General features: G+C 31.0%; 81 protein-coding genes, 2 tRNA genes and 2 riboswitches (2 of these 85 running past the window's edge). Of the genes, 22 read left to right on the top strand and 61 right to left on the bottom strand.

Annotation, left to right across the window (positions count from 1 at the left end; all coding sequences use genetic code 11):
• On the bottom strand, positions 1-116 hold the 5' portion of the coding sequence (locus P161_RS0103100; RefSeq protein WP_026775615.1) for a hypothetical protein. Its footprint begins 2,215 nt before the window's first position; the window shows 116 of its 2,331 coding nt (coding positions 1-116); the start codon lies at positions 114-116; its stop codon lies beyond the left edge, outside the window.
• 190 nt (positions 117-306) lie between these two features.
• Between P161_RS0103100 and P161_RS0103105 the strand changes: the two genes are divergently transcribed.
• Entirely contained in the window at positions 307-1,284 is a 978-nt protein-coding gene (locus tag P161_RS0103105) for a class I SAM-dependent methyltransferase (RefSeq protein ID WP_026775616.1), read from the top strand.
• 11 nt (positions 1,285-1,295) lie between these two features.
• Positions 1,296-1,766: a CYTH domain-containing protein gene (locus P161_RS0103110; RefSeq protein WP_026775617.1), complete on the top strand. Its 471-nt coding sequence runs from the start codon at positions 1,296-1,298 to the stop codon at positions 1,764-1,766.
• 1 nt (position 1,767) lies between these two features.
• Here P161_RS0103110 and P161_RS0103115 read toward each other — a convergent pair whose 3' ends face one another.
• Positions 1,768-2,406: a hemolysin III family protein gene (locus P161_RS0103115; protein WP_026775618.1), complete on the bottom strand. Its 639-nt coding sequence runs from the start codon at positions 2,404-2,406 to the stop codon at positions 1,768-1,770.
• Positions 2,378-3,169, bottom strand: coding sequence for a 1-acyl-sn-glycerol-3-phosphate acyltransferase (locus P161_RS0103120; protein ID WP_036841192.1), 792 nt, complete (start codon positions 3,167-3,169; stop codon positions 2,378-2,380). Before P161_RS0103120 ends, P161_RS0103115 begins: the two co-directional genes overlap by 29 nt.
• 213 nt (positions 3,170-3,382) lie before the next feature.
• On the opposite strand from P161_RS0103120, the gene trpS reads away from it, so the two are divergent.
• Positions 3,383-4,351 carry a tryptophan--tRNA ligase gene (gene trpS, locus P161_RS0103125; protein WP_026775620.1) on the top strand — a complete coding sequence of 323 codons (969 nt, stop codon included), beginning with the start codon at positions 3,383-3,385 and terminating at the stop codon, positions 4,349-4,351.
• A gap of 66 nt (positions 4,352-4,417) precedes the next feature.
• Here trpS and P161_RS0103130 read toward each other — a convergent pair whose 3' ends face one another.
• From P161_RS0103130 to der, 3 genes are all read right to left on the bottom strand, one after another.
• Entirely contained in the window at positions 4,418-4,915 is a 498-nt protein-coding gene (locus P161_RS0103130; RefSeq protein ID WP_026775621.1) for a DUF1761 domain-containing protein, read from the bottom strand.
• Positions 4,916-5,137: 222 nt separating this feature from the next.
• Positions 5,138-15,319, bottom strand: a complete 10,182-nt coding sequence (locus P161_RS0103135) for an SdrD B-like domain-containing protein (protein ID WP_026775622.1) — start codon at positions 15,317-15,319, stop codon at positions 5,138-5,140.
• Between the two features lie 1,020 nt (positions 15,320-16,339).
• Entirely contained in the window at positions 16,340-17,650 is a 1,311-nt protein-coding gene (der, locus tag P161_RS0103140) for a ribosome biogenesis GTPase Der (RefSeq protein ID WP_026775623.1), read from the bottom strand.
• Positions 17,651-17,732: 82 nt separating this feature from the next.
• On the opposite strand from der, the gene P161_RS0103145 reads away from it, so the two are divergent.
• The 7 genes from P161_RS0103145 (at position 17,733) to P161_RS19865 (ending at position 31,708) form a co-directional block, all read left to right on the top strand.
• The gene (locus P161_RS0103145) at positions 17,733-18,269 is read left to right on the top strand and encodes a hypothetical protein (protein WP_051605648.1); all 537 of its coding nucleotides are present in this window, start codon (positions 17,733-17,735) and stop codon (positions 18,267-18,269) included.
• A gap of 318 nt (positions 18,270-18,587) precedes the next feature.
• Positions 18,588-19,058, top strand: coding sequence for a T9SS type A sorting domain-containing protein (locus P161_RS0103150; protein WP_026775625.1), 471 nt, complete (start codon positions 18,588-18,590; stop codon positions 19,056-19,058).
• 2 nt (positions 19,059-19,060) lie between these two features.
• Positions 19,061-19,978, top strand: a complete 918-nt coding sequence (locus P161_RS18935) for a hypothetical protein (RefSeq protein ID WP_026775626.1) — start codon at positions 19,061-19,063, stop codon at positions 19,976-19,978.
• An 18-nt stretch (positions 19,979-19,996) separates the two neighbouring features.
• Positions 19,997-20,557, top strand: coding sequence for a response regulator transcription factor (locus P161_RS0103160; RefSeq protein WP_026775627.1), 561 nt, complete (start codon positions 19,997-19,999; stop codon positions 20,555-20,557).
• A gap of 363 nt (positions 20,558-20,920) precedes the next feature.
• A complete protein-coding gene (locus P161_RS0103165) occupies positions 20,921-28,501 on the top strand; it encodes an Ig-like domain-containing protein (RefSeq protein ID WP_026775628.1) in 7,581 nt (2,526 codons plus the stop codon).
• A 92-nt stretch (positions 28,502-28,593) separates the two neighbouring features.
• Positions 28,594-30,132, top strand: a complete 1,539-nt coding sequence (locus tag P161_RS0103170) for an IS1182 family transposase (protein ID WP_026775472.1) — start codon at positions 28,594-28,596, stop codon at positions 30,130-30,132.
• Positions 30,133-30,352: 220 nt separating this feature from the next.
• On the top strand, positions 30,353-31,708 hold the full coding sequence (locus P161_RS19865; protein ID WP_026775629.1) for a transposase: 1,356 nt from the start codon (positions 30,353-30,355) through the stop codon (positions 31,706-31,708).
• Between the two features lie 241 nt (positions 31,709-31,949).
• On the opposite strand, the gene era is transcribed toward P161_RS19865, so the two are convergent.
• Positions 31,950-32,834, bottom strand: a complete 885-nt coding sequence (gene era, locus P161_RS0103180) for a GTPase Era (RefSeq protein WP_026775630.1) — start codon at positions 32,832-32,834, stop codon at positions 31,950-31,952.
• A gap of 171 nt (positions 32,835-33,005) precedes the next feature.
• Between era and P161_RS0103185 the strand changes: the two genes are divergently transcribed.
• Positions 33,006-33,078 (top strand) — tRNA-Met (locus tag P161_RS0103185).
• 130 nt (positions 33,079-33,208) lie between these two features.
• Here P161_RS0103185 and P161_RS19305 read toward each other — a convergent pair.
• From P161_RS19305 to P161_RS0103315, 25 genes are all read right to left on the bottom strand, one after another.
• Entirely contained in the window at positions 33,209-33,478 is a 270-nt protein-coding gene (locus P161_RS19305) for a transposase (RefSeq protein ID WP_081816975.1), read from the bottom strand.
• A gap of 131 nt (positions 33,479-33,609) precedes the next feature.
• Positions 33,610-33,683: transfer RNA gene (locus P161_RS0103190), tRNA-Asp, on the bottom strand.
• Positions 33,684-33,745: 62 nt separating this feature from the next.
• Positions 33,746-34,666 (bottom strand): DUF58 domain-containing protein, encoded by a 921-nt coding sequence (locus tag P161_RS0103195; RefSeq protein WP_026775631.1) that lies wholly within the window; start codon positions 34,664-34,666, stop codon positions 33,746-33,748.
• The gene (locus P161_RS0103200) at positions 34,666-37,224 is read right to left on the bottom strand and encodes a M1 family aminopeptidase (RefSeq protein ID WP_026775632.1); all 2,559 of its coding nucleotides are present in this window, start codon (positions 37,222-37,224) and stop codon (positions 34,666-34,668) included. Before P161_RS0103200 ends, P161_RS0103195 begins: the two co-directional genes overlap by 1 nt.
• 291 nt (positions 37,225-37,515) lie before the next feature.
• Positions 37,516-37,833, bottom strand: coding sequence for a thioredoxin (trxA, locus tag P161_RS0103205; protein ID WP_026775633.1), 318 nt, complete (start codon positions 37,831-37,833; stop codon positions 37,516-37,518).
• A 230-nt stretch (positions 37,834-38,063) separates the two neighbouring features.
• Positions 38,064-39,017, bottom strand: a complete 954-nt coding sequence (metF, locus tag P161_RS0103210) for a methylenetetrahydrofolate reductase [NAD(P)H] (protein WP_026775634.1) — start codon at positions 39,015-39,017, stop codon at positions 38,064-38,066.
• A gap of 334 nt (positions 39,018-39,351) precedes the next feature.
• Positions 39,352-42,438: a vitamin B12 dependent-methionine synthase activation domain-containing protein gene (locus P161_RS18945; protein WP_026775635.1), complete on the bottom strand. Its 3,087-nt coding sequence runs from the start codon at positions 42,436-42,438 to the stop codon at positions 39,352-39,354.
• A gap of 140 nt (positions 42,439-42,578) precedes the next feature.
• Positions 42,579-43,604: a homocysteine S-methyltransferase family protein gene (locus P161_RS0103220; protein ID WP_026775636.1), complete on the bottom strand. Its 1,026-nt coding sequence runs from the start codon at positions 43,602-43,604 to the stop codon at positions 42,579-42,581.
• 88 nt (positions 43,605-43,692) lie between these two features.
• Positions 43,693-43,816, bottom strand: a riboswitch (SAM riboswitch).
• A gap of 195 nt (positions 43,817-44,011) precedes the next feature.
• Positions 44,012-44,905: a cysteine synthase CysM gene (gene cysM / locus P161_RS0103225; protein ID WP_026775637.1), complete on the bottom strand. Its 894-nt coding sequence runs from the start codon at positions 44,903-44,905 to the stop codon at positions 44,012-44,014.
• Positions 44,902-45,669, bottom strand: coding sequence for a serine O-acetyltransferase EpsC (epsC, locus tag P161_RS0103230; RefSeq protein ID WP_026775638.1), 768 nt, complete (start codon positions 45,667-45,669; stop codon positions 44,902-44,904). Before epsC ends, cysM begins: the two co-directional genes overlap by 4 nt.
• A 5-nt stretch (positions 45,670-45,674) precedes the next feature.
• A complete protein-coding gene (locus tag P161_RS0103235) occupies positions 45,675-46,007 on the bottom strand; it encodes a 2Fe-2S iron-sulfur cluster-binding protein (protein ID WP_026775639.1) in 333 nt (110 codons plus the stop codon).
• Positions 46,008-46,383: 376 nt separating this feature from the next.
• Positions 46,384-47,439: an NAD(P)/FAD-dependent oxidoreductase gene (locus tag P161_RS0103240; protein ID WP_026775640.1), complete on the bottom strand. Its 1,056-nt coding sequence runs from the start codon at positions 47,437-47,439 to the stop codon at positions 46,384-46,386.
• A gap of 52 nt (positions 47,440-47,491) precedes the next feature.
• Entirely contained in the window at positions 47,492-48,130 is a 639-nt protein-coding gene (locus P161_RS0103245) for a bifunctional precorrin-2 dehydrogenase/sirohydrochlorin ferrochelatase (protein ID WP_231494695.1), read from the bottom strand.
• A complete protein-coding gene (gene cobA, locus P161_RS0103250; RefSeq protein WP_051605649.1) occupies positions 48,130-48,957 on the bottom strand; it encodes a uroporphyrinogen-III C-methyltransferase in 828 nt (275 codons plus the stop codon). The genes P161_RS0103245 and cobA overlap by 1 nt, the downstream gene beginning before the upstream one ends.
• An 11-nt stretch (positions 48,958-48,968) precedes the next feature.
• Positions 48,969-51,080, bottom strand: coding sequence for a HEPN domain-containing protein (locus P161_RS0103255; protein ID WP_026775643.1), 2,112 nt, complete (start codon positions 51,078-51,080; stop codon positions 48,969-48,971).
• A 131-nt stretch (positions 51,081-51,211) separates the two neighbouring features.
• On the bottom strand, positions 51,212-52,537 hold the full coding sequence (locus P161_RS0103260; protein ID WP_081816976.1) for a sulfate adenylyltransferase subunit 1: 1,326 nt from the start codon (positions 52,535-52,537) through the stop codon (positions 51,212-51,214).
• A gap of 191 nt (positions 52,538-52,728) precedes the next feature.
• Complete coding sequence (gene cysD, locus P161_RS0103270) at positions 52,729-53,634, bottom strand: sulfate adenylyltransferase subunit CysD (protein ID WP_026775645.1); 906 nt, start codon at positions 53,632-53,634, stop codon at positions 52,729-52,731.
• 98 nt (positions 53,635-53,732) lie between these two features.
• Positions 53,733-54,347, bottom strand: a complete 615-nt coding sequence (locus tag P161_RS0103275) for a phosphoadenosine phosphosulfate reductase family protein (protein ID WP_026775646.1) — start codon at positions 54,345-54,347, stop codon at positions 53,733-53,735.
• Positions 54,347-54,610, bottom strand: coding sequence for a DUF2061 domain-containing protein (locus tag P161_RS0103280; RefSeq protein WP_026775647.1), 264 nt, complete (start codon positions 54,608-54,610; stop codon positions 54,347-54,349). The genes P161_RS0103275 and P161_RS0103280 overlap by 1 nt, the downstream gene beginning before the upstream one ends.
• A 224-nt stretch (positions 54,611-54,834) precedes the next feature.
• Entirely contained in the window at positions 54,835-56,055 is a 1,221-nt protein-coding gene (locus P161_RS19445) for an acyloxyacyl hydrolase (protein ID WP_155810410.1), read from the bottom strand.
• Positions 56,056-56,092: 37 nt separating this feature from the next.
• On the bottom strand, positions 56,093-56,503 hold the full coding sequence (locus tag P161_RS0103295) for an Rrf2 family transcriptional regulator (protein WP_026775648.1): 411 nt from the start codon (positions 56,501-56,503) through the stop codon (positions 56,093-56,095).
• 29 nt (positions 56,504-56,532) lie between these two features.
• Entirely contained in the window at positions 56,533-57,747 is a 1,215-nt protein-coding gene (locus P161_RS17970) for a polysaccharide lyase family 7 protein (protein WP_051605650.1), read from the bottom strand.
• Positions 57,748-57,856: 109 nt separating this feature from the next.
• Positions 57,857-59,026, bottom strand: a complete 1,170-nt coding sequence (locus tag P161_RS0103305) for a PLP-dependent aspartate aminotransferase family protein (RefSeq protein ID WP_026775649.1) — start codon at positions 59,024-59,026, stop codon at positions 57,857-57,859.
• A 151-nt stretch (positions 59,027-59,177) separates the two neighbouring features.
• Positions 59,178-62,579 (bottom strand): bifunctional aspartate kinase/homoserine dehydrogenase I, encoded by a 3,402-nt coding sequence (gene thrA / locus P161_RS0103310; protein WP_026775650.1) that lies wholly within the window; start codon positions 62,577-62,579, stop codon positions 59,178-59,180.
• Positions 62,580-62,633: 54 nt separating this feature from the next.
• The gene (locus tag P161_RS0103315; RefSeq protein WP_026775651.1) at positions 62,634-63,908 is read right to left on the bottom strand and encodes an O-acetylhomoserine aminocarboxypropyltransferase/cysteine synthase family protein; all 1,275 of its coding nucleotides are present in this window, start codon (positions 63,906-63,908) and stop codon (positions 62,634-62,636) included.
• Positions 63,909-64,032: 124 nt separating this feature from the next.
• Positions 64,033-64,188, bottom strand: a riboswitch (SAM riboswitch).
• A 440-nt stretch (positions 64,189-64,628) separates the two neighbouring features.
• On the opposite strand from P161_RS0103315, the gene metK reads away from it, so the two are divergent.
• The 4 genes from metK to P161_RS0103335 all read left to right on the top strand — a co-directional run bounded on the left by metK (position 64,629) and on the right by P161_RS0103335 (position 71,266).
• Positions 64,629-65,918, top strand: a complete 1,290-nt coding sequence (metK, locus tag P161_RS0103320; protein WP_026775652.1) for a methionine adenosyltransferase — start codon at positions 64,629-64,631, stop codon at positions 65,916-65,918.
• A 154-nt stretch (positions 65,919-66,072) separates the two neighbouring features.
• The gene (locus P161_RS0103325; RefSeq protein WP_026775653.1) at positions 66,073-68,544 is read left to right on the top strand and encodes a zinc-dependent metalloprotease; all 2,472 of its coding nucleotides are present in this window, start codon (positions 66,073-66,075) and stop codon (positions 68,542-68,544) included.
• An 81-nt stretch (positions 68,545-68,625) separates the two neighbouring features.
• Positions 68,626-70,224 carry a carboxypeptidase-like regulatory domain-containing protein gene (locus P161_RS0103330; RefSeq protein ID WP_026775654.1) on the top strand — a complete coding sequence of 533 codons (1,599 nt, stop codon included), beginning with the start codon at positions 68,626-68,628 and terminating at the stop codon, positions 70,222-70,224.
• Between the two features lie 88 nt (positions 70,225-70,312).
• On the top strand, positions 70,313-71,266 hold the full coding sequence (locus tag P161_RS0103335) for a tRNA-dihydrouridine synthase (RefSeq protein WP_026775655.1): 954 nt from the start codon (positions 70,313-70,315) through the stop codon (positions 71,264-71,266).
• Positions 71,267-71,398: 132 nt separating this feature from the next.
• On the opposite strand, the gene P161_RS0103340 is transcribed toward P161_RS0103335, so the two are convergent.
• From P161_RS0103340 to P161_RS17975, 4 genes are all read right to left on the bottom strand, one after another.
• Positions 71,399-71,809: a hypothetical protein gene (locus P161_RS0103340; protein WP_026775656.1), complete on the bottom strand. Its 411-nt coding sequence runs from the start codon at positions 71,807-71,809 to the stop codon at positions 71,399-71,401.
• Positions 71,809-72,273 carry a hypothetical protein gene (locus P161_RS0103345; protein WP_026775657.1) on the bottom strand — a complete coding sequence of 155 codons (465 nt, stop codon included), beginning with the start codon at positions 72,271-72,273 and terminating at the stop codon, positions 71,809-71,811. The genes P161_RS0103340 and P161_RS0103345 overlap by 1 nt, the downstream gene beginning before the upstream one ends.
• A 193-nt stretch (positions 72,274-72,466) precedes the next feature.
• Positions 72,467-73,444 (bottom strand): endonuclease/exonuclease/phosphatase family protein, encoded by a 978-nt coding sequence (locus P161_RS0103350; protein WP_026775658.1) that lies wholly within the window; start codon positions 73,442-73,444, stop codon positions 72,467-72,469.
• A complete protein-coding gene (locus P161_RS17975; protein WP_051605651.1) occupies positions 73,441-75,096 on the bottom strand; it encodes a mechanosensitive ion channel family protein in 1,656 nt (551 codons plus the stop codon). The genes P161_RS0103350 and P161_RS17975 overlap by 4 nt, the downstream gene beginning before the upstream one ends.
• 105 nt (positions 75,097-75,201) lie before the next feature.
• Between P161_RS17975 and P161_RS0103360 the strand changes: the two genes are divergently transcribed.
• Positions 75,202-75,606 (top strand): Spy/CpxP family protein refolding chaperone, encoded by a 405-nt coding sequence (locus P161_RS0103360; protein WP_026775659.1) that lies wholly within the window; start codon positions 75,202-75,204, stop codon positions 75,604-75,606.
• A gap of 184 nt (positions 75,607-75,790) precedes the next feature.
• Positions 75,791-76,249, top strand: coding sequence for a hypothetical protein (locus P161_RS0103365; RefSeq protein WP_026775660.1), 459 nt, complete (start codon positions 75,791-75,793; stop codon positions 76,247-76,249).
• A 240-nt stretch (positions 76,250-76,489) separates the two neighbouring features.
• Here P161_RS0103365 and P161_RS0103370 read toward each other — a convergent pair whose 3' ends face one another.
• The 5 genes from P161_RS0103370 to P161_RS0103390 form a co-directional block, all read right to left on the bottom strand.
• Positions 76,490-77,005 carry a gamma carbonic anhydrase family protein gene (locus tag P161_RS0103370; RefSeq protein ID WP_026775661.1) on the bottom strand — a complete coding sequence of 172 codons (516 nt, stop codon included), beginning with the start codon at positions 77,003-77,005 and terminating at the stop codon, positions 76,490-76,492.
• Positions 77,006-77,015: 10 nt separating this feature from the next.
• Positions 77,016-77,522 (bottom strand): hypothetical protein, encoded by a 507-nt coding sequence (locus tag P161_RS0103375; RefSeq protein ID WP_036841197.1) that lies wholly within the window; start codon positions 77,520-77,522, stop codon positions 77,016-77,018.
• 53 nt (positions 77,523-77,575) lie between these two features.
• A complete protein-coding gene (locus P161_RS0103380; RefSeq protein WP_026775663.1) occupies positions 77,576-78,307 on the bottom strand; it encodes a LytTR family DNA-binding domain-containing protein in 732 nt (243 codons plus the stop codon).
• A 381-nt stretch (positions 78,308-78,688) separates the two neighbouring features.
• A complete protein-coding gene (locus P161_RS0103385; protein ID WP_231494696.1) occupies positions 78,689-80,839 on the bottom strand; it encodes a histidine kinase in 2,151 nt (716 codons plus the stop codon).
• A gap of 41 nt (positions 80,840-80,880) precedes the next feature.
• Positions 80,881-81,597, bottom strand: coding sequence for a carboxypeptidase-like regulatory domain-containing protein (locus tag P161_RS0103390; protein WP_155810411.1), 717 nt, complete (start codon positions 81,595-81,597; stop codon positions 80,881-80,883).
• Between the two features lie 215 nt (positions 81,598-81,812).
• Here P161_RS0103390 and P161_RS0103395 point away from each other — a divergent pair, with 215 nt between their 5' ends.
• Positions 81,813-82,511, top strand: a complete 699-nt coding sequence (locus P161_RS0103395) for an SIMPL domain-containing protein (protein ID WP_026775666.1) — start codon at positions 81,813-81,815, stop codon at positions 82,509-82,511.
• 138 nt (positions 82,512-82,649) lie between these two features.
• Here the strand turns inward: P161_RS0103395 and P161_RS0103400 are convergent, their stop codons facing one another.
• Positions 82,650-83,498 carry a glucosaminidase domain-containing protein gene (locus P161_RS0103400; RefSeq protein ID WP_026775667.1) on the bottom strand — a complete coding sequence of 283 codons (849 nt, stop codon included), beginning with the start codon at positions 83,496-83,498 and terminating at the stop codon, positions 82,650-82,652.
• Positions 83,495-84,454, bottom strand: coding sequence for a 1-aminocyclopropane-1-carboxylate deaminase/D-cysteine desulfhydrase (locus P161_RS0103405; protein WP_197026323.1), 960 nt, complete (start codon positions 84,452-84,454; stop codon positions 83,495-83,497). The genes P161_RS0103400 and P161_RS0103405 overlap by 4 nt, the downstream gene beginning before the upstream one ends.
• A gap of 140 nt (positions 84,455-84,594) precedes the next feature.
• Here P161_RS0103405 and P161_RS0103410 point away from each other — a divergent pair, with 140 nt between their 5' ends.
• The 3 genes from P161_RS0103410 (at position 84,595) to P161_RS0103420 (ending at position 87,517) form a co-directional block, all read left to right on the top strand.
• Positions 84,595-85,461 carry a bile acid:sodium symporter family protein gene (locus P161_RS0103410; protein WP_026775669.1) on the top strand — a complete coding sequence of 289 codons (867 nt, stop codon included), beginning with the start codon at positions 84,595-84,597 and terminating at the stop codon, positions 85,459-85,461.
• Positions 85,462-85,584: 123 nt separating this feature from the next.
• A complete protein-coding gene (locus P161_RS0103415) occupies positions 85,585-86,226 on the top strand; it encodes a hypothetical protein (protein WP_155810412.1) in 642 nt (213 codons plus the stop codon).
• A 151-nt stretch (positions 86,227-86,377) separates the two neighbouring features.
• Positions 86,378-87,517, top strand: coding sequence for a hypothetical protein (locus P161_RS0103420; RefSeq protein ID WP_026775671.1), 1,140 nt, complete (start codon positions 86,378-86,380; stop codon positions 87,515-87,517).
• Positions 87,518-87,636: 119 nt separating this feature from the next.
• Here P161_RS0103420 and P161_RS0103425 read toward each other — a convergent pair whose 3' ends face one another.
• Positions 87,637-89,556 carry an ABC-F family ATP-binding cassette domain-containing protein gene (locus P161_RS0103425; RefSeq protein ID WP_026775672.1) on the bottom strand — a complete coding sequence of 640 codons (1,920 nt, stop codon included), beginning with the start codon at positions 89,554-89,556 and terminating at the stop codon, positions 87,637-87,639.
• 73 nt (positions 89,557-89,629) lie between these two features.
• Between P161_RS0103425 and P161_RS0103430 the strand changes: the two genes are divergently transcribed.
• Positions 89,630-90,022 carry a DUF983 domain-containing protein gene (locus P161_RS0103430; RefSeq protein WP_368086203.1) on the top strand — a complete coding sequence of 131 codons (393 nt, stop codon included), beginning with the start codon at positions 89,630-89,632 and terminating at the stop codon, positions 90,020-90,022.
• A gap of 2 nt (positions 90,023-90,024) precedes the next feature.
• Here P161_RS0103430 and P161_RS0103435 read toward each other — a convergent pair whose 3' ends face one another.
• From P161_RS0103435 to P161_RS0103520, 17 genes are all read right to left on the bottom strand, one after another.
• A complete protein-coding gene (locus P161_RS0103435; protein ID WP_026775674.1) occupies positions 90,025-90,267 on the bottom strand; it encodes a DUF5053 domain-containing protein in 243 nt (80 codons plus the stop codon).
• Positions 90,268-90,295: 28 nt separating this feature from the next.
• Positions 90,296-90,427: a hypothetical protein gene (locus tag P161_RS20000; protein WP_302846534.1), complete on the bottom strand. Its 132-nt coding sequence runs from the start codon at positions 90,425-90,427 to the stop codon at positions 90,296-90,298.
• 348 nt (positions 90,428-90,775) lie between these two features.
• Positions 90,776-91,816 (bottom strand): FAD-binding oxidoreductase, encoded by a 1,041-nt coding sequence (locus P161_RS0103445; protein ID WP_026775675.1) that lies wholly within the window; start codon positions 91,814-91,816, stop codon positions 90,776-90,778.
• 123 nt (positions 91,817-91,939) lie between these two features.
• A complete protein-coding gene (locus tag P161_RS0103450; RefSeq protein WP_026775323.1) occupies positions 91,940-92,935 on the bottom strand; it encodes an IS110 family transposase in 996 nt (331 codons plus the stop codon).
• A gap of 789 nt (positions 92,936-93,724) precedes the next feature.
• Positions 93,725-94,579, bottom strand: a complete 855-nt coding sequence (gene gldN / locus P161_RS0103455) for a gliding motility protein GldN (RefSeq protein ID WP_026775676.1) — start codon at positions 94,577-94,579, stop codon at positions 93,725-93,727.
• Between the two features lie 16 nt (positions 94,580-94,595).
• A complete protein-coding gene (gene gldM, locus P161_RS0103460; protein ID WP_026775677.1) occupies positions 94,596-96,128 on the bottom strand; it encodes a gliding motility protein GldM in 1,533 nt (510 codons plus the stop codon).
• 48 nt (positions 96,129-96,176) lie between these two features.
• Positions 96,177-96,818 carry a gliding motility protein GldL gene (gldL, locus tag P161_RS0103465; RefSeq protein ID WP_026775678.1) on the bottom strand — a complete coding sequence of 214 codons (642 nt, stop codon included), beginning with the start codon at positions 96,816-96,818 and terminating at the stop codon, positions 96,177-96,179.
• A gap of 28 nt (positions 96,819-96,846) precedes the next feature.
• Positions 96,847-98,208, bottom strand: a complete 1,362-nt coding sequence (gene gldK, locus P161_RS0103470) for a gliding motility lipoprotein GldK (protein ID WP_026775679.1) — start codon at positions 98,206-98,208, stop codon at positions 96,847-96,849.
• 106 nt (positions 98,209-98,314) lie between these two features.
• A complete protein-coding gene (locus P161_RS0103475; protein ID WP_026775680.1) occupies positions 98,315-99,475 on the bottom strand; it encodes a formimidoylglutamase in 1,161 nt (386 codons plus the stop codon).
• Positions 99,476-99,509: 34 nt separating this feature from the next.
• Positions 99,510-102,026, bottom strand: a complete 2,517-nt coding sequence (gene topA, locus P161_RS0103480) for a type I DNA topoisomerase (protein ID WP_026775681.1) — start codon at positions 102,024-102,026, stop codon at positions 99,510-99,512.
• 120 nt (positions 102,027-102,146) lie between these two features.
• Entirely contained in the window at positions 102,147-104,456 is a 2,310-nt protein-coding gene (bglX, locus tag P161_RS0103490) for a beta-glucosidase BglX (protein ID WP_036841201.1), read from the bottom strand.
• A gap of 6 nt (positions 104,457-104,462) precedes the next feature.
• Positions 104,463-105,302 carry an endonuclease/exonuclease/phosphatase family protein gene (locus tag P161_RS0103495; RefSeq protein WP_026775683.1) on the bottom strand — a complete coding sequence of 280 codons (840 nt, stop codon included), beginning with the start codon at positions 105,300-105,302 and terminating at the stop codon, positions 104,463-104,465.
• 3 nt (positions 105,303-105,305) lie between these two features.
• Positions 105,306-106,898: a family 16 glycosylhydrolase gene (locus P161_RS17980; RefSeq protein WP_036841203.1), complete on the bottom strand. Its 1,593-nt coding sequence runs from the start codon at positions 106,896-106,898 to the stop codon at positions 105,306-105,308.
• Between the two features lie 104 nt (positions 106,899-107,002).
• On the bottom strand, positions 107,003-108,613 hold the full coding sequence (locus P161_RS0103505; protein WP_036841205.1) for a RagB/SusD family nutrient uptake outer membrane protein: 1,611 nt from the start codon (positions 108,611-108,613) through the stop codon (positions 107,003-107,005).
• A gap of 26 nt (positions 108,614-108,639) precedes the next feature.
• Positions 108,640-111,708 (bottom strand): SusC/RagA family TonB-linked outer membrane protein, encoded by a 3,069-nt coding sequence (locus P161_RS17985; RefSeq protein ID WP_051605653.1) that lies wholly within the window; start codon positions 111,706-111,708, stop codon positions 108,640-108,642.
• 254 nt (positions 111,709-111,962) lie between these two features.
• Positions 111,963-114,755 (bottom strand): LuxR C-terminal-related transcriptional regulator, encoded by a 2,793-nt coding sequence (locus P161_RS0103515; protein WP_026775685.1) that lies wholly within the window; start codon positions 114,753-114,755, stop codon positions 111,963-111,965.
• A gap of 15 nt (positions 114,756-114,770) precedes the next feature.
• Positions 114,771-115,343, bottom strand: partial view of an MIP/aquaporin family protein gene (locus P161_RS0103520; RefSeq protein ID WP_026775686.1) — the 3' portion only. 168 nt of this gene lie beyond the right edge of the window; only the last 573 of its 741 coding nucleotides appear in the window; its start codon lies beyond the right edge, outside the window; it ends in the stop codon at positions 114,771-114,773.

Below are 115,343 nucleotides of genomic sequence, written 5' to 3' on the forward strand. Positions count from 1 at the left end.
ACAAAATCTTTTACATTATTGTACGAGTAAAAATCTTCCCAAGAATCACTATAATCTGTTTGACTATAAGTGTTTATTGAAAATAATAAAACTAATATTAAGAAAAATTTACGCATCGTATTTCTAAATTTCTAATGACTATTTATATTAAAACAAAGTACGTTATAAATTATTGTTTTCATCTTTAAATTCATAATTTTAGTGGCTGAAAAGCAAATAATACACATTGCTTTTTAATGTAAATTATAGCCTACTAAATTAGTGAAATTTTAGGTTTTACGAAGTCTATTTTTTTAACATATAAAGATGAGAATAATAACTTTAGATGATTTTGTTGATACTTATTTTAAAATAATTCAAAGAGGAAGTAATTTTTTCTTCTCTAAATTTACATTAAATAAAGAAAAAAGAACAAAAAGCGCGTTCGATAATACATCGTTTATATCTTCTTATTTTTGGAATATCCCAAAAGTGCAAGAAAGATGGAATATCTTAATTACTGGAAACAAAAAAACGGATTATATTGAGTACCTAACAAACCATTTTTTAAAAGAAAAAAAAGAGTTGCGCTTATTATCCTTGGGTTCAGGAATTTGTAATAGAGAAATTGATTTAGCCAAGCATTCATCTATTTTTAAAGAGATTGTTTGTGTAGATATTGCTGATAATTTATTGCAAATTGCAGCAAAAAGCGCCAAAGAAAAAAACATCAACAACATAACATTTTTGGCTGAAAATATTGATGATTTTGATTTTAAAGAAAATGATTTTGATATCGTTTTTTTCAAATCTTCTTTGCATCATTTTGATAAAATAGATGACTTTTTATCAGGAAAAATAAAACAAACCTTAAAACCTAATGGTTTACTTATCATTAATGAATTTGTAGGCGCTACAAGACATCAATTTTCAAAAGTGCAAATTAAGGCTATTAATGAAGCTATTTTGAGCATTCCAAAAAAATTTAGAATTCGTTTTAAAAGTACATTTTTAAAAAACAAATATAGAGGTGTTGGAGTTCTTAGAATGATTATGGCAGACCCATCTGAATGTATAGATTCTGAAAGTATTATGCCTGCTATTCATAAACATTATAAAACCGTTTTAGAAAAACCTTATGGAGGCAATTTAATGCTGAGCGCTTTAAGAGATATTTCTCATCATTTTTACGAGTTAAATAAAGAAAAAGAAGACGTTTTAAATACCCTTTTTAAATTAGAAGATAACTATTTAAAAAAACATCAATCAGATTATGTTTTTGGGATTTATGAAAACAGAAAATAATTAAACTTTTTATGAGCTTAGAAATTGAAAGAAAGTTTTTGGTAAAAAATGATGATTTTAAAAAAGCATCTTATCAACAAAAAATAATAAAACAAGGCTACTTATGTAGCCATCAAAACAATACTGTAAGAGTTAGGATTGCAGATGAAACTGGTTTTTTAACCATTAAAGGTCCATCTAACGAATCTGGAACAACTCGTTTTGAATGGGAAAAAGAAATTGATAGTAATGAAGCTGAACAGCTACTTTTATTATGTGAACCCTCTATTATTGATAAAACCCGATATTTAGTAAAAAACGAGCATCTTGTTTTTGAGGTTGATGAATTTTATGGCGATAATTTAGGTTTGGTTGTGGCAGAAATTGAATTAAATACTGAAGATGAAGTTTTTGAAAAACCAGCTTGGTTAGGAAAAGAAGTTACAGGAATCGAAAAATATTACAATTCTAAAATAAGCAAAAACCCTTTTAAAAACTGGTAATTTATAAATTATAAATTGCAATAAAATGACTTAAACTACCCAACAACACAAAAATGTGAAAAATAAAGTGGTTGTAAGGTATTTTTTTGATGGAATATAAAATAGCTCCAACTGAATAGAAAACTCCTCCAGCAACTAAATAATAAAAAGCTTCTGCTGATAAACTTTCCATTAAAGGTTTTATAAAAAACATCACTTGCCAGCCCATTAATAAATACATGGCTGTTGATACTTTATCAAACCTGCCTGTAAAAAAAAGTTTTAAAATGATGCCAGTAAGTGCAAAAATCCACACAAACAAAAACATATACCAACCCAAATTAGAATTTAAACCAACCAAACAAAAAGGCGAGTAACTCCCAGCAATTAAAACATAAATAGCTGCGTGATCAAAAATGTTAAGCTTTCTTCTTTTCTTCGGATTTTTTGCTGCATGATAAAATGTAGATGCTGCATACAAAATAACCATGCTAATACCATAAATTATAAAACTTGTAGGTTTCCAAAAACCATTAAAATTAAATGATTTTAGAATCAAAAATGGCAAAGCTACAACACTTAAAACCAACCCTAATCCATGAGAAATTACATTTAATTTCTCTTCTTTACTACTATATAGGTGATTTAAACTCTCGCTCATTATTAGGTCTGTTTGTATCTTTCATGTATTTAAAATCTGCTACTAAATCATTATAAATAATGTCAAAAGTTTGCTGTTTTAATGTTTCTACATCGTTTAAATTTAATCCTTTTGTTTCCATAAATTTATGTTGATGAATTCTAAACACACCAGGACTTCCTTTAAAAAAATCCCAAGAAAATAATCGTTTACAATCGTAATAAACTTGAGGAACAATTGGCATATCAAACTCAATAGCCAAACTAAAAGCGCCATTTTTAAAAGGTGCTAAAATTACATTTTCTGTAGGCACTAATCCTTCAGGAAAAATTGCCATACTTGTTCCATTTTGCAGTTTTTCTTTGGCTAATTTGTATACTTTTTTTCTGCTTTCTTGGCTGTTTCTATCAACCATAATAACCACTCTTTTATAAATAAAACCAAAAATGGGTATTTTCACAAACTCTTTTTTACCAACAAAAACAATTGGGTTTTTACTCAATAAAATCAACACAAAAGGATCCATTAAAGATGCATGATTTGGGCAAAACATGTAACTTTTATTTCTATCCAATTCTTGGTCTTTAGTTACTTTTAAACGAAAACCCATTCCGTAAACCAAAATTTTAGACCAAAAACGTGCAACTTTCCAAAAAGCAGCATAATAGGTTTCTTTAGATGATAAGAATAAAAAAAGTGGTAGTAACAAAATAATGGTTACCACTATTAAAATATAGAACCACAAGCGCCAAACTAAAAGAAAAGGAATTTTTATATACTTCAAAAAAATAGCGTTAATTTTTAAAAATATTATTTTATTGAAACATCATTTTTCATGTAATCAATTTGTAAAAGTACTAATATTCTTTTGTTTATTGGTTTTCTGAATCAAAACCTTATTTTTGCCACTCATAAAATTTTATAATCTAATTTAACTATGTTTTTTATTAGATTAAAAGTATTCTTTAACAAAAATTGATTTTAAATATATAAATAAATGTCAAGAATTTTAACTGGCGTACAAAGTACAGGAACACCACATTTAGGTAATTTATTAGGTGCTATTTTACCTGCTATTGAAATGGCTAACAACCCAAAAAATGATGCTTTTTTGTTTATTGCAGATATGCATTCTTTAACGCAAATTAAAGACGGAAATCAATTAAGAGAAAACACTTACAGCACAGCAGCAACTTGGCTAGCTTGCGGTTTAGATATAAGCAAAACTATTTTTTATAGACAAAGTGATGTACCACAAACTACAGAATTAACTTGGTATTTAAGTTGCTTATTTCCTTATCAACGATTAACATTAGCTCACAGTTTTAAAGACAAATCTGATAAGTTAGAAGATGTAAATGCGGGTTTATTTAATTACCCAATATTAATGGCTGCAGATATTTTGTTGTACGATGCAGAAATTGTACCTGTGGGAAAAGATCAATTACAGCATTTAGAAATTACAAGAGATGTAGCTAATAAATTTAATAACACTTATGGCGAAACTTTAGTTGAACCACAAGCTAAAATACAAGAAAACGTAAAATTAGTTCCAGGAACTGATGGAGGAAAAATGAGCAAATCTAGAAATAATATTATCAATATTTTCTTGCCCGATAAAAAATTGAGAAAACAAATAATGAGTATTCAAACTGATAGTACTCCTTTAGAAGAACCTAAAAACCCAGACACAGATAACGTTTTTGCACTTTATAAGCTATTAGCTTCTGAAACTGAAACAGCAGCAATGAGAGCAAATTATAAAGGTGGAAATTACGGATATGGACATGCAAAACAGGCTTTATATGAATTAATTTTAGAGAAGTTTGCAACGAATAGAGAACGTTACAATCATTTTATGGAAAATAAACATGAAATTGATAATGCTTTAAAAATTGGCGCAGAAAAAGCGACTCTAGTTGCAAATGATGTTTTAAAAAGAGTTCGAGCAAAAATTGGTTATTAAAAATAGTTTCTTTTGATAAAAAATGCCGCTAAAAAGCGGCATTTTTTTTTTAATAGTTGTTGAAAGTTATACCCACTTGCAAATTACACCTCCCATAATTGCTAAAGTTACAATCCAATAACCAGCATTTATAGCCACATATTTAAATGATTTCTTTTCAAATACAGCTATAATTCCAATTACAGGTAAAATTAAAAAGACCCCAAATAACACTCCATGAAAAGCTCCATGACCAAAGGTTCTAAATCGATCACTATATGTTGCAACAAAGTTTTCGAAATAAGAATATGCTTCTCCTGTTTGTTCAGTAAAACCAGGTTCACCAGCTAAAGTAGAATAAACCCCCATTTGATGGATAACCATTGGCATTAAAGCAAACGCAATTAAAACACTCAATATATAACAAATAAGAAGTGTTTTTAACATATTAGTACCTTTTAAAGATTCTTCTGTAAAACCCATTTGATGCATCCATGCTTTTCCAAATAAAGGACCATACCACAAAGAGCCAATAAGCATTGGCACAAGTGCTGCTAAAAAAAAGATGTAAAAATTCATTTCCATGATAAAAAATTTTTTGGTTGAATACCAAATATAGCAAATTTGTTTTTAATTGATTCTTAATTATTTATGACAAAAATATAAGTCGTAAGTATCCATAAATTATAAATTTAGATTTCTAAAATAGTTAAAACAAAAAAAGAGAGCCGATTTGCATCAGCTCTCTTGGGATCAATAGTTCTAATTAATACCCCTAAAAATTATTTAAACTATTGATGTACTTTCCTATCTAAATAGAACTTTTGTGGTTCCATAATTAGTCTCTGGGCTTGTTACATTTAATAACATGACTCCAGTTTTTACTTTAAAGTTAAACTCTAACTCGTTTTTACCTGCGTTTAACGTCGCTTTTTGACTGTAGATAATTTTACCAGTAATATCTGATAAAGTTACTGTAGCTTCTGTAGCTGTTTCACTGAATAATAACAAGTTTACATTTCCTTGAGATGGGTTTGGATAAGCCATAAACTCATTGTTAAACTTCTCTATCTTGTTTACAATCTGTCCTTCTACTGCTGTTTTTGCAAAACGAACATCAGAGATCTTTAAATCTAACTCTGTCGTGTTTGCTTCTACTGGTAAAAAGGTGAACGTTAGGGTTGTTAAATCTTCTGCTGTTAATTTATCTTGCGTTGCACTTGATGCAAATATATCAAAAGGAACGTAATATGTTTGCTCTTCTTCAGAAAAATCTACCATAACTCTATACTGTGCTTTCCAATCTTGTACAGATGATTTGATTAAACCTAATTCCATCAATCCTGATCCTTTTGCTGTAAAAGCTACATAGTTATACTCAGAGTAATCTGCTGAAATAGTTCCAGGTAATAATGATTTATATACGGTTAAGTAATCATAATCACTTGTTGCTTGTACTTCAACATCTCTGTTAATAGCATATTCATCATCTTTATACTCTCTATCAAAATTATTCCATACAAAGTAGTTTTTAATTTCTGTATAACGCTTATCAAAATCTAAGCCCCAGTTTCCATCTGCATGATAAAAAGCATCTTCTACTTCATTTTCTACTTTTACCAATCCATCATATTCATAGCCATCTGCGATATCTAATCGTAAACTTTGTTGAATCTCTGTGCTTAAAGAATTATTTCTGTATTTGATATTGTTTGCTGTTTCAGAATACAATTCTACCATAGATACTTCTGCAGTTTGTCCTTCTTCTGTACTTCTTAACATTACTACTAATTCAGCTTTATCTCTATAGATTTTAGAAGCATATGTTTCTGGAACTTTCTGAATTTCTGTTTGATTCACAGGAATAAAAGAATTTAAATTCTCTAAAATATCCGCTACTAACTTTTGAGTATCTGCTGGCTTTGTAGACCATACTTGGAAGTTATAAACATCGTTAAACTTGGTATAGTCATTAACATACCAGTTTGTTTGAATCGTATAGTTTGTATCGTTATTGTTTTTGGCTGTTGCAAAAGAAATTGCGTATTCTACAACTCCATTTCTTTGCTTAATTCCTTGCATTAAGAAATTATAGCCATTTACCTGTACAGTCTGAATATTTAAAATTTCTGCTCCTCTTAAACGATCACAAGATGCTTTGGTATGGTTGTAAACCTTATCTGAAGTTTTAATACCTAAAACAACTCCTTTTGTTTCGCCATCTAAAGAGAAATCTACTGCTAATACCTCATCTGCTGTGGTGATATCTAAAATATCTGTTGGCGATGTTATATTGGCTACATTTCCTGGAACTAGTTCTGCTGGAAACATATCTAACATCGTTTGTCCTTTTCCTTGATAAGGTTGTACAGACTTCATTTTAGATTTGTTATACAAGTTGGCTGCTGATTTTACAAATTCTGTTGGTACTGAATTTTTCTTTCTACCTACATACAACTTCGTTAAAGCATCTCCTAAAGATTCTGACTCGATTCCTCCATCATTTCCTGTATTTACGCCTCCTGAAGAAATACCATAACCAAAATCTTGATCTAAATTATTCATACCAGTTGGTAAAGAAATTGTACTTGTATTTGGTGTACCAACGCCATCTGCATCAAATATTGGAATTAAATCCGCTATTGTTTTTCCTGATGGAATCCCTGAAGTTACAGTACTTAAATCCACTGTAATTGTATAAACTCCTACTGGTAAATCATCAAATAAATAATTTCCATTTGCATCTGTAGTCGTTGTTACATCATCTGCTGTGTTTCCTGGTGTTCCTGGATCTAAAGTTACTGTTGCTCCTCCTAATCCGTTTTCGCCTGCATCTTTAATTCCATCTCCATCTGTATCAAACCAAACTGTATCGCCAATAGAACCTAAACCAGACGAAGTTACAGTTAAAGTAGCTGCGCTAGTTATTGATATACAAGTATTACTAGTGTGAGTTAGAACTACATAATATTGATTTCCGTTTAAACCTGTAACATCTGAAATAGATAAGTTAGCAGTATTTGTATTAGAATAAATTCCATTATTGGTTAATAAAGTTCCACCATTATTTGGGTTTCCTAAATACCATTTATAAATAATACCTGCATTTGCGTTTCCAGGAGTTCCATAAACTGGATTCCCAGCATTATAGCTTGTAGCTTGTTCAGCAGAGCCAATTACGCTAAAAGTAGCAGATTGCCCCTCTGTAATTGTTTGGTTTGCTGGAGCAGTTATGATTGAAGTTTGATGTGCTTTATATTCATTTCCATTTGCACCATTATAACCACCAGAACCATTAGTTATCAAACCATTAGCATCAACAGCATTTCCATCTAAAATTCCATCATTATTAGCATCTACACCTCCAGATTCAACAACATCTAGACAACCATCACCATCAGAATCTAAGTCTTGGCTATTTGGAATTCCATCATTATCTGTATCTAGACAAGTGTTATTATATCCATAAATAGAACCAATGGCAAGCGTTTGTCCATTTTGAACTTGATCAATCTTTATTGAATTTGTAGCATTCCAAACAATTGGATTTACAGTTAATCCATTTGCTAAAACCATAAGTCTTAATGGACCATTTAAAGTTTTAGAACCATAAAACTGTACACTTCCATTAGGATTCACTATTAACCTTATTAATGGAGTAGCTGCATTAGCAGTTCCCATTGACCAAATTTGAGGAATCCCATTTGCACCATGTCTAGTACCATCAGCAAATCTAATAGTTTGTGGAATGGAGCTAAAAGCACTTGCCAACTCTATTTCATTTGAAAATAGAGGAGTTCCATTTACAGTAATACTAAAGCTATTGTCTAGTCTTCTAAAATCAATACCAAAACCGTTAGAAGCTGAGTTTAAAGATGCTGTATGTGTACTTTTGTTGATGTTAAAATTTGATACATCGTTTGTTTTAATAAAACATCCTTCATTTATATCTAAAATTCCATCATTATCATCATCTAAATCACATTCGTTGTTTATTCCATCTCCATCAGGATCATTTGCAGTTGGTGTCCCAACTATTGCACCTACTGTACATGGATCTGCAGTTGCTACTGGAGTTACAGTAAAAGTAACATCGTCAGTTGTAGCAGCACAGTCTCCATCAGCAGCAATAGTGTAACGAATTACAACACTAGTATCAGTGTTGATATCAGCTGGAGTATAAGTTGTTCCGTTGATTGTTCCTCCACCAGAAACGATTGACCAAGTTCCTCCATTTGGAGCACCAGTTAATGTTTTAGTTTCACCTTCAGTAATTGAAGCAGTTGAGGTTGTATTATCAGCAACTACATTACAAACTGGAGTTACAGTAAAAGTAACATCATCAGTTGTAGCAGCACAATCTCCATCTGCAGCAATTGTATATCTGATTACAACACTAGTATCAGTATTGATATCGGCTGGTGTATAAGTTGTTCCAGAAATAGAACCTCCACCAGAAACGATTGACCAAGTCCCTCCATTTGGAGCACCTGATAATGTTTTTGTTTCACCTTCAGTGATTGAAGCAGTAGACGTTGTATTATCAGCAACTACATCACAAACTGGAGTTACTGTAAAAGTAACATCATCTGTTGTTGCAGCACAATCTCCATCAGCAGCAATTGTGTAACGAATTACTACAGTTGTGTTTGTATTGATATCATCTGGAGTATATGTTGTTCCATTGATAGTTCCTCCACCAGAAACGATTGACCAAGTTCCTCCATTTGGAGCACCTGTTAACGTTTTAGTTTCACCTTCTGTAATAGAGGTAGTTGAAGTTGTATTGTCAGCAACTACATCACACACTGGAGTTACTGTAAAAGTAACATCATCACTTGTTGCAGCACAATCTCCATCTGCAGCAATTGTGTAACGAATTACAACAGTAGTATCAGTGTTGATATCAGCTGAAGAATATGTTGTTCCATTGATAGTTCCACCACCAGAAACGATTGACCAAGTTCCACCATTTGGAGCACCAGTTAATGTTTTAGTTTCACCTTCAGTAATTGAAGCATCTGAAGTTGTATTGTCTGCAACTACATCACAAACAGGAGTAACAGTAAAAGTAACATCATCACTTGTTGCAGCACAGTCTCCATCAGCAGCAATTGTATAACGAATTACAACACTAGTATCAGTATTGATATCGGCTGGTGTATAAGTTGTTCCAGAAATAGAACCTCCACCAGAAACGATTGACCAAATTCCTCCATTTGGAGCACCAGTTAATGTTTTTGTTTCATTTTCAGTAATTGAAGCAGTAGAAGTTGTATTGTCAGCAACTACATTACACACTGGAGTTACAGTAAATGTGACATCGTCAGTTGTTGCAGCACAATCTCCATCAGCAGCAATTGTGTAACGAATTACAACAGTTGTATTAGTATTGATATCAGATGGAGAATACGTTGTCCCGTTGATAGTTCCACCACCAGAAACGATTGAGAATGTTCCACCAGCAGGAGCACCACTTAATGTTTTTGTTTGTCCTTCAGTGATAGAAGCATTTGAAGTTGTATTATCAGCAACGACATCACAAACAGGCGCTACTGTAAAAGTAACATCGTCTGAAGTTTCAGCACAATCTCCATCAGCAGCGATTGTATAACGAATTACAACACTAGTATCAGTATTGATATCGGCTGGTGTATAAGTTGTTCCAGAAATAGAACCTCCACCAGAAACGATTGACCAAGTTCCTCCATTTGGAGCCCCAGTTAATGTTTTAGTTTCATTTTCAGTTATTGAAGCTGTTGATGTTGTATTATCAGCAACTACATCACAAACAGGAGTTACAGTAAATGTAACATCGTCAGTTGTTGCAGCACAATCTCCATCTGCAGCAATTGTATAACGAATTACAACTGTAGTATCAGTGTTGATATCAGCTGGAGTATATGTTGTTCCATTGATAGTTCCTCCACCAGAAACGATTGACCAAGTTCCTCCATTTGGAGCACCAGTTAAAGTTTTTGTTTGTCCTTCAGTAATTGAAGCTGTTGATGTTGTATTATCAGCAACTACATCACAAATAGGAGTTACAGTAAAAGTAACATCGTCAGTTGTAGCAGCACAATCTCCATCAGCAGCAATTGTGTAACGAATTACAACAGTTGTAGCAGTGTTGATGTTATCTGGAGTATATGTTGTTCCAGAAATAGAACCTCCACCAGAAAAGATTGACCAAGTTCCTCCATTTGGAGCACCAGTTAATGTTTTAGTTTCACCTTCGTTGATTGAAGCAGTTGAAGTTGTATTGTCTGCAACCACATCACAAACAGGCGTTACAGTAAACGTAATATCATCAGAAGTTGCAGCACAATCACCATCAGCAGCAATTGTGTAACGAATTACAACAGTTGTTCCAGTATTGATATCAGCTGGAGTATATGTTGTTCCATTGATAGTTCCACCTCCAGAAACGATTGACCAAGTTCCTCCATTTGGAGCTCCAGTTAATGTTTTAGTTTGTCCTTCAGTAATTGAAGCAGTTGAAGTTGTATTATCAGCAACTACATCACAAACAGGCGTTACAGTAAACGTAATATCATCAGAAGTTGCAGCACAATCTCCATCTGCAGCAATTGTATATCTAATTACGATTGTTGTATCAGTATTGATATTATCAGGAGTATAAGTTGTTCCATTGATAGTTCCTCCACCAGAAACGATTGACCAAGTTCCTCCAGCAGGAGTTGCACTTAATGTTTTAGTTTCATCTTCATTAATTGAAGCAGTAGAAGTTGTATTATCAGCAACCACATCACAAACAGGAGTTACAGTAAAGGTAACATCGTCTGAAGTTGCAGCACAATCTCCATCAGCAGCAATTGTATAACGAATTACAACAGTTGTGTTTGTGTTGATATCATCTGGAGTATATGTTGAACCAGAGATTGAACCACCACCAGAAACGATTGACCAAGTTCCTCCATTTGGAGCACCTGATAATGTCTTTGTTTCTCCTTCAGTAATTGAAGCAGTTGAAGTTGTATTGTCAGCAACTACATCACAAACTGGAGTTACAGTAAAAGTAACATCGTCTGTTGTTGCAGCACAATCACCATCAGCAGCAATTGTATATCTGATTACTACAGTTGTGTTTGTGTTGATATCATCTGGAGTATATGTTGTTCCATTGATAGTTCCTCCACCAGAAACGATTGACCAAGTTCCTCCAGCAGGAGTTGCACTTAATGTTTTAGTTTCATCTTCATTAATTGAAGCAGTAGATGTTGTATTATCAGCAACTACATCACAAACAGGCGTTACAGTAAACGTAATATCATCAGAAGTTGCAGCACAATCTCCATCTGCAGCAATTGTATATCTAATTACGATTGTTGTATCAGTATTGATATTATCAGGAGTATAAGTTGTTCCATTGATAGTTCCTCCACCAGAAACGATTGACCAAGTTCCTCCAGCAGGAGTTGCACTTAATGTTTTAGTTTCATCTTCATTAATTGAAGCAGTAGAAGTTGTATTATCAGCAACCACATCACAAACAGGAGTTACAGTAAAGGTAACATCGTCTGAAGTTGCAGCACAATCTCCATCAGCAGCAATTGTATATCTGATTACTACAGTTGTGTTTGTGTTGATATCATCTGGAGTATATGTTGTTCCATTGATAGTTCCTCCACCAGAAACGATTGACCAAGTTCCTCCAGCAGGAGTTGCACTTAATGTTTTAGTTTCATCTTCATTAATTGAAGCAGTAGATGTTGTATTATCAGCAACTACATCACAAATAGGAGTTACAGTAAAAGTAACATCGTCAGTTGTAGCAGCACAATCTCCATCAGCAGCAATTGTGTAACGAATTACAACAGTTGTAGCAGTGTTGATGTTATCTGGAGTATATGTTGTTCCAGAAATAGAACCTCCACCAGAAACGATTGACCAAGTTCCTCCAGCAGGAGTTGCACTTAATGTTTTAGTTTCATCTTCATTAATTGAAGCAGTAGAAGTTGTATTATCAGCAACCACATCACAAACAGGAGTTACAGTAAAGGTAACATCGTCTGAAGTTGCAGCACAATCTCCATCAGCAGCAATTGTATAACGAATTACAACAGTTGTGTTTGTGTTGATATCATCTGGAGTATATGTTGAACCAGAGATTGAACCACCACCAGAAACGATTGACCAAGTTCCTCCATTTGGAGCACCTGATAATGTCTTTGTTTCTCCTTCAGTAATTGAAGCAGTTGAAGTTGTATTGTCAGCAACTACATCACAAACTGGAGTTACAGTAAAAGTAACATCATCTGTTGTTGCAGCACAATCACCATCAGCAGCAATTGTATATCTGATTACTACAGTTGTGTTTGTGTTGATATCATCTGGAGTATATGTTGTTCCATTGATAGTTCCTCCACCAGAAACGATTGACCAAGTTCCTCCAGCAGGAGTTGCACTTAATGTTTTAGTTTCATCTTCATTAATTGAAGCAGTAGATGTTGTATTATCAGCAACTACATCACAAATAGGAGTTACAGTAAAAGTAACATCGTCAGTTGTAGCAGCACAATCTCCATCAGCAGCAATTGTGTAACGAATTACAACAGTTGTAGCAGTGTTGATGTTATCTGGAGTATATGTTGTTCCAGAAATAGAACCTCCACCAGAAACGATTGACCAAGTTCCTCCATTTGGAGCACCAGTTAATGTTTTAGTTTCACCTTCTGTTATTGAAGCTGTTGATGTTGTATTATTTGCTGTTAAACAAATAGGTGTAACTGTAAACGTTACATCATCTGAAATAGCACTACAATTTCCGTTTGCTGGAACAGTATATCTTATTTTTACAGAAGTATTTGTATTAATGTTTCCAGGTACATATTCATTTCCATTAATTGTTCCACCACCTGAAACTATAGAAAAAGTTCCACCTGCTGGAGTTGCACTTAATGTTTTTGTTTGATTTTCTGAAATTGAAGCTCCAGAAGTTGTATTGTTTACAACTATTTCAGCAGGTTCTGAAATAGTAATATCTGCACCTAAATCTCTTGGGAAATCTCCATTACCCCATCTAACCCAAACATCATATGTTCCTGGTTCTAAATTTGGATAAGTAACACTTCCTGACGCATCTGAAACACTATTTTGATAAGTGCTTCCACCATCTAAACTAAATTCTATAAATGTTCTTGAAGTAGCATCATCAAAATTAAATGTAATGCTACCATCGTCTAAACCATAACAAGTAACATCTGTTTTAGAAACTGTAACAGATTGTAACACTTTTACTGAAAAAGTAACATCGTCAGTTGTAGCTGCACAAGAACCGTAAGCAGCAATTGTATATCTAATAGTAACATTTGTATCTCCATTAATGTCTGCTGGAGTGTATGTATTTCCGTTTATGGTTCCACCTCCAGAAACGATTGACCAAGTTCCTCCAGCAGGTGAAGCTGTTAATGTTTTTGTTTCATTTTCTGTTATTGAAGCAGAAGATGTAGTATTGTCTGCAGTATCACAAGGAGGTGTTTGACAATTCATTACCTGTTGAAAATCAGATGTTGAAAATGAAGCAATTTGAGAATAATCATTACCAGCTTTTGCTAAAAACCTTTGGTCTTGTAAGTAGTTAAGCGTATATGTCATTTTAAATGAACCAGCTTCTCCATCACCTATATCTTCTATATCATCTAATTTAAAACCATCAAAAGGGTCATTATTCCCTAAAGATGTTTTTATTTTTCCATCAACATCTCCTGAAACTTTTTCCCAGTCTACATTAGAAAAAGAATTGTTATCTGCTTCAACAGAGAAGTGACTTAATTCTTTACATGAATTTGATCCAATATAAGTCACTAAAATTTCAACATCAAATTTATTGTTGTTTGATAAAACTGAAACTATTTCTGTACTCCAACAACCACCTTGATGATTTTTTGAAATTGAACAATTTGAACTTGCAGGAACACTAATCGTATAATCTGTAAAACAACCATCAATATTGGTAAATGCTCTTACTATATATGTTCCACCATTTTGTGGAGCGTTTGAAAGTATTGTAGATGGTAAAGAATTTGGAATTGCATTTGCTGTTGCAATGGTTGTTGGACCATTATAACTAGATGCGTTTAAAGAACTAATACCATAATATTGAGCGCCAGAAGCAGCTTCTAAAATAATTTCGCCATTATTATTTGAAGTTGCTGCATTTGTGCTAGTCGTAATTGATGGTGGAGTAGGACAACAGTTAGAAGAAGTATTCTCGTTTAACAATACTTCTGGTTGTCTACTATTATTTTCTGGAAGTAACCATATTGCATCAGCAGTTTGCAAAGTTCCATTACTAACCCATTGCTTTAAATTATTTACATTATAGCTGTTACCATTGGCACCAGTCCATGAATAATTATAGTTTGTTGTATTTAAATTATCTGTATAATGCCAAACTGCAACCGCTATTGCTTTATAAAAATTATCAGTAAGTGAAGAAGGTGCAGAGCTAGGTGCAAAGTTATTGTGCTTCATTACAGAAAGCACTTTTTGCACACTATTTATAATTTGAGAATTACTTAGGTTGCTGTTATTAAAAGTAATATCTGCTGATGGACTTAATGTTGTGTTAAATACATCATCTTCTTTTGGAGCTTCATCATTCAAGCTTAAACAAAAAGATGGTGACCCACTATTGTTGATTGTAGACCTAGAGATACCCCAAGTACTTTCTTCGGTTATAAGTAAAGAGCTTTCTGGAGAACAAACATTTGTTCTACTTGAAGTTGTGAAAGCGTTTAAACTCGAAAAATCTTCGTAGTTGGTTTTTGCGTTTGATTTGGCTGAAGTATTGCTGTTTTCTCGAATACTAATTTTACCAGTAGCAGTTGATGTGTTTTGTGAATAAACACCAGTTGTACTTAAAATAGTAATCAATAAAGCAGTACATAAGCTTTTAATATTCAGTGATTTTACTTGAGTAAAAAAACCAAATTTCTTCGTTTGGTTGTGTGTAATTTTTTTCATGGCGTGAAAAAGTTTATAATTAGGGTTACAACTTTTATTCTCTTGGGAACAAGACTTAGAGGTATTGGACTTAGGGAAGAAATTGTTGAGCAAAATATTTAGATATCCATACTGATTTTATTTAGGGTAAAATAAAACAATACAGAAATCTTAACTTAATACTATTATAGTATAGCTAGGTTAAAATTTAATTGAGATTTATAATAAATATAATTTGAATTTTTATTCACTGATGTTGTCAGTAAATTATTCGGCTTAGGGTATACTTTTTTCTTCATTGAAAAAGCTTTAATTAGGGTTATTAACTTTAATTTCAAGAACAAAATTAAAATATCTTGGTCTTAGGGATACATTTTTTCGATTAAGTACAGAAATCTTTCGACTAATGATAAACTTAACCTGCTTACAAAAAATTAATTAAGGGGAATAACCTAGTTAGGGAAAACTAAGGAAATAATAATTATTATAAGCCTACAAATTTAACATATTATAAATAATTATTAAAATATATTTAACAAAAAACAATTAAAAAAATGAATTTAATAGTTAATTAATTGTATTTCAGTCGTTTAAATTTTTAAAAATATTTATAAAACATTGAAAACCAGCTCGTAAAAACTTAAGAAACATATCTTTTTATGAAAAATTCAAGCAAAAAAAAGTCTATAAATCGCTTAAAATCAGTAGTAAATATTTTAGCCCTTTAAAATAATTTTACCTAAATAACGTCAAAAAGAAACTAACAATTTGCTGATAAAATTAAAGAATTCACACTCCTTTTTACATTCATTTAATTTGATAAACAACACAAAAAAAAACACAACTTAAAACAAAAACTATTAGGTATATTTTTGAACGTATTAACATTTTAGCATGAATACTTTTACACAATCAAATTACGTTTTAAATAAAAAAAATTAGTTTTTAAAATTTAAAACATAAAAAGCTAAAGAAACTCATTGTTCTATTATAGCATTTATAAAAGCTTTTAAAATATTACTAAGCTTTTAGCCTTTAAAGTTACTTTTGTCTAAAATAAACTGTAACAGGTACTCCAGAAAAATCGTAAATATCTCTTAATTTATTTTCTAAAAACCTTCTGTAAGGATCTCTTACATATTGTGGTAAGTTACAAAAAAAAGCAAATTGTGGAGTTGCTGTTGGCAACTGCATGCAATATTTAATTTTTACGAATTTCCCTTTAGTAGCTGGTGGTGGGTAACTCTTAATAACATCTAACATTACATCATTTAACTTACTTGTAGGTATTTTTTTCTTTCTCTTTTCAAAAACCTCTACAGCAGTTTCTATCGCTTTAAATAAACGTTGTTTTGTTAATGCAGAAATAAAAATAATTGGCACGTCTGTAAAAGGTTCAATTTGTTTTCTAACCATCGCTTCAAAATCTCTTAAAGTATTGGTTTCTTTCTCAATTAAATCCCACTTATTTATTAGGATAACAATCCCTTTTCTGTTTTTTTCTGCCAACCAAAAAATACTTTGATCTTGACCTTCAAATCCACGAGTGGCATCAACAACTAAAATAATTACATCTGAGTATTCTATAGAACGTACAGCTCTCATTACAGAATAGAACTCTAAATCTTCTTTTACTTTCGATTTTTTTCGGATACCAGCTGTATCAACTAAATTAAAGTCGAAACCAAATCTGTTGTATTTTGTATCGATAGAATCTCTTGTAGTTCCTGCAATATTGGTAACAATATTCCTGTCTTGCCCAATTAAAGAGTTTATAAAAGAGGATTTTCCTGCATTTGGTCGTCCAACAACTGCAAATCTTGGTAATTCTTCTTTTTCTGCATCAAAAGGTTCTGGATCTGGCATTTCTGCAACCAAAGCATCTAGTAAATCTCCTGTTCCACTTCCGTTAATAGAGGCAATTGTATAATATTCGCCCAAACCAAGATTATAAAATTCTATAGCATCTGGCTCACGCATGGCATTATCTACCTTATTAACAACTGTAAAAATTGGTTTTTTTACTTTACGTAAAAGTTTGGCAACTTCAGCATCCATTGGTGTTATACCATCTTCTACATTCACCACAAAAACAATTAAATCTGCCTCTTCAATGGCAAGATTTACTTGTTTTCTTATTTCACCTTCAAAAATATCATCAGAACCAATAATATAACCTCCAGTATCTATAACCGAAAATTCTTTTCCATTCCAATCAGATTTTCCATAATGCCTGTCTCTTGTAACTCCGCTAACAGAATCTACAATTGCTTCTCTTCTTTGAACCAGTCTATTAAAAAGTGTTGACTTTCCAACATTTGGTCTTCCTACAATGGCAACAATACTATTCATTTTGTGTTGATATTTTTTGCAAAGATACAATTTAGTCTACGAAAAATAATTGTAAATTTAAACTGTTATAAAACTGTTTTTTATGAGTGAAAAAGTAAACTTATTAATAGAAAAAAGAAATAGCGAAGTTTTTTTAAGACCACGATTTACCATTGAGTTAAAAGAAAACAAGCAAGAGATTTTAAATCGTTTTGCTGATGAGCTTAAAAAAGAAACTACAAAATTTAGAGGCAGCTTTGTTGATAATCATCTTTTTATTTCGGTTTCTAAGAAAGAGGAGCATTTTTGGTCACCTCAATTGCATTTAGAAATCATAGAAGCACCTGATGAAACATCAACTCTAAAAGGATTATTTGGTCCAAAACCACAAGTTTGGACACTTTTTATGTTTATACATTTTATTATAGGTTTTTCTTTTTTAGCTTTTTGTATCGTTTTATATACTAGAACGTCCTTAAATGAGTCTATCTTTTTTCCATTTACTATGATGGTTGTTTTACCTTTTATTTGGGTTATTCTTTATTTTTTAGGAAAAATAGGAAAAGAAACAGGCAAAAATCAAATGAAGAATTTGCACGATTTTATGATAAAAACAATCAATTATAAGGCTAATTTTTAGATATTTATACTTGAAAGCGATCACAAAACAAGGTTTTTTTAGGGTGTTTTTCCCCTTTTTTATGAAATCTCATCATTTTATGTCACACAATTAAAACTCCTAATTCAAAACGTAAATAACTGTAATATAGGTTTTTATATTTATTTTTATTTTCAACTTTAGATTTAATTTTATAAAAATCTTTTTTACAACCTATTTTTCTATTTATTTTTTAGTTATTTTTGAGTACCAAACTAATAGTATTTAAAATATTATTCTATCCCCCAAAAGATTTTTAAACTCTGAAAAAGAAGTATTTTAAGTATTTAAAAACTACTTATGAAACTACATCTACTCCCCATCTTTTTACTTTTCAATGCACATGCTATATTTTCCCAGGAAAATATAAATACTTCAGGAGGAAATGCCACAGGTTCAGGATCTTCAAGTTACACTATAGGTCAACTATTTGTAACCACTAATGTTGCAGGTAATGGTTCAATATCACAAGGAATTCAACAAAGCATCGAATTATTTACCTTAACAAATCCGAACACAAAAACTTTTGCATTAGAAGCTAAAACATTTCCAAACCCCACAAAAGATACTGTTATTTTATCTATTTCAAATACTGAAATTGAAAAACTTGATTATTCAATTTTCGATATTCATGGTAGATTGCTAAAAAAAGGGACAACACAAAAACCATTAACCACTATCAATATACAAACCTTTCCAGCAGGTATTTACTTGCTTAAAGTTCATCACCAAAAAAAACAATTGAAAGTATTTAAAATTATAAAAAACTAACTATGAAAAAAATATTACTAATTTTAGCACTTGCTTTTACTACGATTGGGTTTTCACAAACACCCGAAAAAATGAGTTACCAAGCTATTATAAGAGATGCAAATGAAAACTTAATAAGTAATAAAACGATTGGCTTACAAATAAGTATTTTAGAAAATACTGCTTCAGGAAAAACAGTCTATTTAGAAACGCACACACCAACAACGAATATTAATGGTTTAATTACCTTAGAAATAGGAACTGGATCTGTAGTATCTGGTGTTTTTTCTCAAATAGATTGGAGTTCTGGAAATTATTTTATAAAATCAGAAACAGATCCTTTAGGTGGAACAGATTATTCAATTTCTGGCACTAGCCAACTCTTAAGCGTTCCTTATGCATTACATGCAAAAACGGCAGAAAATTTTTCAGCATACAAAATAGGTGATGCTGCTCATGGAGGAATCGTTTTTTGGGTTGATAAAAGTGGGCAACATGGTTTGGTTCTTTCTGCTGATGAAGTATCTGATGCTACAAAATGGTTTGCAGGTACATTTGGTTCCACTCAAGCAAAAGGTAATGGAGTTGGTGCTGGTAAAACTAATTCAAGTATCATAATTTCATCGCATGTTTTTCTTGGTGATGATGGTGACCTTTATGCTGCGAGATTGTGCAATGAACTTGAAGTTGTGGCAAATAATGTAATATATGGAGATTGGTATTTGCCTAGTGTTTTTGAATTAAAATTAATGTCTCTAAATGTGGCTACTTTAAATGCTACAGCTACTACTTTAGGTGGAGATAATTTATCAAATAACTTTTATTGGAGTTCTACAGAAGCATCAAATAGTATGTCTAAAATTGTAAACCCAACTAACGGTCAAGAGTCTAGTGTTTTAAAAGGGAGCTTGAATAGAGTTAGAGCTATAAGAACATTTTAATTTTTAACAATTTACCAGATGGATAAAATTAAAACGATACTTATAGATACTGATGAATCTTTTTTAAAAAGACTAAACCGCTTACTTACAAATTTTAAAGAAGTAGAAGTTGTTGGCACTTTTGAAAACGCAAACGAAGGATTAGACTTTATATTAAAGAATGAACCTGATTTGGCTTTTGTGCAAATTGAAATGCCAAATCTTTCTGGTTTAGAAATTGCCGAAGAAATTAGCAAAAGAGAAACTAACGTAAAAATTATATTAGTTTCTGAACATTCTCATTATGCAGTTAAAGCTTTAAAAGTATCGGTTTTCGATTATCTTCTAAAACCAATTTCTATTGATGAATTAAAAGCTTCTCTACAACGTTTCAACACAAAATATAAAATAAACTTAAACAATAGAGAACTGCAAATTATTAGAGAAATGTCTAACGGATTAAGTAGCCAAAATATTGGCGAAAAATTATGCATTAGTAGGCATACAGTAGATACCTATAGACGAAGTATTTTAGAAAAAACAGCATGTCAAAATACTGCGCAATTAATTAAGTTCTCCTTAAAAAGCGGACTTATTTAAAAAATTATTTCGCTGATTTGTAGCATATAATCGATAATTTACTCATTAATGAGGTTGAATAGTATCAATTGTGATGGTAGCTAAAGTTAAAGTAAATAGTATGTTTGTAGACCAAAATAATTTTTAAATTTTTGTTTTTATAGTTGAAAACCATGCGTTAGATTCTGATAATTATATTAATATCAAAAATATTTTAGCTAAAATATTTTTTATTCAGTAAAAAATATTTTTCACTCCCCTTCAAAAAATTACACCCCTTCAAAAAAATTAAACAAACATTACTTCCCTAAAATAATGTAATAAACTGCAATTGCAGTAATAAATATATTATGATATTTTAAAAATTTTTAAAACACCTAAACTATGAAAAAACAATTATTTTTTATTGTCGCATTCATCTTTGCATTAAATATTTCTGCTCAAAATTGGGATGAAATTATAAAAAAAACGGCTTCTGATGGTGCTGCAAATGATCAATTTGGTTATTCTGTATCTATTAGCGGAGACAAAGCTATTGTAGGAGCGCCTGATGACGATGACAATGGTTCTAATTCAGGATCTGCCTATGTTTTTAGTTTTGTAAATAATAATTGGGTAGAAGAAGCAAAATTAACAGCATCTGATGGAGCTGCGGATGATTATTTTGGTTGGTCCGTTACAATTAGTGGCAACAGAGCCGTTATTGGAGCGCGACTGGCGGATGGTTATATAGGAGCTGCTTATGTTTTTAGTTTTGTAAATAATAGTTGGGTAGAAGAAGCAAAATTAACAGCTTCTGATGGTACAAGTGGTGATTATTTTGGAGCCTCCTCTGCTTTTAGTGGAGATAGAGTCATTGTTGGAGCTTATAATGCTAATACTTTTTTTGGAGCTGCTTATATTTTTAATTATGTAAATAATAGTTGGGTTCAAGAAGCAAAATTAACGGCATCAGATGGCGCTTCTAGCGATAATTTTGGTTATTCAGTAGCGATAAGTGGAGACAAAGCAATTGTAGGTTCTTTGGGTGATGATGATGATGGTACAGATTCAGGATCTGCTTATATTTACAATGTTGCAAGTGGCAGTTGGATAGAGGAGGCTAAAATAACGGCTACTGATGCTGCACAAAGTGATTTATTCGGATGGTCTGTTGCTATAAGTGGGGATAAAGCGATTGTAGGTGCAAATCGTAATGATGATGGTGGTCAAGATTCAGGATCTGCTTATGTATTTAGTTTTGTGAATAACAATTGGACACAAGAAGCAAAACTAATCGCTTCTGATGATGGTCCTGATAAACAATTTGGAAATTCCGTTGCTATTGAAGGGAACAAAGCCATTATAGGTGCTCATTATGATGATGTGAATGCTACCAATTCAGGGTCTGCGTATATTTTTAGTTTTTCTAATAATATTTGGCAAGAAGTAACAAAAATAACTCCTTCTGATGGTGCGCAATTCAGTTATTTTGGATTTGATGTTGACATAAGTGGAGATAAAGCTATTGTAGGCGCTCGTTTTGATGCTGGCATCGCTCCTTCTTCCGGATCTGTTTATTTCTTTGGTGAATTACCTCCTGACTCAACCCCACCAGTAATTTCTGGAGTAACTATGGAATCAAACAATATTACAAATACCTTAGCAAAAGTAGGAGACCAAATTACGTTAAGTTTTTCAGCAGATGAATCAATTAACCCACCAACAGTACAAATAGCAGGTATTACTTCTACAACAGTTACCAATACAAATGGTAATAACTGGACTGCAACTATAACAGTGGCTGGTAACTCCGCAGAAGGAGCAGCTACATTTTTAATTTCAAATATATCAGATACGGCTACTAACACAGCTTCAAATGTAGATGCAGTATCTTCAGGAAGTGCAGTAATTATAGATAATACAGCACCAGCAGGATATAGTGTTAGTATAGATCAATCTCCAATAAATGCAGCAAATAATCAAGCAGTAAGTTTCACTTTTGCAGGAGCAGAAGTTGGGTCCACTTACAATTATACTTTAAATAGTAACAATGGAGGTACACCAGTAATAGGAACAGGTACAATTGCTACAGCAACAGATCAGATTTCAGGTATTGACTTGAGTGGTCTTTCTGACGGAATAATAACCTTGAGTGTTACTTTAACAGATACAACAGGAAATACAGGAGGTGCAGTTACAGATACAGAAAGTATAGATGTAACAGTACCAGCAGGATATAGTGTAAGTATTGATCAATCTTCAATATACGCAGCAAATGATGAAGCAGTAAGCTTCACTTTTATAGGAGCGGAAATAGGGTCAACTTACAATTATACTTTAAATAGTAATAATGGAGGTACACCAGTAACAGGAACAGGTACAATTGCCACAGCTACAGATCAGATTTCAGGTATTGACTTGAGTGGTCTTTCTGATGGAATAATAACCTTGAGTATTACTTTAACAGATACAGCAGGAAATACAGGAGGTGCAGTAACAGATACAGAAAGTAAAGATGCAACAGTACCAACAGGATATAGTGTAAGTATTGATCAATCTCCAATAAATGTAGGAAATAATGAAGCAGTAAGTTTCACTTTTGCAGGAGCAGAAGTTGGGTTAACCTACAATTATACTCTAAACAGTAATAATGGAGGTGCATCAGTAACAGGAACAGGTACAATTGCTGCAGCTACAGATCAGATTTCAGGTATTGACTTGAGTGGTCTTTCTGACGGAATAATAACCTTGAGTGTTACTTTAACAGATACAGCAGGAAATACAGGAGGTGCAGTTACAGATACAGAAAGTAAAGATGCAACAGCACCAGTAATAACCTTGTTACTAGATAATCCACAAACGATAGAGGTGCATAGTCCATACTCGGAATTAAATGCTACTGCATCAGATAATATAGATGGAGATATTTCAGGCAACATTTCTATTGACATATCCAATGTAAATATGGCATTTGTTGGTTCTTATACAGTAACCTATAATGTTTCAGATGCAGCAGGCAATCCAGCAACACAAGTAGAAAGAACAGTAGATGTTGTAGATACAACCAAACCAGTAATTGCATTAGTAGGGGTTAACCCACAAAGGATAGAATATAATGAGGTTTATACAGAATTAGCCGCAACTGCTACAGATAATTACGATGATGATATAGCTTTAACAGCAACAATTTCAATAGATGCAAGTGCAGCAGTTGCAGGATCAAGTGATGGTAATACTTTTGGTACATTAGGTACTTATCCAGTATACTATAATGTAACCGATGCAAATAATAATATTGCAGATACAGCAACAAGAGATGTTATTGTAGAAGACACTACAAAACCATTACTTACCTTAATAGATGATAATCCTCAAATTATAGAAATCATAGGCGGAAATACAGCTGTTTATGTAGAGTTAGGTGCAACAGCAAGTGATGAATATGATGTTGATGTTGATGATACTGATATTGTAATAGATGCTTCAGCAGTGACTAATAATTTAGATACAGTAGGCTGTTATCCAGTAACATATACAGTAACAGATGCATCAGGTAACACTAGAATAAGAACAAGAATTGTTTTTGTACTAGAGCCAGGAAAACCTTGGGCAAAAAATGATTCACATACTGTAAATCAAGATAGTCAAAACAATATGCTTACTATTATAGGAAATGATAGTTATGGAACCGATGGTGCTAATCCAAATCACCCAATATCAATATCAGGAACTTATACAGATAATGGAGCAAAAATTGATTTGGTTGGTAATCAAGTACAGTATACGCCAAGAGCAGGTTTTACTGGAGTAGATACATTTGGCTATACCATTACAGATGATAATGGAGATGGTAGTGGAGATGGATCATCAGCGACAGTAACCGTAACTGTAACAGCAGCTACTGTAAATATATCAGCAGTAGCAGACACAGCAAATGCAGTTCAAGGTAGTAATGATGTCGTTGTTATCGACGTTTTAACAAATGATACCTATGGTTCTGCAAATCCGCATGCAACAGAAGCTTTAACGTTAAATTCACCAACAGCAACAAGTACAGAGGGAGCAACTTTATCAGTAGTCAATGGAAAAATCGGTTATGTAGCCTCAGCAACATTTGCAGGTCCAACAGATACTTTTGATTATACAATTAAAGATGTAAACAATGTAACATCAACAGCTACAGTAACAGTAACAATAGGTGCAGCAGATTCAGTAAATGGAGTTCCTTCTGCTAAAGCAGATTCATTCTCAGTAGTTCAAAATACCATAATGTCCTTAGCTGTCTTAGCAAACAATGGTTCAGGAATTGATACGTATGGTACAGATGGAGCACATCCAACTGGAGCATTAACTTTTATCAATGGTACAACTTCATCAAAGAGTGTGAAGCAAATAGAAAGTGGAAGTACTGTAAACAATATTGTTGTGAATGGAAATGTTATAGAATATACTCCAGTAACAGGCTTTACAGGATCAGATAGTTTTTATTACATGATTACTGATGGTAGTGGAGATACTTCAATTGCTCAAGTAATGATTACAGTAACAGAGGTAGCATCACCAACCGCAAATGATGATGCAGCAACTGTAGCTGCTGGAACAACAGCAGTAACAACGATTGATGTATTAGCAAATGATAGTTTTGGTTCAGATGGTCCAGGAGCTACTCCATTAGCAATTACGAATGTAAATGGAAGTACATCTACACTAAATATTGTTAATAATAAAGTAACTTATATTCCAGATGCTGCATTAGTAGATGGAGCCACAGAAACTATTCAATACACCATCACTGATGGAAGTGGAGATATAGCAACAGCAGAAATTACAATTACAATAGGAGCTGGAGCTAGTACAAACGATACACCAACAGCTAAAGATGATGCAGTAACAGTAGCACAAGATAGTAGCGACAATGTAATAAGCATCTTATTAGATAATGGAAATGGAGCAGATGATTATGGAATAGATTTAGCAAATGCTAATCATCCAATATCATTATCAGCATTTTTCACAGACAATGGAGGTGAATTAGAGTTAGTTGGCCAAACTGTATTGTATACACCAAGAGCTGGATTTACAGGAGTTGATTCATTTGGTTATATAATAACAGATGGCAATGGAGATGGATCTTCAGCGACAGTAAATGTAACTGTAACAGCAGCTACTGTAAATATATCAGCAGTAGCAGACACAGCAAATGCAGTTCAAGGCAGTAATGATGTTGTGATCATTAATGTGTTAGCAAACGATACATATGGTTCAGCAGGAGCACATCCAACACAAGCTTTAACGTTAAATTCACCAACAGCAACAAGTACAGAGGGAGCAACTTTATCAGTAGTCAATGGAAAAATCGGTTATGTAGCCTCAGCAACATTTGCAGGTTCAACAGATACTTTTGATTATACAATTAAAGATGTAAACAATGTAACATCAACAGCTACAGTAACAGTAACCATAGGGTCAGCAGATTCAGTAAATGGAGTTCCTTCTGCTAAAGCAGATTCATTCTCAGTAGTTCAAAATACGATGACATCTTTAGCTGTCTTAGCAAACAATGGTTCAGGAATTGATACGTATGGTACAGATGGAGCACATCCAACTGGAGCATTAACTTTTATCAATGGAACAACTTCATCAAAGAGTGTGAAGCAAATAGAAAGTGGAAGTACTGTAAACAATATTGTTGTGAATGGAAATGTCATAGAATATACTCCAGTAACAGGCTTTACAGGATCAGATAGTTTTTATTACATGATTACTGATGGTAGTGGAGATACTTCAATTGCTCAAGTAATGATCACAGTAACAGAGGTAGCATCACCAACCGCAAATGATGATGCAGCAACTGTAGCTGCAGGAACCACAGCAGTAACAACAATTGATGTATTAGCAAATGATAGTTTTGGATCAGATGGTCCAGGAGCTACTCCATTAGCAATTACGAATGTAAATGGAAGTACATCTACACTAAATATTGTTAATAATAAAGTAACTTATATTCCAGAGGCAACATTAGTAGATGGAAACACAGAAACTATTCAATATACCATAACTGATGGAAGTGGAGATATAGAAACAGCAGAAATTACAATTACAATAGGAGCTGGTGCTAGTACAAACGATACACCAACAGCTAAAGATGATGCAGTAACAGTAGCACAAGATAGTAGTGACAATGTAATAAGCATCTTATTAGATAATGGAAATGGAGCAGATGATTATGGAATAGATTTAGCAAATGCAAATCATCCAATATCATTATCAGCATTTTTCACAGACAATGGAGGTGAATTAGAGTTAGTTGGCCAAACTGTATTGTATACACCAAGAGCTGGATTTACAGGAGTTGATTCATTTGGTTATATAATAACAGATGGCAATGGAGATGGATCTTCAGCGACAGTAACAGTAACTGTAACAGCAGCTACTGTAAATATTTCAGCAGTAGCAGATACAGCAAATGCAGTTCAAGGTAGTAATGATGTCGTTGTTATCGACGTTTTAACAAATGATACCTATGGTTCTGCAAATCCGCATGCAACAGAAGCTTTAACGTTAAATTCACCAACAGCAACAAGTACAGAGGGAGCAACTTTATCAGTAGTCAATGGAAAAATCGGTTATGTAGCCTCAGCAACATTTGCAGGTCCAACAGATACTTTTGATTATACAATTAAAGATGTAAACAATGTAACATCAACAGCTACAGTAACAGTAACAATAGGTGCAGCAGATTCAGTAAATGGAGTTCCTTCTGCTAAAGCAGATTCATTCTCAGTAGTTCAAAATACCATAATGTCCTTAGCTGTCTTAGCAAACAATGGTTCAGGAATTGATACGTATGGTACAGATGGAGCACATCCAACTGGAGCATTAACTTTTATCAATGGTACAACTTCATCAAAGAGTGTGAAGCAAATAGAAAGTGGAAGTACTGTAAACAATATTGTTGTGAATGGAAATGTTATAGAATATACTCCAGTAACAGGCTTTACAGGATCAGATAGTTTTTATTACATGATTACTGATGGTAGTGGAGATACTTCAATTGCTCAAGTAATGATTACAGTAACAGAGGTAGCATCACCAACCGCAAATGATGATGCAGCAACTGTAGCTGCTGGAACAACAGCAGTAACAACGATTGATGTATTAGCAAATGATAGTTTTGGTTCAGATGGTCCAGGAGCTACTCCATTAGCAATTACGAATGTAAATGGAAGTACATCTACACTAAATATTGTTAATAATAAAGTAACTTATATTCCTGATGCAACATTAGTAGATGGAAACACAGAAACTATTCAATATACCATCACTGATGGAAGTGGAGATATAGCAACAGCTGAAATTACAATTACGATAGGAGCTGGTGCTAGTACAAACGATACACCAACAGCTAAAGATGATGCAGTAACAGTAGTAGCAAATAGTATAGACAATGACATCTTTATCTTATTAAATAATGGAAATGGAGCAGATGATTATGGAGCAGATGGAGCACATCCAAATCATCCAATATCACCATTACCAGGAGCAACAGATATAGGAGGTACATTAGTATTAGATGGTAACAAAGTAGTTTATACACCAAAAGCAAACTTTACAGGAGTAGATACTTTTAACTATACAATTACAGATGGAAATGGAGATTCGGATACAGCAACTGTAACTATAACTGTTGCAGTAGCTAAAAACTCAACAGATGACTTTAACAGTTCTCAAATCAAAGAGTTACAAGTATCACCAAATCCAACAAGTGGAAACATAAATGTAAGACTTTATAGTGCAAATTCAGAACAAGCTACTATAATACTATTTGATGTAACAGGTAAAGTAGTTTATAAAAGTAGACAAAATCTTACAGAAGGAAATAATACATTTAACTTTAATATACTCTCTAAATCAGGTATTTTATTATTAAAAGTATATACTGATAAAACGAATTTTGGAACAAAAAAGGTAATTATAAAATAAAAAATATCATACTAAGTTTTTTAAAAAAAGAGGCTGTCTGAAAAGGCAGTCTTTTTTTTTGCAAATTTTTAAAGAATTTCGTATTTTTAAGAATGAGCAGAAAAGTTGTTTTTAAGACTTACACTCAAGATCAGTTGAGTCTTTTACCTCCCAGTTATGATGATTTAGTTCCAAAGAATCATCCAGTTCGTATTGTTAATACGATTATAGACCATGTAGATATTAGTAAATTAGAAGAGAGTTATAAAGGTGGAGGCACCTCAAGCTATCACCCAAGAATGTTGCTAAAAATATTAATTTATGCTTATTTACGTAATTTATATTCTTCAAGAAAAATAGAACAAGCTTTATCAGAGAACATCCATTTTATGTGGTTAAGTGGACAAAACAAACCTGATCATAACACAATTAATGATTTTAGAGGTAAAAGACTTCAAGAACATTTCAAGCCCATATTCCATCAAGTAGTTTTACTGCTTGTTGAGCAAGGAGTTATCAGTTTAAAAGATATTTTTGTAGATGGTACTAAAATAGAAGCCAATGCAAATCGCTATACTTTTGTTTGGGGTAAATCTATTAAAACCAGTAAAACTCGCATTGAAAAACAGTTGAAAGAGCTTTGGTCTTATGTAGAGAAGGTTTACAAAGAGGAACAACATATACCCAATACACCAGATTTTGAGCAGATAAATGCGGAGCAAGTTGAAGCTACAATTGATAAAATAAATGAAGTTTTACAAGGCAAAGTAATTGATAAAAAAGTAAAGCAGAAGCTGAATTATGCCAAGAAAAACTGGCCAGCTAATTTAGCGAAATATGAAAAACAAGAAGCTATTTTACAGGGTAGAAATAGTTATAGTAAAACTGATAATGACGCTACTTTTATGCGAATGAAAGATGATCATATGCAAAATGGACAACTCAAACCTGCCTATAATATACAAGCCTCTACCAACAATCAATACCTTACCAATTACACTTTAGCACAAACCACAGCAGACACCACTACTTTAAAAGAACACCTTAACAATCATATCGAAAATTATGACCAAACTCCAGAGACGCTCACAGCAGATGCAGGCTATGGAAGTGAAGAAAATTATACAGATTTAGAAGATAAAGAAATTACCGCTTTTGTAAAATACAATTACTTCCATAAAGAGCAATTAGATAAAAAAAGAGGAAAAACAAATCCTTTCCATCCTAATGAATTACATTATAATAGAGAGAAAGATCTTTATTACTGTCCTATAGGACAAGAAATGAAACTTATAGATACTTATAAAAGAAATACTAAGAACGGATTTATCCAAGAAATACACAGATACCAAGCACAAAACTGTAAAGGTTGCCCTTTAAGAACACTATGTCATAAATCAAAAACAAATCGAGTTATAGAAAGGAATTATAATTTAATACGATTAAAATCAAAAGCTAAAATATTACTCAACTCTGAACAAGGCATTGCAAAGCGAAAACAACGCTGTTGGGATGTAGAAGCTGTTTTTGGAAATATCAAACAAAACATGAACTTTAAACGATTTATGCTAAGAGGAACACGTAAAGTAAATGTTGAAATAGGGCTAATTGCAATGGCACATAACTTAAAAAAGTACAGTTTAACTATTTAGAAAAACTATACTTTTTTTAAATCTGAGTATTTTTTAAATCATTCTTAAAAAATCGCAAGAAAAAATTAACAAAATAAAAAATCGCCTAAAAAATGCTTTTTAGGCACTTTCAGAATTAAATAAACACTTGTTTATCAGTTAAATAAGTTGTATTTTAGATAAACCAAACCCCGTAAATAGGCAAAAAGCCTAAAAAACGGGGTTTTTCTTTTTTACAAATATGAAAATACGAAGAATTTCTGACTTCCAGTACTCTTTTTCTTTTTTATCCTCTACAGAGGAATTAGAAAAATTCAAAGCACGTTTTTTAATGTCTGATTTAGGTAAAATTTACAGTGCAATTCCTTGGAAAAATTTAGTCAAATCATTTAAAATTACAGAAGCTATCAAAGGACCAGACTGTATTTTTAGCCCTCAAGGAAAATTAGGTTTAATGTTTTTAAAACATTATGCTTGTTGTTCTGATAAGCGTTTGATTGAGCAGTTGAATTCCAATTATAATTATCAGTTTTTTTGTGGTATTTATTTAGGATTTGATACCCTTGAAAACTATAAAATAGTGAGTCAAATACGTTGCGAATTAGCTGCTGATTTAAACATTAGTTCAACAGAAAAAATACTATTTAATTATTGGAGTAAATATATTGATGAACAAGAAAAAGCAACAACAGATGCCACTTGTTATGAGAGTGAAGTTCGCTATCCAACAGATCAAAAACTATTGAAAGAATCTGTTGACTGGTGCTATAAACAAATGAAGATAATTTGTAAATCTTTATGTGTAAAACTTCCTAGAACCAAATACTTGAAATGGTCAAAAAGATATGTTGGTTATAGTAAAATGCGAAGAAAAACAACAAAGAAAAGAACCTCCATAACAAGAGCTTTTTTAAAACTATTACGCAAATTATTAGCGGAGATTAAAACTCTTGAAAAACAACATTATTTTACAATGCCAAATCGTTTTTATAAAACACTAAATACAGTAAAAAAAATATTCTCACAACAGTATTTACTGTTTGAGAAAGGAGAAAAACCAAAGAATAGAATCGTAAGCATAAGCAAAGATTACTTACGTCCAATAGTGAGAGGAAAAGAGATAAAAAAAGTAGAATTTGGGGCAAAAGTAAACAAACTTCAAATTGATGGAATTAACTTTATACAGAAAATAAGTTTTGATAACTTTAATGAAGGGACACAATTTAAAAATACAGTTTATAAGGCACAAGGATTAACCAATAGGAAAATTAAAATACTTGGTGCAGATGCTATTTATGCAACGAATAAGAACAGAGTTTTTGCAACTTCAAACCATATACAAACAGACTTCAAACCTAAAGGAAGACCTTCAAAGCATCATAAAGAGCAAAAAAAGCTCAAAAAAATGATTACCAAAGAAAGAGCTTCTAGATTAGAGGGGGGTTTTGGTAAAGAAAAGGAACATTATCATCTAAAAAAGATAAAAGCGAAAACCAAACCAACAGAAATACTTTGGATATTCTTTGGTATTCATACTGCAAATTGCCTTGAAATTGGCAGAAGAATGCAAAATCAAATTTTACAAAAAGTAGCCTAAATTTTTAAAATAAAAATTAAAAACACAGGATAACTATGCAATAAGGTTACTGCGAAACATAAAAAAGGTATATAAATTAAAAAAGTGATAGAAAATTATAATTTTCTATCACTTTTTTAAAATAATTTTCAAAAAATTAAACTACTTCTGAAAGTGCCTTTTTAGACGACCTCTTTTTTTTACTCTTTTTTTACTCTTTTTTTACTCTAATTTAATTCATAATTAACCTTTAAGGAGGCTTTTAACTTTGATTATAACCAAAACGTTTTAGTTGATTTTTATCGCTTCTCCAGTTTTTATTTACTTTTACATACAGTTCAATAAAAACTTTTTTATCAAAAAACTTTTCTAAATCTTTTCTTGCTTCTGCACCAACTCTCTTCAAAGCACTTCCTTTATGACCGATGATAATTCCCTTCTGGGTTTCACGTTCTACCATAATTATAGAGCGAATTCTAACAATATTTTCTTCCTCAATAAACTCCTCTGTTTCTACTTCTACTGAATATGGAATTTCTTTCTTATAATGCATTAGAATTTTTTCTCTAATTTTTTCATTTACAAAAAAGCGTTCAGGCTTGTCTGTTAATTGATCCTTAGGATAAAATGCAGGACCTTCTGGCAGAAGTTCTTTTATTTTTTCAAAAACTGCAGAAACACCAAAACCTTCTAAAGCAGAAATCACAAATACTTCTGCATTCGGTACTTTAGTTCTCCAATATTCGATTTTTTGTTCAACTTCTTCTTGAGAAGATTTATCAATTTTATTTAATAAAAGAATAATAGGGATTTCACTATGAATAATTCTTTTAAAGAAAGCTTCATTTTTTAACTCAATCTCCCCTACTTCAACCATATAAATAAGAATATCAGCATCTTCAAAAGCAGATTTTACAAAATCCATCATAGAAGATTGCAATTCATAGGCAGGTTTTATAATTCCTGGTGTATCAGAAAATACCACTTGATAGTTATCTTCATTAACAATTCCAAGAATTCGATGTCTTGTTGTTTGTGCTTTTGGAGTTATTATGGAGAGTTTTTCACCCACCAAAGCATTCATTAATGTAGATTTACCTACGTTAGGATTTCCTATAATATTTACAAAACCGGCTTTATGTATCATATTACAAAGATAATTCCTTTTTACTTTTGATTATATTTTAGAGTATTAAAAAATAATTAAAATAAAGCTTGGAAATTCGTTTCATTGTTTTGTATCTTTGCAGTCCAATAATTTAAGCGAAATTATGAATCGCAAAGTTAATAGCTAAATTTAAATAATTGGAACACAAATCGCGGGATAGAGCAGTAGGTAGCTCGTCGGGCTCATAACCCGAAGGTCACTGGTTCGAGTCCAGTTCCCGCTACTAATAACCTAACTCTTAGTTGAGTTAGGTTTTTTTTGTGCGCTAAATTCAGCTATACTGGATCAACGGATCAAGGGATGGATCAACACCAAAAGTTGGGATCAACACCAAAAGTTGTGGGATTTTAAAATTACGCATAAATATTAGTTAGTCTAAAAAGGAAGAATTCTATATTTCTAACGCCTCTAAACTGGGCTCTAAAAGCTTTAATTTTAGCATTAAAAGATTCAGCTGAAGCGTTTGTACTTCTGTTATCAAAGTAGTTTAGAATATTTTTATAGTGAATTGACATTGTTCTAGCAATACTATTAAAACTTTTAAACTGTGCTTGTCTTACTTTCTCATCCCATTTAGCAAGTCTAGTTAAAGCTGAAGTTTTGTCCTTTTTTTGACTGTAAATCCACGCTAAATTTTAGTATAGCTTGTAAGCTCTATATCTTTACTGAACAACTTTTGAATTTGATCCAAAGAAAGTCTAACCTAAATATTATACAAACGAAAAAAGCTCTTCAAAAAATGAAGAGCTTTTCGCGGTCTGGACGGGACTCGAACCCGCGACCTCCTGCGTGACAGGCAGGCATTCTAACCAGCTGAACTACCAAACCGTTGCTTTTAGCGGTTGCAAATATAACACACATTTTTAGATATGCAAACATTAATTTAAAAATTATTTAAAATTTTTTCTTTGTAATAAATATGCAGTTAAAATTTCGTTGAATCCTTTGTGTATATCTACAGGAACATAATCGATTTTATATTGTAAACATTTGTTTTTTAATTCTTTAAAATAAGTAGTAATTAATTCATTATATTTTTGTTGAACATTTTCAGAAAACACATTTATTTCTTCACCAGTTTCTACATCTACAAATTTTTTAGGTGCATTATCAAAATTAAAGTCTAATTCCGTTTTTCCATCATAAGTATGAAACAAAACTACTTCATGTTTGTTATATTTTAAATGACGTAAAGCCTCAAAAAGTACTTCGTCTTCTTTTGAAGTCTGAAACATATCCGTAAACAAAAAGATTAAAGAGCGTCTGTGCATCTTTTCCGCTATTTCATGCAAGTATTGGTAGGTTTCTGTGGCACTTTTAGAATTAGTGACTAATAATTGCTCTAATTGATGCAACAACATATTTCTATGACGATCACTCCCTTTTTCTGGAGCATAATATTCGTAAGAATCTGAATAAATACTTAAACCAACAGCATCTCTTTGTCGTTTTAAAATTTCCATTAAAGAAGCAGCTGCAACAGCAGAAAAACCAACCTTGTTTAAATTATCTATCGTTTGTTTTTTTAATATTGGATAATTCATCGAAGCAGAATTATCAATAATAATATGACAGCGTAAATTGGTTTCTTCTTCGTACTTTTTAGTGTATAATTTTTCAGTTTTAGCAAATAACTTCCAATCTATATGACGTGTACTTTCGCCTTTATTATACAATTTATGTTCAGAAAATTCCACTGAAAACCCGTGAAAAGGGCTCTTATGAATCCCTGTTATAAACCCTTCTACTACTTGTTTTGCAAGAATATCTAAATTTTTAATTTCCGATGATTTTACTTCTGATACATTCATTATTTTTTGATGTTTTGTGCTCTTTTTAAATCGTCTGTTGTTTGCTGTAATTTCTTAAGCAAAATAGGATTATAAGCAGGGTTCTCAGTTAAAAATCCCTCTAAAATAATAGTAGCTTCTTTTGATGAATAATTACCAATAGAACTCGCCAACCATCCTTTTGGAAAGAAAATATCTCCTGTAAGTTGCACTTCTTCTAAAGTTGATAAAATCGATTTTAAATGTTTTGTTGATGTTTTATGCCTTAATGGATGATGAATATAATTCAAAGCTGTTTGTACCCAAGATTCTTTTTCTCTGTTTTCTTTTTGTAAAAGTGATGTCATAAAACGATCTCTTACATTTTCATCCGAAGAAAGAGAAGGCAACAACCATTTAAAACGCTCTAATTGATCTGGATTTGAAATTCTACTTTGTTGTTCTTCTACTATCTCTTTTGCTTTTGGATGTTGATAAATTGCCAATTTCATTGCCAAAGAAGTATAATCGTTTTCGTTTAAAAATAGATTTTCAATTTTTTTATCCTTTTTCCAAATTTGATAAAGATTCTCATAACCCTTTGGATTAAAAGCTATTGAGCTATATAGACTAAAAAGTGTTTTTTTTATGTTTGACGATAAATTTTCATTCAACAAATCAGAAATTTCTTTCTCTATTTTAATTTGAGCAAAATATCGTTCTTCATCATTTAAGAAAGTCCAAAAAATATGTTGAATTCTGGCTGATAGATAATTTGTAATTAATTCATTTTTTTCAATTTTAATGGCATTCAGAAGTTCTTTATACGTTTCTAAAGGAGTAACTTTTCCAATCAACATATTTTCATACAAATTGATAAATTGATATCCTCTTGAAACCTCTTGATTAATTTCTTTAAAGGAACTAATTATATTTTTATCAATAGGAAAAACACCATAACCAAAAGCGTTCGTATTGTATAAAACATGAACAGGCTTAAAATCTTTTACAAAAGGTAAAACATCAAAAGTCTTGCCCATATTTGATATTTCAACTTCTTTTAAGCTTCCTTTTTCGTCTATCAATAGAATTTTAAAAGATTGCGTCCAAATTTTATCTGAACCATCTTCTGCTTTTTGATAAAGTAAAAATTTAATAATATTTCCTGTTTCATCATAATCAATATCTTCTGTAAAAATTGGTCTTCCTGAGGAATTTACCCAAACTTCAGACCATTTTTTTATATCTTCTGATGAATTTTTATCTAATATTGAAACTAATTCTGTCCAATCTGCATTTGAGTTTTGATAGGTTTTTATATATTCTTGAATGCCTTTTTGAAACGCTGCTTCACCCAACAAATATTCCAATTGACGCATCATAATGGGTGCTTTGTTATAGATAATTCTACCATATAAAGAACCTGCATTTTTCAAATTATCTAAGTTTTGACGAATAGGATTGGTGCCTTTTGTTCTGTCTTCTGAATACGCACTTGGATAATGTGTCATCATAAAACTCAACCTATGATTAATTTCTGGGTATACAGGATTCACAATTTTATCTGCCATAAAATTGGCAAAAACCTCTTTCATCCAAACATCATTAAACCATTTCATAGTTACCAAATCGCCAAACCACATATGTGATGTTTCATGTGCAATTAACTTTGCTCTGCTTAATTTTTGTGTTTGTGTAGCATTTTTATCTAAAAATAATGAAGATTCTCTGTATTGAATTGCACCCACATGTTCCATTCCTCCATATTGAAAAGGTGGAATTGCAGCAAAATCCATTTTTTGAAAAGGGAATTTTACAGCTGTATAACTCTCTAAAAAATCAATTGAATTTTGATGGATTTTAAAAACCTCATCTACACTTTCTTTTATTTTTTCTTCGTTATTTTCTCTGTATAAAAAACGCATATCAAAACTACCAGGATTTTTAGTTTGCTCCGTAAATTTACCGGCCACAAAAGAAAATAAATAGGTGCTCATTAAATCCGTAGTTTTAAAAGAATGCTCTATAAAACCATCAATTTCTAAAGCACTTTCTTCAAAACCACCTGCCAAAACTTTCCAATCTTTTGGCGCTATTATTTTTAAATTATAATTCGCTTTTATATCTGGCTGATCAAAAGAAGGAAACAAGGTGCTTGCTCTATCTGGAACTAACAATGTGTACAAAAAATCGCCATTTCTGTTAAGTGAAGTTTCGCCAGCATCAAATAAAATTTTAATTTTATTAGTTCCTAAAATCAATTTTGTTTTATCAATTATAATGTGCTCTTTTTGATGGTTAATCGTTGATTTTTCATCATTTATATTGATGGATTCTAGCTTTGAAGTTGCTGCATTAAAATCTAAAAAAAGATCATTTTGTAGATCATTTACTCTAAAATTTAGCTGTAAACTAGATGGAATTGGACTTGTTTTTTCTATCGGAATTTTAAAATGCAAGTTGTAAACAACATCTGATATTTGTTGCTTTCTATAGGTTGCTAATTCGTGGGAAATCCCTGTTTCTAAAGTTAGTTGTTCTTGTTTTTTATCACAAGAAAAAAGTAAGAAGACAGAAATTATAAGTAGGTAATTTTTCATGAATCTAAATTTAATTTACAAAAATATCTGCAATACAAACTTTAAGATTCCGCTAAAAAGCGGGATTATTTGAACTAACAATTTTGATTTTATAGCTTCTGTTTATTTTAAATAGCTAATTTAAAATAAACTTCACAATTTAAACTGTAAGATCCCGCTTTTCAGCGGGATTAGTTCAACTTACAATTTTTAATGCGTTGTTGTGCAACTTTTAAAAATTGAGTTTCACTAAAATAGAAAAAGGTTTGACGCTAGCCAAACCTTTATGAATTTATAAATTATAAATTGATACTAAATTGCAGCATCAATTTTTTCTGAATAAGTTTTTTTAGGAGCAACACCTACTTGTTTATCAACAACTTCTCCGTTTTTAAAAATTAATACAGTTGGTATATTTCTAACTCCGTATTTTGCCGCAAACTCTTGATTTGCATCAACATCTACTTTACCAACAACAGCTTTTCCTTCATACTCAGTATGCAGTTCATCTACAATTGGTCCAACCATTCTACAAGGTCCACACCAAGCAGCCCAAAAGTCTACTAAAACTGGTTTGTCTGATTTTAATACTATTTCGTCAAAATTTGCATCTGTAATTTCTAAAGCCATCTTATATATTTTTAAATTGTTATTATAAATGTGATAAACAAAAATAGTCTTTTTATGAGTTGTTGGTGGTTAAAAAAATTGCTTTTTACTATTTATGTATCAATTGTGCTTATGCTTACAAGTAAAAAAGTTAGACACTAACTTCACCAAATACCACTAATTCTTTTAAAAACATCAATATTGTAATCAACATATTTTTTTGTAATTAGTAAAATATGTATCTCATTTTCTTAAAACAATTCTTTAGCAATCGACTGAATATTATCGCTTTTACCCATAGAATAATAATGTAAAACTGGCACACCAGCAGCCAATAATTCTTTAGATTGTTGAATAGCAAATTCAATACCCACTTTACGAACATCCTTATTTGTCTTGCAACTTTCTACAGCATTTATCAATTGTTCAGGAATATCAATTCTAAAAACTTGAGGTAACAATTGCAAATGACGTTTTACAGCCAAAGGTTTAATTCCTGGAATAATTGGCACATTTATACCAATTTCTTTTGCTGCTTTTACAAATTCAAAATACTTATTATTATCAAAAAACATTTGGGTTACCACATAATCTGCGCCAGCATCTACCTTTTCTTTTAAACGTTTTAAATCGGTTTGTAAAGAAGGTGCTTCTAAATGTTTTTCAGGATAACCAGCAACTCCAATACAAAAATCGGCACAATTATCTGCTTCAATTACCTCATGTAAATATTTTCCGCAATTCAAATTCTGAATTTGAGTAACCAATTGTTTTGCATATTGATGCCCTCCTTTTGATGGCTCAAAATACTTTTGATGACTCATGGCATCTCCTCTTAAAGCCATCACATTTTCGATGCCTAAATAATGGCAATCCACTAATAAATATTCAGTTTCCTCTTTTGTAAAACCTCCACATAATACATGAGGCACAGTATCTACATCATATTTATGTTTAATGGCTGCACAGATACCAACTGTTCCTGGACGCATTCTGGTCATTTTTCGGTCTAACAAACCTTCTTTTTCCACATAAACATATTCTTCTCTAGAAGTAGTTACATCTATAAATGGAGGTTTAAATTCCATTAAAGGATTTATATTGTCATACAATTCCTGAATACTTTTTCCTTTTTTTGGCGGAATAATTTCGAAAGAAAATAATGTTTTTCCGTCTGCTTTTTTTATGTGTTCTGTAATTTTCATTCCCTAAATCCCAAAAAGGGACTTCTTATTTAGTTAATATTAATTTTTTTTGGGCGTTCCCTAAAAAGGTCGCGCTTTCCATTGTATCTTTTTATTTGCTTACCAAAATGATTTTATATTTTGGTTTGGCAACTTCTTTATTGCAGCAGATTACTTCGTCCTTTGTCCTCGTAAAGACGCATTTTAATTGGCATAAAAAGGATGTCATTTCAATCGCTAACGCAAAACCTACTCTTATGAAAAACAAACCTCAAAGGTTTTAAAAACCTTTGAGGTTTTAGAAATATTTCTCACAAACAAACTTACCCAAGAGTGTCTCTTACCTTTAGGAAGATTAAGATGAGCTTTCAGCTAAATTTGGATGCAACCATTTTTCAGCCACCTCTTTTGATATTCCTTTTCTCTCTGAATAATCATTCAATTGATCATCTGTAATTTTACCTAAACCAAAATATTTAGCTTCTTTATTTGCAAAATAATATCCAGAAACTGCTGCTGCTGGCCACATGGCCTTACTTTCTGTTAACTTCACTCCTATTTCATTTTCCACATCTAACAAATCCCAAATCGTGTCTTTTTCTAAATGATCTGGACATGCAGGATACCCAGGTGCTGGTCTAATTCCTTTATAACTTTCTTTGATTAAATCATCATTTGTTAAAGTTTCATCAACATCATAACCCCAATGCTTTGTTCTAATCTGTTTATGTAAATATTCTGCAAAAGCTTCTGCAAACCTATCTGCAATTGCTTGTGCCATAATTCCATTATAATCGTCTTCTTTATTTCTGTAACTGTCTGCTAGTTCTTGTGCTCCAAAAATTGCCACACAAAAAGCACCCATGTAATCTGTTTTTTCAGTTGCTGCTGGCGCAATAAAATCGGCTAAAGCTATGTTCGGAATTCCTTCTCTTTTCTTTAATTGTTGACGTAAAGTTCTAAAAATGGCAACTTCTTTTCCTTTCTTTTGAACAGAAATATCATCGTCATTGATAGTATTTGCCTCAAACAATCCAAAAATTGCCTTTGGTTTTAAAGATTGATTTGCAATAATTTCTTTAATCATTGCTTGTGCTTCTTCATACATGATTGTTGCTTGCTCACCAACAACTTTATCTGTTAAAATAGCTGGGAATTTTCCATGCAAATCCCAACTTCTAAAAAACGGACTCCAATCTATAAAAGGAACCAATTCTTTTAAACTCAATTGCTCTAAAGTCTGTATTCCTAAAGATTTTGGTTTTACAATTTCTGATGTTTCCCAATCGATTTTATATTTACGTTTGCGAGCTTCATCAATAGAAATGTAAGACTTTTCCTTACCTCGTTTTAAAAACTTGGTTCTAAATTCGTCATAATCTTTCTTTAGTTTTGCAACGTATTCATTATTTGTTTTCTTATTCAGCAAATCACCAACTACAGTTACTGCTCTAGATGCATCATTTACGTGAACCACTGCATTTTTGTATTGTGTATCTATCTTTACAGCTGTGTGTGCTTTTGATGTTGTTGCACCCCCAATTAGCAAAGGAACTGTAAAGTTTTGACGTTCCATTTCTTTAGCTAAATACACCATTTCATCTAAAGAAGGTGTAATTAATCCGCTTAAACCTATGGCATCTACTCGTTCATCAATAGCTGTTTGAATTATTTTTTCTGGAGCAACCATAACTCCTAAATCTACAATTTCATAATTATTACAAGCCAACACAACACTTACAATATTTTTACCAATATCATGAACATCGCCTTTTACAGTAGCCATTAAAATTTTACCAACAGGCCCCCTAGCCCCCAAAGGGGGAATTTCTAACTCTTGCTTAATTTCTTTTAGAACTTTATCAAGGTTAGATAATACTTCATTATTTGTAAATCTAACAACCCTAAAACCTTCATTTTCTAACCAATCAGTTCTTTCTTTATCTGAAACTTTATTTTCTGGTAATTGATGAATTGAACCATCAACTTCAACAATTAAGTTTGTTTTTAGACAAATAAAATCAGCAATATAATTACCAATAATATGTTGCCTTCTAAACTTATATCCATCTAATTTTTTATTACTCAAAACATCCCACAACAAACTCTCTGCTTCAGTTGGTTGATTCCTCATTTTTTTTGAGTGTGCTAAAAGTAAGCTGTAATTCAAAGGATCTGCGGTTTTCCAATACAAGGTCCCCTTTGGGGATTTAGGGGCCTTGTTTTTCTCAGCTTCTATAAAAGGATTTAAATAGCCAACCGCTTTTTTCATCACCCTAGCAGATTTTACTACTTGAGGTAAAAACATTTTTCCTGCGCCAAATAAATCGCCAACCACATTCATACCAATCATTAAATTACCTTCAATAACTTCAATTGGTTTTGCTGCCTGTTGTCTTGCAGTTTCTACATCTTCAATAATAAAAGCATCAATTCCTTTTACCAAAGCATGTGTAATTCTATCTTGTAATGGTTTTTCTCTCCAAGATAAATCTACTCCTTTTTCGGTTTTAGAGCCTTTTACAGTTTCTGCAAAATCTAACAAACGTTCTGTGGCATCATCTCTTCTATCCAGAATTACATCTTCTACACGTTCTAATAAATCTTTTGGAATATCATCATAAACCTCTAACAAAGCAGGATTTACAATACCCATATTCATACCATTTTGAATAGCATGATATAAAAAAACAGAGTGCATGGCTTCACGAACGCCATCATTTCCTCGAAAAGAAAACGACACATTACTGACACCTCCACTTACAGAAACATTTTCTAAATTTTCACGAACCCATTTGGTTGCTTCAATAAAATCGATGGCATTTCTTTTGTGTTCATCCATTCCTGTTGCTACAGGAAATATATTTAAATCGAAAATGATATCTTCTGATGGAAAGTGGACAATGTCCACCAATATTTTATAAGAACGTTTTGCAATTTCTATTCGTCTTTCGTAGTTATCTGCTTGCCCAACTTCATCAAAAGCCATTACAATTACTGCTGCTCCATAACGTTTTATTTGAGTGGCTTCCCAAATAAATTTTTCTTCTCCTTCTTTTAAAGAGATTGAATTTACAACACACTTTCCTTGAACTACCTGTAAACCAGCTTCGATGATTTCCCATTTTGAAGAATCTATCATAATAGGCACTCTACAAATATCGGGTTCAGCTGCAATTAAATTTAAAAAACGAACCATGGCTTCTTTACCATCGATTAAACCATCGTCAAAATTAATGTCAATAATTTGTGCTCCACCATCAACTTGATGTCTTGCAATATCTAATGCTTCATCAAATTGTTCGTTTTTTATCAAACGTAAAAACTTACGAGAACCTGCCACATTTGTACGTTCGCCAACATTTATAAAATTGCTGTTTTCGTTTAGAATTAATGGTTCTAAACCTGATAAACGCATATATTTTGTTTGTTTCACTTTCATTATTTGTACTGCTCTACTTTGTGATTTCCTATAAAAATGATTTACTAATCTTTACTTTTATATACTTCAATCATTTTGGTCACTCGTTACAAACGAGCGATAGCGATGCTTTTGAATAAATCAATTCGTTTTATAATTTTCTAAACTAACTTCCCTTCCCTTGGGGAAGGGATTGAGGGATGGGCTCTAGGTTTATATTTCTTAGCAATATTTGCAATTACTTTTATATGCTCTGGACTTGTGCCACAGCAACCTCCAATAATATTGATTAAATTTTTCTTTAAATATTCCTCAATTTGTTCGCCCATTTCTTCTGGAGTTTCATCATATTCTCCAAAAGCGTTTGGCAATCCTGCATTTGGATGTGCTGAAATTGCAAAATCAGTTTTATTAGCAATTGCTTCTAGATGTGGTTGCAATAAATTGGCTCCTAAAGCACAATTGAATCCTACAGATAATAATGGAATATGAGAAACAGAAATTAAAAAAGCCTCTGCAGTCTGCCCAGATAAAGTTCTACCTGAAGCATCTGTAATTGTACCACTCAACATAGTTGGAATTTCGATACTTCTTTCTTCTTTTACTTGCTCAATTGCAAATAATGCTGCTTTTGCGTTTAAAGTATCAAAAACAGTTTCTACTAATAAAAGATCTACTCCACCATCTAACAAAGCTTCTACTTGTTGTTTGTAGGCAATTCTTAAATCGTTAAAAGTTACAGCTCTAAACCCAGGGTCATTTACATCTGGAGACATGCTTGCTGTTCTGTTTGTTGGGCCAATGGAACCTGCTACAAAACGTGGTTTGTGAGGTTCTTTTGCAGTGAATTCATCTGCAACTTCTTTGGCTATTTTTGCAGATTGATAATTTAGTTGGTACACTAAATCTTCCATTTGATAATCTGCCATTGCAATTGTAGTTCCGGAAAAGGTGTTAGTTTCTATGATATCTGCTCCAGCTTCAAAATATTTTCCATGGATGGTTTTAATTGCTTCTGGTTGGGTAATTGACAATAAATCGTTATTCCCTTGAAGTGGAGTTGGATAGTCCTTAAAGCGTTCTCCCCTAAAATCCTCTTCTGTAAATTTATAGGCTTGCAACATAGTACCCATAGCACCATCTAAAACCAAAATTCTTTCTTGTAAAGCTTTATATATGTTTGACATTTTTGTTTGATAATTAGTATCAATATGTCATCAGGAAAAGTGAAAATTTTCGCTGTTATCTGTCGAATGTTAAAGTTAATAATTCTGAAAATTAACTTCAAAAGATGCTGAAATAAGTTCAGCAATCATTCGTAGAATGTAGCACCTTTCTCATATATGAGAGGTTGCCAAGGTTTCACAGGGTCTAATCCCTCTACCTTTCGTGATAACGTAATTAATAAATTTATGAACTGAATTACAAATTAACGGATAATATTTTTATTTGTAGAATGAAACGAAATAAATATTTCTAAAATTTAGAGAATAATTTCACTTATTTCTAAAATTTGAAATACTGATAAACATCAATACAAAAATATTTTCCCAAAAAAGTGCTTATTGGTTTAGTTTAATTGGTGTCTTTTTATTTATTCTTTTTCAAATAATGTTGATGATAAATAACGATCTCCTCTATCACAAATAATCGCAACTACAACACCTTTGTCTAATTTTTCCGCAACTTTTATAGCACTTGCCACAGAACCTCCACTACTCATTCCTGCAAAAATGCCTTCTTCTTCAGCCAATCTTTGTGTCATTGCTTTTGCTTCTGCTTCATCTACTTCTATAACTTCATCTACTTTTTTTCTGTTGAATATCGCTGGTAAATATTCTTCTGGCCAGTTTCTTATTCCTGGTATTTTTGCACCTTCTTTTGGCTGAACTCCTGTAATAATAATATTTTTATTCTGTTCTTTTAAGTAATCTGAAACCCCCATGATTGTTCCTGTTGTACCCATTGTACAAACAAAATGTGTAACTTCACCTTCTGTATCTCTCCAAATTTCTGGTCCAGTTCCTTTATAATGTGCTTTAGAATTGTCTGTATTATCAAATTGATTTAATCTGTAATAGCCTTTTTTATATTTTAATTTTAAAGCGTGATCTCTAGAACCTTCCATCCCTAATTCTTGAGAGGTAAGAATTACTTTTGCACCATAAGCACGCATGGTTTTAACCCTTTCTATGGTGGAATTTTCTGGCATTACTAACACCATATTTACACCTAAAACTTTTGCCATTAGTGCCAAAGCAATTCCTGTATTTCCACTAGTAGCTTCTACTAAAGTATCACCTTTTTTAATATTCTTTCTCTTTAAAGCTTCAGAAATCATATTATAAGCAGCTCTGTCTTTCACACTTCCTCCAGGATTATTTCCTTCTAATTTTAGTAATAAAGTAACGCCTTCTTTTTTAAAGATATTTTGAGCTTCTACCAAAGGTGTATTTCCTACAAAATCTATGATACTTTTTGTTTTCATCTTTTAATTTTTTTTTGAAAAATATTATTTTCTGATTCTACAGTAACTACCGAATTTTCTGAGATTGATTCTGTTACACAAACATTGGCACCAATTACCGAATTTTCGCCAATAATTACATCACCTCCTAAAATAGTTGCGTTTGCATAAATAATAACACCACTTTCTATAGTTGGATGCCTTTTTGTTGATGCCAAACTTTTCTTTACTTGAATTCCTCCTAAAGTAACGCCTTGAAAAATAGTTACATTATTTTTTATAATTGTGGTTTCGCCAATTACAATTCCTGTTGCATGATCTATGAAAAAAGATTCCCCAATTTTTGCTCCTGGATGAATATCTGTTCCTGTTATACTGTGTGCAAATTCACTCATCATTCTTGGCAACACAGGTATTTCTTGTTGTAATAATTGATGACTTAATCTATAAACAATAATTGCATAAAACCCAGGATAAGCCAAATAAATCTCTTCTAAACTTTTTGCTGCAGGGTCGCTATTTAACGCTGCAAGTGCATCTAAATCTAATTTTGATCTAATTTCTTTAAACGAGTTTTTAAAATCTAACCAATAAAAATCTTTATTTTCTACTCTTAACCTGTCTAAAATTATGTAAAATTTTTCTTGAGATTTAGGTAAGTTTTCTTTGCTGTAATTGGCATCAAACAAACAATTTATTAACTCTCTAGTAAAAACTTCTACAGCATTTCTAAGACACATACTGTAAGATTTTGGAGAAATATCTAACCTTGTTACTGTTTTCATAACTTTTATGATTCTGGCGCTAATTCTACTTCTAAACCCTCCATTTCTGGTGTCATTTGAATTTGACAGCCTAATCTACTATTGTCTTCCACATTAAATGCTTCTGCTAACATGGCGTCTTCATCATCTGACATTTCTGGTAAATTATGCTCTGATTTTACATAACATTGACAAGATGCACACATAGCCATTCCTCCGCAAATCCCTATGGTTCCTTCTTCTGCAAGTTCGTAAGAACGTACAACTTCCATCAAATTCATAGCCATATCTGTGGGTGCAACAACTTCGTGAGTTACTCCATTTCTATCTGTAATCTTAATATTTATATCTAAACTCATCATTTATGTTTATCAAACACCAAAAGTAAGAAATTTGATTGGTTAGAACTCAATGGTTTTGAAAACCTATGAGGTGTATATGTATTTAAATTATCAATTAATTATTAGAAAGCACTTAATTTCAAACAAGTTTAGCCCAAATTGAAATCTTTCAACTACGCTCAAGACAGGCTCTGTCATTTTTATAGTCTTTCCAAATAAATAATTCAATTTATGGAAGAGATTGCCACAGTTTACAAAAAAGTAAACTTCGCAAAGACGCCTTAAAAAAAATGTAGCTTTTCAACTTCGCTCAAAATAAATTCCAAGCTGGAAATGGCTTCTAATAAAATTTATAGTTTTATGTCGAAAGAAATTATGAAAACTTTCAATAAAATTACTGAATAGCCTTTACAACTGCTTTTGGTGCTTCCTTTCTTGTACCATCAAAACCATCTACACCACCAACTGTTGTATATTTCATCACGTATTTTTTATCTGGAAAAATTCTTTGATAGGCACTTTGACACATTAAAGTGGCTTCGTGAAAACCACAAAGAATCAGTTTTAATTTTCCTGGATATGTATTGACATCGCCAATTGCGTAAATTCCTGGAATGTTGGTTTGGTAATCTAAAGCGTTGTTTACTTTGATGGCATTTTTCTCGATTTCTAATCCCCAATTTGCAATTGGCCCTAGTTTTGGCGACAAACCAAAAAGCGGAATAAAATGATCTGCATCAATAATAAATGCGTCTTTACCTTTTTGCTCCACAGCAACTCCTGTTACTTTATCAGTTCCTAAAATTCCTTTAACCTCAGCTGGAGTTATAATGTTTATCTTCCCTAAATTCTTTAGTTCTTGTGCTTTTTCAACAGAATCTAAAGCACCTCTAAACTCATTTCTTCTATGAATTAAAGTTACTTCTGATGCAACATCAGACAAGAAAATTGCCCAATCTAAGGCTGAATCTCCACCTCCAGAAATCACCACTTTTTTATTTCGATACAACTCTGGCTCTTTGATAATGTATTCAACTCCTTTATCTTCAAATTTTGCCAAATGTTCGATAATTGGCTTTCTTGGCTCAAAAGAACCTAAACCACCAGCAATTGCAACAATTTTAGCATGATGCTTTGTACCTTTATTTGTAGTTACAATAAAAGTTCCATCTTCTAATTTATCGATTGTTTCTGCTCTTTCACCTAACGTGAAACCTGGTTCAAACTGCTTAGTTTGTTCTAAAAGTTTCGTTGTTAAATCACCTGCTAAAATTTCTGGATAGGCAGGAATATCATAAATTGGTTTCTTTGGATAAATCTCTGAACATTGACCTCCAGGTTGTGGTAAAGCATCAATTAAATGACATTTTAATTTTAATAAACCTGCTTCAAAAATTGTAAATAATCCTGTTGGTCCTGCACCAATAATTAAAATATCTGTTGTAATCATTTTGTTTATTTATAAAACCTACAAGGTTTTAGAAACCTTGCAGGAAGTTATTTTATTTTTCAACCAAACTCTTTGTGAATTCGTTTAGCTTTTCTACTTTTTCTTCAAAGTTTCCTTTGATGGTTTTTCTATATTCGTTTAAATTTTTCACTAAATCATCTACATTTTCTGGAATTACATCTTCAAAAAACTGACGTAATCTTTTGGCTGTGGTTGGCGATTTTCCGTTTGTAGAAATTGCCACTTTTACATTTCCTTTGGTTACAATGCCTCCCATATAAAAATCGCAATAAGGAGGATTATCAGCAACATTTACCAACTTTGCTTCTGCTCTACAATCTTTCCAAACTTGTATATTTATTGCAGGAATATCTGTTGTTGCCACTACAATATGCCTGCCTTCTAAATATTTTTTTTGATAAACATCTTTAATTAACGTAACACAGCCTTTTTTTGATAACTCAAGAGTTGCTTCTCTAAACATTGGCGAAACCATTGTTACTTTTGCATCTGGACTTGATTTTAACAGAAAAGTCAATTTTTCTTCGGCAACAAAACCTCCACCAACTATTAAAAAATTTAGGTTTTTAGACTTTAAAAAAATAGGATATAAATTATTACGTAACCCCCTAACCCCCAAAGGGGGAATTTTATCACGCTTGTGTTCTATGTTTTTTTCCTCTGGAATCATTATGAAACAAGTTCTTTTAAGTAAATATTTTTTGAATATTCTTGTTGCACATTGGCTAAAATTGCTCTGTGATTTACAACTTCGCCCAAAACAATAATTGCAGGGTTACTTAATTCTTGGTTTTTTACGATGTCTAAAATAGTATCTACAGTTCCAATACCTACTTTTTCATTGGTTCTTGTTCCATTTTGAATAATAGCAACTGGTAAATTGTTTTTATGTTCTTGTTGAAATAATTGTATAATTTCCGCCAATTTTCCCATCCCCATTAATATAACAATTGTTGCGTTAGATTTTGCTGCCAAAGCAACATCATTCGATAATTTATGCGATTTTGTAGTTCCTGTAATTACCCAAAAACTTTCTGCACTTCCTCTTTTTGTTAAAGGTATATTTTGATATGCAGGAACTGCCAAAGACGATGAAATTCCAGGAACCATGGCTGTTTCTATTCCAAAATTAGCAGCAAATTCCATTTCTTCTGCACCTCTTCCAAAAATAAGAGGATCACCTCCTTTTAAACGAACTACATGTCCATGAGTTTTTGCTCTCTCAACAATTAATTCGTTAATTTGTTCTTGTTGATATCTGTAGCAACCTCTTCTTTTCCCAACGAAAATAAGTTCTGCATTTGGATTGATAAAATCTAATAATTCCTCATTTACCAAAGCATCATACAAAACAACATCTGCCTTTTTTAGAACTTTAATGGCTTTTAAGGTGATTAAATCCACATCTCCTGGACCAGCACCAACAATCGTTAAAAGCCCCCTTTTATCCCCCAAAGGGGGAAATGCGGACTCTTTATCTATTTGAAAATTTTTCATTGTTTTTCTTGTTATATTGTTTTTGCTGAAGTTTCTGCTAATCTGTATGTATCTACTTTTTTGTAGAATGATTTTGCATCGTTTAAATAACTTTCTGCAAATGCTTTTGTTGGTGCTTCTTTTTTAATTTGATAAACCAAATCTTCAAAAGAACCATTCAATTCAATTTTATTTGTTTCAATAAAATGTTTTTGAAAATCACTAATAATTACTGCTTGCGTATTTGTTTTTATATTTTCTGCAATCAACAAAGCCTTTGCTGTATTTACTAAAGAGGTGTATGCATAATAAATACTATCTGAATATTGATTCTCTTTCAAAGCATTTTCAGCATTGCTGATTTTCTCTTCGCTTTCAAACAACAAGGTTGCAATTAAATCGATCACAACTCCTGCACATTCTCCTACTCCAATTGCTTTTACGTAGTTTTCATTATGTCCCCAGTCAACGAAATCGCTTGGTTTTAAATCAGAAGTATCAGACAATTCCTTTAATAAATCATAGAAATATGTTTTTCCTTGTCTGTCATAATATTCTAAAAAAGTTTCTTTTTCTTGCTGATTTTCTTGAATATCATTCAATAAAAAACGTAATGCTTCAGGACCTCTTTTACTTGGAATTTTCACCAATTTATCAGAAAAACGTCCTTTTCCATCGCCTAAAATTCCACCACCAATTAAAACTTGTAAAGCTGGCGCTTGTAAATTCCCTACTTTAATTGACATTCCTTGAAAACCAATATGAGCCATATTATGTTGCCCACAAGCATTCATACAACCACTAATTTTAATGGCAATTTCTTTGTTATTTACATACTGTGGATATTCTTCTTCCAACACTTTTTCTAAAACAACTGCAATTCCTGTACTACTAGAAATTCCTAAATTACACGTATCTGTTCCTGGACATGCAGTAATATCTGCTGTGGAATTATAACCAGCATTTGCGAAACCTAATTTTTGAAGTTCCACATAGAAAAATGGCAATAATTCCTCTCTTATATGACGAATTAAAATATTCTGTCTTAAGGTTAATCGAATTTCATTTGCAGCATATTTTTTAACCAAGTTAGCTAATAATCTAGCTTTTGGTGTGTAAAAATCTCCCAAATGAATTTTTAAACCAATCGCGAATAAACCTTTTTGTTTTTGTTTGATGACGTTTGTTTCCTTCCATTTGTTGAAGGCTTTTTCATCTTCAATTTTTACAGACGGAATTTCAACTTCTTGAAAAGCGATTGGTTGTTCAAATGCTGTTGTATCAACTTTAAACGTTTTGTTTTCTAAAGCATCAACTTCATCAGCAACTAATTGTAAAAAAGCATCAACTCCCAAATCTTTTACTAAGAACTTTAACCTTGCTTTTGCTCTTTTTGCACGTTCTCCAAATCTGTCGAAAATTCTTAAAACACCTTCAATAGTTGGTATTAAAACATCTTCTTCTAAAAAATCGTAAATAACATCTGCATGTCTTGGTTGTGATCCTAAACCACCACCTAACAATACTTTAAAACCTTTTTTAGTAATTCCGTTTTCCGTTTTAACTTTTGCAATAAAACCTAAATCGTGAATAAAACTGATTGCTGTATCATCATCTGTACCTGAAAAAGACATTTTAAATTTACGACCCATTTCCTGACAAATTGGGTTTCTTAAAAAGAATTTAAACGTAGCATCTGCATAAGGTGAAACATCAAAAGGCTCATTGACATCAATTCCTGCAGTTTCTGATGCTGTGATATTTCTTACTGCATTTCCACAGGCTTCACGTAAAGTAATATCATCTTTTTCTAATTGCGCCCATAATTCTGGAGTTCTGTCTAAACTAACATGATGAATTTGAATATCTTGTCTTGTTGTAATATGCAATCTTCCTCGAGAATATTCATCTGAAACATTGGCAATTCTATGCAATTGCTCGCTAGTAACTTTACCAAAAGGTAATTTTATACGAATCATTTGTACACCAAATTGACGTTGACCATATACACCTCTTGCCAAACGAAGACTTCTAAAACGTTCTTCGTCTATTTTACCTTCCTTAAAAAGCTGAATTTTTCTTTCTAATTCTAGAATGTCTTTTTCTACGACTGGATTTTCTATTTCTGTTCTAAAACTTTGCATAAAAGCCCCTTCTAACTTCCCCAAAGGGGAAGAACTCTTACTCGGGTGTAAGAATATTGTTAATAATTTTCTGATTAAAAGGTTTTTGAAACCTTACAATACTTTTTTAATTTTCATTTTTAGCAAACAAGCTAAATCCCCCCTTTGGGGGTTAGGGGGCTTATAAAACCTACACCAACTGTATTGTTAGTTTTTGGATTGATTAGAATAAAAGAGCCATTAGATTTATTTTGTTGATAAGAATCTACCAATAATGGTTTGCTTACTTTCAATTCAATTTCGCCAATTTGATTCAGTTTTAATTCTGATGGATTTTCAGTTTTTCCTGAAAAATCGGTTTTTATAATATTGGACAATTTTGTAATTTTTGCTTGTGCATCATTGACACCATGTTTTATATAATATTTTTGTGATGCTTGCAGAGGACTTGAATCCATCCAACAAATAGTTGCTTTTAATTGTTTTGTTATTGATGGTTCTTCATCAATTTTAACCAACATATCTCCTCTACTTACATTTACATTATCGGCTAAAGTGATAGTTACAGAACTTCCGTTTTTTGCTTTTGCAAACTCTTTGTCAAAAAAATGGATGCTTTTTATTGTTGATTTTGTTTGCGATGGTAACACCACAATTTCATTTCCTACTTCTAAATCTCCTCCATAAATTTTACCTGCATATCCTCTAAAATCATGAAATTCTTCTGTTTTTGGTCTGATTACAGTTTGTACAGGAAAACGAACTTGAGAAACTTCATGAATAGCTGAAGCATCTAAATTTTCTAAATGTTCTAATAATGTTTCGCCTGTATACCAAGGTGTGTTTTCTGATTTTGACACCACATTATCTCCTTGCAAAGCAGATAATGGAATAAAAGTTAAGTTCTGATTTTTGTATTCACTTTTACTTGCTAAATATTCAATTTCGCCTTTAATGATGTTGTATTTTTCTTCGGAAAAGTCTACCAAATCCATTTTATTAATAGCGATGACAACATCTTTAATTCGCAATAAATTATTGATAAAAAAATGACGATAGGTTTGTTCAACAACACCTTTTCTTGCATCAATTAAAACAATAGACGCTTGTGCTGTTGATGCCCCAGTAACCATATTTCTGGTATATTCTATATGACCTGGAGTATCTGCAATAATGAAACTCTTTTTTCTGGTTGAAAAATAAATATGAGCAACATCAATTGTGATTCCTTGTTCACGTTCTGCAACCAAACCATCTGTTGCTAAAGAGAAATCTAAATAGTCAAAACCACGTTGTCTACTTTTTTCTTCAATGGCTTCTAACTTATCATCTGTTAATGATTTTGTGTCATACAACAAACGACCAATTAATGTACTTTTTCCATCATCTACACTTCCTGCAGTTGCTATTTTTAGGTGCCCTAAATCAACATTTTTTGAAGTAGAGACTGTTTGTTTTTTATATGTTTTTGTAATCATTTTTTATTTTTTAAATAGCTTAAAGCTTTTTGAAACCTTAACTGATTTTCTGAAATTTCAATATGCGTTAAGGATTGAAACGACATCCTTTTTGCTTTTTCAGCAAAAAGATATAGTGAAAAGCCTGTTAAAACGCCCAAAAAAATTTCACTGAGATACTGAATCAAGTTCAGCATTAAACCTAAATAGGTTTAGAAATATCCTTGTTGTTTACGTTTTTCCATGGCAGCTTCAGAACGTTTATCATCGATTCTTGCACCTCTTTCTGAAATTGTGGAATCTCTAATTTCTTCGACAACTTTGGTGATATTAATGGCATCAGACAAAACTGCTGCAGTACAACTCATATCGCCCACGGTTCTAAAACGCACCATTTTTTCTAACACCTTTTCCTCTTTATCTCTAAAAACCACTGCATCATCTGCAGACCAAATCATGTTATCTCTCACAAATATTTTACGTTTGTGCGCAAAATAAATCGATGGAATTTCGATATTTTCTTTCTCTATATAACACCAAACGTCTAATTCTGTCCAATTTGAAATAGGAAAAACACGTACATTTTGTCCTAAATCAATTCGTCCATTTAACATATCGAAAACTTCTGGACGTTGATTTTTTTCATCCCATTGACCAAAATCGTCTCTTACAGAAAAAATACGCTCCTTGGCTCTCGCTTTTTCTTCATCTCTTCTTGCACCACCAATACACGCATCAAAACCAAACTCCCCAATAGCATCTAACAGCGTTTCTGTTTGCAACATATTTCTACTTGCATATCTACCAGTTTCCTCTTTTACTCTGCCAGAATCTATATTATCTTGAACGTTTCTTATAATTAATTCGACACCTAATTCTTTGGTTAACTTATCTCTAAATGCAATTGTTTCAGGAAAATTATGACCAGTATCTATATGCATTAAAGGAAAAGGAATTTTTGCTGGATAAAATGCTTTTTGCGCTAAACGCACTAAAGTGATGCTGTCTTTGCCACCAGAAAAAAGCAACACAGGTTTTTCAAATTGCGCAACAACTTCTCTAAAAATATAAATGGCTTCGCTTTCTAAAGCTTCTACTTGTATTGTATTTTGATTCATAAAAAAGGCCCATCCTAGCCTTCCCAAAGGGAAGGAACTCTTACTCGGGTTTTGTAAGAATTTTCTGTGTTTTGTTGTTTCTTAAATTGTTTCATTTCTTAAATGTGCAAACCACATTCTCTGTTGCTTTCTACCTTTGTTGGGTCAAAATATTTGAATTCGTTTGGCAACCCTTTTTCTTCTAAATAAGCATCTAATTCCTCATCTGAACTATTGTAAAATGGACTTACTTTTATAATTCCATCTTTACTAATTGAAACAACATCTATACTATTTCTAAAGGCAGTTTGCCCTTTTCTTAAGTTTGTAAACCAAACATCTGGTTTGTGTTCTTGCATTGCTCTTTGAAAAGGTTCTAGTTTTACTTGTTCAGTAAAAAGTGTGTGTTTTTCATCATCTATTGAAGGAACTCCTAAAACAACATCTCTATGTGCAACTGTTTGTTTTGGTACATATAATTGAATGTTTAAGTTCAGTTTTTGAATGATTTCTTCTGCGTGTTTATACGTCTGAATTGTATTATAACCAGTGTCACACCAAATTACTTTAATATCTTTCTTCACCTCAGTAACAGCATTTAAAATAGCTACTTCATAAGGACGAAAATTTGTAGTAATAATTGGATTTTTGGCATAAGAAATTGCCCAAGAAATAATTTCTGATGGACTTTTATCTTGTAATTCTTTATTGATTTTATCTACATCTAAACTCATTATTTGCCCCATTTTATTTTGTTCCAAATTCTTTCATGAAAAAAATATAAAACTAGTTTCGTTAAAAAATCTACTGTAGCAATTGATGCTGCCAAAACAATTTTACCCGTTACTAAATAGGAAACCACTAAAGTGTCTAACGTTCCTACAATTCTCCAGCTTAATGCTTTTGCTATGCTCCTTATGGGTTTTTCTGAAGATAAATCTTCCTCAAAACTTTGTTTTGCTATTTTTTTACTAAAAATCATTTGATCTGCAATCATAATATTTTATAAATATTATTACCCTATTTAATTAGTAGGGTATGCAAACATATATCTTTTATTTTTAAAATATAGTATTACTTTTCTAAAATGTATATTTATCCTATCGATTTACTAGATTAATAATTAAAAGTTGTATTATTTGAAGATTTCGAAATACTAAAAGGTTTTAGTTAAAGAATATATTTTATTGTAAAATTAAGTGCAAAAAAGATAAAAAAACTTTAAAAAGTCTTTCCGATTGTAAATTGAAGTGGAATTGCAACACCAGAATTTCTAGTAAAAATATTTCCATTTGAATAATGCATAATTCTTAACTCGAAATTATATTCTCTTTTTTCTCCAAAAAAAACACCAAAACCCATGGTGTCTTGATAGGTAATATTTGGTCCTGTTTTAGAGTTGTCAATATCACTTTTTGAAATATATGCAGGACCAATAATAGAATAATTTGCATAAAAATCGAAGGTGGGTTTTCGCCATAAATAAAAACGTAAAACAGGGAAAATTGACAAAGCAAATACATCTGTGCCTTCTCTAGATTGAAAATAGGTTGCACTTGCTCCCCAATCTAAAGAAAATATTTTTTCTGATCTATACATTAAACGTTGATATGTTAAAGACAATGCATGTTGTGCTTTTACATCTCCTACCCAAAAAATGGGAATTCCAAAACTCTCGAAATCACCAACAGGCAAACTCATTCCAAAAAACTGATTGAACCCAAAACCAATTTCTCCTGTTCCATAACTTACTTGAAAAATATTCTTTGGAAAGAAATAGTCGTTTTTTGCGTATTCAGCTGCTGTCTTATCATCAACTTGTTGCAAATGATACTCAAAACCCAGGGTTGCTTGTGAAATTGAAGGTTGATTATTCTTAGTTGATTTAGGCAAAAATGTTCCATTTGCTGATAATCTCCATTTGTTTGACAATCGATATTGAACACCAAAACCATAGAGTAAACTCGCAAAATGTGCATCCTCATAAATAACTTGATCGTTAATTGAAAAACCAAATCTGGTTACGTTTGCAACACCAACTTCTGCAAACAAATTAAATTTAGGATTAATTTTAAAATCTTTTTTTAGTGATAAAGACCATGCATTTATCCAGACACTTCTTTCATAACCAATGTTATTTACATTATCATATTTAAACCAAGAAGCTGGTCTCATGGTTCCAAATTGCACAGACAAATCTTCCTTAATTTTATGGCCTAAAAGCAGTCTGCCAGAAAATCGATTTTTGCTAAAGGTTTCAGTGGCAAAACCATCAATTAAATTATCATTAGAAAAAGGATAAAATATGCCTCCAAAATTTAAACTGTAATAAGAGTTTGCTAAAAAATTAGTGAATTTAGTTTTAGGATTTTCTTTCTTATTGTCTTGACCAAAAAATGGAATGGTAAAAAATATAAAGAGAAGGTATCCAATTTTTTTCATGAAGAATGATCTAACTATTGTCAAGCATAAAAATGTACTATTTACTTAAATCTGCTAAAGTTGTATTTCTAAATATTTGCAAAGAACTGTCTCTAACTTGCATCATTAGTTTGTGAACAGCACAAGCATTTTCATCAGGACAATCATCACATTTTTCATAAAAATTTAAGCTTACACAAGGAACCATAGAAATTGGGCCTTCCAAAATTCGCATTATGGTTGTCATTTCAATTTCGTTAGAAGGTTTTAATAGATAATAACCTCCACCTTTTCCTTTTTTAGAACCCAACAAGCCATTTTTACGAAGTGTTAACAAAATACTTTCTAAAAATTTAAGTGAAATATTTTCACTTTTAGAAATCGTAGCAATAGCTACAGGCGTTTTATGCTCTTGTTTTGCTAAAAAAGTAAGCGCTTTTATGCCGTATTTTGTTTTCTTTGATAACATGCAACTAAAGTAATCAAATTCCCTTAATTTTAGTTGACTGTATGACTTTTTTCTAGTTCGTAAAATGTTGCTTGTACATAATCGTTTGCATCACCAGAATTATTACCTTGATACAAACCTGCTTTAAAATACATATATTGGCCACCAACATCATAACCACTGTTGCTCATATCTACAGTTTTTGTAAGATCTGGTTTGCCATCTCTAGAAATGGTAACTGTCAACAAATTATTTACAGTTTTAATTTTATAAGAAAACTTTTCATTTAAGGCAATTCCATCTGTTGGGTTTGCTGCAGAATTGCTTCTAGAACCAATTATTTCAACCCATTGTTCGCTGCCAAAACCATCTCTTGGCTCATGAGCAAAATAAATTGAGCCCAAATCATTATTAGGTAATTTTCTATAATATAGCCTAACAGGTTCATCATCATTTGCATGAATTTGACCAATAATTACTCTACCAACTTGACCAGAACTTCCTGTAGTTGTAACATAATTTACGGCTAAAGTTGCATCCATTTCACCATCAAAACCAGCTGCAGCATTTTTATCTGAACTTGGTGCAGAACCAAAAACCCAATTATTTTTATTGACACCTTGGGTACTTATATTTGTATTTGTACCTCTTAACATTTCTCGTAATTCTACTCTTGTATAACTTGTATTTGCTGATGTTTTAAAACCAGCAACTGGACATTTAAAAACCAAACCTCCATCTGCAGCAGTATAGAAGTAATTATTATTTTGATACCCATCAGTCATTTCACTCACTGAAATTGTTTTAGCAAAACCACTTCCATTATTTTCTGGTGTGTTTAGTTTCCAAGTAGATAAATCGAAATTTTGTGATGGTGGTTTATTTGGATCTAAAGTGCCTGAATTATTCATTTTAGCTGCTTGCTTAATTGCAATAGTGTTTGATAAGCTACCACCAATAACTGTAATAGTTCCAGTGCGCACTTCTGCGTTAGGATTTGCGTTTACTGTAACATTTATAGAACCATTATTAGTGCCAAACCTTGGTGTTAATGTTACCCAGTTGACATCTACTTCTGTAAACCAATACATATTTGCTGTTATATTTACAGTTTGTTTTTCTTGATTTGAAGAAAAATCTGCTAATGTTGCTACTTCTAATTTAGCTTCAGCAACACCTTCCCCATTAGAGACGTTATCATCAGTACAAAACACAAAACTAAAAAATGCAATAGCTACTAAAACTAATTTGAAACTTTTTCTCATAATACAGGTAATTTTATTGCTGTAGTGTAAAGATATAATAATTGGTTAACCAATTATTATTTTTAACAGTTAAAAAAAAATTAAATAAATGAGAAAATTTTTTACAAAATTAATTGCTTTGTAATGCTTGTTTTATGTCAGCAATAATATCAGTAATATTTTCTAAACCTACAGAAATTCTTACCAAACCATTGGTAATCCCTACTTCTAACCTATCTTCTTCAGATAAACGTCCATGAGTTGTAGAAGATGGATGTGTAACAATGGTTCTTGTATCGCCTAAGTTTGCTGATAAAGAACACATTTTTATATTGTCTAAAAATTTTCTACCAGCTTCCAAACCACCTTTAATTTCAAAAGCGACAATATTCCCACCTAATTTCATTTGCTTTTTGGCAACTTTATATTGAGGATGGGATTTTAAAAAAGGATATTTCACCATTTTTACGTGTTCACTTTTTTCGAGGAATTTCGCTAATTTTTTAGCATTTTTAGCATGTTGTTCTACTCTAACTGATAACGTTTCTAAACTTTTAGATAAAACCCAAGCATTAAAAGGAGACATAGCAGGCCCTGTATTTCTGGCAAATAAATAGATTTCTCGCATTAAATCTGCTTTCCCAACTGTAACTCCACCTAAAACCCTTCCTTGACCATCAATTAATTTTGTGGCTGAATGGATTACCAAATCTGCCCCAAATTTAATGGGTTGCTGTATATAAGGTGTTGCAAAACAATTGTCTACAACATAAATTAAATTGTGTTTTTTACAAATTTTTCCAATCAACTCTAAATCTAAAATATCAACTCCAGGGTTTGTTGGCGATTCTATATAAAGAATTTTTGTATTTTCTTTAATTAAACTTTCTAACAAATCAACTTCATCTACCTTAAAATAAGACGTTTCAATATTCCACTTTGGTAAATATTTGGTAAACATATTGTGTGTGGATCCAAACACAGATCTGCAAGAAACCACATGATCGCCAGCACTTAACAAAGCTGCAAATGTTGTAAAAATGGCTGACATTCCTGTTGCAAAAGCATACCCAGCTTCTGCTCCTTCCATTTTTACAATTTTATCTACAAATTCTGTGGTGTTTGGGTTGGTGAATCTGCTGTATAAATTACGTTGTTTTTCTTCTGCAAAAGAAGCTCGCATTTCTTCAGCATCGTCAAAAACGAAACTAGAAGTTACATATAAAGGTGTTGAATGTTCAGAAAATTGACTTCTTTCTGTTTGTGTTCTAATGGCTTCTGTTTCGAAATGTTTGCTCATATATTATAATCATTTATCCTGCAAGGTCTTTTTTTTGACCTTGTAGGTATTTTGTTTATTGAAAAGTATCTACAAAATTTTTGGAAATATTACAGAAGAAATGCTAACATAAACTATACCTACAAGGTTTTTGAAACCTTGCAGGAAAACGCTAGTTATTATGTTTTGCCAATCTTAAAATATCACCAAAAACACCTCTTGCAGTTACATTTGCTCCTGCTCCTGCTCCTTGAATTACAATGGGTTGCTCTCCATAAGATTCTGTATAAATTTCAAAAATTGCATCAGAACCTTTTAAAGAACCTAAAGGAGTATTTGTAGCAATGGATACTAATTTTACTTCTAAATTTCCTTTTTCTTGAGATAAATCTCCACTCAATTCGCCAATATAACGTAAAACGTGATTTGGTTTTTGATTGTCTTTTAAGGTTTGATATTCTTCGTTCAGCAATTCTAAATTTCCTAAAAAATCAGTTGCAGAACCTGCTCTTAACTTCTTGGGAATTAAATTCTGAATGTTAACTTCATCCAATTCGTTTTCTAATTCTAATTCTCTTGCTAAAATTAACAATTTTCTGGCAACATCATTTCCACCTAAATCTTCTCTAGGATCTGGTTCTGTAAAACCTTTGTCAATGGCTTTTTGTAAGGTTGATGAAAACGAAACTTCATCCGAAGAAAAAGTATTAAATAAATAACTTAAACTTCCTGAAAAAACACCTCTAATTTTAGTGATATTTTCTCCTGATTCGTGCAAAAGTCGAATCGTATCAATTAAAGGCAAACCTGCACCAACATTGGTTTCATATAAATATTGTTTTTTATATTCTTTTAATTTTGCTCTTACTTCTTTATAAAAATCAAAAGATAATGTATTTGCTATTTTGTTGCAAGAAACCAAATCGAAACCTGCTTCAATTAACGGAATATAATGGCTTACAAAATTCACGCTTGCAGTATTATCAACCGCAATTAAATTTTCAAAATGATGCTCTTTTGCAAAAGCAATAATATCACTTACAGTAACATTCTCAGTACCTTTATTGATTAAATTTTCTTGCCAATTTTTACAAACTCCATTTTTAGCAAGCAATACTTTCTTAGAATTAGCCACTGCAAAAACATTCAACTGAATTTTTCTTCGTTCTAAGACCGATTGCGTATTTTCTATAATTTGATCAATTAAAGTAGCACCTACCAAACCTTTCCCAAAAATGGCGATGTTTATTTTTTTAGTAACTCCAAAAACTTGCCCATGAATTACATTTACAGCTTTGTTCAGTTCTGTTTTTTTAACCACTAAACTTACATTTCTACCAGTAACTGTATTATTGAATAAAAGTGGTACAATTTGGTTTTTGATTAGGGCATTATAAGGATGATGAAACTCACTCAAATCTTGCCCAATTATTGAGATTACTGCAACATTATCAACTATAGAAATATGATTTACATCTTGTGCATAAAAGTCATTTTCGAACTCCTTTTCTAAAGCATAGATAGCTTCTTGGGCTCTTTCTGCTTCAATAATTAAACCAATTCCTCTTTCTGATGAACCTTGAGAAATAATACTTACACTAATATTTTTATCACTTAAAGCTTTAAAAATTCGGGCATCAACACCCACTTTTCCTAACAAACCTCGTCCTTCAAAATTCAACAAAGCAACATTATCAATTGTAGAAATAGATTTTATACCTTTTGTTGATGATTCTGCTGTGATTAAAGTGCCTTTGTCTTCTTTATTAAACGTATTTAAAATTCTAAGATTGATGTTTTTTTCTAATAATGGAATAATAGTTTTTGCGTGTAAAATAGTCGTACCAAAATTTGCTAATTCGTTTGCTTCAGAAAATGATAACTGTTCTATTTTTTTTGCATCAGCAACCAAATCAGGATTTGCTGTAAAAATTCCACTAACATGTGTGTAATTTTGCAACTCATCTGCATCTAAAAAATTAGCGATTAAAGCTGCTGTATAATTACTTCCATTTCTGCCTAAAGTTGTGGTTTCCCCTTTTTTGTTCGATGATATAAAACCTGTAACAATATTTAGTGTATCCTTATTTTCTTTAAAATATTTGATCGTATTTTCTTTAGAAACAGGAATTATTGGCTGAGCATTTCCAAAATTTTCATCAGTAATAATTAAATTTCTGGCATCTGTTGTATTCGCAGAAATTTCTTCTTGCGCTAACAAACTCGCTACTAATTTTGCTGATAAAATTTCACCTTGAGCTAAAACCTCGTCTTTAATTTTCTGGCTAAAATCACCTAACAAAGAAACACCTTCAAAAATGGTAGAAAGTTTTGAAAATTCTTCGGAAAAATCAACCTTATTATTTGGTTCTTGTTGATACTTCTTAAATTTTTCGAACTTGTTTTTATACTCTTTTTTAGCAGCAGCTTTCTTTAAAATGGCTTCTAAATCTTTTGTTGAATTCCCTCTTGCAGAAACAACAATCGTAATTTTCTCTTTATTTTGATGTTTACTTTTTATGATTTCTATTACATTCTCTAAACCTTTTCCATTGGCTAAAGATGTACCTCCAAATTTAACAACTTTCATTTTTTTCTTTCTATACTCTTTATTGAAAATAGGTTCAATAATGGTTTGTAATTGGTCATATTCAATTAAAAAAGCATCATGACCATGCACCGAATTTATTTCATTATAAGTAACATTTGCTTTTGTTAATGCCAACTTTTTGTGTGTTTGCTTGTTTTCTTCAGCTGTAAAAAACAAATCAGAATCCACACCAATAATGTGAATATCTGCCTCAATTTTATCTAAAATATCAATTTTTAAAGTATCATTATTAGTTACATCAATAGATCTAAGCAACTGATTCATCAATTTATAAGAAGACAATTGATAACGTTCTTGCAACTTTTTTCCATGATGTAACAACCAACTTTCTACATTAAAAACGGTTGAATTTTCTTTTTTAGAGCGATGAAAACGTTCTTTAAAAGAAGCAGGAGTTCTGTAACACAACATAGCATGCATTCTTGCATCGTGCACAGGATTGCTAGAATTTAGTAGAAATTGCTCTTGAATTTGACAATTTGCAATGAGCCAATCTGTAGATTTCCAATCTGTGGCAATTGGTAAAAAATGTTGAGTTAATTTGTTTTTTAAAACCATCATTTCCCAAGCAATTCCACCACCTAAAGAACCACCAATTAACGCAAAAAGCTTATCGATTTTTAATTGTTTTAATCCAATTAAAAAAATATTAGCAATATCTCTAGCAATAAAACTTTTGTAATTTTCAATTAAAAAGCCATCAAAACCATTTCCAGGAATGTTAAAAGATAGAATTGTATACACATTTGTATCGATAGTTTTATCAATACCAATAATATCTTTCCACCAACCATTTTCTCCAGCAACATCACTATTTCCAGTTAATGCGTGATTTACTAAAATTACTGGAGCAGCCCCTAATTTTTGACCAAACAATTGATAACTTAATTGTAGGTTCTTAAATTGAGTTCCACTTTCTGTAGTGAAATTATGTATGATGATATGTTCTAATGGATGTGCCAAATTTGTTACAATTAATACCTACAAGGTTTTAAAAACCTTGCAGGATATAATAAATTATATTTTAGAAAAAGCCTCTTTTAAATCTGCTTTTAAATCTTCTAAATCTTCAATACCAACAGACAAACGAATTAAATCTTGACTAACACCTGCACTATTTTGCTGTGCTTCATCTAACTGTTGATGAGTTGTACTTGCTGGATGAATAATTAGGGATTTTGTATCACCAATATTTGCCAATAAAGAAAAGAGTTTTGTTGTATCTGCAATTACTTTTGCAGCTTCAAAACCTTTTTTAGGTCCAAAAGTTACAATGCCACTTTGTCCTTTTGGTAAATATTTATCTGATAAAGATTTGTATTTACTACTTCCTAAACCAGGATAATTTACCCAAGCAACTTCATCTTGCTCTTCCAACCATTTTGCTAATGCCAACGCATTTGTTGAATGTTGTTTAATTCTAACTGGTAAAGTTTCCAAACCTTGAATAATATTAAACGCATTTGTTGGACTTAATGCTCCTCCAAAATCACGTAAGCCTTCTAATATCAATTTAAAAATAAAAGAAGCTGCACCTAAAGTTTCATAGTATTTTAAACCATGATATCCTGCAGAAGGTTCTGTAAACTCAGGGAATTTTCCATTTGCCCAGTTAAAAGTTCCTGCATCAATAATTGCGCCTCCTAAAGAAGTTCCTTGTCCACTAATATATTTTGTAAGTGAATGAATTACTAAATCTGCACCATGTTTTATTGGATTTAATAAAGCTGGAGTTGCTACAGTATTATCAACAATAAAAGGTACTTCAGCTTTTTTTGCTTGTGCAGAAATTGCTTCTAAATCTAATACATCTAACTTCGGATTTCCTAAAGATTCAATAAAGATTGCTCTTGTATTATCTTGCACAGCTTTTCCAAAATTTTCTGGATTAGAAGCATCTACGAAAGTGGTTGTAATTCCAAATCTTGGTAAGGTAACATTTAACAAGTTATAGGTTCCACCATACAAACTGCTGGATGCTACAATATGATCTCCCGTTTTTAAAAGCGTTAACAAACCTGTAGCAATTGCTGCAGTTCCAGAAGCAAAAACAACGGCTCCAATTCCACCTTCTACAGCCGCTAAACGATCTTGTAAAATTTGGTTTGTTGGGTTGTTTAAACGTGTGTAAATAAACCCTAATTCTTTTAAAGAAAATAAGTTTGCTGCGTGCTCTGAATTGTTAAAAACATACGCTGTAGATTGATAAATAGGAACTGCTCTTGTTCCTCCATTTGCTTTTACATCATGCCCTGCATGTAATGCGTTTGTTGCTAATTGTAATGTACTCATTTTTCTGTTTTTTTGAGTTAATAAATAATTAAACCAAAAGTCAAAACATCAATTTTTTTGATGTATGTACTAGAAAAATGTTATTAAGAAAAATCAAACGCTTCAGAAATGAAACATTCTTTTTTTGTTATCTATCCAATCTCTTTTATGAGATGCTGAAATGAATCCAGCACTTTGGGTAGAATTTAGCACCTTCTTTAAAATTCTGAATTGAGTTCAGAACAACAAAGGGTTGCTAAGGTTTCAAAGGGTCTAATCCCTCCACCTTTCTTGATAACATTTCAATAAGTTATTGAACTTTGTGAGTACAAATATTGCAACAGAAAAATTTAGTATCCAAATAAAAAGGTCTTTTTTTTATTATTTATATAGATTTCGTAAAGTTTATAGGCTTCAATTCATCATTCTTTAAAATCAATCCATTTTATCTTCTAAAATTAGTTTATTGATGATGCTATCATAAAAAATTATACATAAAATTGATTCAAATAATAATTTAAACTGTAACTTTGCCAAATAATTAAGAGGAAAATTTGAACTGATTGCAACCTCTTTGTGCTGAATTTATTTCAGCATCTTTCTGAAAAATTCGGTTAGGCTTTTAAAAGATCCTAATACGAGTTCAGGATTAAAAAAAAGCTAAAACAGTATATTTCCATACTTCTTTTAGCTATTTCGCAATCTTTTTTTAATCCTCAAAAAACTAAAAACAAGATAGTTATGTCATATTTATTTACTTCAGAAAGTGTTTCTGAAGGACACCCAGATAAAGTTGCGGATCAGATTTCTGATGCTTTAATTGATAATTTTTTAGCTTTTGATAAAAACAGTAAAGTTGCTTGTGAAACGCTGGTAACTACTGGTCAAGTTATTTTGGCTGGTGAAGTAAAATCGGATACTTATTTAGATGTTCAGCAAATTGCAAGAGAAGTCATCAATAAAATTGGCTACACAAAAAGCGAATATATGTTTGATGGAAATTCTTGTGGAATTTTATCTGCAATTCACGAACAATCTCCAGATATTAACCAAGGAGTTGATAAATCTAATCCTGAAGAACAAGGTGCAGGAGATCAAGGAATGATGTTTGGGTATGCAACTGATGAGACTGAAAACTACATGCCTTTGGCATTGGAATTGTCTCACAGATTGTTAATTGAATTGGCGCTTTTAAGAAGAGAAAACAACGAAATTGATTATTTAAGACCAGATGCAAAAAGCCAGGTAACTATTGAATACTCAGACGATAACGTTCCTCAAGGAATTGATGCGATTGTAATTTCTACACAACACGATGATTTTGTAAAACCGTCATCAAACAGTAAAGAAGATAAAAAAATTGCAGAAGATAAAATGTTGGCAAAAATTAATGCTGATATAAAATCGATCTTAATTCCTAGAGTTATTGCTAAATTACCTGAAAATCTTCAAAAATTATTTACAGATAACATTACGTATCATATAAACCCAACAGGTGTTTTTGTAATTGGTGGTCCTCATGGAGATACTGGTTTAACTGGTCGTAAAATTATTGTTGATACGTATGGTGGAAAAGGTGCTCATGGAGGAGGCGCATTTTCTGGAAAAGACCCAAGTAAAGTAGATAGATCTGGAGCGTATGCAACAAGACATATAGCTAAAAATTTAGTAGCTGCTGGTTTGTGTAAAGAAGTTTTAGTACAAGTTTCGTATGCAATTGGTGTTGCTAAACCAACAAGTATAAATGTAGAAACTTATGGAACAGCAACCATCAACAAAACTGATGGAGAAATTAGCAAAATAGTAGAAACTATTTTTGATATGCGTCCTTATTTTATCGAAAAAAGATTAAAATTAAGAACTCCTATTTATGCTGAAACTGCTGCTTATGGACACATGGGAAGAACTCCAGAAGTAAAAACGGTAACTTTTTCAAATCCTATGGGAGAAACTGTTTCTGAAGAAGTAGAAACTTTTACTTGGGAAAAATTAGATTATGTTGATACTATAAAAGAAGCTTTCAAATTGTAAATAAGCATTTTTTTTAAAACGATAGTAGAACCTTCAAAAAAAATAATTTTGAAGGTTTTTTTTGTACCATTAATTGCATCTCTTTAACATTTATTTAAGAATCCCTTATTTATTGTTTACGTAATTTGGGAACTAATTCAAATCAAATTTAATTATGACAAAAAAAATATTTTCGCGACTACTTTTAGTTGCATTTGTTTTTGGGTTTTCAGCCAATGCTGAAGCGCAATTTTGGAAGAAAAAAAAGAAAGAAGAACCAAAAAAAGTAGCTCCAAAACCAAAATCAAAAGACGGTATTGAACCTTACAGCAAGGTAGTTACAAAAGACCACACAACTGATGAAGGTTTATTTAAAGTTCATCAAAAAGCAGACACTTATTTATTTGAAATACCAGATTCTCTTTTAAGAAGAGAAATGTTAATGGTAACAAGAATCGCTAAAACCGCTAGTAATATTGGTTTTGGTGGTGGAAAAACCAACACACAAGTTTTACGTTGGGAAAAGAAACATAAACAAATTTTATTAAGAATTGTATCTCATGATGTAGTTGCAGATACTCTTTTACCAGTGCATGAAGCTGTGGTAAACTCTAATTTAGAGCCGATTTTATTTGCATTTCCTATAAAAGCATATAGTAAAGATTCTACAGCAACTGTAATTGATGCTACAGAACTATTTTCTTCGGATGTAAAGCCTTTAGGTTTTCCTGATTTTTATAGACGTGCATATCAAGCAACAAGAATGGATAAAGATCGCTCTTACATTGATAGAGTAAGCAGTTATCCTGAAAACATTGAAATTAGACACGTAAAAACATATTTTGCAAACAGAGCTCCTTCAAATAGTGCAGTAGGTTCTATTACTTTAGAAATGAGTAACTCTATGGTTTTATTACCTAAAGTACCTATGAAACGTAGATATTTTGATGAAAGAGTTGGTTGGTTTGCAAGAGGCCAAACTGATTATGGTTTAGCAGATCAAAGAAGTAAAACTGTTCGTTATTTAGATAGATGGCGTTTAGAAGTTAAGGATGAAGACATCGAAAAATTTAAAAGAGGTGAACTAGTTGAGCCTAAAAAACAAATTGTTTATTATGTAGATAGAGCAACTCCAAAAGAATGGGTTCCTTACATTAAACAAGGTATTAATGACTGGCAAGTAGCTTTTGAAGCAGCAGGTTTTAAAAATGCTATTATTGCTAAAGATCCTCCATCTAAAGAAGAAGATCCAGATTGGTCTCCAGAAGATGTACGTTATTCTGTAGTAAGATATTTAGCTTCTCCTATTCCAAATGCAAATGGTCCTCACGTAAGTGACCCTAGATCTGGAGAAATCTTAGAATCAGATATTAACTGGTACCATAATGTAATGACTTTATTACACAACTGGTTTTTTATCCAAACAGCAGCTATCAACCCAGATGCAAGAGGAAACAACTTTAAGACTGAAGTTATGGGACGTTTAATACAATTTGTATCTTCTCATGAAGTTGGTCATACTTTAGGTTTACCTCATAACATGGGTAGTTCTGTAGCATATCCAGTAGACTCTTTACGTTCTAAATCTTTTACAGATAAATATAGTACTGCTCCTTCAATTATGGATTATGCTCGTTTTAACTACGTAGCACAACCAGAAGATAAAGGTGTTGCTTTAATGCCAAATATTGGTGTGTATGATAAGTATTCAATTTCTTGGGGATATAGACCAATCTTAGACAAAGATGCTAAAGAAGAAAAAGCAACTTTAGATGCTTGGATTATGAAACATGCTGGAGACCCAATGTATCGTTTTGGACGTCAGCAAAGAGGTGTAATCGATCCAAGTTCTCAAACTGAGGATTTAGGTGATGATGCTATGAAAGCTTCTATGTATGGTATTAAAAACTTACAAAGAATTTTACCAAATTTAGAAAAGTGGACTTCTGAAAAAGGAGAAAATTATGATGAATTAGGTACAATGTATGGTCAATTATTAGGGCAATTTAATAGATATATGGGTCATGTTGCAGGTAATATTGGTGGTATTTACGAATATTATAAAACATCAGATCAAGAAGGAGCTGTTTATACACATGTACCAAAAGAGCATCAAAGAGAAGCTGTAATGTTTTTAAATGAGCAACTTTTTGAAACGCCAACTTGGATGTTAGATAAAAACATTTTTGGTAAAATTGAATTTACAGGGGCTGTTGAGAGAATTAGAAGTATGCAAGTTCGTATCATGAATGCTGCCTTAAGTGTAGACAGAATGGGTAGAATGATTGAAAACGAAACTTTAAATGGTGATGATGCCTACAATGTTATAACCTTATTTTCTGATTTACGCAAAGGAGTTTGGTCTGAATTGTACAATGGAAAATCTATTGATACCTATAGAAGAAACTTACAGAAAGCTCATATAGAACGTTTAGGATTTTTACTAAACGATGCTGATGATGCTAGAGGACGTGGAGAATTAGGTTCTGTAAATGCAAACCAATCTGACATTAAATCGATTGCAAGAGGCGAATTGAAACGTTTACAACGTGATGCAAAATCTGCTTCATCAAGAGGAAACACTTTAAGACGTTACCACTTACAAGATGTTGTAGATAGAATTGACATGATTTTAGAGCCTAAATAAATCTAGATATTATTACAAATTATTTTAAAACCACACCCAAAAGGTGTGGTTTTTGCTTTAAAAGAATTAAATTGTTATATGATGAAAAAAAAATATTTACTTTATTTAACTTTCTTCTTTTTGAGTATCAATATTTTTTCACAAAATAAAGAGATTGTTTTTCAAATTTTAGATGAAAAAGAAAAAAAACCAATTTCTTATGCAACAATTATTCTACAAGAATTAAAAAGAGGAACTCATGCAGATTTAGATGGTTTTTTTAAAATTCCTGAAAAATATTTAGAAACTATATCTATCAAAATTTCTGCTATAGGGTATACTACAAAAGAACTGAAACTTTCAGATTTCAAAAAAAATGCAATCAATAAAATATTTTTAAAACCTTTTGTAGATAATCTTACTGAAATACTGATTGTTTCATCAAAAAAGAAAGTGAATTTAAGTGCAAAGTCGATTGTTAAAAAGTCGATTGAAAATATTCTAGAAAACTATCCTATAAAACCACATTCTTACATCGGCTATTACAGGGATTATCAGCAACCAACAAACACTAAATATCAAAAAACAAGAAAACTTGGTACGAATCCTAAATACATCAATTTGAATGAAGGAATTGTTGAGTCTTTTGACCAAGGATTTCAAACGAACAAGTTAATGCACGAAAAAAACCAAACAACACTTTATAAATTTAAAGTTAATGAAGATTTTTTAATAGACTCTTTATTAAAAATTCCATACGACAATAAAGCTAATAAATTTTTAAAAGATTTTTCTATAACGCCATTTGGAGGAAATGAGTTAAACATTTTAAATATTACGAATGCTATAAGAAATCACGATACACAATCATTTTCGTTTGTAGATGTTTTAGATAAAAATTTTGTTGAAAATCATACTTTTTATATGCAAAGCACAAAAAACATGAATGGAATTTCGCTTTATGAAATTTCGTTTAAATCTCAAAAAGAGAAAACAAGTTTTGATTATAGTGCAAATGGTAAAATATTTATAGCTAAAAACGATTTCTCTATTTACAAAATAGACTATACTATATTTTATAAAAATGATAAAAAACCACAATATTCTGTCCTTTTAGAATATTTACCAAAAGGCGATAAAATGTTTTTAAACTACATGATGTTTAATAATCTCTTTACTATTAAAAGTACAGATTATTTAAAATTAGAAGGTGTAAGCTATATCAATAAACAAAACGTTTTTAATTTATTTTTTAATAAACCAATATTAGAAAGTTCTTTAAAACCAATTTCTAGAAATATTAAAGTGTATTATAAAAATAAAAGATTAAAAATTAAGAGTTTTCGTTTAGGAAAAGGATCACAAAAAAGAATTCTTTTAAATATAGATAGGAGGCAATTAATAAAAATGGGGATTTTAAATAACAATATAACTGAAAAAGAACTTAATGAAAACTTAAGGTTTGAATTGAAAAATATTAAAGCTCTAAATGGCATGATTGTAAATGATCCTACAACTTTTGAGTTTTATCAATATAGAGAATTTTTTGTACAAGAAGTTTTTGAAAATAAAAATTTACCAATAGATGGCAACTTTATAGATAAAATTTTACCAATTTCAAAAGCAACAGAAAATCCCATGAATTTTAAAAACGAATACTGGCTAAATTCACCCTTAAAAAACGCCTACAAAATTGAGTAACATTTTCAAAATTACATAAAATTATTCTCAACAATTTGTTGCCAAATCACTTTAAAAAGTAGCCTATATTTGCAGCATATTATTTTTTATGAATCACACACTATTATCTTCACCTCTTCAAGGATTTACAGATTATAAATTTAGAAATGCATTTCATCATTTTTTTGGTGGTATAGATACTTTTTATGCGCCTTATATTCGATTGAATGGGAAATTGGTGATTAAAAATTCCTATCAAAAAGATATTCTACCAGAAAATAACAGCACATTAACTGTAATTCCGCAAATAATTACCAATGATGTTGATGAGTTTTTATTCGTTGCTAAATATGTTAGAGAACTAGGCTATAAAGAATTAAACTGGAATTTAGGCTGTCCATATCCAATGGTTACCAAACAAGGAATGGGTTCTGGATTGATTAGCGATGCCGAAAAAATAAACAGTATTCTGCATAAAATTCACAATGAATCTGATATTCTTGTTTCCATGAAAATGAGAATGGGTTATGAAACACCCGAAGAAATTTTAGATGTTTTACCCATTTTAGATACCTATCCTTTAAAAAATATTGCTATTCATGCAAGAATAGGAAAACAATTGTACAAAGGAGGAACTGATTTGGAAGCTTTTCAGAAATGTTTGGATAACAGCAAACACAAAATGTATTATAATGGAGATATTACCTCTGTTGCTGCCTTTAAAAAATTACAAAAACGATTTACAACCATAGATCATTGGATGATTGGCAGAGGCTTAATTGCAGATCCTTTTTTACCAAGTATGATAAAAAATGACACCACTGAGTATCCAAAAAATAGATTTGATATTTTTCAAGAATTTCACGAACGTATTTACACTGAATATGATGCAGCACTTTCTGGGCCAACGCCTATAAAAATGAAAATGCTTGGCTTTTGGGAATACTTTTCTAAAAGTTTTACAAATCCGCAGAAAACCTATAAGAAAATTAAAAAAGCACAGAATCCTAAAAAATATGCAATTGCTGTTGAAGAGATTTTAAAGGAAGCTAAGAATGGGTAAAATGTTTGGTTTGATATTAAAATCGAAAAATAGTAACTTCGTGATCAGTTGATATAAATATTAAAACGATATTATATCATTTAAGTTAGTACCAATTAAATTAGATCAAAAATTATCCTTCAATATTTGAATTTATTCAGATTTCTTATTAAAAATTATTTTCTTTTTTGAGTCATCTAATGAAAGTACATATAAATCATCTGACTTTATACAATCTAAAACCTTTTTATACAAATATGTTTTAGATTCATCAGTAATATTTGATGAGCCCATAGAACCAGTTTTAGGATGTACAAACATTAAATATAAATCCTCATTTTTTAGTATTAAAAGGAAATAACAACGAAATCCTCCACTACCTTTTAATCGTTTCTTTATGTATGGATTTTCAGAGTGACCATTTAATCTGGTTTCAGAAGATAAGTCTTTTATTGTCTTATCAAAAAAATAACTTATAATTTCTTTTTGTAACGACTTATATGAATTTTTAGAAATTAATTTTTCAAATTCAACTTTAAAATCTTCTAAACAATATATTACCATTAAACCAGTGAAAGTTCTTTAGTTATTTCTTTAAAACCAGGCATTTCTGGAAGAAAAAACAAAGCCGACTCTAAATCAGAGGAGACTTCTTTTAACTCATCAATAGAATTTTTGAAGTCTTTAACTTCTTGTTTTGCAATCCCTTTACTTCGTATAAAATTCATTGAAACGTATTGACGAATAAGAGAGGAATGCAAATCTCTTGCTGAAGAAATTAGATCATTCGATAATTTTAAACATTCATCATTCAAATTATCAAACCAAGTTAGTTTTTCAATTCTATGGTTTATATCATAAATCTTTAAAGTCTTTTCTTTTAAAAAAGATTTAAAATCAATAATTGCATCTAAAAATTGATTTACGTTTTCCTCATTTAAAAAAGGACTTTTCTTTTCTTCAAATGAAAAATCTCTAACACTTGAAAAAGTATTTTTAATTTCCGACTTATAAGATAAACATTCCATTTTTTTATTTTTTGTAAAGTAAATATACGAGTTTTGGACAAATATATATAACTATTGAAAACAACATATATAAAAAACAGCTAATTTTGTGCCAAATTTAATTTGTATCGCTTTTTTAATAACGTTGTTTTAGTTAGAAAAATTTATATTTACACGATACTTTTTTATAAAAAAAATAACAAAACCTTAAATCCTACCTCAACTTAAACTCCATAAAAACAGGCAAATGGTCTGAAGCTTCCCCAAAGTCATTTAATACTTTTCCTGAAATATATTCGATAGAATTTTTAGTGTAAAAAATATAATCGATTCTTTTATAAGGTGCTTTCGAATCGAATGTGTTTTCAATTTTACCAGCATTAAAAGCAGCATTGCCAACATTTTTCATGGCAAACATTTTTTGAATTATTGCTGATGGGTCGTTGGCTTCTGAATTAAAATCACCCAATAAAATGGTTGGGTATTGATCTTTATATTGATTAAAAAATTTGATAACTTCCTCAAATTGTTTCACTCTTGTTGGTTTATCAAAAGCTTCTAAATGAACATTAATCACCATAATTTCTTGATTATTTAAAACCACTTTTACAACTTGTGCTAATCGTTCTAAATAAAAAGCATTTCTGTAAAAAGGAGCATCTGCAACTCTTTGCAAGACAATTCTTTGTTGCTCTTTTATAGGATATTTACTAATAATAGATTGCCCAGAAACTACTTTGCCAAAGTGCATGGAAATTGGCCAATAAGGAAATGGCACATAGTGTTCATCCCAATTGATACTTCTTGCTCTGTAAGGAAAACCCAAGTTGGCAATTTGTTCTTCTTGATTTATATGATAACTCCTATTTGCATCATAATCTATTTCTTGAAACGCAATTATAGTGGGATTTACTTTTGCAGTTTCGTCCAACACTTTTTGCAAATTTTCATCAAATAATTCTTTAGGTTTTGCAATAGGTCTGTTATTGGTCATGCCACTTAAATAGCCAATATTATAGGTTACAATGCTAAAAATTGAATCGTTTTTAGGTTGATTTTGAACATCAATCTTACTTAAAGAAATATATTCAGAATCGTTTAAAGTTGGTGACGAAGCCCAAAAATAAAAGGCAACAAAAACAAGGATCAACAAAAAAAGAACTCTAAAAATTAGTTTTAAGAAACGTTTCATTCGATTTCTGGTGTATTTTCTGGTGGAGTATCATTCTTAAAATCCGTAAGAACTTTACTGATTGAAGCATCAATTTTTGCTTGACTTGTGTCATACTTTGGTGATAAGTTACTCTTATCAGGAAATTGCTCAATAGTAACTGTAGTTGATGGAAATGCAAATTCTACACCCAATTCTGCAGCTAATTTAATAATAGCCATATGCAACCTATGTTTTGAGGTTTGCTCTGTACTCCAAGCCAAACTCTTAAAATATACATTCACCATGATTAACAAAGCTGAGTCTCCAAAACCTGAAAACTCCACATTATAAGAATCTGAACGCGTTTCTGGATGCTCAATAACAATTTGTCTTACCCCATTTACAAAGGCTTCAATTAATGCTGGAGGCGTGTCATAACGTACACCTAAATTAGTATTGTAACGTCTAAACAAGCGCAAACCTTTGTTATTCACCACCATTTCCGACAATTTACTATTTGGAATTTGATAAATAGAAGTATCTGCAGCTCTAACTCTGGTAGATCTAAAACCCACTTTTTCTACAGTCCCTACAACTTCACCAGCTTCAATCCAATCATCTATATGAAAAGGCTTGTCCATAAAAATCATAATGGTTCCAATCAAGTTTTTTACAGTATCTTGAGATGCCAAAGCAACAGCTAAACCTCCAATAGTTGCACCAGCAATAAGGGTTGTTGTATCTACACCAAACAATCTTAACACATTAAAAAAACCAACCACAAGCACAAGTCCTGTTAAAAAGTTATGCAAAATTGGTACTAATTGGTCATCTAACCTTCCATGAGTTTTCTCAGTAAATTCACCATAAATTTGCATTATAACTTTTACCAATTTCAAGAAAACGTAAATCCAAAAGATAGTTCTTGCAATATTAATGGCGAGAAAAACCCATGCATTTACTTCCAACGAAAATTGTAAAGACGGAAAAATAAGATCTACAAACCCTAAAGCAACTAATAAACTTATTGGGTGTGCCAATTTTTTAAGCACTATTTTAACTTCAAAATTAAGGTTTGTTTTTGTTATTTGATGTTGTACTCTTTGCAAAACCCAAAAGGCAATTTTTTTAGTTAACGCAAAAATTAACAGAGCAATTCCAAATACCAATAATAAAGCTACAAGCTGCCAAAGCTCAATTCCAAGAATTTTTTTATGACCATAAACAGGAATACTGTCTTGCAATTCTTCTACATACCAAGGAAAAACGTTGCTGTAAATTGCATCGATTTTTGCGACTGTTTCACTAGAATAATACCAGTTACTATTAATTTTTTCTAAATAAATATCTGGCATTCTATCAGGAAACAAAATGTACCTTGCGTATGCTGTATATCCTGTAGAATCTACATATTTAGGATTCGTTGTTATCTTCTTTAAATCTACATATAAACCTTTTCCATCTAAAATTTTCTTGATTTTAATTGCCTTTCTTACAGCAATATTTTCTTCTAAACCGTAAATTGTTTTAGCTGCTTTTTTAGGTTGATAAGAGTCTTGCTGTAAAAAATATAAGTGCGTTGTTAAAGTTGCATTTGGGTTGCTTAAATCTACTTTTACACTATCTAAAGATTGTATTTGTGCTAAAGTTATTAGAGGAAAAAATAATAAAAGCCAGAGTTTTCTTTTCATAGTAGCTGTTGTTAAAGTGAGGTTAAAAACAATACAAATTTAAACCTTTTCTGTTTTCTGATGTCAAAGATGCACAAATAAAAAACAATTCATAAATTTTATAAAATGAAAAAAATAATAACAGTATTGATTTTAACGCTTGCATTCTCAATTACTACACAAGCTCAAAAAAAAGGTGGTAAAAACCCAGTTGATAAAATGTTGAAAAAAATGACAACAGATTTGAGCTTAACAGAAAGTCAACAAAAAGAAATTAAACCTCTTTTAATTGCACAAATGGAAGACAGAAAAATGATGAAGCAAAAAAGAGAGGAATTACAAAATTCTGGTGAAAAACCAACAAAAGCTGAGCGCACAAAAATGAAAGAAGAGAGAGAAACCAAAGAAGCTGCTATGAATACTAAAATGTCGCAAATTTTAGATAAAGAGCAATTCGAAAAGTTTCAACAAATGGTAGCAGAAAGAAAAGAGAATGCGCAAGGAAAGAAAAAGAAAAAAGATAATAAGTAAAAAAATAGTTTTTTAATTTTGGTTGATTAGAAAATTTTAAAAACTCGAATCTATAAATTGATTCGAGTTTTTTTTGATTAGAAAATTAATGTTAAAACAATGTTAATCAATTATTTAAATTAAACCTTTTTACTTTTTTAAGGTCAAAGAAGAGAACATTATTAACAATTTAAAATTTTATAACATGAAAAAATTAGCAAGTATTTTAGTTTTAGTATTCGCATTTACAATAACAACTCAAGCTCAAAAAAAGGGCAAAAGAGATCAAAACAATCCAAAATTTACTATTGAACAACGTACTGAATTAGCTGTTAAAAAAATGACGTTGGCTTTAGATTTAACAGAAAAACAACAAAGTCAAATCACTCCTTTCATAAAGGCACAAGCAACAGCAAGAAAAGCTGCCATGGAAAAAAGAAAGCAATATAGAGATGAAGAGAAAAAACCTTCTGCAGACGAAATATATGCTATGAAAAGCAATCAATTAGATAATAGAATTGCTTTTAAAAATAACATGAAAGATATTTTAAACAAAGAGCAATTTGAAAAGTTTGAGAAAATGGCAAAAAACCGCGCTCAAAAAGGGAGAGAAATGATGAAAAAAGGCCTTAAAAAAAGAAGAATGGCTGAAGATAAAAGATAATAAAAAAATTAGTTTGGTTGATTAGTTTTAAATAAAACCCGGTTTTTGAATTGAAATCGGGTTTTTGATGTTTGACGTATTTTGCGTTAGGGATTGAAATGGCATCCTTTTTTTATTAAGAATGAAATTGATATGTAAACATTGAGATTGCCACAAAAAGTAAAAACTTTGTTTGCAATGACAGTAAAATAAAAAAAGATATAATGGAAAGCCCGTTAAAACGCCCAAAAAATAAAATTCCTATTCTTTAAACCAACTTGAATATTTTACATAATTATTGGCAATTCTATCAATCTCGCCAGAAATTAATTCTTGGGATATATCTTTTACTTTTTTAGCAGGAACTCCAGCATAAATACTACCACTTTCTACTCTCGTATTTTTAGTAACTACAGCTCCTGCAGCAATAATGGAATTTGATTCTACAACACAATCGTCCATAATAATGGAACCCATTCCTACCAAAACATTATCATGAATTGTGCAACCATGTACAATTGCATTGTGGCCAATGGAAACATTATTGCCAATGGTTGTTGGCGATTTTTGATATGTTGCATGGATTACTGCTCCATCTTGAATGTTTACTTTGTTGCCGATTTTTATAAAATGGACATCGCCTCTAATTACTGCATTGTACCAAATTGAACATTCTTTTCCTAGTGAAACTTCGCCAAGGATTGTTGCGTTTTCTGCCACAAAACAGTCTTCTGGAATTTGTGGATATTTGTTATTTACTGATTTTATGATGGGCATAGTTTAGTCTTTAAAGATGTTTTTCAAATTTACCAAAGCAATATTTATTATCAAAAATATTAGTTATTGCTTTTACTAATAATTTTGCTTTTTTTCTTTTTTTTATAGGAATGAATACTTGATGTACTCCAGAATTTCCTTTATCATAAGTAAGCTGAATAAAAATACATACTTCACTTCCTAAAAAAAAGTCATTTGAATCAATACTTTCATATTTATTATTCCCCTTAGATAAATACAATACTTTGAGTAAATTTCTTTCTTTTAAAATTGCTAAAACTTTCGCATTTTTTAATTCATTCGTTTTGATATCTCCACATTGTTGTTCTGTGAAGTCTTCAACATCATAAAATAATGGATATATTCCAATAGAAAATGCCTTATTTGGTATTATTAAACTAATTTGTAATGATTCTTTATCATCCATTAACTCTCTTAAAACCTCATTTCGTGAAATTATATTTTGAGAATATAAATTTGATATAGAAAAGATTAATAAAAATACAATTTTCTTCATACAATTTCCAGTCAGTTTTCTCTTCCCTTTGGGAAGAATAAGATGGGCATTTTTTACTTAAAATAACTTAACAAATTACTCTTTTGCGAAGCAGAAACCAAAATTTCTTTTCCACTAGAAACAATTACACTTCCTCCTTTTCCTTTTTTGTATTTTACAATTTCGTTTACGTTTACTAAATACGATTTATGGATTCTTGCAAACGTATGTTCTTTTAAAGCTTCTTCAAAATACTTTAAGGTTTTACTAACTAATTTTTTGGTATTCGCTAAATGAATTTCGGTATAATTATCATCTGCTTTGCAAAAAATTATATCGTTAATATCTAAAACTTCAAACCCATCTTGTTGTGGAATGGTAATTTTTCCTTTAGCAGCATTGGTTTTTGGTGTTAATATTTGATGCTGCAATTCGTTCTCCTTTTCTTTGATTTGCGTTACAATATTTACGGCTTTTATCAACTCATCTATAGAAATTGGTTTTAGTAAATAATAACTTGCGTGGTTGTTTAACGCTTCAATGGCATAATGATCGTAAGCTGTTACAAAAACGGTTTCGAACGTTCTGTTTTCTACTTTTTCTAACAAATCGAAAGCGTTGCCAAAAGGCATTTCTACATCTAAAAAAACCAAATCTAATTCGTGTTTTTGAATCAGTTTGTAGGCTTCGTCAATATTGCTTGCTTCCCCCAACAATTGGACAGTTGGGCAGTATTTTTCGATATAATTACGCAGAATTTCTCTGCTTAATTGTTCGTCTTCTACTAATATGGCTTTTAATTTCATGGATTATTTTTTGACACGGATTTCACGGAATTTCACAGATTTATGTGGATAAAATTACACAGAGATTCACAGAGTTTTTTCACAGAGATCCTCGGAGATTTTTTACAAGAATTTCACTGATTTTCACAGATTTTTGTGGTTTTAATTACACAGAGACTTACAGAGTTTTTTCATGGAGATTCACAGAGTTTTTTTGACAAGGATTTCACGGATATCTCAGATTATAATTGTTAAACCAAATTTAGATTCTGATAAATTACATTTTTTTCTCTTTTCTCTTTTCTCTTCTCTTTTTTCTATCATCTTTATTCTTATATCTTGTCTCCTGTTTCCCTTTAATCTTGTCTCTTTTATTTACTGAAAACTGAAACTGAAAACTGTCTACTTCTTTTTTAATAGCAACTCAACCTTTGTTCCTTCTCCATTTTTATCAACATCTACAATGTTTACAGAAATGCGTTCTTTATACATATCATTTAAAATTGAGATCCTATTTTTTATAGTGCTCATTCCTTTTGATTTTTGTTTTAACTGATTTTTTGTCTTTAATTCCTGCGATTTTTTACGTCCAATTCCATCATCCATAATTACAATGGAAATAGTTTCGTTGTCTTTTATATTGATAGAAATTTCTAAATTTCCTTTTGTTGTTCTGTATCGTAAACCATGCCAAATAGCATTTTCAATATAAGGTTGCAACAACATTGGCGGAATTGAAAACTGTTCTAAATCAATATTTTTATCGATGTTTATTTGATAATCGAACTTATCTTTAAAACGATTATGTTCTAATTTTACATACAATTCTAACAACTCAATTTCTTTGATTAAAGGAATAAAATCTTCATCAGAATTTTCTAAAACAGCACGCATTAATGCCGAAAATTCACTTAAATATCTATTTGCATTTCTTTCGTCATTTACAGCAATAAAACTATTTACAGAGTTTAACGCATTAAAAATAAAATGCGGATTCATTTGAGAACGCATCGATTTTAAAGCCAATAAATTATTGGCTAATTTTTGTTGTTTATTGGTTCTCACCATAAAATACAACACCAGAATCATCAGTAAAAAACCACCACATAATGCATAGATTAGTATCCGTTGTTTTTCGTTGCTTTCTTCAGATAATTTTTGATCTACATAAGCCAAATTAATTTTACTTTGGGTTAATTCTTTGTCTTTCTCTAAACTTGCAATTCGGTTTTGATTGTCGGCAATTTTTTTAGCAAAACGTTCTGCTTGCTGAATTTCTTGTTGTTTTCTAACATATAAAGAATCTACCAAAGAAACATATTCTTTGTAATTTTTTAAAGCTTTTTCATTCTCACCAAGATTTGTAAAAGCTTCCGAAATTTTTCTGGTCGCATCTTTTTCAACTACAATATCGTTCTTTTCTTTGGCATCATTTTTACTCTTTTCTAAAAACGGAATTGCATTCTCATAATCTTCTTTTTGTAAATACGCACGTCCTATTTTATAATTTATTTTTTGTGAAGTGATGGAATCCTCAACTACAGTTCCTGAAATTGCATTTTTATTTTTCGCTTTTTCTAAACTCTTTTTTCGTAGTTTAATTTCATCATCAAAACGCCTGTTATTATTATAAAAATCAGCAACTTTTTCTTCTTCTTTTAAAGCTCTTTCAGGATTTTCTTTGGCAGCAAGATTCATAGAATTGATAAATGAATTTTCTGCTTTGCTAGTATTTCCTTGAGCTGCATATACATCTCCAATTTTGGAACTGATATCTATAATTTTAGAAGTTATGGAGTTTACTTCAGCAATTTGTAACGCTTTTTGATAATTACTATTCGCTTCTTTAAATTTTTTAGTGGCAAAATTAAGATCCCCTAAAGCTTCAAAAACTTGAATTTCTTCAAAATTACTTAATTCTTCTTTTTTTAATTCTTGATATGTTTTTGCACTTTCATCATAGTCTTTTGCTAAAAACTGTGCTTTTGCTAACGATATTTTGGTAGTTACTTCCTCTTTAATTTGAATCGACAATTTGTAGTTATTTATTGCCAAATCGTATTGTTTCCAAAATAGATAAATATCACCTAAAAGATAATAAGTAGTTGCATTTCTTTTTTTATTTTGATTATTTTCTAACGCTTTTTCTATAAACAACAGACTTTTTTCGATATCTTTTTTCTGATAAAACTTAGCAGAATCTATATGTTGTAAGTAAAAATCATTTTGAGCAGATTTGCTTCTCGATTTTAGAAATGAGTTGCTTTTATCAACATAATCTTCCACAATAATTTTAATGTCTTCACTTGATGTTAATCGATGATACACCGTTTCAAAATCTGGATGAGAAACCCTGATTTCATCGCCAACTTTAGCTTTAATAATGTATCTTCCTACAACATCTGGAAATGTATAAAATTTTCCATTAGCATCAATTTGAACATTTTTTACAATCTTATTTTTGTTTTCATCAACAATCGTAATTCGCACAGAAAATTCAACACCTCTTTGAGTTATAATGTTTTCTTGCGCAAAAACACTTGAAAAACTCAAGCATAAAAAAAGAATGAATATGTATATTTTTTGTTTCACTACTATTTTTTGTTTTCTTTACTTCTAAATAAATTTCCAATCCATCTAAATACATTTGGAGTTTTATGAACTGAAACATAACCAACTGTAATAACTTCACCTAATTGAGATGGATCTTCCAACATTTCTATAACCAAAGGCTTTTTAATTTTTAAAACATCAACTTCTTGTGTTTTAAACCCTAGATAAGAAAAAACTAATATAACCGACTTTTGCTTTGTATTTGGTATTTTGATTGAAAAATTTCCATCAAAATCTGTTTCTGTACCAATATTTGTATTTTTCAGAACGATAGAAACTCCTGGTAAATTGCCATAATTATCTTTTACAGTTCCTTTAAGGTTGATAAATTTCTCTACACTATCTTTCTTAATAATAAATTTTCCTTTAACATGATTTCTTACTTCTATAGCATCTTTTTTAGCTTGTGCAAAAACAGGTTCTGAAACCGAAATTGCAGTAACTAAAGCTACACTTGCTGCAATCTTTGTAAAATTATTATCCTCATTTGTTTTAATTTCTTTGTGTAGTTGACTTGTTTTAAAACGACCACAAACACCTTCTTTGCCCAACACTTTTTTTGTGATAGCAGCAATTGATAAATTTGTAAAATCAATTACTTCTTTATTACAACTTTTACAAAATCTTCCTTTTTCAGTAGCTGTCATTTTATTCCAGTTTTCGTGACAAGGTTTGGGAATAGTTAGTTGATATTTCATATTTAAAGCTTTAAATTCATTGTAAACATACACAGAAATCAACAACCAAAAAAACAGCAAAACTCAATAATAGCTTATAAAAAACCTGAATTATGGCTCTTTACTAATTACCTACTATCGTTTACGCATTCAAAATACCATTTCACTCATTCTAGTTTTTTCAAGAAAAAAGTTGATGTTAAGTTTGAACGAATTTAACATTAAAAATAAATACGATGAAACACTTAAAACTTATTTTCTTTCTACTTTTTACAACCGCAATTTTAGCACAATCAACTACCCAAAAACCTTTTATAGAAGTTACAGGAACTGCCGAAATTGAAATTGTACCTAATGAGATTTATTTAGACATCAGCATCAAAGAACGCACAGAAAAAGGAAAAAAACTAACGCTTGACTTTTTAGAAAACCAATTGAAAACAGTGTTAAAATCAATTGGTATTCCAGAAACAAACCTTTCAATTTCTGATGTAAATGCAGTGTTAGCAAAAACAGGTTGGTGGACTGAAGAAATATTTTCTGTGGCAAATTACAGCTTAAAGGTAAATGGAGCAGGTAAATTGAAACAGCTTTTTGAAAACTTTAAAAAGTTAGAAATTTCTGATGTACATATTGTAAAAGCTACACATTCTGACCTTATCAACATTAAAAAGAAAAACAGAATTAAAGCCATAAAAGTTGCCAAAGAAAAAGCAGATTATTTGCTAAATGCCATTGGCGAACAAACAGGAAAACCAATAATCATCAATGAATTAGCGAATAATAATCAAGATTTTACAAACGTAAATTACTTAAACAATCGCTCTAATTTTTCTAAAATAGAAGTTACAGGATATGGTGTTAAAAATAAAACTGTAGAATTTAAAATGATAAAAATTACCTCATCCATTTATGTGAAATTTGAGATAAAATAAATGGTAGCTTTTTGGATTATTAAGCTTTTGGTAATTAAGTTAAATTGGAAATAAACAAATAAAAGATTGCTTCGTTCCTCGCAAAGACATTATCCTAATTCCTCTCAAAAAAACTTGACAAAAGGTTTAAGAAATCTTTTAATTCAACACTAATTTTTGTCCGATAGAAATTGTATTGTCTTTAAGATTGTTCAGCTTTTTTAAAACAGGCACAGAAACACCAAATTTTCTACCAATGGAATATAAAGTATCTCCTTTTTCTACCTCGTAGAATTTTGGTTCGGTTTTTTGAATAACGGTTGGTTTTTCGAAAGATTCACCATCATTCAAAGCTAAAATTTCTTTTGAATACGCTTTTTTTGAAACCTTATCAAATTCGTATAATTTATAATCTTTGATAATTTTAATCAATTTTGCAGGATATTTTGGATCGGTTGCATACCCCGCTTTTTTTAAGCCATTTGCCCATCTTTTATAATCGCTCATTTTATAATCGAACAAAAAAGCATAACGTCTTCTTTGGGTTAAAAACAACGAATGATCGTTATAAGAAGTTTCTGGATATACGTATTTTCTAAAACATTCACCTTTTTCATCATCATCATGATAAACACGTTCGCCTGTCCAACCTGTGTGGCATTTTATCCCAAAATGATTGTTAGATTTTAACGCCAATTCGCTTCTACCTTTGCCAGATTCTAAAATTCCTTGTGCTAATGTAATACTTGCAGGAATTTTATATTCGTGCATTTCTTTGACTGCAATTGGTGCATATTTTCTAATATAATCAATTGTATAGGTGTTTAAACTAGGATTCCTTTTTACCAATTTCTTGGTTAGTTCCTTTTCGTTTACAGAAGGTAAATCAACTGGTTCTGGCTCTACAATTACAACTCCAGGGTTTTCTTTGTTTACAACTGTTTTTTTAGCTCCACAACTGGCTAAAAACAATATTGAACATAAAATAAAGATTCCTTTTAACTTCATGACACCTTAATTAATTCTTGATTATTAGCCCTTAACTTTCTGTTGATGCCATCAATTCCCTGCAAACCTCCTGTGTGAATTACCAGAATTTTAGAACCTTCAGCAAAAAAATCTTTTTTAACTAAATCTAGCACACCAAATACCATTTTACCTGTATAAATAGGATCTAACAAAACATCGGTTTTATCTTTAAAATCGTTTATAAAGCTGATTAATTCCTCAGTATATTTTGCATAACCACCAAAGTGATATTTTTTCTGCAAGCTCCAATTTTTTCTATTAATGGTATATTTTTTTATTTCTTCTGATAAAAAATTTCCTTTTAATGCAGGGAAACCAAGAACTTTTTGCTTTTTACTAATGGAATTTATCAACCCAGCAACTGTGCCTCCAGTTCCTAAACAAGAGCAAATAACATTAAATTTTTTATCTTCTTTGGTTAGAATTTCTTCACAACCTTTTACAGCCAAAAGATTTGTTCCTCCTTCAGGAATCAAATAAAAATCGCCCCATTTGTTTTTTAATTTCTCAATAAACCCAAAAGAAGTTTTTTGTCGATATTCTTCTCTAGAAACAAATTGAAACTTCATGCCATTATTGTGCGCTTCTCTTAACGTAGCATTTTCCTCTAATGTTTTTTCGAGTTTTTTGCCTAATTCTTCTCCTCTTATAATCCCAAAAGTTTTAAAACCCGAAATATTACCAGCAACTGCAGTAGCTACAATATGGTTAGAATACGCACCTCCAAAGGTTAATAAACTCTTCTTTTTTAATTTTTTGGCTTCTTTAAGGTTGTACTTTAGTTTTCTGAATTTATTACCAGAAACAAAAGGATGAATTAAATCTTCTCTTTTAATAAAGAGCTCAATCTTTTTATCCTCCAAAACAGGAAGATGAATTTGTTGATTCTCACTGGTAATCGAATCGTTAAAAAGAGTGTTATCTATCTTTACCAAAAAAATAAGTTTAACTGCAAAAATATAGAAAGTTTATGGGTTAATCAATTTTTAAACTTTTTAGAATCAGAAAAAAATAGTATTTGATTTTAAAAAAATAAAAGACGAACTTCGCTAAGAATCAATAAAATAAAACTTGTATGACAGCAACCGAACTTATCAGTAAAGTTTTTTTACCTATTTCTTTAGCTATAATTATGCTAGGAATGGGCATGACTTTAATTCCTGATGATTTTAAACGGATTTTTAAATACCCAAAAGCTATTTTTATTGGGTTGACGAATCAGCTTATTTTGCTACCAATTGTAGGTTTTTTATTAGCAATTGCTTTCGATTTAAATCCAATTATGGCAGTTGGTTTGATGATTTTAGCTTCTTGCCCTGGAGGCCCAACAAGTAATTTAATAACCCAAGTTTGCAAAGGAAACATTGCCTTATCTGTTACCTTAACTGCCTTTGCAAGTTTTATTAGTATTTTACTAATTCCCTTTATAATAAGTTACGCTTTGCATTATTTTGGCACAAATACAGCTGCAACTATAGCATTACCAATTCTTGATACTATTTTACAAATTATGGTGATTACTGTAATTCCGATTTCTGTTGGAATGCTAATTCGTAATTACAAAGCTAGTTTCGCAAAAAGAATGGAAAAACCAATGAGAACAGCGTCTACCGTAATTTTTATCTTGGTTTTTATGGCAGTTTTAGTCGCTAATAAAAACATGTTGGTTGCTGGAATGAAAGAAGCAGGTTTGGTTACTTTACTTTTAAATATAATTACAATGGCTTTGGGTTATTGTACTGCAAAACTTTTTAAGTTAGATATAAAAAGTAGCATTTCTATTATGATTGAAAGTGGCATTCAAAATGGAACATTGGCTTTAGTAATTGCAGCTTCTATTTTAAATAATGTAGAAATGGGAATTCCAATTGGTGTATATGCCATTTGGATGTTTATTACTGGCGGAATTTTAATGTGGTATTTTGGAAGGAAGAAATCTTAAATAAATAAATTATATTTACAGAGAAATAATCAATTTAAATTATGATGTCCAGTTTAATTTAAGGGATATACGTACTAAAAGTTGTTATATAACGAGTTGGCAACAAGCAAAAATGAGAACATTATGAGAAAAATAATTAAACCTTTATTATTGCTAACATCACTTTTGATAATATATTCTTGTAATCCTGAAATTGATATATTTGGAGGAAATGAACATTTCAAATTTTCTAGTTCAGATGAAATTTATTTGTTTAAAGATTATAATAAAGTCGGAGAAATAAGGCAGTTTATTAATGAAAATAATAGAATTGTTAATTTTGAAATTGAGAGATATAAAATTGAAAAAGAATCTTCTGGATTTCTTTCCCCAGCAAAGATGTATTATTATGATAATTTAGTAATAATTTTGAAACTGACTGAAATAAATTCAGAAGTCTGTAATAAAATCATCATTTCTATTTCAAAAAGCAAAGAAGGAAAATTAGGTAATAGTATTTCTATTCCATCATCTACTGAAAATTCTTGTGGTGGAATTAAATTTCAGTATAAAATCCCTGAACCAATTGAATACGAAATCAATGAAATGAAGATTGGAAATATTACATATGAAAGTGTTTTGACATTTGAAGGTAAAGGAGGTCTAATTAACTATTTATCATTTTTTGAAAAATCAGAAGTTAATAAAGTTTATTTTGACTTAAAAAAAGGAATTATTGGTTTTGATGATTCTGAAAGTAATACGAAATTTAGAATTATGAATTAAAGCCAGTTGCCAACACCGTATAAAAAAAATTGCTGGTTTTAGCTTACTTACGAAAATCCTCTCGGATTTTCTTGGTTCGTGTTTTATTTACTAACTTTATTGCTTAAAACACGCAACTTTTCTTATACAAAAACGTTGCCATTAATTTGAAATGAACGATAAAGAACTGAAATATTATCAACCTTATTCCATCGAGAAAGAATATAATTTTCGTGAAAAATTAAAAGATACTGATTCTTTTTACGACCAAATGCTAGGCGAATATGAGTATTTCTACAAAGACGAGGGAAATTACGGAAATAGAAGAAATTCAGATAAATTTACTGCAAAAGAATATTGTGAAAACGGATATATTTTAGACCAATTCCACAATTGGAGAAATTGGTTCAAAAACGGAAAAAACATATTTTCTTTTTCTCAAGAACTTTTACAAATGTTAAAAAAAACAGATGTAAAAGACTTAACATACAAATCGTTTAAATTGCCCTATGACAATTTTTATATTTCTTTAAAATCATTAGGAATAAAAATCACAGAAAACTCTGAAAAGATTATTGAGGGAGTTTATATTTCGATTGATAGACAAGCAATGGAAAATGAATACGAAGAAAAAGACCCTTTAATTTTTGACTATGCAATTAGCTTTAATTTTGTTGGCGACTTTTTAGAACATAAATTAATCGATTATGACAAAATTTGGGATGATAGCGGATATGGTGGAGCAGACTTCTGGAATTATGCATTTTATTTCAGAGAAAAGGAAAATATTATCACAATAGAAAATGGAATAGATGACGCAAAAAAAATGTTTAGATTTTCCTATTTTCCTGAAAATAAAGAGGAAATAGATGATTTACATTTAGACGCTTTTAATCGTCATATTAAGTTCATAGATAATACTTGTAAAGCGCTTGTTAATAGTTTATTATATCTATCGCTACCTAGTGAAAGTAAAGATATAATAGCAAAATATCCAAATGACTTACCCCATAATTTCAACAAAAAACTAACAATTTCAAAAAACGAAAAAGAGCAAAATAAAATCGGAAAAAAGATTAGCGAAACAGGTTTTTCTAAAATTCAATACGTTGGTCTTTCTTTTTCTAAAAACAACAAGAATAACACAAACAGCGGACTTGAATTATCGCCACATTGGAGAAGAGGTCATTGGAGAAATCAAGCATACGGATTAAAATTAAAGGAAAATAAACTGATTTGGATAAAACCAACGATTGTAAATAAAGATTTAGGAAAACCCGAAAAAGGACACGTTTACGAAATAAAAAACTAATGGCAACATCCGTATACAAGTAATAAAAAAACATCAAAAATCATTAATTTTATTGACTAAAGTTATGTGACTTTTAATGTTTTTACAGTATTAAAACTATCATATAAATAGCTTATTCTTTAAGAAAACTGCCCAACTTTACCTTCTACTTTTTCCCATTCTTCCATCAACGAATCTACTTTTGCTTTTTTCGCTTTGTATTTTTGAAAGAAATTTGGTCTTGCAGCAACTTCATCGTAGTTTTTTGCTAGTTCTAAATCTAATTTTTCGATTTCTTTTTCTAAATCAGCAATTTCAGTTTCTATATTAGAAAGCCTGTTGTTTAACTTTTTAAGTTCTTTTTCTTGATCTCTAGACAATTGATTCGCTTCACTTTTAGAAGTATCCTTATCTACCTTTACAACAGTTCTCTTTTCTGCTTCACGTAGATTTTCCATTTTATGTTCTTCCAAGAAATAATCGATATCACCTAAATATTCTTTGATTTCTTTGTCTTTAAAACCATACACAGAAGATGTTAAGCCTTGTAAAAACTCACGATCGTGAGAAACTACAATTAACGTTCCATTAAATTTACTTAATGCTTCTTTTAAAACCGTTTTAGAGGCAATATCTAAATGGTTTGTTGGCTCATCCATGATTAAAACGTTGAATGGCTGTAACAACAATTTACACAATGCCAACCTGTTTCTTTCTCCACCAGAAAGTACTTTTGCTTTTTTATCTACTGCATCACCACCAAAAAGGAAAGAACCCAACATGTCTCTAACACGCATTCTGTTACCATCTGTTGCAGCATCTTCCATAATTTCTAACACCGTTTTTTCTGGTGGTAAATATTCTGATTGATTCTGTGCAAAATAACCAACTTCTACATTGTGCCCAAGTTTTAAATAGCCTTCAAAAGGAATTTCACCAACCATCATTTTAGCTAAAGTCGATTTTCCTTGTCCATTTTGCCCAACAAAAGCAATTTTAGAGTTTCTTTCAATCAATAAATCTACTCCTTCTAAAACATGTTTATCACCATAACTTTTAGAAAGATTTTCTGCTTCCACAATAATTTTACCTGGCTCTTTAGAAATTGCAAAACGCACATTCATGGCTTGGTTATCATCTTGATCTACTTCAATCAACTCAACTTTATCAAGCTGTTTCATTAAAGATTGTGCCATAGATGCTTTACTTGCTTTGGCTTTAAATTTGTTAATTAAGTCTTGTTTTTGCTTTATCTCTTTCTCTTGATTTTTTTGTGCTTGTAATTGCTTTTCCTTAATTTCTCCTCTTAATAATAAGAATTGAGAATATGGTTTTTTATAATCATAAATCTGCCCAAGAGAAATTTCTATAGTTCTGTTGGTTACGTTATCTAGAAACATTTTATCGTGAGAAACCAATACAATTGCTCCAGAATAGTTCTTTAAAAAGTTCTCTAACCAAATTATAGATTCAATATCTAAATGGTTTGTTGGCTCATCTAACAGTAAAATATCATTATTTTGTAACAATAGTTTTGCCAATTCAATACGCATTCTCCAACCTCCAGAAAAAGTATCAGTAAGTTTGTCAAAATCTTCTCTTTGAAAACCTAAACCTTGTAAAATTTTCTCTGTATCACCTTGATAATTATAACCTCCTAAAAGTTCGTAACGTTCTTGTTTATCTGTTAAATCTTGAATTAACTCTGTATAAGAATCGCTTTCATAATCGGTTCTTGTGGTTAATTGCGTATTTATTTCTTCAAGTTGAAGTTCTAATTCTTTAATTTCTTCAAAAGCTTGATAGGCTTCTTCCAAAATGGTTCTTCCTTCCACAAAATCTATATCTTGTCTTAAAAAGCCCATTCGTATATCTTTATCAAAAGCCATGGTGCCTCCACTCGTTTCAATATCTTTTGATAACACTTTTAGTAGCGTAGATTTCCCTGCTCCATTTTTTCCAATCAATCCTATTCTATCGCCTTTATTTAATTTAAAAGTGATGCCAGAAAACAAGTCAGTTCCCATAAAGGAAACTGTTAAATTATGCACGTTTAACATGAAATGTAATAATAGTTACTTAATAAAAGTAGTAAAAAATTTACCTTTGCAAAAGTATATAAATTTTAAGGTTATGATGTTTAAAAAGGGAACAAAATTATACAGTATTGTAAATGGGAAATGTCCTAAATGTCATGAGGGTAAATTCTTTAAATATGGGGTTACTTTTAACCCTTCTAAAATTACAACAATTCATACACATTGCTCTGAATGTAATTTAAAATACATGTTAGAGCCGTCTTTTTTTTACGGAGCAATGTATATAAATTACGGAATTACAGTGGCTATTTCAATAGCTGTATTTATTATTACAAAACTATTTATTGGTTTAAATTTATTAGAATCTTTTTTAAGTGTTTTAGGTGCGCTTATTGTTTTGGCGCCTTTAAACTTAAGAATGGCTAGAATTATTTGGATAAATATGTTTGTTGGGTATGATAAAGATGCAGCAACTAAAAAAAATTAGTTTTATAATTTATCTGCACATATTTTAATTCGATTAGACAAATCGTATAACGCTTTTTTTAAAGTTTCTTTTTCTTCTTCAGAAAACTCGATATTCGAGCCATTTCCGTCTAAACCATTCATTTTTTGACTTAACCAAGATCTAGATTTTCCAAAATATTTTTTAGAAATATTTGCCCAAGATATATCAACAATTATATCCCACATTAAGGATTTCATTGACTTTTTTTGTTTTGTAATTTCCATATTATTAATTTAAAAAATTCTTTATAAATTAAATGTCCATTAATTTATCTACTAACATTTGAATATAAATTTCTAATTCTATTGATTTTGGATATGTGTTGTTGTAATTTCTAATCATATCTATTAATTCCCATTCATTTTCTGAAAGCTCCTTTTTCATAATAGTTTTAAAATTACATCATAAATATATTAAACATTTGTATAATAAAAAAATAAAATGTTAAGAATAACGCTTAATATCTTATTACAAAATCTTTTTTGTGGTTATATTTCGCTCCTATGGAGCTTTTAGATTTCAAATTATTATTTTACTATTAATGTTGCGTTCCTATGGAACTAAAAATCCCAAAGGGGTGAAACATTAATAATTAAACTTCTTTAACTAAATTTAAGCCCTAGAAGGGCGACATATTTAAAATTGAATACTTCCAAAAACTATTAAATTTTATTCAATTCCTAAAACAAACAAAAATTCTGTACAAATTAATGAAAACAAAATGATAATTTCTTATTCAAATCGCTTAATATCAGAGTCTAAATCTAGTTTTTCTTTATGTTCTAAATGATTGTAAAGCTGTTTAGCCAATGTTGGTGCAATCATTACTCCACGAGTTCCTAAGCCATTTAAAACTGCTAAATTTTGATAATCTTCATGCACACCCACCAAAGGCCTTCTATCTTTTACTGCTGGTCTTATACCTGCTTTTTGGTTGATGATTGTGTAAGGAACATTAATTACTTTTTGTAATTTTTCTACCAATTCTTGTTTACCTTCTTCTGATGGAATTGAAGTTTTATCTTTATGATTAAAAGTTGCACCTATTTTATAGTTTCCATTTCCTAAAGGCATTACAAAAACGGTTGATTTTAGTAAAAAATCAATCTTTAATTCAGGTGCATTTATAATGATGGTTTCTCCTTTTACTTCATCTAAAGGTAAGTGTTTAAAAAACGGATTCTCTTTTACACCAAAACCTTCTGCAAAAACAATTTTACCAACTTCTATATCTTGATATTGAATACTATCTTCTTTAAATTTTATTTCATCATGATTAAATTTCTCAAAACGAATCCAATTATTTTCTTTTAGGTACTTTCTGTAGGTTTCTATTAGCAATTCTGTGTCGATTCTACCTCCTTCTTTTACATTTCCATAATGATATTCTTCTAGAATTCCATGGTATTTTTGTTTGTCTAAAGTTTCGTCTAAAAACGGAGCAACTTTAGGTTTGTCAAAAGCTGCAAACCAATTATTTTGGTCTTCTATGGATTTAAATACTTTTTTGATGACAAACTTTTCATCAAATTTTTGGTTAAGTTTTTTTTCTAACGATTCGTAAAAGGGTAAAGCAACTTCTAATTGCTCTTTGGCATTCCAAACAGGTGTAAATCTTTTTAAAATTACAGGATTGTAAACGCCACCTGCAACTAAGGAAGATGTTTGCGAATGATTTTCAAAAACTAGAAACGTTTTTTTAGCTTTTATCAATTGCTCTGCAAAAGCCAAACCTGCCAAACCTAAACCAACAATAATATAATCAATTTTCATGATGCAAAAATAATTAAGTTTTACTGAAAGTTTGGGATTTTGTGAAAAATTGCGATTTAAATCAATAAGAAATAAGAGTATCATTTCGTATTCTATGACTTTACCAAATATATTTTGATTTATTTACGCAGCATATTTTAATACATCTACATAAGGAGTTTGTCTTTTTATAGTAGCAAAAATTCGTGATAATAGTTTATTTCTTATGATGTTAATTGTGCTCATTTTATTTTTTCCTTGTTCGAGTCTTCTATGGTAAAATATTTTCATTTCTGGGTTATTTTGTATTGCTGATTTTGCACACATATCAAAGAGGCTTTTTATTTTTTTGTTAGCAAGATTACTCACTTTAGTTCTTCCTCTAATACTTGTTCCAGAGGTATTAGGGAAAGGTGCAATTCCACAATAAGAAGCAAACTTTCTCCAAGAAGCAAACTTTGTAAATCCGTTTGTTGTTACAATCATAAATAAAGCTGTCTGACTACCCACTCCTTTGATACTCACAATTAGTTTATATTGTTTTTTAAGTTGTTCATTAGCCTTAATTATTACGTTCATTTCAGCCTCAATATTCTTAATTTGTTTGGTAAAATATTTTATCATTTTCTCTTGGGTTTCTATAAGAAGTTGATTCTCTTTTCTAGTATAAATTCTTTTTTGTTCTTTAAGTGTTGCTTTATAACCAGCATTTTGTTTTACTAGCCTTTCTCTTAATGTTAATAAGCGTTTTAGTTGATGAATGTTTTTTGATGGAAGTTTATAAGGTTTAATTTCATCTCTTAATCGATACCCATAAAGTGCTATTTTTGTGGCATCTACTTTATCATCTTTTCCTCTAGAAATACCAAGGGATTTCTTTATTTCTAAACCTGGAATTAGTGCAAAATAAAAGTTATTTATATCAAAAAATAATGAGATTTCTTCAGAATAAATACCTGTATGTTCTAAAACAAATAAAGTTTGCTCTTTAGAAATTGGGTTGTTTTTTTCGACCCATTTTACAAGTGCTTTAAATCCTTTTGAGTTGTTTTCAAATGATTGATAACACTGGTTACTGTGAATACGGACATCAAAAGTTAATTTGCTAATGTCAATACCAATAGTTTGTTTAATTTTCATAATTTTGTTTTGTGTTAGTAAAAGATGATTACGTTGACTAAAACCTTTAAAAGGGCGAAGCTGAAATTCTATTTGGTCCTTTGTAATCGGTAATAAAAGAATGGAGACTAATACGAAGTATAGATCTTATTAATCTGGACTTTTGACAAGTTCACTCCATTCTTTTTCATTAAAAAAGTAACAATTCTTTAGTGTTCTAAATATATGAATTAAATGCAATAATTATACTTTGCTAATCTAAAGGACTTTTTTGGAGAAATCTCATAAAATAAATAACATCAAATAGAGCAAGTTTATGTGATTTCTCCTTTTAGTCGAAAAGACAAAACTGTGAGTTATCATTTATGCTTTGAAAAAGTTGTAAACTATAAAATTTGTCATTCCTGAAATGTTTTTTTTAAGCGATTGAGAAATCACATAAAGTTGAGCAAGATTATGTGATTTCTCCTAAGGTCGAAATGAAAAAATAAGTAGAAAAGAAATTCTAAAACTTAATTTTTCTAAAAGTTTGCAAACAATTTTAGCCCTGATTGAAGCCTTTCGACTGCGCTCAAGACAGGCTAATATTTGAGCTCTTTTTTGCATTTTTCATGCAAAAAAAGCGAGTGCTGAAAGCAGGAAATAGCTTCAAATAAAAATAATTTACAAAAAAAACCTGCAAAGTTTTGGAAACCTTGCAGGGTAATATTGATTTTATTAAGATATGTGTTAAGATTCCGTTTTTCAACGGAATTAGTTCAACTTACTAATTTAAATTCATCACTTTGTGATTTTTAAATTAGAGTTTCACTAGTAATTCCACATATCAATTTCTCTGTTTCTGATGTCTTCTTTAATTTTATCAGCTTCTAAAAGTTGGAATAATGAATTACCTCGAACATAATCTTCGATAGCTCTGTTTCCATAAATATTTTCTTCTCTTACAATTACTGAACTAAATCTACGTGCATTTAACAAGTGATCATAAGAAATTGGATGAGATGCATTCATGGCATTAAATACTTTAGATTCGTGTAAAGTTTCTCTTGCAGATGGAAAGAAAACCCAGAAAAGCTCATACAAACTTGCATCTTCTACTCCTTGAACTCCTAAAGTTTGCACATCTTTACCCATTGGTGCTAACGCTAATAATCTGTATTTTAATTCGCCTTGACGTTTATCAAAATACCACATTCCTTTTAGCATGTAACCACCAATGTCTTCTGCTTGTAATCTATAGGTATCAGAATATCCATTTTCTGTACGAACATTTATCAAACGAGATTCGATTTCCTCTTTTGTAATTTTAGTTGTAAAAAAAGAATCTGAATAGGCATCTTCAATACTTCCTTGTCTAATTCCTTTAACCAAAGTATCAAATAAAGACCTTCTATCTCCAGAAATATTTGTAGTATCTATTGGAAAATAATAAGGTAAATTTATTTTCTGATTTAAATCTACAAACTCCCACACAACTTTAGACCACATTACATCTCTATCATCTACATAACCATAAGGAATTGGGCCATCATTATCTGCCAACAGCTGTTGCTCGTTTTTCTGACCTATATCTTCAGCAGATTTTGCATTTAGAATGTTTGCTTGCGCATTTACTAAACCTGAAGTTAAAAGGGCGAAAAATACTATGAAACAATTTCTATACATACTTTATTTTTTAATCCTAGTTTGTTAACTCTATCGTAACTGGTAATACTTTTTTAAGCGGCACTCCATTTGCTGTTGCTTGGATATCGTAAATATTAATTTGATCTCCTCTACCAGCTTTACTTAATGCTTTTTTAGCGGCTGCATTTAAAGTTGTACCATTTACTATAATTGTTAATTCTCCAGGAACTTTAATTTTAAAACTTTGTACTCTAATAGTTAAATCAAATTCAAAATCTGGTAAACCTGCTGATATTGGTGAGTTTGCTAAACCAGAGGTTGGCATTCTTACCACTCCATATTGCTCACGAACTGAACCCATTGCTGCAGGAATATCTTTAACTCTAAATGTCGCTTTAGAGTTCACAGTATTTCCACTACTTAATTTTGCGCTTACGTTTATGGTTGCAATATCTCCTGAGCCTGGTCTAATACTATATTTACCATTACTACCTGATAAACTTCCTCCAGAAGCTGAAACATTTAAATTATTATCTCCAACTCCAGGTAATGATACAGAAATAGGATTGTCTAATCCTCTATACACAACATTCATTTTATCTGCAGAAACTACAGCCGAACTTGGTTCTGCAATTACAGAATATTTACTTTCAAAAGTTACAGGAATTTTTTCACCATTTTCGGTAAAAAATATGGTTCCTTTTATTTCTTTTTCGCCAACATTTCCTGCAGGCATGTCAATAACTACCTGACCATTTTTTACAGATTTTGTTGCGTCTGCTCCGTTTAAAGTAACTTTATCTGGCACTAAAGAAGCATCATATCTTCCCAAAACAACTTCTCCTTTTACACGTTCTCCAGCAAAATAAGCACTTTTATCTAAACGTACAATACCAGTATAATTGTTTAACGATAAAGCCTCTTCCATCTGCCCACCTAATAAAGCAGTCACAATATCGGATTCTGTATTTTTAATATCCGCTTGCATTTGCGTAAGATTTGTTAAAGAAGCCACTAAAGGGAAACCTTCATAACGTGCTTTTAACCATTCTACTTCAATACCTGTTTTACTATTGATAACTGGATCTGTAGAAAATCTATTTTTTATTGTTGATGAAAATTTACTATCCTCACCAACCACATCAATTAAATTAGATCTGTAATCATTAATTTTTTTTAAAAATTCTTGTCCTTCTTCAGTGTATGTATCACCTGCAAAAAAGTAAGAGTTTAAAAACTCAGTTTTATCCATAGATTCATAAGCTGTTTTATCTTCTAAATCTGCTGTCATCTTGGTTTTTAAATCGCCTAAATACGCATAAAAATCTGATGAATATTGTTTTATTTGTTTTGCTTGCTTATTTAACTCGCCAAATTTCGCAGCTTGTTCAGATGCTTTTACTGCTAAATTTGCATACGCTGCATTATTCTCTTCTGTTGTAGAGATGTTATTTGCCTCTAACTTTTCGTTCATAAAACCGAAAGCTGATAAAACTTCTTTATCCATTTGCATTGCTAACATTGCAATGAAAACAAGATACATTAAGTTAATCATTTTCTGCCTTGCTGAAACTTTTCCTCCTGCCATATTTTCTAATTAGTTTTTTTAGTTTTTATTTTATAATTCAACTAATTATTATTTGCTAGACATTGCAGAAAGCATGTTTCCATAAACTCCATTTAAAGAAGATAAGTTTTTTGCTAAAGAATCCATTTGATCTTTTAATCTTTCTGTATTTTCTACAACAGCAGAATTTAATTCTGTTTGCTTGGTCGTATTTTCTACTTGAACTTTATATAAATTGTTTAAAGACTCCATTTGCACTGCTGCCATAGAAACTTGCTCATTGTATTTATTGGTTGATGAAATAGATTCTGAAGCTGCTGATAAACCTTCTGCTGCTCCTTGAAAGTTTTTCATGCTTGCACCCAAACTAGCCATTAAATTAGAATCTATTTTTGCTTCTTGTAATAAATTATCTAATTTTTGAGACAACATACCTTCTGCACCAACTTTTTCTTTTTGCTCAACAATAATACCTTCTTCTCCTAATTCAGGATATACTTTAGACCAATCTAAGTCGTCTTCTACAGATTCAAATGCTGATAAAAAGAAAATAATTGCCTCTGCTATTAAACCAACTGCTAATACTGTAGAACCATTTAAAGGCCCAAAACTAATGTGGTTTAACTTAAATAATGCTCCTAAAATTACAATTGATGCTCCAACATTATAAGCGATGTTAAATAATTTCTTTTTAGTTTTTGACTGTGCCATTTTATTTTAAAATTTATTTTTTTAGTATTTATTTGTTTGCTGTACCAATGTAATTCTGAACGGTTCTAAAACCTATATAACTTCTTGCAGTATCTGCATATTCGTAATCTCTAGAAGCTACTTCTAAATAATAAGAAACATCTTTCCAAGAACCTCCTCTAACTATTTTTCTTTTGTTTTTTCTATCTTCTACGTTTGGATTCATTGTAGAAGCCATGTAGTAAGATGATAAATTATAGGCTGTATTTGTCCATTCAGATACGTTACCTGCCATATTATACAAACCATAATCGTTTGCATTAAAAGATTTAGCTTCCATGGTGTATAAAGCACCATCTACAGAATAATTACCTCTAACAGGTTTAAAGTTTGCTAGGAAACAACCACGATCGCTTGTTGTTCCTCCAGAACCCCAAGGATATGTTGCGAATTCTAAACCACCTCTAGCTGCATATTCCCATTCAGCTTCAGTTGGCAATCTAAAATCTGGCACTTGTACAGATCCTTTTTTACCTCTTAAATAATCATTTTTCTTTTTTGTTCTCCAGTTACAAAAAGCAGTTGCTTGTCCCCAAGTTACACCAACTACAGGATAATCTCCATAAGATTGATGATAAAAATAATCTTGGTGCATAGGATCGTTATAAGAATAGTTAAAATCTTTTACCCAAACTGTTGTATCAGGATAAATATTTAAAACTTCCGATTGTACAAAATCTTTTCTACTACCCCCTTTTCTAGCAGCATTATCTCTATCAAACCAAGAATATTTGTAGTTTAAAGATTTCGTATTAAAAGTTCTAATTCCATCTACAGCTTCCTCTCTACTAATAAAAAGAGAATCCATCACTTCTACATAATCTACATCAGGAAATTCTTCTTTTTTCCAAACAATATCTTCTTCCCAATTTAAAGGTTTAATGGTATCAAATTGATAATAATTGTCATACATATATTTTTGATACGCATTAGAATCTGTAGTGTCCATAACTCTATAAGCGTAATTCTGTATTCCAGAAGTACGATTATTACCTGTTGGATCATCTGTTGCTCCTAAAGCTGCAAATTCTGCTTGGTTTGCTAGTTTTGTTCTAACTATTGAGTCTCTAACCCAAAATACAAATTCTTTATATTCTTTATTTGTAATTTCGGTTTCGTCCATATAATAAGGTCTTACAGTAACTGTCTTAGTAGGAGCACTCATGGTTCCTAAAAGATCTTCATCTTGCTTACCCATTGTAAAAGAACCACCAGGAATTAAGGCCATTCCATAAGGTTTTTCTGAAAACCATTTTTTAGTATTCTTTACGCCCACTAATTCTCCTCTATCATTAGAACCACAACTGTAAAAAACGGTCATTAAAAGTGCAAATATTGCTGCTTTCTTCATATTTTATTTTTGTCTTTACTAAAAGTTCGTAAACCTATTATTTTTTTTGCTAAAATACAATGTTGAAACTACATTTTAACGTATTGTTTTTTAATATATTTTGTAATTACATCATCTTTTTCATTGCTTTATACCATCTTTCTGGTATAATCTGCTTTGTAGCTTCTGAGTAATCTTTGTATGTACATGGTATTAACGCATGTCTTTTGTATTTATTATCTGATAAAATATTAATCTCAATCCACCATCTGCCAGTTTTGTTGCTTTTATAAAAAACAAGTGGATCATCATCTTCCATTAAAACCGTAAATTTTTGATAATTTTCTTTGCCAGAAAAAGGGTAATCTTTTACTCTAAAATTAACACCTTCAATAAAATACCAAATCATTTGCGCAATTAAACTTGCTGTTTGATGATTGTTATCATATTTAGAATTATACTCATAAATACCAAAAGAGGAAACTTTATCGCTAATACCTGCATATCTAGAAATTGCACAAATTTCTTCACCATAAAAACCATTTGGAGAGGCATTATTATTAGCAGGAGCTTCACTTTGCCTTACTGCACCAATATCGATCGATACAATATCAGCATTTCTAAAAGCGGGTTCTATATTTTCTAATTCCTTAGCCATTCCCAACCTACAAGTATCAAAAAATAAAGAGTCGAACAATTGGATTTCTCCTTGAGAGTTAAAATAGGTTTGATACCCAACATTGCTATAATTAAACAAATTGTTCGGTTTTTGCATGATAATCTTACTCAAATAAGATTGTGAGGTTAATTCATCATCCAAACCTCCTAAATCAAAACGACTATCAACAGCAGTAATATTTATGGTTTGTTCTAAAGAATCGTAAGCTCTGTAATTTACATAGGTTATGTCTTGCCCACCACCAATAATTACAGGAATAATATTCTTTTTTAAAAGTGATGTGATAATATCTGCGACTGCAAAATAGGTGTCAGAAACTTCCTGACCTTTTAAAACGGTTCCTAAATCTGCAATTTCAGCATCCCATTTTCCAGGAAAAAGTTCGTATAATTTTCTTCGGATGAAATGCAAATCGTCTCCACAACCAAAATTATTTTCAGAATTCCTGTCTTCTTCTACTCCAAAAATTGCAATTTTCACATCATTTAAATCAGGAAAACCATCTTGTTCAGTGTGTATTTTTATCCTATTCCCCAAACAATGAGGAGAATGCATTATTAGATGCGCTAACGCAGTTTCTTTAACAGGGGATAAAAAATCTTGATTCATCAATTTTTAATTGGGTATGCAATATACCAAATGATTATTTCTTTTTTGCAGTTTTTTTAGCTGGTGTTTTCTTTTTTGCTGCAGGTTTCTTTTTTGCCGCTTTTTTCTTCGGGGTTTTTGCCTCAATCATTTTAACAGCTTCTTCTTTCGATAAGTTTTCTATATCTGTAGTTTTTGGCAGCTCAATTTTAATTTTACCCTTTAAAACATTGAATCTTCCCCATCTTGCTTTTTCTACTCGAATACCAACATCTTCCCAATTATGAAGCACCTTGTCTATTTCTTTTTGCTTTTTAACTTCAATTAATTCTACAATTTCATCATCAGAAAGATTATCGAAATCGTATTTTTTATTTACGTTGATAAACATGCCATTCCATTTTATGAAAGGTCCAAAACGTCCAACACCTTTTTGTACAGGCAAATCTTCATAATGATAAATAGGAGCATCTGCTTTTTGTTTGGCAACAATTAACTCTTCTGCTCTTGGCAAATCAACCTCCATTGGATTTTCACCTTTATCTAAAGAAACAAACATGCTTCCGAATTTTATATAAGGCCCAAAACGTCCATTAGAAACAATTACTTCTTCGCCTTCATAAGTTCCTAAAGTTTTTGGCAATAAAAACAACTCCAAGGCTTCTTCCATGGTAATTGTACCTAAATTCTGATCTTTATTTAAACTCGCGAATTCTTTTTCTTCATCTTCTGGTGCTCCAATTTGTGCAATAGGTCCAAATTTACCTAAACGCACCAAAACAGTTCTGCCTGACTCTGGATGTTTTCCTAAAATACGTTCACCACTTTCTCTGTCTGCATTTTCTTTTACATCTTCTACATTATCATGAAACTTGCCATAGAAACCTTTAATCATTTCTATCCAATTTTCTTGACCTTCAGAAATATCATCAAAAGAATTTTCTACTTTGGCAGTAAAACCAAAATCTAAAATATTAGAGAAATTAGCGACTAAAAAGTCGTTTACAATATTCCCAATATCTGTAGGGACTAATTTATTTTTATCTGAACCTGTTTTTTCTGTCAAAATTTCACTTTTTACAGAACCATCAGTTAAAATCATTTGTTCATATTCTCTTTCTACACCTTCATTCTGTCCTTTTTCTACATACCCTCTTCTTTGAACTGTAGAAATTGTTGGTGCATAAGTAGATGGTCTTCCAATACCTAATTCTTCTAATTGCTTTACCAAAGATGCTTCCGTAAAACGATAAGGTGGACTTGTAAAACGCTGTGTTGCGTTTATAAATGTATAGTCTAAAGCTTCACCAACTTGTAAGTTTGGTAACATTCCTGCTTGTTCTTCTTCATCATCATCTTTACCTTCTAAATATACTTTTAAGAAACCTTCAAACTTTATCATCTCTCCATTTGCAGTAAAGATTTTTGAGTTTTCAGTATTCTCGATTTTCATATTGGTACGTTCCAATAAAGCATCGCTCATTTGCGAAGCCAAGGTTCTTTTCCAAATTAAATCGTATAATCTATCTTGATCATATTCAACATTTACAGAATGCATTTTCATGTTGGTGGGTCTAATAGCTTCGTGAGCTTCTTGCGCTCCTTTTGCTTTCGACTTAAAAACACGTTGTTTGCTATATTCTTTTCCATAGGAAGCTGTAATTTCTTCTTCAGCTTCATTTCTAGCATCCACAGATAAATTTACGCTATCTGTTCTCATATAGGTAATCAAACCAGCTTCGTACAAACGTTGTGCAACTTGCATGGTTCTACCAACAGCAAAACCTAATTTCCTAGATGCTTCTTGTTGTAATGTTGATGTTGTAAAAGGCGCAGCTGGCGACTTTTTTGCTGGTTTTTTGGTTAAATCAGCAATTGAAAAATCTGCTTTTGCGCACGATTTTAAAAAAGTTTCTGCAGCTTTTTTAGAATCGAAATTCTTTGGAATGGTAGCTTTAAAGGTTTTGCCTTCGTTGTTAGAAAATTCTGCAACTACTTTATAATGAGTTTCTGCAGTAAATTCTTGAATGCTTCTTTCTCTTTCCACAATTAAACGAACTGCTACAGATTGTACTCTACCTGCAGACAAACCTCCTTTAACTTTTCGCCATAAAACTGGTGATAATTCGTACCCAACAAGCCTATCTAAAACTCTACGTGCTTGTTGCGCATTTACCATATTATAGTCAATATCTCTAGGATTTTCGACTGCTTTTAAAATAGCTTTTTTGGTAATTTCATGAAAAACAATACGTTTTGTATTTTCATCTTTTAGCTCTAATTGCTCTTTTAAATGCCAAGCAATTGCCTCTCCTTCTCTATCCTCATCACTTGCCAACCAAACAGTGTCTGCTTTTTTTACTAAAGCTCTTAATTTCTTAACAACTGGTTTTTTATCATCTGAAACAATATATTTTGGGCTAAAATCACCATCAACATCTATTCCTAATTCTTTAGAAGGTAAGTCTGCTATATGCCCATAGCTGGATTCTACTTGAAAATCTTTTCCGAGAAATTTTTCTATGGTTTTTGCCTTTGCTGGCGACTCTACAATTACTAAATTCTTTGCCATATATCTTTCGTTTGTCTTAAAAAACACAAATCAAACTGCATTTTTTGGACTGCAAAAGTATGTAGTTTTTTTTTATAATTTTTTTTTAAAGTGATTTTTACGTTAATTTTATGAGAAAAATTATTCAATAGTTATCTTTTGCACGAGTTTTGTTGCCGAATTTCCACCTACAAAAAGTTGAAATTCTCCAGCTTCTACTTCCCATTTTTTATTGATGGTATAAAACTGAAGCACCTCTTTATCAATAGTAAAAGAAACCGTTTTTGTTTCACCAGCATTTAAAGAAATTTTCTCAAAACCTTTTAATTCTTTTACAGGTCTTACAATACTTGCTACTAAATCTCTTATATATAATTGTACAACTTCTTCTCCAGCAATATTTCCTGAATTTGTAACATCTACAGAAAGTGTAATTTTTTCTTCGGATGACATTGTTGCTTTATCAACCTTTATAGTATCGTAAGAAAACGTAGTATAACTTAACCCAAATCCAAAAGGAAATAGTGGCCATTTTTCTACATCTGTGTAGCCTGCATACGTTACGTGTTTTGGGTGATAAGGTCTTCCTGTGTTTTTTTGATTGTAATATAATGGCTCTTGCCCAACATTTCTTGGAAACGAAACTGGTAATTTTGCTGACGGATTATAATCGCCAAACAACACATCTGCAATACCATTGCCTGACTCTGAACCTAATTGCCAAGTCACTAAAATTGCTGGTAAAATTTCGTTTGCACGTGTTAAATCCATGGGTCTTCCATTAGATAAAACCAACACAATATTTTTATTGACTTTGTAAACAGCTTCTAGTAATTCATTTTGAAAACCAGCAAACCCAATATCAACTTGACTTCTTCCTTCACCTGTTTGAAACGCATCTTCGCCAATTGCTAAGAAAACAACTTCTGCTTTTTTAGCAGCTGCAACAGCTTTTGCAATTCCGTTTTTATTTTCGGTATTTATTTTTAAAGGATGTAAAAATTGCCTCTGACCTGGGGCAACTGTCGGAATTAACAAATCGACTCCTTTTTCAACATAAATTTTAGTGTTTTCATCAACTTTAGCTTTTACACCTTCTAATAAAGAAACCGCTGAATTATACTCGCCTTTTCCTCTCCAATTACCTAAAGGTTGATTTTTATTATCACCAAAAGGACCAATAATTGCGATACTTTTTACACTTTTAGAAATTGGTAAAATTGCATTATCGTTCTTTAATAATACAATCGATTTTTTTGCAGCATCTCTTGCAACTGCTAAATGTTCTGGCGTATAAATATCGGTTTTCTCTTTTTCTTCATCACAATATTTATAAGGATCATCAAACAAACCTAATTTAAATTTTACACGTAAAATACGTTTAACAGCATCATCTAAATATGCTAGAGAAATTTTATTTTCTTCTAATAAAGTTGCTAAAGAAGCTTCATAAGCATACGATTCCATATCCATATCACTCCCTGCATTTAGGGCAATTTCTGCTGCATGTTTTTTATCTCTTGCGAATCCATGGGATTTCATTTCTCCAATAGAACCCCAATCCGAAACTATAAAACCACTCCAATTCCAATCTCCTTTTAAAATATCTCTTTGCAATGCTCTGTGTCCTGTTGCAGGAATTCCATCAATATCATTAAAAGAATTCATAAAAGTGGCAACACCCGCTTTTGCAGCTGCTTTAAAAGGTGGTAAAATCATATTGTGCAATTCGAATTCACCCACTGTAACTGTACTATATTCTCTACCAGCTTCTGCAAAACCATACCCAGCAAAATGTTTTGCACAGGCAGCAATTGTATTTTCATTAGCCAAATCAGTTCCTTGAAAACCTTGAATTCTTGCCACACCAATTACCGAGTTTAAATATGGGTCTTCTCCTGCACCTTCCATAATTCTACCCCATCTTGCGTCTCTAGAAACATCAATCATGGGTGCAAACGTCCAGTTTAAACCAGAAGCAGCAGATTCTTTGGCTGCAATAGTTGCTGATTTTTTCATCAAATCTAAATCCCAACTTGCACTTTCTCCTAAAGGAATAGGGAAAATAGTTTTTAAACCGTGAATAACATCGTAAGCAAAAATTAAAGGAATTTTTAAGCGCGAATTCTCCATAACCAACTCCTGCATTTCTCGAACTCTTGCAACAGAAACTACATTTAAAAGCGAACCTACTTGTCCGTTTTTAATTTTTTCATGTTTATCTCTAGAACTACTTGAAGAACCTGGCCCTGTTAAAGCTCCACCAACAGAATATTGCACAGTTTGCCCTATTTTTTCTTCTAAAGTCATTAAATTTAAAACAGAATCTACTTTACGTTCTATTTCTTTATTGAGTGATGAATTTTCGGTTGTGTTCTCTATTTTATTACAACTTAAAAAACCAATACTTACTATAAAAATTATAAGTGAAATTTTTGTTGATATACGCATACTAAATTATTTATTTTGAAATTCTACAAATACAGGAAAATGGTCTGAAGGATATTTTAAATCTTTAGAATCTGTTAAAACCCCGTATTTTTTTAGGTTGATATTTGCTTTTTTTGATATAAAAATATAATCGATTCTATTTTTTATAGAATCTTGAAATTTAAAACCATTAAACGTGCCTTCTTGACCAAAAGCATTTGCTCCAGCCAATTCTTTAGCATCGTTAAAATTGATTTTTAAATTTGAAATAAGCTCACTTTCTGGAGTTACATTAAAATCGCCCATAATTATTACAGGATAATTTTTTGTATTTACTTTTTTGATTTCAGCTTCAATTAATTTCATACCATTTAACTGTGCTTCCTTTCCTTTATGATCTAAGTGCGTGTTGAAAACCCATATTTTTTCTTCGGAATTTAAAAAACTCATTAATCCATAAGTACAAATTCTTGGATAAGCAGCATCCCAACCTTTTGATATTTTTTCTGGAGTTTCAGACAACCAAAATGTGCGCTCATTTGAAAAAGAAACTCTTGTGGAATCATAAAAAATTGCAGAATATTCACCAATATTTTTACCATCTCTTGCTTGTCCAATAAAACTATAAGTAGATAAATTGCTATTGATATCCACCATTTGATTTGGTCTTGCTTCTTGCACTCCAAAAACTGTTGGTTCGTAGAACTTTATTTGAGAAATCAAAAAATCTTTTCTTTTTGTCCACGCATTTTCGCCATCGCTTGCAACATCCAAACGTATATTATACGTCATCACTTTTAAACTTTCGGTTTCTTTTGATGTGCAACTTGCTAAAATCAACAGCAATAACAGTAGTAGGTTTTTCATATTTTATTCTTTTTCTTTTTCTTTTTGATAAACTCTAACGTACTCAACAACCATTTGTTGTGGAAAAACGGAATCATCAATTCCTTTTCGACCTCCTAACATACCACCAACTGCCACATTTAAAATCAAATAAAATGGTTGATCAAAAGGCCATTCTGCAGTAGTTTTATGTTCGTTTTTAAAAGTATTGTAAACAGTATCATTTAAAATAAAGTCCATTTTTTCTGGAGTCCATTCTAAGGCAAACACATTAAAATCATTATAAGGTTTCTCGATAAAAATACTTCTACCTTGTTCTGTATTTTTGTTATGATTGTAGGCTTTGGTGTGTACCGTTCCAAAAATAGTATCGTTATTAAAACCAACATGTTCCATAATATCAATTTCACCAGCTTCTGGCCAGCCAACTTCGGTTTTATTTTCGCCTAACATCCAAATTGCAGGCCATAAACCTACGCCTTCTGGAAGTTTTGCTTTAATTTCAAAACGTCCATATTTCCAAGAAGCTAAATCTTTTGTAGTTAACCTTGCAGCAGTATACTTTCCTGTTTTACGTTCGGCTGCATATTTTTTCCAACTTTTCTTTAAAAATTCTGGATTTCCATAATCTTTATTGACAATTGTTTCTATGTGAGTTTCTATAATTAATTTTCCATCTTCTACTCTCGTGTTTTTTAAACTATCTGTATAATATTGTTCTTCTTGGTTTGCTATAAAACCATAATCATATCCCCATTTTGCTGGGTCTGGCTTGCCTTTGTAATTAAACTCATCACTCCAAACTAATGAATATCCTTTTTGAAGTGGCGATTTTTTGATCCTCTGAAAAACCAATTCTGGCTCATTTGTAGTGATGTAATCAAATTCATTTGCTAACAACCAATCTATATCTTCTGCAGAATTTGCTGTCCAGGCATTTAAAGTGATTCCTAAGTTTTTTGCTTCTTGAATTTGTTGTGGTTTAATTTTAAGTTTATACACCAAATAATCTAACCCTGAAATTCCTGCTTCTTTTAAAAATTCTGGAGATTTAGAACCATCTAAATATTGGGTTTTTGCAGTTGGCTTTTTCTCAACAATTCTCTTTAAAATATCCAAGCTAAAACTAATATAAGAATGGATGTAGTTTTCTGCTTTTACCTCATCCACTAAGGCTAAAACTTTGTCTGTAATAAAAATATTTTTTTCTTTGGTTGCTCTTGGTTTAATTTCTAAAACCAAACCAGTTGAAGCATTATTGTCCATTCCTGCTAACAAATACTCTTTTAAAGTAGGCAGTTTTTCTCCATTAAAAAGAGGTGATTTTGCTAATTCTTCGTAATTGGTTTCTTCGATGATTAAATCGTTATAATCATGATCATGAGTTACAATTAAAATATTGTCTTTGGTAATTCTAACATCAAATTCAGAACCCGTACATTTTAAGTTGATAGCTTCTTTTAAAGCTGCAATTGAATTTTCTGGAAGGTTTTTAGCTTTCCATGCACCTCTATGAGCTACCACAGGATTTTCTGCAAATTCTATCTTTTTATCAGGTAAAAAATTATTACAAGAAAAAAATAAAAGAGCTATAATAAATATTGATACAAAGCGCATGTGTAAAAATTTAAAGGAAAACAATTTAAAGAAGAAGAGTATCGAAAAAGTTGGGGGATTCATTTTCGATACTCAGCTTAAAATTAAGGTATTATTTTATAGATTTAATACCCATCATTTTGAGGATAATTAGGCCCTAAAAGATCTAAATCTTCTTGAAAAATAGGCCAATTAATAAAATGATCTTGCCAGTTTGTTCTTGGATCTTTAGCTCCTAAATTGGCAGGAAAAAACTCTCCATCTCCAGCATAGGTTCTAATTTGACGGTTGATAACATCTTGACCCATTCTCTTTAAAGTAAACCAACGTTGCCCTTCAAAAGATAGTTCTCTAGCTCTTTCATCTAAAATTATTTGTTCTGAAACTGTTGTAACTGGAGCTGCATTTGCTCTGGTTCTTATAGCATTGATGTATGGTAAAGGATCTCCTGAAGAACGCATTATAGCTTCTGCTGCAATTAAATAGGTTTCTGCCAATCGATACACTAAAGCACTAGTTCTATTTCTATAGGATGTTTCATCATCATCTTCTTCGTTAAATTTAATACAAGATGGATGCAATCTTTGGTAATATCTTTGGTATTGCACTCCATTTGGATTTGCTGCTGATATTGGTTTATAAATATCAATTGTATCTCCTACATTTTTACCAGCTGGCAAACTATTTACATCATTATAAAAGTAATTTAACCTAAAGTAGGTATTATCATCTCTAGTATCATTAGGATCTTCAGCTAATAAATCTAATAAATAATTATTAGGAATCACTCTAGAAAAACCTCTTCCTCCTTGCTCCAATTCTTCTACTATTCCTGGAATTTGAAAATATTGTGTTACAAAATTTGCATTCATCATTGTAACATCTCCTCCACCTAAAAGTTCATTATCTGTTTGTATAACATATAATTGTTCTGAATTATTTTTATTTCCTTTAAAAACATCTGCAGTTGTTGCCACTAAACTATGAGGACTCAATGGATCTTCGATAACATCTAAAGCTTGTTTTTTTGCTTCATCCCAATTACCTTCCCACATAGCAACTTTTGCTTTTACGTGTTTTGCTGTTCCTTTAGAAATTCTTCCAAAATTAACATTCCATTGTAAATTATCTACTGCAAATTGTAAATCGCTATTGATTAAAGAGAAAATTTCTTCTTTTGTAGAACTTGTTTCCACAACATCGAAAGCATTTTCTACTGTTACAGATTTAGTAGTTACAAATATGTTTTTATACATTCTATATAAAAAGAAGTAAGAATGTGCTCTAAAAAATTTTGCTTCTGCAATTATTTGGTTTTTTGTTGCTTGGTCTACACCTTCTACAACTTCAGCTGCATTTATAATATCTGTAGCTTTGTTTGTAATATTATAATAATGTTTCCAGAATAATGTTGATGTTAAGTTTGAGCCAAAATCTACTGGTGAAATACCTCTTTGATATCTACCCATTAAACCTGTATAACCAGTTCTACTAAAAACTAAATCTGATCTTGACTGCAATAATACAGCACCCATATAATCTTCATTACCTCTGTCATAACGATCTCGCTCAAATTTATATAAACTTACCACACCAGATTTTAAACCTTCTTCTGTAGTATAAATATAATCTGCATCTATTAATGTGGTTGGTTGTTCATCTAAATAATTTTCACACGACACTACCAAAAACAGAACCGCTAATAGTAATGTGCTTTTTTTAATTTTTGAATACATAATATTATTTTTTATGATGATTTATATTATAATTTAACTTTTACTCCAAAAGTAAACGCTGTTGCATCTGGATAACCAGTATCTGCATTAGAAAACGTACTTCTAATATTAACCTCTGGACTGTACCCAATATAATCTGTATTTGTAAACAAATTGGTACCAGTAATATATACTTTAATTTGGTCTAATTGTAACTTAGTAGTTAGTGCATCTGGTAAAGTATATCCTAAACTTACAGTTCTTAATCTTAGATAAGACGCATCTTTAATTGCTAATGAATTTAAGTATTGAGGAGCTGCATCAAAATTTGCTCTTGGAAATGTTGTTGATGGATTCTCTGGAGTATAATAGGGTACTTTAACCCCATTTAATTTTCCTGAAATAGTTCCTCCATTATTAAAGTCTGATAAAAATGGATTTACTTTTGTTGCTCCTTCTACTGCATAGAAATCTAAAAATAAATCAAAGCCTTTGTATTGCATAGTCGATGAAAAAGATGCAAACCAATCTGGATTTGGATCTGTAAAAACTCTATCTTCTTGCGTTATTTTTCCATCAGGAACTCCTGTTAAATTTCCATCTGCATCCACACCATTTGTGTCTCTAATTTTAATATCTCCAGGCCTTAAATCTGTTTGTGTAAGAGCAGAATCTGGATTGGCTTGTGGTGCATTTGCAAAATCATCTCCTTCTTGCCAAATACCATCAAATTGATATTGTCTTAAAACATTGGTTGGTTGCCCAACATAATAATTATAAGCATCATCTTCTAAAATAGCGTTTCCTTCACCATCATTATATAAAGATAATAATTCGTTTTTATTATTAGACCAAATTGTAGAAACTGACCATCTAAAATCATCATTATTAATTAAATTTGCTGTTAAGCTTAATTCTAAACCAGAGTTTTTAGCTTCACCTGCATTAAAGAATGTAAATTGATAACCAGTTGTAGAAGGCACTCCTCTTCTTAACAATAAATTAGAAGTTACTTGATCATAATATTCTATACTACCGGATAAAAATCTATCAAAAACAGAAAAATCTAAACCAATATTTAACGTTGTTATTCTTTCATGCTCTAAACTTGGGTTTGGTAAAATTACCGAAGGTGAATACCCAGAAGCAGATTGACCATCAAAAATATAATTTTGCCCTTCTGCAGTAAACAAAGAAGTGTATGGTGTACTTAACGAATTAATTAAAGAACCATAGGTTACTCTTAATTTCAATTCTTGAATTTTCTCTAAATTTTGAATAAACTCCTCATTATGTGCTTTCCAAGAAAGACCAATTGCTGGGTTTGTAGTCCATTTAAAATCTGCTGCATTTACAGAAGAACCATCTCTTCTTACAGTACCAACTATTTGGTATTTGTTCAAGAAATCGTAACGAGCTCTTGCCATGTAAGATAAATTTCTTGTTTTTGTTTTATTACGAAAAACATCCACACCTCCAATAGCATTGGTAATTCCATCATACCCTAAGCTTTCGTTAGGAAAACCTCTACCTTCCGTAAAAGTTTGGGTAAACTTATTCTCATCCATAGTTTGCACCAATGTTAGGTTGAAAATATTATCTGGATTAAACTCTTTATTGTATGTTAAAATGTTTTCAATAAAAAATGCTTCTCTTAATTGATTGTCTATCCTAGCAATTCCTCTATCAGAATCTCCTGCACTACTTAAAGAAGATTGATATTGACCTCTTTCTGAAGTTTTTCTAGTTAAAGAAGTTGTTAATTGATATTTTAAATCATCAGTAATTTGATACGTTGGTATAAAGTTTACCACAAAATCATTTCCTTTTTCATCATGATCTTGTTCTCTTAAATTCCACAAAGGATTAATTGCAGTACCATCCTCACCACTTGGGAAACGAGTTATAGTTCCATCATCATTATAAGCTCTTCCTAAAGGAGATGTTGTAATAACATTTACATTTGCAGCTCTTTCAGATAAATCATTTAAAATGTTAATATCAAATCTTGCTGAAATTTTATCTGTTATTTTTTGATCTACATTTAAACGTAAATTTTTTCTTGTGTAGTTAGATGAGGGTATAATACCTTCTTCATTAAAATAACTAATACTTCCATAAACTTTGGTCATTTCTGTACCACCAACAATGCTTAAAGAATGGCTATTTACAATACCAGGAGCTACTAACTCTTCTTCCCAATCTACAAATTCGTTATTATTGATTGCATTTAATTCAATAGCACTAAAAATATCTGCATCATTTGGATATTCATCATTTGCATTCGTAGATCTTACTGCTTCTCTTCTTAATTGTGCAAATTCTTGACCACTATAAACGTCAAAATTTCTTTCTAACGTTTTTGTTGTTAAAAATCCATGGTAAGAGACGTTTACTTTATTGTTCCCACCTCTTTTAGTAGTAATTAAAATTACACCATTAGAACCTTTGGCTCCATAAATTGCTTGAGCAGAAGCATCTTTTAAAACTTCAATAGATTCTATATCATCTGGATTAATATCTTCGATACCACCTTCTCTTATAATACCATCTACCACATAAATTCCACTTACATTTCCTTCAATAGAACTTCTACCTCTTAATAAGATTTCTGAGGTTCCTCCAGGTCTTAAAGAACCTCCACCAACATCTACTTGTAAACCAGACACTCTACCTCTTAACATTTCTGTTACATCAGATGTTGGAGTTGCAGTTGCTTTCGATAAATCTGCTTTTGCAACAGCACCAACTAAATCGCTTCTTTTTCTAGTTCCATAACCCACAACTATAATTTCATCTAAAGAATTTTCTTCTGGTAAAATAGTTACTTTTATAGGACTTGTTGTAATAGCAACTTCTTTAGTTTTATAACCCAAATAAGCTATAATTAAAGTTTTAGCATTTTCACTTACTGTTAGTGAAAATTCTCCATCAAAATTTGTGGAGGTTCCTTTTGTTGTTCCTTTTATTGAAACAGACGCTCCAGGCAAAGGCATGCCAGATTCATCTAAAACTGTTCCTTTTATTGTTTTTTGTGCAAAAGCTGAAATGCTGAATGCAAAAAAGAACAAAAAAGCTACCACTATTTGTTTTCTTTGATTAATTGTTTTGACCATCGTAAATGATTTTTGGTTTTAATTATTTGCCGAAATTATGAACGTCTAATTGTAACGACATTAACATAACATTAACTTAGAATCAAATATATGTTTATAATTAAGCTTGTAGTGTTAATTTAACCTTTACAAAAAACCTACTTATTATCAATTTATCAAAAAACACTATTAAATATAAGGAAATTGATATTTTTAATAGGATATAAAAATATAAAACATAAAAATGTAGAGGTGATGTAGAGGTGGTTTACAAGTTAAATACTCAAAATATAATCTGTTAAATTAGTTTTTGAAGATAAATTCAACTTTTTTCTTAATCTATATCTTCTAATTTCTACACTTTTTACAGAGATATTTAATAAAGGTGCAATTTCTTTGGAGGTTAAGTTTAACCTTAAATATGCACAAAATTTTAAATTGTTGTGCGTTAAATCAGGATGTAATTTTTTTGCACGTTTTAAGAAGTCTTTGTCTGCATTATTAAAAGCCTCTTTAAAAAAGTCCCAATCCTTTGTGCTATTTAAATTTTTCTCAATTAATTTATAAATAGGATTTGAATCATCTATTTGCGGGTTTTGTTTCAACTCCTTTTTAATACTTCTTAAAAACTCGTTTCTTTTAATAATACTCATGGTAGAAATTGCCAACTCTCTATTTTTACTTTCAATTTCTTGGCTTAGTTTTTCGTTTGTTAACTTTATAACTTCTTGATCCGTTTTAATTTTTTGAACCTCTAGCTGCCTAAAATTGTGTTCTACTAATTTTTTATGACGTTTTCTATAATCCTTTTTATATAATTTATGTACAAAAAACACAACTGATAAAAAAAGCAAAACATACAACACAATTGCTGTTGTTGTAAAATATATTGGTGGATTAATCCTAAAATTATAAGTAATTGTGTTCTCTGAAAAATGATTTGCAATAACTGATCTCAAACTTATTTTATACGTTCCAAATGATAAATTTTCAAATTTTAAATAAGATGAACTTCCTAAATCGATCCAATTATTGTCGTTTATTTTATACTGATAATTTATAAACTGGTATTTGTTATATACAGGACTGCTAAACTGAAATTCAATTGAATTTTGATTCGCCTTAAAATCTCCAGATTTCTGTAAATTAATCTCTAAAGTATCAACGTTATTAAGGAGTATAGTATTTAAATAAATTTTATGCGCAAAATCTTGTTTCTTATCTAAATCTAGCAATAAATACCCATTCGTTTTTCCTATCAAATAATGGTTATTATAAACATTTGAAATACTTTCAAAACTAACGGTTGTTTTCCTTAAATAACTTTGAACCGGAATAAAATTAAGACTGTACTTATTTTCGATAGGCCCTTTTTCTAAGTAACTAATCGTGCTTTTATTAAAAGACCAAAGTTTATTATTTTTATCACTTATAAGTTTTCCAGACACATATTCGTCAGAAGAAAAAAGCGAACTAAAAACGCTATCTTTTTTAAAGGTATTTGTTGATGTTTGCAACTTAAAAACACCTTTCTTATAACTATAAAGAAGATCATCATCGTACTTTGTTAAACCAGATCCTTTTCCTTTTTCTATGGATGATAATAAAATATTCTCTTTGAATTTCTGATAATCATCATCAAAAACCAATTTATAAACCCCTTTATATTCATGATTCACAAAGATTTCTTTTGGATTTATCAATTCAAAAAAACGCGCGGAGTTCTGAAAACCTTTCAGCTTATTTTTCAATTGCCAAACATCATTTTTCTTCTCTAAAATGCTCATTCCTGAGTAATGACCTTGTAAAATTAAATTTGATTTTTCAGGGATTTCTCTAAAATTCCACGTTCCAGAAAAGTCAGTAATTTTTAAAGCTGAATTATTTTTAATTTGATAAGTACCTGAAGTATGTCCACATAACAAATCGCCATTTGTAGCAAAAAGTGACCAAATTTGACCTGTAATTCCTGAAACTTTTTTTAGAGGTTCATTTGTATTTATAGCTTTATAAAATAGTCCTTGATTTGTACCAATATAAATTTTATCCTCAAAACTTAAGGAACAATAGGTGGTTCCAAAATGACCATCATCATCATTAAATTCTTTGATAAAAGATTGATTATTTAAGCAATTTATGCCATTATCTAAAGCAGACCACACATTACCATCTACATCTTCATACAAATACAAAACTGTATTATTAGTTAAGCCAACAGTTTGATCTATTCTATTAATAACTTCTCCTTTTGATGAAATATGCAAAACACCATTAGATATAGTACCCAACATAAAAGAATTATCTCTTAAACGAATTCCGCAAAATATTTGATCTTTTGTAAATTCCTTATTTACAGGTGCATCCCATTTACTAACAACATCATTCTCAATAAGAAAAAAACCTTCACTCCTTGTTAAAACCAAATAATTGTTATCAATTTTAAATAGATTTAAAACTAATTTAACGTTATAATCATCTGGAAATTTTGTAATTAAAACCTCTTTTCCGTTTTCTAATTTTACTAGAGTTCCATCTTGTTTAAAAATATAAATAACAGCATCTATCTCAAAAATTCGATAATAATTGTTAAAATCTGTTAGATAATTTATTTCTTCAGTTTCTATATTGTAAAAATAAATTCGATGAAAAGATTGAAATAAAATCCATTTTTGATACTTTTTGATATTCCAAATATTCTCGTCTTCAAAAAGCTCATTTTCTATTTTTTTTGAGATGGATTTGTAATTTAAAATCCCTTTTTGATCTTTTCTCCAAAAACCAAATTCCATATAAGCTCCACTGTAAATTTTATCTTCATCTGCAAACAAAGATCTAATAACAGTGCTGTTAGAAGAAGGGTTCAGCGTCCATCTTGCTCCATTAAATTCTAATAAACCTTCATTATTGGCAACAAATATGGTTTTGTTTTTATTTTGAGTGATTGCCCAATTTTGGTTTTCAGAACGATAATCCTCTGGTTGGAATTTTAAAATTGGTGGAATTTCTTGACCAATGAAAATGCCAGAAATAAAAAAAAAGAGTAAAAATAGATTCTTTTTAAAACTCATCTTTTCTAAATAGTATTAAGTTGATAAAATTAAAAATAAACCTGCTGCTAAAACTGCTCCAATAATGGGTCCAAGAACAGGAATCCAAGCATAACTCCAATCGTTAGAAACTTTGTTTTTTATGGGCAATATTGCATGAATTATTCTTGGTCCAAAATCTCTTGCTGGGTTAATTGCATAGCCAGTTGTACCTCCTAAAGACAAACCAATTACCCAAACTAAAATTGCAACAGGTAAAGCACCCAAAGAACCTAAACCTATAGGAATTACCCCATTTTCAACATCATTTAAATTGGCATCTGTAAAATATAAAACCACAAAAACCAGCACAAAACAGCCGATAATTTCACTAATTAAATTGCTGGTGTAATTTCTAATGGCTGGAGAAGTACAAAAAACAGCTTTTTTTAATTCGCCATTTTTAGTGGCTTTAAAATGGTCTTTATATATTAACCAAGCAAAAAAAGCACCTAACATTGCCCCTATAAATTGAGCGATTACATATTCTAAAACCAAAGACCAATCAAACTTTCCTGCAACAGCCAAACCAATACTTACTGCCGGATTTAAATGCGCTCCACTAATTGG

The sequence above is a fragment of the Polaribacter sp. Hel_I_88 genome (genome assembly GCF_000687935.1).
Lineage (GTDB): Bacteria > Bacteroidota > Bacteroidia > Flavobacteriales > Flavobacteriaceae > Polaribacter.

Bases quoted from the DNA above. Each gene is read 5' to 3' on its own strand.
- P161_RS0103450 (WP_026775323.1), bottom strand. From the start codon at position 92,935: ATGAAAATTAAACAAACTATTGGTATTGACATTAGCAAATTAACTTTT.
- P161_RS0103400 (WP_026775667.1), bottom strand. From the start codon at position 83,498: ATGAAGTTAAAAGGAATCTTTATTTTATGTTCAATATTGTTTTTAGCC.
- P161_RS0103350 (WP_026775658.1), bottom strand. From the start codon at position 73,444: ATGAAACGTTTCTTAAAACTAATTTTTAGAGTTCTTTTTTTGTTGATC.
- P161_RS0103245 (WP_231494695.1), bottom strand. From the start codon at position 48,130: ATGATTCCAGAGGAAAAAAACATAGAACACAAGCGTGATAAAATTCCC.
- P161_RS0103445 (WP_026775675.1), bottom strand. From the start codon at position 91,816: ATGAAAATTGATTATATTATTGTTGGTTTAGGTTTGGCAGGTTTGGCT.
- P161_RS17970 (WP_051605650.1), bottom strand. From the start codon at position 57,747: ATGAGAAAAAGTTTCAAATTAGTTTTAGTAGCTATTGCATTTTTTAGT.
- P161_RS0103170 (WP_026775472.1), top strand. From the start codon at position 28,594: ATGAGCAGAAAAGTTGTTTTTAAGACTTACACTCAAGATCAGTTGAGT.
- P161_RS0103165 (WP_026775628.1), top strand. From the start codon at position 20,921: ATGAAAAAACAATTATTTTTTATTGTCGCATTCATCTTTGCATTAAAT.
- P161_RS0103515 (WP_026775685.1), bottom strand. From the start codon at position 114,755: ATGAGTTTTAAAAAGAATCTATTTTTACTCTTTTTTTTTATTTCTGGC.
- P161_RS0103410 (WP_026775669.1), top strand. From the start codon at position 84,595: ATGACAGCAACCGAACTTATCAGTAAAGTTTTTTTACCTATTTCTTTA.
- P161_RS17980 (WP_036841203.1), bottom strand. From the start codon at position 106,898: ATGCGCTTTGTATCAATATTTATTATAGCTCTTTTATTTTTTTCTTGT.
- P161_RS0103475 (WP_026775680.1), bottom strand. From the start codon at position 99,475: ATGAATCAAGATTTTTTATCCCCTGTTAAAGAAACTGCGTTAGCGCAT.
- era (WP_026775630.1), bottom strand. From the start codon at position 32,834: ATGATACATAAAGCCGGTTTTGTAAATATTATAGGAAATCCTAACGTA.
- P161_RS0103305 (WP_026775649.1), bottom strand. From the start codon at position 59,026: ATGAGCAAACATTTCGAAACAGAAGCCATTAGAACACAAACAGAAAGA.
- topA (WP_026775681.1), bottom strand. From the start codon at position 102,026: ATGGCAAAGAATTTAGTAATTGTAGAGTCGCCAGCAAAGGCAAAAACC.
- P161_RS0103340 (WP_026775656.1), bottom strand. From the start codon at position 71,809: ATGGTAATATATTGTTTAGAAGATTTTAAAGTTGAATTTGAAAAATTA.
- P161_RS0103395 (WP_026775666.1), top strand. From the start codon at position 81,813: ATGAAACACTTAAAACTTATTTTCTTTCTACTTTTTACAACCGCAATT.
- P161_RS18945 (WP_026775635.1), bottom strand. From the start codon at position 42,438: ATGAAAGTGAAACAAACAAAATATATGCGTTTATCAGGTTTAGAACCA.
- P161_RS0103260 (WP_081816976.1), bottom strand. From the start codon at position 52,537: ATGATTACAAAAACATATAAAAAACAAACAGTCTCTACTTCAAAAAAT.
- P161_RS0103425 (WP_026775672.1), bottom strand. From the start codon at position 89,556: ATGTTAAACGTGCATAATTTAACAGTTTCCTTTATGGGAACTGACTTG.
- P161_RS17975 (WP_051605651.1), bottom strand. From the start codon at position 75,096: ATGAAAAGAAAACTCTGGCTTTTATTATTTTTTCCTCTAATAACTTTA.
- trxA (WP_026775633.1), bottom strand. From the start codon at position 37,833: ATGGCTTTAGAAATTACAGATGCAAATTTTGACGAAATAGTATTAAAA.
- P161_RS0103200 (WP_026775632.1), bottom strand. From the start codon at position 37,224: ATGAAAAATTACCTACTTATAATTTCTGTCTTCTTACTTTTTTCTTGT.
- P161_RS0103415 (WP_155810412.1), top strand. From the start codon at position 85,585: ATGAGAAAAATAATTAAACCTTTATTATTGCTAACATCACTTTTGATA.
- der (WP_026775623.1), bottom strand. From the start codon at position 17,650: ATGAATAGTATTGTTGCCATTGTAGGAAGACCAAATGTTGGAAAGTCA.
- P161_RS0103105 (WP_026775616.1), top strand. From the start codon at position 307: ATGAGAATAATAACTTTAGATGATTTTGTTGATACTTATTTTAAAATA.
- P161_RS0103360 (WP_026775659.1), top strand. From the start codon at position 75,202: ATGAAAAAAATAATAACAGTATTGATTTTAACGCTTGCATTCTCAATT.
- P161_RS18935 (WP_026775626.1), top strand. From the start codon at position 19,061: ATGAAAAAAATATTACTAATTTTAGCACTTGCTTTTACTACGATTGGG.
- P161_RS0103275 (WP_026775646.1), bottom strand. From the start codon at position 54,347: ATGAGTTTAGATGTAGATAAAATCAATAAAGAATTACAAGATAAAAGT.
- P161_RS0103505 (WP_036841205.1), bottom strand. From the start codon at position 108,613: ATGTATTCAAAAATTAAAAAAAGCACATTACTATTAGCGGTTCTGTTT.
- gldK (WP_026775679.1), bottom strand. From the start codon at position 98,208: ATGAAGAAAGCAGCAATATTTGCACTTTTAATGACCGTTTTTTACAGT.
- P161_RS0103280 (WP_026775647.1), bottom strand. From the start codon at position 54,610: ATGATTGCAGATCAAATGATTTTTAGTAAAAAAATAGCAAAACAAAGT.
- metK (WP_026775652.1), top strand. From the start codon at position 64,629: ATGTCATATTTATTTACTTCAGAAAGTGTTTCTGAAGGACACCCAGAT.
- trpS (WP_026775620.1), top strand. From the start codon at position 3,383: ATGTCAAGAATTTTAACTGGCGTACAAAGTACAGGAACACCACATTTA.
- P161_RS0103345 (WP_026775657.1), bottom strand. From the start codon at position 72,273: ATGGAATGTTTATCTTATAAGTCGGAAATTAAAAATACTTTTTCAAGT.
- gldM (WP_026775677.1), bottom strand. From the start codon at position 96,128: ATGGCAGGAGGAAAAGTTTCAGCAAGGCAGAAAATGATTAACTTAATG.
- cysM (WP_026775637.1), bottom strand. From the start codon at position 44,905: ATGAAAACAAAAAGTATCATAGATTTTGTAGGAAATACACCTTTGGTA.
- P161_RS20000 (WP_302846534.1), bottom strand. From the start codon at position 90,427: ATGAAAAAGGAGCTTTCAGAAAATGAATGGGAATTAATAGATATGATT.
- P161_RS0103365 (WP_026775660.1), top strand. From the start codon at position 75,791: ATGAAAAAATTAGCAAGTATTTTAGTTTTAGTATTCGCATTTACAATA.
- gldL (WP_026775678.1), bottom strand. From the start codon at position 96,818: ATGGCACAGTCAAAAACTAAAAAGAAATTATTTAACATCGCTTATAAT.
- P161_RS0103390 (WP_155810411.1), bottom strand. From the start codon at position 81,597: ATGAAATATCAACTAACTATTCCCAAACCTTGTCACGAAAACTGGAAT.
- P161_RS0103160 (WP_026775627.1), top strand. From the start codon at position 19,997: ATGGATAAAATTAAAACGATACTTATAGATACTGATGAATCTTTTTTA.
- P161_RS0103195 (WP_026775631.1), bottom strand. From the start codon at position 34,666: ATGAATGTATCAGAAGTAAAATCATCGGAAATTAAAAATTTAGATATT.
- P161_RS0103235 (WP_026775639.1), bottom strand. From the start codon at position 46,007: ATGAGTTTAGATATAAATATTAAGATTACAGATAGAAATGGAGTAACT.
- P161_RS0103420 (WP_026775671.1), top strand. From the start codon at position 86,378: ATGAACGATAAAGAACTGAAATATTATCAACCTTATTCCATCGAGAAA.
- P161_RS0103110 (WP_026775617.1), top strand. From the start codon at position 1,296: ATGAGCTTAGAAATTGAAAGAAAGTTTTTGGTAAAAAATGATGATTTT.
- P161_RS0103370 (WP_026775661.1), bottom strand. From the start codon at position 77,005: ATGCCCATCATAAAATCAGTAAATAACAAATATCCACAAATTCCAGAA.
- P161_RS0103375 (WP_036841197.1), bottom strand. From the start codon at position 77,522: ATGAAGAAAATTGTATTTTTATTAATCTTTTCTATATCAAATTTATAT.
- P161_RS0103145 (WP_051605648.1), top strand. From the start codon at position 17,733: ATGAGTGAAAAAGTAAACTTATTAATAGAAAAAAGAAATAGCGAAGTT.
- P161_RS0103115 (WP_026775618.1), bottom strand. From the start codon at position 2,406: ATGAGCGAGAGTTTAAATCACCTATATAGTAGTAAAGAAGAGAAATTA.
- gldN (WP_026775676.1), bottom strand. From the start codon at position 94,579: ATGTATAGAAATTGTTTCATAGTATTTTTCGCCCTTTTAACTTCAGGT.
- bglX (WP_036841201.1), bottom strand. From the start codon at position 104,456: ATGCGTATATCAACAAAAATTTCACTTATAATTTTTATAGTAAGTATT.
- P161_RS0103135 (WP_026775622.1), bottom strand. From the start codon at position 15,319: ATGAAAAAAATTACACACAACCAAACGAAGAAATTTGGTTTTTTTACT.
- P161_RS0103335 (WP_026775655.1), top strand. From the start codon at position 70,313: ATGAATCACACACTATTATCTTCACCTCTTCAAGGATTTACAGATTAT.
- P161_RS0103130 (WP_026775621.1), bottom strand. From the start codon at position 4,915: ATGGAAATGAATTTTTACATCTTTTTTTTAGCAGCACTTGTGCCAATG.
- P161_RS0103315 (WP_026775651.1), bottom strand. From the start codon at position 63,908: ATGAGTACATTACAATTAGCAACAAACGCATTACATGCAGGGCATGAT.
- epsC (WP_026775638.1), bottom strand. From the start codon at position 45,669: ATGAAAACAGTAACAAGGTTAGATATTTCTCCAAAATCTTACAGTATG.
- cysD (WP_026775645.1), bottom strand. From the start codon at position 53,634: ATGAATCAAAATACAATACAAGTAGAAGCTTTAGAAAGCGAAGCCATT.
- P161_RS19865 (WP_026775629.1), top strand. From the start codon at position 30,353: ATGAAAATACGAAGAATTTCTGACTTCCAGTACTCTTTTTCTTTTTTA.
- P161_RS19445 (WP_155810410.1), bottom strand. From the start codon at position 56,055: ATGAAAAAAATTGGATACCTTCTCTTTATATTTTTTACCATTCCATTT.
- P161_RS0103430 (WP_368086203.1), top strand. From the start codon at position 89,630: ATGATGTTTAAAAAGGGAACAAAATTATACAGTATTGTAAATGGGAAA.
- P161_RS0103435 (WP_026775674.1), bottom strand. From the start codon at position 90,267: ATGGAAATTACAAAACAAAAAAAGTCAATGAAATCCTTAATGTGGGAT.
- P161_RS0103255 (WP_026775643.1), bottom strand. From the start codon at position 51,080: ATGCAAAGTTTTAGAACAGAAATAGAAAATCCAGTCGTAGAAAAAGAC.
- P161_RS0103325 (WP_026775653.1), top strand. From the start codon at position 66,073: ATGACAAAAAAAATATTTTCGCGACTACTTTTAGTTGCATTTGTTTTT.
- P161_RS0103220 (WP_026775636.1), bottom strand. From the start codon at position 43,604: ATGTCAAACATATATAAAGCTTTACAAGAAAGAATTTTGGTTTTAGAT.
- P161_RS0103380 (WP_026775663.1), bottom strand. From the start codon at position 78,307: ATGAAATTAAAAGCCATATTAGTAGAAGACGAACAATTAAGCAGAGAA.
- P161_RS0103330 (WP_026775654.1), top strand. From the start codon at position 68,626: ATGAAAAAAAAATATTTACTTTATTTAACTTTCTTCTTTTTGAGTATC.
- P161_RS0103295 (WP_026775648.1), bottom strand. From the start codon at position 56,503: ATGTTATCAAAGAAAACAAAATACGGCATAAAAGCGCTTACTTTTTTA.
- P161_RS17985 (WP_051605653.1), bottom strand. From the start codon at position 111,708: ATGGTCAAAACAATTAATCAAAGAAAACAAATAGTGGTAGCTTTTTTG.
- cobA (WP_051605649.1), bottom strand. From the start codon at position 48,957: ATGAAAAATTTTCAAATAGATAAAGAGTCCGCATTTCCCCCTTTGGGG.
- P161_RS0103240 (WP_026775640.1), bottom strand. From the start codon at position 47,439: ATGATTACAACAGATATTTTAATTATTGGTGCAGGACCAACAGGATTA.
- P161_RS0103495 (WP_026775683.1), bottom strand. From the start codon at position 105,302: ATGAAAAACCTACTACTGTTATTGCTGTTGATTTTAGCAAGTTGCACA.
- P161_RS0103150 (WP_026775625.1), top strand. From the start codon at position 18,588: ATGAAACTACATCTACTCCCCATCTTTTTACTTTTCAATGCACATGCT.
- metF (WP_026775634.1), bottom strand. From the start codon at position 39,017: ATGAAAATTACAGAACACATAAAAAAAGCAGACGGAAAAACATTATTT.